This is a genomic window from Acidovorax sp. GW835-FHT14B10 (genome assembly GCF_058793725.1).
On sequence record NZ_JBXAGC010000019.1, the window covers coordinates 1 to 84,181 of the forward strand.

General features: G+C 66.8%; 72 protein-coding genes. 30 read left to right on the forward strand and 42 right to left on the reverse strand.

The window, feature by feature from the left end; genetic code table 11:
- The first annotated feature begins 148 nt into the window (after positions 1 to 148).
- The 3 genes from cysM (at position 149) to AC1Q5S_RS14975 (ending at position 1,953) form a co-directional block, all read left to right on the forward strand.
- Positions 149 to 1,051, forward strand: a complete 903-nt coding sequence (cysM, locus tag AC1Q5S_RS14965; protein WP_303834154.1) for a cysteine synthase CysM — start codon at positions 149 to 151, stop codon at positions 1,049 to 1,051.
- 90 nt (positions 1,052 to 1,141) lie between these two features.
- A complete protein-coding gene (locus AC1Q5S_RS14970) occupies positions 1,142 to 1,720 on the forward strand; it encodes an NUDIX domain-containing protein (RefSeq protein WP_303834157.1) in 579 nt (192 codons plus the stop codon).
- Between the two features lie 5 nt (positions 1,721 to 1,725).
- On the forward strand, positions 1,726 to 1,953 hold the full coding sequence (locus AC1Q5S_RS14975) for a sulfurtransferase TusA family protein (RefSeq protein ID WP_303834158.1): 228 nt from the start codon (positions 1,726 to 1,728) through the stop codon (positions 1,951 to 1,953).
- A 63-nt stretch (positions 1,954 to 2,016) separates the two neighbouring features.
- Here AC1Q5S_RS14975 and galU read toward each other — a convergent pair whose 3' ends face one another.
- The 9 genes from galU to hemC form a co-directional block, all read right to left on the reverse strand.
- Positions 2,017 to 2,910 carry a UTP--glucose-1-phosphate uridylyltransferase GalU gene (galU, locus tag AC1Q5S_RS14980; RefSeq protein ID WP_303834160.1) on the reverse strand — a complete coding sequence of 298 codons (894 nt, stop codon included), beginning with the start codon at positions 2,908 to 2,910 and terminating at the stop codon, positions 2,017 to 2,019.
- A 43-nt stretch (positions 2,911 to 2,953) separates the two neighbouring features.
- Positions 2,954 to 5,830: a valine--tRNA ligase gene (locus AC1Q5S_RS14985; protein ID WP_303834162.1), complete on the reverse strand. Its 2,877-nt coding sequence runs from the start codon at positions 5,828 to 5,830 to the stop codon at positions 2,954 to 2,956.
- Between the two features lie 320 nt (positions 5,831 to 6,150).
- On the reverse strand, positions 6,151 to 6,723 hold the full coding sequence (locus AC1Q5S_RS14990) for a YceI family protein (RefSeq protein WP_287951718.1): 573 nt from the start codon (positions 6,721 to 6,723) through the stop codon (positions 6,151 to 6,153).
- Between the two features lie 56 nt (positions 6,724 to 6,779).
- Positions 6,780 to 7,355 carry a YceI family protein gene (locus tag AC1Q5S_RS14995; RefSeq protein ID WP_287951719.1) on the reverse strand — a complete coding sequence of 192 codons (576 nt, stop codon included), beginning with the start codon at positions 7,353 to 7,355 and terminating at the stop codon, positions 6,780 to 6,782.
- Positions 7,356 to 7,388: 33 nt separating this feature from the next.
- A complete protein-coding gene (locus tag AC1Q5S_RS15000; RefSeq protein WP_287951720.1) occupies positions 7,389 to 7,964 on the reverse strand; it encodes a cytochrome b in 576 nt (191 codons plus the stop codon).
- Between the two features lie 241 nt (positions 7,965 to 8,205).
- Positions 8,206 to 9,483: a heme biosynthesis HemY N-terminal domain-containing protein gene (locus AC1Q5S_RS15005; RefSeq protein ID WP_287951721.1), complete on the reverse strand. Its 1,278-nt coding sequence runs from the start codon at positions 9,481 to 9,483 to the stop codon at positions 8,206 to 8,208.
- Positions 9,484 to 9,627: 144 nt separating this feature from the next.
- Positions 9,628 to 10,758, reverse strand: a complete 1,131-nt coding sequence (locus AC1Q5S_RS15010; protein ID WP_287951722.1) for a uroporphyrinogen-III C-methyltransferase — start codon at positions 10,756 to 10,758, stop codon at positions 9,628 to 9,630.
- Complete coding sequence (locus AC1Q5S_RS15015) at positions 10,755 to 11,570, reverse strand: uroporphyrinogen-III synthase (RefSeq protein ID WP_287951734.1); 816 nt, start codon at positions 11,568 to 11,570, stop codon at positions 10,755 to 10,757. Before AC1Q5S_RS15015 ends, AC1Q5S_RS15010 begins: the two co-directional genes overlap by 4 nt.
- A 1-nt stretch (position 11,571) precedes the next feature.
- A complete protein-coding gene (gene hemC / locus AC1Q5S_RS15020) occupies positions 11,572 to 12,510 on the reverse strand; it encodes a hydroxymethylbilane synthase (RefSeq protein ID WP_287951723.1) in 939 nt (312 codons plus the stop codon).
- 133 nt (positions 12,511 to 12,643) lie between these two features.
- On the opposite strand from hemC, the gene ppc reads away from it, so the two are divergent.
- The gene (ppc, locus tag AC1Q5S_RS15025) at positions 12,644 to 15,433 is read left to right on the forward strand and encodes a phosphoenolpyruvate carboxylase (protein ID WP_287951724.1); all 2,790 of its coding nucleotides are present in this window, start codon (positions 12,644 to 12,646) and stop codon (positions 15,431 to 15,433) included.
- 12 nt (positions 15,434 to 15,445) lie between these two features.
- On the opposite strand, the gene AC1Q5S_RS15030 is transcribed toward ppc, so the two are convergent.
- The 4 genes from AC1Q5S_RS15030 to AC1Q5S_RS15045 all read right to left on the reverse strand — a co-directional run bounded on the left by AC1Q5S_RS15030 (position 15,446) and on the right by AC1Q5S_RS15045 (position 20,191).
- A complete protein-coding gene (locus tag AC1Q5S_RS15030) occupies positions 15,446 to 16,711 on the reverse strand; it encodes an AI-2E family transporter (protein WP_287951725.1) in 1,266 nt (421 codons plus the stop codon).
- A gap of 335 nt (positions 16,712 to 17,046) precedes the next feature.
- Positions 17,047 to 17,946, reverse strand: a complete 900-nt coding sequence (locus AC1Q5S_RS15035; RefSeq protein ID WP_287951726.1) for a sulfurtransferase — start codon at positions 17,944 to 17,946, stop codon at positions 17,047 to 17,049.
- 63 nt (positions 17,947 to 18,009) lie between these two features.
- Positions 18,010 to 18,921 carry a DMT family transporter gene (locus AC1Q5S_RS15040; RefSeq protein ID WP_287951727.1) on the reverse strand — a complete coding sequence of 304 codons (912 nt, stop codon included), beginning with the start codon at positions 18,919 to 18,921 and terminating at the stop codon, positions 18,010 to 18,012.
- A gap of 130 nt (positions 18,922 to 19,051) precedes the next feature.
- Positions 19,052 to 20,191, reverse strand: coding sequence for an aromatic ring-hydroxylating oxygenase subunit alpha (locus AC1Q5S_RS15045; RefSeq protein WP_303834167.1), 1,140 nt, complete (start codon positions 20,189 to 20,191; stop codon positions 19,052 to 19,054).
- Between the two features lie 322 nt (positions 20,192 to 20,513).
- Between AC1Q5S_RS15045 and xseB the strand changes: the two genes are divergently transcribed.
- From xseB to AC1Q5S_RS15070, 5 genes are all read left to right on the forward strand, one after another.
- Positions 20,514 to 20,756, forward strand: a complete 243-nt coding sequence (gene xseB, locus AC1Q5S_RS15050; RefSeq protein WP_287951729.1) for an exodeoxyribonuclease VII small subunit — start codon at positions 20,514 to 20,516, stop codon at positions 20,754 to 20,756.
- Positions 20,741 to 21,760: a polyprenyl synthetase family protein gene (locus AC1Q5S_RS15055; protein WP_422204688.1), complete on the forward strand. Its 1,020-nt coding sequence runs from the start codon at positions 20,741 to 20,743 to the stop codon at positions 21,758 to 21,760. Before xseB ends, AC1Q5S_RS15055 begins: the two co-directional genes overlap by 16 nt.
- A gap of 93 nt (positions 21,761 to 21,853) precedes the next feature.
- Entirely contained in the window at positions 21,854 to 23,740 is a 1,887-nt protein-coding gene (dxs, locus tag AC1Q5S_RS15060; protein ID WP_287951730.1) for a 1-deoxy-D-xylulose-5-phosphate synthase, read from the forward strand.
- 174 nt (positions 23,741 to 23,914) lie between these two features.
- Complete coding sequence (locus AC1Q5S_RS15065; RefSeq protein ID WP_287951736.1) at positions 23,915 to 24,997, forward strand: TRAP transporter substrate-binding protein; 1,083 nt, start codon at positions 23,915 to 23,917, stop codon at positions 24,995 to 24,997.
- Between the two features lie 201 nt (positions 24,998 to 25,198).
- Positions 25,199 to 26,281 (forward strand): TRAP transporter substrate-binding protein, encoded by a 1,083-nt coding sequence (locus tag AC1Q5S_RS15070; RefSeq protein ID WP_303837530.1) that lies wholly within the window; start codon positions 25,199 to 25,201, stop codon positions 26,279 to 26,281.
- A 212-nt stretch (positions 26,282 to 26,493) separates the two neighbouring features.
- On the opposite strand, the gene AC1Q5S_RS15075 is transcribed toward AC1Q5S_RS15070, so the two are convergent.
- The 3 genes from AC1Q5S_RS15075 to AC1Q5S_RS15085 all read right to left on the reverse strand — a co-directional run bounded on the left by AC1Q5S_RS15075 (position 26,494) and on the right by AC1Q5S_RS15085 (position 30,271).
- Entirely contained in the window at positions 26,494 to 28,305 is a 1,812-nt protein-coding gene (locus AC1Q5S_RS15075) for a TRAP transporter large permease (protein ID WP_303837528.1), read from the reverse strand.
- Between the two features lie 20 nt (positions 28,306 to 28,325).
- Positions 28,326 to 28,961, reverse strand: coding sequence for a TRAP transporter small permease subunit (locus AC1Q5S_RS15080; RefSeq protein ID WP_303837526.1), 636 nt, complete (start codon positions 28,959 to 28,961; stop codon positions 28,326 to 28,328).
- A gap of 182 nt (positions 28,962 to 29,143) precedes the next feature.
- Positions 29,144 to 30,271: a substrate-binding domain-containing protein gene (locus AC1Q5S_RS15085; RefSeq protein ID WP_422204685.1), complete on the reverse strand. Its 1,128-nt coding sequence runs from the start codon at positions 30,269 to 30,271 to the stop codon at positions 29,144 to 29,146.
- 50 nt (positions 30,272 to 30,321) lie between these two features.
- Between AC1Q5S_RS15085 and AC1Q5S_RS15090 the strand changes: the two genes are divergently transcribed.
- The 3 genes from AC1Q5S_RS15090 to AC1Q5S_RS15100 are packed head-to-tail and all read left to right on the forward strand — an operon-like array spanning position 30,322 to position 32,677.
- Positions 30,322 to 31,059 carry an ABC transporter permease gene (locus AC1Q5S_RS15090; protein WP_303837523.1) on the forward strand — a complete coding sequence of 246 codons (738 nt, stop codon included), beginning with the start codon at positions 30,322 to 30,324 and terminating at the stop codon, positions 31,057 to 31,059.
- Positions 31,056 to 31,853 carry an ABC transporter ATP-binding protein gene (locus tag AC1Q5S_RS15095; protein ID WP_422204682.1) on the forward strand — a complete coding sequence of 266 codons (798 nt, stop codon included), beginning with the start codon at positions 31,056 to 31,058 and terminating at the stop codon, positions 31,851 to 31,853. Before AC1Q5S_RS15090 ends, AC1Q5S_RS15095 begins: the two co-directional genes overlap by 4 nt.
- Complete coding sequence (locus AC1Q5S_RS15100) at positions 31,850 to 32,677, forward strand: ABC transporter substrate-binding protein (protein WP_422204680.1); 828 nt, start codon at positions 31,850 to 31,852, stop codon at positions 32,675 to 32,677. Before AC1Q5S_RS15095 ends, AC1Q5S_RS15100 begins: the two co-directional genes overlap by 4 nt.
- Before the next feature lie 159 nt (positions 32,678 to 32,836).
- Here AC1Q5S_RS15100 and AC1Q5S_RS15105 read toward each other — a convergent pair whose 3' ends face one another.
- From AC1Q5S_RS15105 to AC1Q5S_RS15115, 3 genes are all read right to left on the reverse strand, one after another.
- A complete protein-coding gene (locus AC1Q5S_RS15105; protein ID WP_303837520.1) occupies positions 32,837 to 34,534 on the reverse strand; it encodes an ABC1 kinase family protein in 1,698 nt (565 codons plus the stop codon).
- Between the two features lie 85 nt (positions 34,535 to 34,619).
- A complete protein-coding gene (locus AC1Q5S_RS15110) occupies positions 34,620 to 36,371 on the reverse strand; it encodes an ABC transporter ATP-binding protein/permease (RefSeq protein WP_422204677.1) in 1,752 nt (583 codons plus the stop codon).
- Between the two features lie 173 nt (positions 36,372 to 36,544).
- A complete protein-coding gene (locus tag AC1Q5S_RS15115) occupies positions 36,545 to 37,687 on the reverse strand; it encodes a helix-turn-helix domain-containing protein (protein WP_422204675.1) in 1,143 nt (380 codons plus the stop codon).
- Positions 37,688 to 37,909: 222 nt separating this feature from the next.
- On the opposite strand from AC1Q5S_RS15115, the gene AC1Q5S_RS15120 reads away from it, so the two are divergent.
- The 7 genes from AC1Q5S_RS15120 to AC1Q5S_RS15150 all read left to right on the forward strand — a co-directional run bounded on the left by AC1Q5S_RS15120 (position 37,910) and on the right by AC1Q5S_RS15150 (position 46,005).
- Positions 37,910 to 38,380, forward strand: coding sequence for a (2Fe-2S)-binding protein (locus AC1Q5S_RS15120; protein ID WP_422204673.1), 471 nt, complete (start codon positions 37,910 to 37,912; stop codon positions 38,378 to 38,380).
- 18 nt (positions 38,381 to 38,398) lie between these two features.
- The gene (locus tag AC1Q5S_RS15125) at positions 38,399 to 40,786 is read left to right on the forward strand and encodes a xanthine dehydrogenase family protein molybdopterin-binding subunit (RefSeq protein WP_422204671.1); all 2,388 of its coding nucleotides are present in this window, start codon (positions 38,399 to 38,401) and stop codon (positions 40,784 to 40,786) included.
- A 155-nt stretch (positions 40,787 to 40,941) separates the two neighbouring features.
- Positions 40,942 to 41,739 carry an FAD binding domain-containing protein gene (locus AC1Q5S_RS15130; protein ID WP_303837982.1) on the forward strand — a complete coding sequence of 266 codons (798 nt, stop codon included), beginning with the start codon at positions 40,942 to 40,944 and terminating at the stop codon, positions 41,737 to 41,739.
- Positions 41,740 to 41,947: 208 nt separating this feature from the next.
- Positions 41,948 to 42,964: an AAA family ATPase gene (locus AC1Q5S_RS15135; RefSeq protein WP_422204669.1), complete on the forward strand. Its 1,017-nt coding sequence runs from the start codon at positions 41,948 to 41,950 to the stop codon at positions 42,962 to 42,964.
- Entirely contained in the window at positions 42,951 to 44,198 is a 1,248-nt protein-coding gene (locus AC1Q5S_RS15140; RefSeq protein WP_422204667.1) for a vWA domain-containing protein, read from the forward strand. The genes AC1Q5S_RS15135 and AC1Q5S_RS15140 overlap by 14 nt, the downstream gene beginning before the upstream one ends.
- 38 nt (positions 44,199 to 44,236) lie before the next feature.
- Entirely contained in the window at positions 44,237 to 44,851 is a 615-nt protein-coding gene (locus AC1Q5S_RS15145; RefSeq protein WP_303838421.1) for an SRPBCC family protein, read from the forward strand.
- A 71-nt stretch (positions 44,852 to 44,922) separates the two neighbouring features.
- Complete coding sequence (locus tag AC1Q5S_RS15150; RefSeq protein WP_422204664.1) at positions 44,923 to 46,005, forward strand: XdhC family protein; 1,083 nt, start codon at positions 44,923 to 44,925, stop codon at positions 46,003 to 46,005.
- 112 nt (positions 46,006 to 46,117) lie between these two features.
- On the opposite strand, the gene AC1Q5S_RS15155 is transcribed toward AC1Q5S_RS15150, so the two are convergent.
- The 3 genes from AC1Q5S_RS15155 to AC1Q5S_RS15165 form a co-directional block, all read right to left on the reverse strand.
- Complete coding sequence (locus tag AC1Q5S_RS15155) at positions 46,118 to 46,288, reverse strand: hypothetical protein (protein ID WP_303838401.1); 171 nt, start codon at positions 46,286 to 46,288, stop codon at positions 46,118 to 46,120.
- A 122-nt stretch (positions 46,289 to 46,410) separates the two neighbouring features.
- Complete coding sequence (locus AC1Q5S_RS15160) at positions 46,411 to 47,379, reverse strand: MBL fold metallo-hydrolase (protein WP_422204662.1); 969 nt, start codon at positions 47,377 to 47,379, stop codon at positions 46,411 to 46,413.
- A gap of 146 nt (positions 47,380 to 47,525) precedes the next feature.
- Complete coding sequence (locus AC1Q5S_RS15165) at positions 47,526 to 47,894, reverse strand: hypothetical protein (RefSeq protein ID WP_422204660.1); 369 nt, start codon at positions 47,892 to 47,894, stop codon at positions 47,526 to 47,528.
- Positions 47,895 to 48,009: 115 nt separating this feature from the next.
- Between AC1Q5S_RS15165 and AC1Q5S_RS15170 the strand changes: the two genes are divergently transcribed.
- The 7 genes from AC1Q5S_RS15170 (at position 48,010) to AC1Q5S_RS15200 (ending at position 60,066) form a co-directional block, all read left to right on the forward strand.
- Positions 48,010 to 48,642 (forward strand): ABC transporter ATP-binding protein, encoded by a 633-nt coding sequence (locus tag AC1Q5S_RS15170; protein WP_422204658.1) that lies wholly within the window; start codon positions 48,010 to 48,012, stop codon positions 48,640 to 48,642.
- Between the two features lie 59 nt (positions 48,643 to 48,701).
- On the forward strand, positions 48,702 to 49,334 hold the full coding sequence (locus AC1Q5S_RS15175) for a LysE family translocator (RefSeq protein ID WP_422204656.1): 633 nt from the start codon (positions 48,702 to 48,704) through the stop codon (positions 49,332 to 49,334).
- Between the two features lie 219 nt (positions 49,335 to 49,553).
- Positions 49,554 to 50,888, forward strand: coding sequence for an efflux RND transporter periplasmic adaptor subunit (locus tag AC1Q5S_RS15180; RefSeq protein WP_492239048.1), 1,335 nt, complete (start codon positions 49,554 to 49,556; stop codon positions 50,886 to 50,888).
- Positions 50,889 to 50,921: 33 nt separating this feature from the next.
- Positions 50,922 to 54,035 carry an MdtB/MuxB family multidrug efflux RND transporter permease subunit gene (locus AC1Q5S_RS15185; RefSeq protein WP_422204652.1) on the forward strand — a complete coding sequence of 1,038 codons (3,114 nt, stop codon included), beginning with the start codon at positions 50,922 to 50,924 and terminating at the stop codon, positions 54,033 to 54,035.
- A gap of 417 nt (positions 54,036 to 54,452) precedes the next feature.
- Positions 54,453 to 57,587 carry an efflux RND transporter permease subunit gene (locus AC1Q5S_RS15190; protein WP_492239049.1) on the forward strand — a complete coding sequence of 1,045 codons (3,135 nt, stop codon included), beginning with the start codon at positions 54,453 to 54,455 and terminating at the stop codon, positions 57,585 to 57,587.
- Between the two features lie 38 nt (positions 57,588 to 57,625).
- Entirely contained in the window at positions 57,626 to 59,065 is a 1,440-nt protein-coding gene (locus AC1Q5S_RS15195; RefSeq protein WP_492239050.1) for an efflux transporter outer membrane subunit, read from the forward strand.
- A gap of 107 nt (positions 59,066 to 59,172) precedes the next feature.
- Complete coding sequence (locus AC1Q5S_RS15200; RefSeq protein WP_422205176.1) at positions 59,173 to 60,066, forward strand: DMT family transporter; 894 nt, start codon at positions 59,173 to 59,175, stop codon at positions 60,064 to 60,066.
- 108 nt (positions 60,067 to 60,174) lie between these two features.
- Here AC1Q5S_RS15200 and garD read toward each other — a convergent pair whose 3' ends face one another.
- The 6 genes from garD to kdgD form a co-directional block, all read right to left on the reverse strand.
- Positions 60,175 to 61,752 carry a galactarate dehydratase gene (gene garD, locus AC1Q5S_RS15205; RefSeq protein ID WP_422205174.1) on the reverse strand — a complete coding sequence of 526 codons (1,578 nt, stop codon included), beginning with the start codon at positions 61,750 to 61,752 and terminating at the stop codon, positions 60,175 to 60,177.
- Between the two features lie 20 nt (positions 61,753 to 61,772).
- Positions 61,773 to 62,717, reverse strand: coding sequence for a 2-hydroxyacid dehydrogenase (locus tag AC1Q5S_RS15210; RefSeq protein ID WP_422205172.1), 945 nt, complete (start codon positions 62,715 to 62,717; stop codon positions 61,773 to 61,775).
- A 75-nt stretch (positions 62,718 to 62,792) separates the two neighbouring features.
- Complete coding sequence (locus tag AC1Q5S_RS15215) at positions 62,793 to 63,764, reverse strand: Bug family tripartite tricarboxylate transporter substrate binding protein (RefSeq protein ID WP_422205170.1); 972 nt, start codon at positions 63,762 to 63,764, stop codon at positions 62,793 to 62,795.
- Between the two features lie 65 nt (positions 63,765 to 63,829).
- Positions 63,830 to 65,260, reverse strand: coding sequence for an aldehyde dehydrogenase (NADP(+)) (locus AC1Q5S_RS15220; RefSeq protein WP_422205168.1), 1,431 nt, complete (start codon positions 65,258 to 65,260; stop codon positions 63,830 to 63,832).
- A 106-nt stretch (positions 65,261 to 65,366) separates the two neighbouring features.
- A complete protein-coding gene (locus AC1Q5S_RS15225) occupies positions 65,367 to 66,323 on the reverse strand; it encodes a Bug family tripartite tricarboxylate transporter substrate binding protein (RefSeq protein WP_422205166.1) in 957 nt (318 codons plus the stop codon).
- Positions 66,324 to 66,353: 30 nt separating this feature from the next.
- Positions 66,354 to 67,265: a 5-dehydro-4-deoxyglucarate dehydratase gene (kdgD, locus tag AC1Q5S_RS15230; RefSeq protein WP_303836581.1), complete on the reverse strand. Its 912-nt coding sequence runs from the start codon at positions 67,263 to 67,265 to the stop codon at positions 66,354 to 66,356.
- A 190-nt stretch (positions 67,266 to 67,455) separates the two neighbouring features.
- Between kdgD and AC1Q5S_RS15235 the strand changes: the two genes are divergently transcribed.
- Positions 67,456 to 68,184, forward strand: coding sequence for a FadR/GntR family transcriptional regulator (locus AC1Q5S_RS15235; RefSeq protein ID WP_422205163.1), 729 nt, complete (start codon positions 67,456 to 67,458; stop codon positions 68,182 to 68,184).
- A 93-nt stretch (positions 68,185 to 68,277) separates the two neighbouring features.
- Positions 68,278 to 69,615, forward strand: a complete 1,338-nt coding sequence (gene gudD / locus AC1Q5S_RS15240) for a glucarate dehydratase (RefSeq protein ID WP_303836577.1) — start codon at positions 68,278 to 68,280, stop codon at positions 69,613 to 69,615.
- 97 nt (positions 69,616 to 69,712) lie between these two features.
- Here the strand turns inward: gudD and AC1Q5S_RS15245 are convergent, their stop codons facing one another.
- Positions 69,713 to 70,975, reverse strand: coding sequence for a putative Na+/H+ antiporter (locus AC1Q5S_RS15245; RefSeq protein ID WP_303836575.1), 1,263 nt, complete (start codon positions 70,973 to 70,975; stop codon positions 69,713 to 69,715).
- Positions 70,976 to 71,317: 342 nt separating this feature from the next.
- On the opposite strand from AC1Q5S_RS15245, the gene AC1Q5S_RS15250 reads away from it, so the two are divergent.
- Together AC1Q5S_RS15250 and AC1Q5S_RS15255 are read left to right on the forward strand one after the other, a co-directional pair.
- Complete coding sequence (locus AC1Q5S_RS15250; RefSeq protein ID WP_303836573.1) at positions 71,318 to 72,142, forward strand: undecaprenyl-diphosphate phosphatase; 825 nt, start codon at positions 71,318 to 71,320, stop codon at positions 72,140 to 72,142.
- 10 nt (positions 72,143 to 72,152) lie between these two features.
- On the forward strand, positions 72,153 to 73,016 hold the full coding sequence (locus AC1Q5S_RS15255; RefSeq protein ID WP_303836571.1) for a MipA/OmpV family protein: 864 nt from the start codon (positions 72,153 to 72,155) through the stop codon (positions 73,014 to 73,016).
- A gap of 215 nt (positions 73,017 to 73,231) precedes the next feature.
- On the opposite strand, the gene AC1Q5S_RS15260 is transcribed toward AC1Q5S_RS15255, so the two are convergent.
- From AC1Q5S_RS15260 to AC1Q5S_RS15320, 13 genes are all read right to left on the reverse strand, one after another.
- Positions 73,232 to 74,053 carry an alpha/beta fold hydrolase gene (locus tag AC1Q5S_RS15260; protein WP_422205160.1) on the reverse strand — a complete coding sequence of 274 codons (822 nt, stop codon included), beginning with the start codon at positions 74,051 to 74,053 and terminating at the stop codon, positions 73,232 to 73,234.
- Between the two features lie 111 nt (positions 74,054 to 74,164).
- Entirely contained in the window at positions 74,165 to 74,992 is an 828-nt protein-coding gene (locus AC1Q5S_RS15265) for a proteasome-type protease (protein WP_303836567.1), read from the reverse strand.
- A gap of 190 nt (positions 74,993 to 75,182) precedes the next feature.
- Complete coding sequence (gene mutS / locus AC1Q5S_RS15270; RefSeq protein ID WP_303836565.1) at positions 75,183 to 77,768, reverse strand: DNA mismatch repair protein MutS; 2,586 nt, start codon at positions 77,766 to 77,768, stop codon at positions 75,183 to 75,185.
- Positions 77,769 to 78,377: 609 nt separating this feature from the next.
- Positions 78,378 to 78,764: a rhodanese-like domain-containing protein gene (locus AC1Q5S_RS15275; RefSeq protein ID WP_492239051.1), complete on the reverse strand. Its 387-nt coding sequence runs from the start codon at positions 78,762 to 78,764 to the stop codon at positions 78,378 to 78,380.
- A gap of 67 nt (positions 78,765 to 78,831) precedes the next feature.
- Complete coding sequence (locus AC1Q5S_RS15280) at positions 78,832 to 79,059, reverse strand: GDCCVxC domain-containing (seleno)protein (RefSeq protein ID WP_303836598.1); 228 nt, start codon at positions 79,057 to 79,059, stop codon at positions 78,832 to 78,834.
- A gap of 8 nt (positions 79,060 to 79,067) precedes the next feature.
- Positions 79,068 to 79,472, reverse strand: a complete 405-nt coding sequence (locus AC1Q5S_RS15285) for a thioredoxin family protein (protein ID WP_422205953.1) — start codon at positions 79,470 to 79,472, stop codon at positions 79,068 to 79,070.
- A 166-nt stretch (positions 79,473 to 79,638) separates the two neighbouring features.
- Positions 79,639 to 80,199 carry a carboxymuconolactone decarboxylase family protein gene (locus AC1Q5S_RS15290; RefSeq protein ID WP_422205951.1) on the reverse strand — a complete coding sequence of 187 codons (561 nt, stop codon included), beginning with the start codon at positions 80,197 to 80,199 and terminating at the stop codon, positions 79,639 to 79,641.
- Between the two features lie 140 nt (positions 80,200 to 80,339).
- A complete protein-coding gene (locus AC1Q5S_RS15295) occupies positions 80,340 to 81,173 on the reverse strand; it encodes a cupin domain-containing protein (protein WP_422205949.1) in 834 nt (277 codons plus the stop codon).
- A 114-nt stretch (positions 81,174 to 81,287) separates the two neighbouring features.
- A complete protein-coding gene (locus AC1Q5S_RS15300) occupies positions 81,288 to 82,016 on the reverse strand; it encodes an HAD-IA family hydrolase (protein ID WP_422205947.1) in 729 nt (242 codons plus the stop codon).
- 21 nt (positions 82,017 to 82,037) lie between these two features.
- Positions 82,038 to 82,766 carry a cytochrome c biogenesis CcdA family protein gene (locus tag AC1Q5S_RS15305; protein WP_422205945.1) on the reverse strand — a complete coding sequence of 243 codons (729 nt, stop codon included), beginning with the start codon at positions 82,764 to 82,766 and terminating at the stop codon, positions 82,038 to 82,040.
- Positions 82,766 to 83,152, reverse strand: a complete 387-nt coding sequence (locus AC1Q5S_RS15310; protein ID WP_422205943.1) for a thioredoxin family protein — start codon at positions 83,150 to 83,152, stop codon at positions 82,766 to 82,768. The genes AC1Q5S_RS15305 and AC1Q5S_RS15310 overlap by 1 nt, the downstream gene beginning before the upstream one ends.
- A 121-nt stretch (positions 83,153 to 83,273) precedes the next feature.
- Positions 83,274 to 83,540 carry a cytochrome c peroxidase gene (locus AC1Q5S_RS15315; protein WP_422205941.1) on the reverse strand — a complete coding sequence of 89 codons (267 nt, stop codon included), beginning with the start codon at positions 83,538 to 83,540 and terminating at the stop codon, positions 83,274 to 83,276.
- A 302-nt stretch (positions 83,541 to 83,842) separates the two neighbouring features.
- Positions 83,843 to 84,181: transposase (locus tag AC1Q5S_RS15320; protein WP_492239052.1), on the reverse strand; the 339-nt coding region annotated here is incomplete at its 5' end.

Consider the following 84,181-nt stretch of genomic DNA (forward strand, 5'->3'; position numbering starts at 1 on the left):
CACTCAATCCCTTGTCCCATGCGGCTTGGCAGGCAGTGACCTCAAGCAAGAACTACGTAGAAGTCCCTATTTTTGAGTCCCCTGCGTCTACCAATTTCACCACCCGGGCAGAATATGGGAAGCCCTGAATTATGGCACAGTAGGGTGTATGAAATATCCGACGATTGAAGACGCGGTGGGTCAGACACCGCTGGTGGCGCTGCAGCGCATTGGGGCCCAGGACAACGCGGCGCGGGGCAATGTGGTGCTGGGCAAGCTGGAGGGCAACAACCCGGCCGGGTCGGTGAAAGACCGGCCTGCGCTGTCCATGATCCGCCGCGCCGAAGAGCGTGGCGACATCCGCCCCGGTGATACGCTGATCGAGGCCACGTCGGGCAATACCGGCATTGCGCTGGCCATGGCGGCGGCCATCAAGGGCTACCGCATGGTGCTGGTGATGCCCGAGGACCTGTCCATCGAGCGCGCGCAGACCATGAAGGCTTTTGGCGCCGAGCTGGTGCTCACGCCCAAGAGTGGCGGCATGGAGCATGCCCGCGACCTGGCCGAGGCCATGCAAAAGCGTGGCGAGGGCAAGGTGCTGGACCAGTTCGCCAACCCCGACAACCCGCGCATCCACTACGAGACCACCGGCCCCGAGCTGTGGGAGCAGACGGGCGGGCGCATCACCCACTTTGTGAGCGCCATGGGCACCACGGGCACCATCACCGGGGTGTCGCGCTTCCTGAAAGAGAAGAACCCGGCCATCCAGATCATCGGGGCGCAGCCACAAGAGGGCTCGCGCATTCCGGGCATCCGCAAGTGGCCTCAGGAATACCTGCCCAAGATCTACGACGCCACGGCGGTCGATGAGATGGTCTATGTGAGCCAGGACGACGCCGAGGAAATGTGCCGCCGCCTGGCGCGCGAGGAGGGTATTTTCGGGGGCATTTCGGCGGCGGGTGCCTGCTGGGTGGCGCAGCAGATCGCCGCGCGCGAGAGCAATGCCACCATCGTCTTCATCGTGTGCGACCGGGGCGACCGCTATCTTTCCACCGGCGTGTTTCCTGCGTGATGCCATCGGCCATGGTGGAAACTGGTTTTAGATGAAATAGGCATCTGGCGCCTGATGAATAAGCGCTGGAAGCTACAAAAATAATAGTATATGCATTACGAAGCACGCCACTGCACGCACTGCGGCACCGCCCTGCAAGCCATCATCCTGGCGGAAGATTGCGGCGACAAGGAGCGGCTGCGCTGCCCCGTCTGCGGCTGGACGCACTGGAACAACCCCACGCCCGTGCTGGCGGCCATTGTGGAGATTGGCGGCAAGGTGCTGCTGGCGCGCAACGCGGCCTGGCCGGGCAAGATGTTTGCGCTGATCACCGGCTTCATGGAGGCGGGCGAGTCGCCGCAGGAAGGCATCGCGCGCGAGGTGAAGGAAGAGACCAACCTCGATGTGCGCTCCACCATGCTGGTGGGAGCCTACGAGTTTCTGCGCATGAACCAGATCATCATTGCCTACCATGTGGTGGCCGAGGGGGAGGTGCGGCTGTCGCCCGAGCTGGTGGACTACCGGCTGTACGATCTGGCAGACCTCAGGTGCTGGCCTGCGGGCACGGGCTACGCGCTGGCCGACTGGTTGCGTACGCGGGGGCACGAGCCGGTGTTTTTTACGGCCGAGGAAAATGCAGAACGGCGGCGCGGGCTGGACGACCCGCAACTGCAACTGCCAAAGGATTGAACACCATGGACATTCACAAAGAAATCGACACCCGGGGCCTGAACTGCCCCTTGCCCATCCTCAAGGCCAAGAAGGCCCTGGCCGACATGGCCAGCGGCCAGCTGCTCAAGGTGCTGGCCACCGACGGCGGTTCACTGCGCGACTTTCAGGCGTTTGCCAAGCAGACCGGCAATGAACTGGTGGAGCAGAAGACGGAGGGGGTGGAGTACATCCACATTCTGCGGCGGCGTTAGTCAAAATGGCTGCCAGCGCTTTTCTGGCAAGCGCTGGCAGCTATCGAGAGTGAAGCGCGAGGGTTACAGCGCCAGGGCCTTGAGGTATTCGCGAAACTGCGCGCCCACCTGCGGGTGCTGCAGGGCCAGCTCCACCGTGGCTTCCAGAAAGCCTTCCTTGCTGCCGCAGTCGTAGCGCTTGCCTTCGTATTGGAACGCGTACACGGCCTCGTTTTGCATCAGGCGGGCGATGCCATCGGTGAGCTGGATTTCGCCGCCCACACCGCGCGGCTGGTTGCGGATCTCGTTGAAGATGCCGGGCGTGAGGATGTAGCGACCGGCCACGCCCATGCGCGAGGGGGCTACGTCGGCCTTGGGCTTTTCGACGATGCGCTCGATGCGGATCAGCGGGCCGCCAGCGGGCTCGCCCGCCACGATGCCGTAGCGATGAACCTGGTCGAGCGGCACCTCCTGCACGGCAATCACAGAGCGCCCCTGCTGGCGAAACGCGGTGGCCATCTGCGCCAGCACGGCTTCGCCACCGGGTGGGCCCACCATCAGGTCGTCGGCCAGCAGCACGGCAAAGGGCTCGTTGCCCACCAGCGCCTCGGCGCACAGCACGGCATGGCCCAGGCCCAGCGAACGCGGCTGACGCACAAAGGCGCAGTCCATGTCGTCGGGCTGGATGGAGCGCACCAGCTCCAGCAGCTCTTTCTTGCCGGCGGCTTCCAGCTCGGCCTCCAGTTCGTAGGCGGTGTCGAAATGGTCTTCAATGGCGCGCTTGCTGCGGCCGGTGACGAAGATCATGTGGCGGATGCCGGCCGCGTAGGCTTCTTCCACGGCGTATTGGATCAACGGCTTGTCCACCACAGGCAGCATTTCCTTGGGCGATGCCTTGGTGGCCGGCAGAAAGCGGGTGCCGAGGCCTGCCACGGGAAACACGGCTTTGCGCACGGGGGTATTGGTGGACTGGATCATGGTGGGTGTGCTGTGGGTGGGTGGTGAAAGGCGGCTCGGCGGATCAGCCCAGGCGGACCAGCTGGTCGCGCAGGCGGGCCAGCGTGGCGCCAAAGTCGGCGATGCGCTTTTTCTCCTGGTCGATCACGGCCGGGGGGGCCTTGGCCACAAAGGCCTCGTTGGAGAGCTTGTTGTGGGCCTTGGTGATCTCGCCTTCGATGCGGGTGGTTTCCTTGGTCAGGCGGGCCTTTTCGGCGGCCACGTCAATTTCCATGTACAGGCACATGCGGGCATCGCCCACCACGGCCACTGGCGCGGCCTGCGCGGCCTTGCTCCATTCGGCCTCGTCGTCAAACACCTTGACCTCGCTGAGCTTGGCCAGGGCTTGCAGCACCGGGGCCACGCCGCGCATGAAGTCGGTGTCGCCCACCACGAACAACGGCAGGCGGGTGGAGGGCGAAACGTTCATCTCGCCGCGCAGGGCGCGGCAGGCGTCCACCAGGCCCTTCACACGACCCATGTGGGCGATGGACGCCTCGTCGATTTTCGCGGACTGGGCCTCGGGGTAGCGGGCTATGCTGACCGACTCGCCCTTCAATCCGGCCACGGGCGCCACCGTCTGCCACAGGGCTTCGGTGATGAACGGGATGATGGGGTGGGCCAGGCGCAGGATGGCTTCGAGGGCGCGGATCAGCGTGCGGCGCGTGGCGCGCTGCTCGGCCTCGGTCCCGTTCTGGATCTGCACCTTGGCGATCTCCAGGTACCAGTCGCAGTACTCGTTCCAGACGAAGTCGTAGATCGTGTTGGCCACGTTGTCCAGGCGGTACTCTGCAAAGCCCTTGGCCACTTCGGCCTCGGTTTTTTGCAGCAGCGAGGTGATCCAGCGGTCGGCCTGGCTGAAGTGCATGTAGCTCTCGGTGCAGCCCTGGCTCGCATCCAGCCCGCAGTCCTGGCCTTCGCAGTTCATCAGCACAAAGCGGCTGGCGTTCCAGAGCTTGTTGCAGAAGTTGCGGTAGCCCTCGCAGCGCTTGCTGTCGAAGTTGATGCTGCGGCCCAGGCTGGCCAGCGCGGCAAAGGTGAAGCGCAGCGCATCGGCGCCATAGGCCGGGATGCCCTCGGGGAATTCCTTTTGCGTGTTCTTGCGCACGGTGGGCGCCGTTTCGGGCTTGCGCAGGCCGGTGGTGCGCTTGTCGAGCAGCGGCTCCAGGGCGATGCCGTCGATCAGGTCCACCGGGTCGAGCACATTGCCTTCGGACTTGGACATCTTCTTGCCCTGCGCGTCGCGCACCAGGCCGTGGATGTAGACATGCTTGAACGGCACGCGGCCCGTGAAGTGCGTGGTCATCATGATCATCCGGGCGACCCAGAAGAAGATGATGTCGTAGCCCGTCACCAGCACGCTGCTGGGCAGGTAGAGGTTGAAATCGTCGGTGGCGCTGTCGCCCTGGTTCGGCCACCCCATGGTGGAAAACGGCACGAGGGCCGACGAATACCAGGTGTCGAGCACGTCTTCGTCGCGGCGCAGCTGCCTGCCCGGGGCCTTGGCCTGGGCCTCGGCCTCGTTGCGGGCCACGATCACGTTGCCGTCTTCGTCGTACCAGGCCGGGATCTGGTGGCCCCACCACAGCTGGCGGCTGATGCACCAGTCCTGGATGTTGTTCATCCACTGGTTGTAGGTGTTGACCCAGTTCTCGGGTACGAACTGCACCTCGCCGCTGGCCACGGCATCGATGGCTTTTTGTGCGATGGATTTGCCGGTAGCGTCGCCCGCGCCCACCTTGCTCATGGCCACGAACCACTGGTCGGTGAGCATGGGCTCGACCACCTGGCCGGTGCGGGTGCAGATCGGCACCATGAGTTTGTGCTTCTTGGTTTCGATCAGCAGGCCCAGGGCTTCCAGGTCGGCCACCACGGCCTTGCGCGCCACGAAGCGGTCCATGCCCTGGTATTTGGCCGGGGCGTTCTCGTTCACCGTGGCCTGCAGCGTGAGCACGCAGATCATCGGCAGCTGGTGGCGCTGGCCCACGGCGTAGTCGTTCTGGTCGTGCGCGGGCGTGACTTTCACCACGCCGGTGCCGAATTCCTTGTCCACATAGTCGTCGGCGATCACCGGGATCTGGCGGTCGCACAGCGGCAGGTTCACCATCTTGCCGATCAGATGCTTGTAGCGCTCATCCTCGGGGTGCACCATCACCGCCACGTCGCCCAGCATGGTTTCGGGGCGCGTGGTGGCCACCACGAGCTGGCCCGAGCCGTCGGCCAGTGGGTAGGCGATGTGCCAGAGCGAACCGTCCTTCTCCTCGTTCTCGACTTCCAGGTCGGACACGGCGGACTGGAGCTTGGGGTCCCAGTTGACGAGGCGCTTGCCCCGGTAGATCAGGCCCTGCTCGTACAGGCGCACGAAGGTCTCGGTCACCACCTTGGAGAGCTTGTCGTCCATGGTGAAGTATTCGCGGCTCCAGTCCACGCTGTCGCCCATGCGGCGCATCTGTGTGGTGATGGTGTTGCCGCTCTTTTCCTTCCACTCCCACACCTTGGCGACGAAATTCTTGCGCGCCTCGGGCGGGGTGGGGCCCATGTCGTGGCGGCTGATGCCCTGTTCCTGCAGCTGGCGCTCCACCACGATCTGCGTGGCGATGCCGGCGTGGTCGGTGCCGGGCACCCAGGCCGTGTTGTGCCCGCGCATGCGGTGGTAGCGGGTGAGGCTGTCCATGATCGTCTGGTTGAACGCATGGCCCATGTGCAGTGTGCCCGTGACGTTGGGGGGCGGCAGCTGGATGGCAAACGACGGTGCGCCGGCCTGGGGCGCGCCGGTGCCACGAACGCCCGCTGCGCCGTAACCGCGGCGCTCCCACTCGGGGCCCCAGTGGGCTTCCAGGGCGGCGGGTTCGAAGGACTTGGAGAGGCTGTCGAGGCCGGGTTGGGCAGTGGTGTCGCTCATGGCGGAATGGCAAATGAAAACGGCATCCCCAAAGGATGCCGTCAGGTTGACTGGGGGCGGGATGCATCGATTTTACCGGCCAGCTCCTGCGGTCCTGAACACATGCTGGGTTTTGGAGCGTTTTTGCCTCCGGTGCATGTTCTATAAGCGTCAATAGCTATTAATAAATGAGCGTTTGTGCCGCACGGGAAAAGCCCCGGCAGCTTGGTCGGCGGCGCGCCCCTTGCGCCTTGCGGGTTGTTCATTCGTTCAGGTGCTAAAAAAGCCGCCTGCTGGATTCCAGCAGGCGGCTTTTTGACGGGCGTGAAACTGCCGGGGGCTTATTGCTTGACGGCTTCGACCTGGACCACCAGGCGCACGTTCTTGGGGAAGCCCCAATCCACGCCGTAGTTGATGCCGAATGCCGTGCGGTCAATGGTGGTCTCGAAGTCGCCACCGCAGACTTCGCGCTTGAGCATCGGGTTGTCGTAACAGGCGAACTGGTTGGCCTTCAGCGTGACGGGCTGGGTTTTGCCGGCGAGCGTCAGCTTGCCATCGACCGCAGTGACCTTGTCGCCGTTGAAGTGGAACTTGTCCGAGACAAACTTGGCCGTGGGGTGCTTGGCCGCGTCAAAAAGCTCGGCACTTTGCAGGTGCTTGTCAAAGGCCGCGGTGCCAGTGTTGATCGAGGCGACGTCGAGCGTGATATCGACCTTGCCGCTCTTGCCCGCCTTGTCGAATTGCACGGTGCCTTCCTTCTTGTCGAAGCGGCCACGGTTGGTGGTGGCGCCGAAGTGGCCGATCTCGAAGGTGGCAAAGGTGTGCGTGGGGTCAATGGCGTAGGTAGCGGGGGCTGCTTGGGCGGCAGTGGCCAGCACGGCGGTGGCGGCAAGGGCGAAAAGGGATTTGCGCATCAAAAAACTCCTGAATGAAAAGGATGGGGAAACAGGGGGAACGGAAAGAAAAACGATCAGAGCTTGGCCACGCCGGAGAGTGCAAGCTTGAATTTCACCTGCACATCGTCGGCCACCATGGAGGTGTCGGCCCACTCGTTCTCGCCGATCTTGAACGCCAGGCGCTTGAGTGGCAGCGCGCCGGTAGCCATGGTGGTGGCGCCGTTTTGCACCAGCGTGACCGGCACCACCACGTCGCGGGCCACGCCCTTGATGCTGAGCTTGCCGGCCACCTCGAATTTGCCTGCGCCCAGGGCCTTGATGGCGCTGGACTGGAACGTGGCCTGCGGGAACTGGGGCACGTTGAACCAGGTGGGCTTGGGCAGCTCGGAATCGGTTTCGCGTGAGCCCATGGTGGCGCTGCCGGTGTCCACCATGAAGGCGATCTTGCTCGTGGCCAGCTTGGCGGGGTCAAAGCTGACCTGTGCGTCGAACTTCTTGAAATGGCCTTGCAGCGGCACACCCATCTGGCGCGCGGTGAACTGCACTTCGCTCTGGGCGGGCACCAGCTTTTGCTGTGCCAGCGCAGGCTGGGCCGCCAGCAGGGCGGCGCTGCCCAGGGCCAGGGCCGAGAAATAGGAAGAAACTTGCATGGGAGGCACTCCTGAAAAATGGGGCGACGGGGATCAGCGGCGGCCCGGCAGCATGCGCTGCAGCAGCCCGTCGCGGTCAATGAACTGGTGCTTGAGCGCGGCAGCCACATGCGCCACCACGAGCGCTGCCATCGCCATGGCGCTGAGCTTGTGCAGTGGTTTCAGTGCATCGGCCAGATCCGGGCTGACCGGGGCGAAGTCGGGCAACTGCCACAGTCCGAGAAACACGATGGGAAAGCCTGCCGCCGAGCTGTAGGCCCAGCCCAGCAGGGGCACAGCGAAAAACAGCAGGTACAGCAGGTGGTGCGCGCCGTGGTGCGCCATCTGCTGCCACCGGGGCATGGCGTTTTGCACGCGGGCCGGCAGGTGCGGAGGCCGGTGCACCAGGCGCCAGCCCAGGCGCAGCAGCGACAGCACCAGGATGCTGACCCCGGCCCACTTGTGCCAGTTGTAGAGCTTCAGGCGCTGGGGGGAAAAGGGCAGGTCGGCCATGTACAGGCCGACGCCAAACAGGGTGACCAGCGCAAGGCCCAGCAGCCAGTGCAGCAGCATGGCGGTGTGGGTATAGCGTGGGGCGGCAAGGGCCTGGCCGGGGTCGGAGGAAGGCATGTTGGTGAAAGCGTTGAGGTTGTCCGTGGCGCGAGGCTGCACGGTATGCAGCACTTGCCAGGCGGATGCCGTGCAGGAATGGCTCCAGTTTAGGGAGTCACGGGACGGGTGGGTTTCAGATGGATTGACGGTTCAATTCAAAAAAACTGAATTGATCGGCCGTCTGCGCTCAAAGTTCCCCAACGCCCGCTGTAAAGAGGGGCTGGCCGCCAGGGCGGCGGCCCACTGCGCCAGCGCCGCTTCAATGCGCGAGTGCGGCCTTTTTCCAGGCGGCTGCGGCGGCTTCGCTGTCGTTGCGGCGCTCGGCCAGCGCGGCAAGATGGCGCCACGCGCTGGCGCGCAGGCCGGCGTCGGGCAAATGCGGGGTGGCCTGGGTCAGCAGCTGCTGTGCCTTGCCCCACAACTCGCGTTTCAGGCAGGCCACGCCCGCCAAGTATTGCAGGTGGGCATCGCGCGGGTTGGCCTGCTGGGCGGATTCGATGCGCGCCAGCCAGGAGGCATCGAGCGTATCCAGGGTCGATTCGAGGGCCCGCACCAGCTTGAGCGCATGCGGGTCGGGCAGGGCATGCGGCTGCTTCACCATGAGGTCCCAGGCCGGCAGCAGCCAGGCCCTCACCTGCGCCGGTTCGCCCCCCAGGGTTGCCAGGCGCTGGGCCGCGTGGATGGCCAGTTCCGGCATGCCGCGTTCGGACTGTTCCAGGTGCAGCCAGGTCTGTTGCAACTGGGCCGTGTCGTGCGCGCCATTGATGAGCTCGGTGGCCAGGCCGCGCACGATGCTTTGTGCGGCGCCGGCCGAGAAGGCGTGGTGCTTGCCCAGCAGGCGCGCCGTGTCCAGCGCGTCCTGCGTCTGCCGCGCCAGACGGGTGGCCTTGAGCCGGATGCGCAGCGCCAGCGTGCGCCGGGCGGCGCCCTGCGGCAGAACGGCAAGTCGTTCGAGGGCGGCACGGGCGTCGCGGTCATCCAGCAGCCAGCGCGCGGCACGCATGTGCACGCCTTCACGCAGTTCCTGCTCGTGCGCGGTGCCGCCTGCGGCCACCTGGCCCAGGGCCTGCTGCAAATGGCTGTCGCGCGTGGCGCGGTCCTGCAGCGCGTGTGAGCTTTCGGCGGCCACCATGTGCGCCAATGCCCTCAGGTGGAGGCCGTGGGGCACTGTTTCTCCGTCGGTGGTGAGCGCTGCTTCCTTGGACAGGGCCGTCAGTGCCGCCTTGCGTGAGCGGATGAAGCGACCGGCGAGCATGTGCGCCAGGGCATCCAGCATGGCGCCGTGCATGGCACGTTCTTTTTGCTGCACACGCCACCGCAGGGCCTGGCGCGGCAAATTCAGCAGGGCGGCCAGCGCGCTCATCGCGGCATACACCGTGACAAAGGTGCTCACCAGCAGCAGCACCACCATGTTCAGGGACAGGTCGATGCGGTAGGGCGGCCAGTACAACGTGATGGTGCCCTGGTTGTTGCCCGCAAACAGGGCCGCGGCCACGGCCACGCCAAACAACGCCAAAAGCCAAAGTGCAGCACGCATATCAGTGACCCATTGCGCTACGCGCACCCGTAGCCTGGAAAAGTGGCGCGCACCCATGCCAGCGCCACCGTGGAACTGGCTTTGCCAGGCCGCGGGTGGCGTCCCCCCTTGGGGGGAAGGCGCGAAGCGACTCAGGGGGGCTCATCATCTTCCCGCAGCGGCCGTGGCCAGTGCCGAGAGGGTTTCGTCCAGACGGGGCTGCTCGGCGGCCTTCATGCTGGCCTGGGCGGTCTGCAGCAAGGCGGCGGCAGCCTGCGTGCGGCGCGATGCCGGGTCGAAATACTTGTTGAGTGCCGCGGTGGCGGCGGTCAGATCGGCGCGGGCCGACTCGAACTGGCGCGCGAGTACCCCCAGGCGGGCGTTGAGCAGCTTGAGCTTGAGGTTCTCGCGCAGGAAGAAAGTCTGCTCGGGGGCCAGCAAAATGGCCTCGGGCTGGTCGATGCGGCTCACGCGCACCAGGTTGCGGGCCTCGTCGCGCACGACCTCCCAGCTGCGCTGCAGCGTGGCCTGCCACCAGGCTTGGTCACCTTGCGGGGCTGCCCCCGCGTTTGCAGGGCCGGGGGTTACGATTGCCAGGCGGCGCGTGGCGGCGGCCTGGGCCACGGCATTCTGCACGGGCAGTTCATCTACCTGGCGCACCAGGTCGTCGAGACGGACCAGCAGGCCGGCGGTGTCGGTGACGGTGGCGCGGGTGAGCCGGTCGAGGTCACGGCCTATGGCGCGCTGCACCGGGGCCAGGCGGGGCTGTGCCGCGCGCTCGATGCGCTGGTTTGCGCTCTTGAGCGTGGCCACCAGGGGTTCGAGGCTGCCCGTGAGCTGGGCCTGCTGTTGCGCCAGGCGGATGGCCGATTCAATATCGACCACGAGGTTTTCGTCGCGTGATCGCGACAGGCTTTGCATGAGTTCTTCGAGCTGGCTGCGCTGCAGTGCCACCTCGCCCACCCGGGCCTCGGTCACCGAGAGGCGGGCGGCCGTGTCGCGCACCAGTTCTTCGGCCTGGCGCGCCATGGTTCGCGCTTCGACGGCCTGGGCCCCTGCATCGGCCGATTGGCGCGCCAGCTGCTCCTGGATGGTGTTGAGCTTTTGCCACAGCAGCCCGCTGCTGACCAGGGCCGCGAGGGCCACCGCGCCCAGCAGATAGGTGCCGACACCGGTGCGTCGCGGCGTTGCGACCGGGGCGACCCCCACCGCCGGGCTCGCGCCGGGTGCGGCAGCGCTCACCGGGGTGCCTGGGGCGACTGGGGTGGACGGATCGATGGAGGGCTCGGGGCTCATGCCACCGATTCTATCGAGGCCATCACGTCGTCCAGTGCGGGTCGGCATTCCTGTACCTGGCCAAAACCGGCGGCGCGTGCCGATTGCGCAATGCGCGGGTGCGTGGCCAGGGCGCGCGCTGCCCGCAGTACCAGGCCTGGCACGGCGCTGGCCAGGTGCGTGAGGGCTTCCGAGCTGCTGAGCAGCCACCACGATCCGTCGCTCGCGGCGGCATGGGCCAGCGCGGTCTGCTCAGGCGTGAGATGCGGGGCGCCACGGGTGTAGGCCACCACGAAATCCACCGTGGCGCCGGCCTGCTCGATCTGGCGTGCCAGCCAGTCGCGGCCCTGGCCCGGACCGGGAGCCGAGCCCTCGGAGCAGCCGCGCACGATGAGAATGCGGTCGCCTGCGCGCACCTGCGGTGCCACCCGCTGCCACAGGGCTTCCGAATCAAACTGCAGGGCGTCGGGCGCCGGGCTGTCGATGCGCTCGCGGGGAACCCCCGCGTGCACCAGCGCCTGCACAGTTCCGGGGCCAGGTGCCCAGGCTCTTGTTGTGATCGCTGATGGCGCAATCGCACCAGGCGCCAGAGGCTCTTTTTGATCAAAAAAATAGTCCGCGGCATTGCCGCTGACAAACATGGCGGCGCGGTAGCGGTCGAGGTGTGCACGGGCCTGGGCCAGCGCGGTCCGGGCAGCGGGGTCGGTGCAGGGGCCAATGGCAATCAGGGGCAGCGCCGTGGCGGCATGGCCGCGCGCGCCCAGTTGCTCCACCCAGTGCGCTGCCTCGCGCGCCGGTCGGGTGACGATGATGCGGGCGCTGGCCACCGTGATCTCAGCCGGCCACGGGGTCAACGCCCCGGGCACCACCGGCGCGCAGGCGGGCGGCAATCTCGACGCCCAGGGCATCGGCGGCTGCCAGCGTGGCCACCGGGGCGCTGGCGCTGGCGCGCACCAGGGGCGTGCGGCCGTCGGGGTCGCCCCAGGCGGCGTCCAGGTGCAGGGTGCCCTGCACCAGCCGGCCATGCGCGGCCAGCGGCATCGAGCAGCTGCCGCCCATGGAGCGGCTGACGGCACGTTCGGCCGTCACGGTGAGCCAGGATTCCTGGTGCGCCAGCGGTGCCAGCGCCGCCATCAGGTCCTGGCGGTCACTGCGGATCTCGATACCCAGGGCGCCCTGGCCCGCGGCGGGCAGCATGTCGGTGGTGGCGAATTCGGTGCGGATGCGATCCTGCAGGCCCAGGCGCTTGAGACCCGCGGCCGCCAGCACGATGGCGTCGTAGTTGCCTTCATCGAGCTTGCGCAGGCGCGTATCGAGGTTGCCGCGCAGGGGCTCGATCCTGAGGTCGGGCCGCAGGGCCTGCAGCAGCACCTGGCGGCGCAGGCTGGAGGTGCCGACCACCGCGCCCTGGGGCAGGGCATCGAGCGATGCGTAGCGGGGTGAGACAAAGGCATCGCGCGGGTCTTCGCGCTCCATCACGCAGGCCAGGGCAAAGCCTGCGGGCAAATCCATGGGGACGTCTTTGAGCGAGTGCACGGCGATGTGGGCACGGCCTTCGTCGAGCGCCACCTCCAATTCCTTGACGAACAGGCCCTTGCCGCCCACCTTGGAGAGGCTGCGGTCCAGGATCTGGTCGCCCTGGGTGGTCATGCCCAGCAGCGATACGGAGTGGCCGCGTGCGCGCAGCAGGGCCTGCACATGTTCGGCTTGCCACAGGGCCAGGCGGCTTTCGCGCGTGGCGATCACCAGGGAGAGGGGTTGTGTCGGGCTCAATTTCGTAACCTATTTGTAATCATTGGGCAAGCAGCAATGCTAGCATCGCGCCGCACCGGTGGCTGGTGTCCGCACAGGCCTGCGCAGCAGGCGGGCAGCGGCCGGCTGCCCCCTCAATCCGGAGACCCACCCCATGAAACGATCCGACAAGGACCAGCCCCTGATAGACGATATCCGCCTGCTGGGGCGCATTCTGGGTGACGTGATCCGAGAGCAGGAGGGGGTGGAGGCCTACGAACTGGTGGAGCAGGTGCGCAAGCTCTCGGTGGCTTTCCGGCGCGATGCCGACCAGGAGGCCGACCGTGCCCTGAAAAAACTGCTCAAGTCGCTGTCGGGCGACCAGACGGTGAGCGTGATCCGCGCCTTCACCTACTTCAGCCACCTGGCCAACCTGGCCGAAGACCGCCACCACATCCGCCGCCGCGCCGTGCACGAGCGCGCGGGCGACACGCAGGAGGGCAGCATCGAGGTGGCCCTGTCGCGCCTGCGCTGGGCCGGCATTGCGCCCAAGACCATTGCGCAGACGCTGGCCAGCAGCTATGTGGCGCCGGTGCTCACGGCCCACCCCACCGAGGTGCAGCGCAAAAGCATCCTGGATGCCGAGCGCGACATCGCCCAGCTGCTGGCCGTGCGCGACGATATCCAGGTGCGCGCCCAGCTGTACAACAGCGCCAAGGACGCGCTCACACCGCGCGAGCTGGCGGCCAACGAAGCCCTGCTGCGCGCCCGCGTGGCCCAGCTGTGGCAAACGCGGCTGCTGCGCTACAGCAAGCTCACGGTGGCCGACGAGATCGAGAACGCGCTGTCGTATTACGAAGCCACTTTCCTGCGCGAGATTCCCAAGATCTACGCGGACCTGGAGCGCGAACTGGGCCAGTACCCGGTGCACAGCTTCTTGCGCATGGGCCAGTGGATCGGCGGCGACCGCGATGGCAATCCCAACGTGACGGCGCAAACCCTGCAATATGCCTTGCGCAGCCAGTCCGACATGGCGCTGCGCCACTACCTCACCGAGGTGCATTTTCTGGGGGGCGAGCTGTCGCTGTCGGCGCGGCTGGTGGCGGTATCGCCCGAAATGCAGGCGCTGGCCCAGCGCTCGCCCGACACCAATGAACACCGCCAGGACGAGCCCTACCGCCGTGCCCTGACCGGCATCTACGCGCGCCTGGCGGCGTCGCTCAAGGACCTGACCGGCGGCGAGGCCGCCCGGCATGCGGTGGCGCCGCAGAATGCCTATGCCAGTGCGCAAGAGTTCCTGGCCGACCTGCGCGTGATCGAAACCTCGCTCAAATCCCACCACGGCGAAGCCATGGCCGCAGAGCGCCTGCACCCGCTGATCCGCGCGGTGGAGGTGTTCGGCTTTCACCTGGCCACGGTGGACCTGCGCCAGAGCTCCGACAAGCACGAAGAGGTGGTGGCCGAATTGCTGGCCACGGCCCGCATCGAGCCGAACTACAGCAGCCTGCAGGAGGCCGCCAAGCGCGCGCTGCTGATCAAGCTGCTCAACGACGCGCGTCCGCTGCGCGTGGTGGGCGCCCAGTATTCAGCCCACACGCAAGGCGAGCTGGCCATCTTTGAAACGGCCCGTACGCTGCGCCAGCGCTATGGGCACGAGGCGATTCGCCACTACATCATCAGCCACACCGAAACGGTGAGCGACCTGCTGGAAGTGCTGCTGCTGCAAAAAGAAGTGGGCCTGATGGACGGCACGCTTGATGCCGAGTCGAAAAATCACCTCATCGTGGTGCCCTTGTTCGAGACCATCGAAGACCTGGCGCAGTCCGCGCCCATCATGCGCGAGTTCTATGCCTTGCCCGGCGTGGCCGCGCTGGTGCAGCGCAGTGGTGGCGAACAGGACATCATGCTGGGCTACAGCGACAGCAACAAGGATGGCGGCATCTTCACCAGCAACTGGGAGTTGTACCGCGCCGAGATCGCGCTGGTGGAGCTGTTCGACGAGCTGGCCACCAGCCATGGCATCCAGCTGCGCATGTTCCATGGCCGCGGCGGCACCGTGGGGCGGGGCGGCGGCCCGAGCTACCAGGCCATCCTGGCGCAACCCCCGGGCACCGTGCGGGGCCAGATCCGCCTGACCGAGCAGGGCGAGGTGATTGCCTCGAAGTACGCCAACCCCGAGATTGGCCGGCGCAACCTCGAAACCCTGGTCGCCGCCACGCTCGAAGCCACGCTGCTGCAACCCACCAAATCGGCCACCAAGGCGTTTCTGGACGCCGCCGCGCAGCTGTCAAAGGCCAGCATGGACGCCTACCGGGCGCTGGTGTACGAAACCCCGGGCTTCACCGACTATTTCTTCAATTCCACGCCCATCCGCGAGATTGCCGAGCTCAACATCGGCTCGCGCCCGGCATCGCGCAAGGCCAGCCAGAAGATCGAAGACCTGCGCGCGATTCCCTGGGGCTTCAGCTGGGGCCAGTGCCGCCTCACGCTGCCCGGCTGGTACGGCTTTGGCGCTGCGGTGGAAGCGTTCGTCAACCTGGAGGGCAAGGACCCCAAGGCCCAGATGGCTTTGCTGCAGCGGATGTACCGCCAGTGGCCGTTCTTTCGCACGCTGCTGTCCAACATGGACATGGTGCTTGCCAAGAGCGACCTGGCGCTGGCCTCGCGCTACAGCGAACTCGTTACCGACGCCCGCCTGCGCAAGAGGGTGTTCAGCGCCATCGAGGCCGAGTGGCACCGCACGGCCGATGCGCTGACCCGCATCACCGGCGACAAGCAGCGCCTCACGCACAACACGGCGCTGGCCCGCTCCATCAAGCACCGTTTTCCCTACATCGATCCGCTGCACCACCTGCAGGTGGAACTGGTGCGCCGCTGGCGCGCAGGCCAGGGCGACGAGCGGGTACAGACGGGTATCCACATCTCGATCAACGGGATTGCGGCCGGGTTGCGCAACACGGGTTGAGGGGGCAGGTTCTCAGTCCCCCAGCAACTCGCCCACCGGCTTCAGGTCCTCCACCCGGTCGCAGACGGCCTTCACGGCCATCATCACCGGGATGCCCAACAGCAGCCCCCACAGGCCCCACAGCCAGCCCCAGGCGAGCACGCTCACGAACACCGCCACGGGGCTCATGCTGCTGGCGCGGCTGGTGAGCCAAGGGGTGAGCAGGTTGCCGACGATGGTGTGGATGACCAGCGAGGCGCCGCCGATCGCCAGGGCCATGTCCAGCGTGCCGAACTGCAAAAAGGCCACCAGCCCCGACGCCCCCGTGACCAGCGCCGAGCCGATGTAGGGCGCCAGGTTGAGCACCGCAGCCACCACGCCCCACACCGCTGCATTCTCCAGGCCCAGCGCCCAGTAGGCCGCGCCGGTTGCCAGCCCCACCAGCACACTCGTGAAGACCTGGACCAGCAGGTAGCGCTGGATCTGGCTGGTGATGTCTGCGAGCACATGGATGGTGATCTTGCGCCGCTCCAGGCTGGTGCCCGCAATGCGCACCAGCTTGTCGCGAAACAGGTTGCCCGAGGCCAGCGCAAAGTAGGTGAGAAAAATCACCACCATGAGCTGCCCCAGCGCCGACATGAGCCCCATGGTTCCGCTCCAGAGGTAGTCTCGGATATTGAAGGGCGGGCGTTCGATGATGACCCGCTGCACGCCGCGGCGCGCCGGGGTGCTGGCGCCATTGTCGCTGGCGGCCTGCTCGATCTGCGTTGCGGCCTTTTGCACGGTGTCCAGGGGGCTGCTGGCGCCCGTGCGGTTCTTGAGGCTGTCGCGCACTTTCTTGGCCGCAACGGGCAGCGAGTCCACCAGCTGCGCTGCACCGTCGCTGAGCGACCAGGCCGTGGCTGCCAGGCCCGAGACAATGGCAATCAGCAGCACGCCCGCCCCCAGCCAGCGCGGCACATGCCAGCGCCACAGGGCTTCCACCGTGGGCCTGAGGGCCGTGGTCAGCAGCAGGCTGAGCATGATGGGAATGAACACCGCGCTGGCCCAGTGCAGCAGTGCCACGCTGGCAAACAGCGCCAGCAGCGCCAGCGACAGATTGCGCACATCCACCGGCATCTGCAGCATCACCGGCGCCCGCTGGCGGGGTGCCGTGGAGGCGGGCTGCGCGGGTGCCGCCAGTGTGGGCGTGGGCTCGCTGGCGGCAGCGGGCTGCGCATCGGCGGAATGGGGCGACGGGGCGGGTGGCACCGGCGAAGCGTGCGGTGGCGGCGGGATGGGCTCTGTGGGCTCGGTCATGCGCGGATTGTGCGGCAGCCGCAACCCCTGTCCTGTAGGCGGCCATCGCTTGTCTGCGGGGGAGCCGCGCACGCCAAAATCCTCATGGCTTGCCGATTTGTCGCGGGACCTTGCCGCTGGGGATCCTCTGGCGGGATCTTTTCAGAACGCTCTTGGCGGGGCTTTGGCGGTGGCTGGCGTGCCGCGTGTTGGTGGCCTCGTTGCCGACCTTCTTGGCCGCGTGCTGGGTCAGCAGGCTCTCAGGCGTTGCCCCTGCGTTCTGCACAAGGTTTTGACAGCGGCTACCAACCCTCTTTTTTGCGCTTTGGCAACCCAGGTTGCCGGATCTCGCCCTCTCAGCCTTTTTCGACGGGGCGGGCGGGGTCGGCGCACCATTCACTCCAGCTGCCGGCAAACAGTGCGGTGGGGCCCAGGCCCGCCACTTCCATGGCCAGCAGGTTGGGCACTGCACTCACGCCACTGCCGCACTGGTGCACCACGGTGGCCGGGTCGCGGCCGCCCAGCAGGGTGTCGAATTCGGCGCGCAGCATGGCCGCAGGCTTGAAGCGGCCATCGGTGCCGATGTTGTCGGTGAACGGGCGGTTGAGGGCCCCCGGAATGTGGCCCGCCACGGGGTCCAGCGGTTCCACCTCCCCGCGGTAGCGGGCGCCTGCGCGGGCGTCGAGCACGGTCTGGCCGGATTGCTGCAGGCGTGCCAGCACGTCGCATGCCGTGGCCAGCTGGCGCAGGGGCGCGCCCAGCTGAAAGTTGGACTGGAAGTGCGCGGGCTCCGCACCGCTGGCGACCGCGCCGCCCGCTGCCTGCCAGGCCTGCAGGCCGCCATCGAGCACCGCCACGGCATCGTGCCCGGCCCACTTGAGCATCCACCACAGGCGGCCACAGTAGTTGGCGCCGTTGCGGTCGTACACCACGGCCTGCATGCCGTTGGCAAAGCCCACGCTGGAGAGCCAGATGGCAAAGCGCTCGCGGCTGGGCAGCGGGTGGCGGCCGCCCGATGCGGGCTGGTCGGCCTCCTGCGCAGTGACGGTGCCGTGCATACCGGGTGCGCCGTGTTTGGCGCTCAGGTCGTTGTCGAGGTGGACGTACACGGCGCCCGGGATGTGGGCCTGTGCGTACTGCTGTGCACCGGCCGTTGGTTGCGTCAGGTCAAAGCTGCAGTCAAACACCATCAGCGGCGCGCCGCTGGCGATCAGGGATTGCAGGTCGGGGGCGGATACCAGGGTGGTGTAGGTCATGGGCTGTCGGGTACGCGCAGGCACCAGGGCGAAGGTGGAGGGCAATGGAGTGCCTCCATTGTGTCAATGTTCCTCGGCCGGTGCCCCGGGCGCGGCGCGGGTGCGCAGCACGGTGGCCACGATGCCGCTGCCCACGATCAGCACCATGCCGATCCAGCCCATGGGCGAAATCTGGTCGCCAAACAGCGCCACGCTGTAGATAGCCGCAAACACGATGCCCGAATACTGCAGGTTGGCCACCACCAGGGTGCCGCGCTGGGTCTTGGCGCTGGCGTAGGCCTTTGTCATGCACAGCTGCCCGCCCGCCGCCAGCACGCCAATGGGCAGCAGCCACAGCGCGGGCCAGCCCGGCCAGGGCGAGGTGCCGGTGACCAGCAGGGCGGTGCCGCCGGCCACGGCCGAACCCACGGCGAAATAGAACACCGTGCGCGATTCGGGCTCGCCCAGACGCGACAGCGCGACCACCTGCATGTAGGCAAAGGCGGCTGTCATGCCCGACATGAGGCCGATCAGTCCGGCAAATGCCTGGTTCTGGTCGAGGCTGGGGCGCAGCATCATCACCACCCCGACAAATCCGGTCAGCACCGTCAGCACCAGCGGGCCCTGGAACGCCGGACGTGGCGACGCGGCCGAAGGGCGCCAGGCCAGCAGCGCGCCGCCCACCAGAAAGGCGGCAATCCACACGCTGCTCATGTAGTTGAGCGTCATGGCCGTGGCCAGCGGCAGGTGGGCAATGGCATAGAACCAGGCGCCCAGCGATGCCACGCCGACCAGGCTGCGCCAGGCGTGCATGCCGGGGTAGCGCGTGGCCAGTGCCACGCGCTGGGAGCGCGCCAGCAGCCACAGGATTGCGATGCCGATCAGGCCGCGATAGCAGACCAGCTCGGCGGCGTTGAAATGGGCCGAGGCGATCTTGACGCACACGCCCATGCTCGCAAACAGGAACGCGGCCAACACCATCCAGAGGGCTTGCATGGAATCAATCGGGAAAAAATGGGGTGAACAATAAAAATAGCTGCCAGCGCTTGAAAAGCAAGCGCTGGCAGCTATTGTAATGAGAGCGTCTGTGCGCTGTCGGGCTTGTTGGGTGGTTGGCTCGCCGTATTCAGGCCTTTGGCGTTGTCTGGCCCATGGCCTCGCGGTACCACTCATGAAAGTGCTGCATGCCGTCTTCCATGGGGCTCTGGTAGGGGCCCACCTCATTGTCTCCGCGCGCCAGCAGGGCCTTGCGGCCGGCGTCCATGCGCTCGCCGATCTCGTCGTCCTCGATGCAGGTCTCCATGTAGGCGGCCTGCTGGGCCCCGACAAATTCGCGCTCGAAGGCGGCGATTTCCTCGGGGTAGTAGAACTCCACCATGTTCAGCGTCTTGGTCGGGCTGATGGGGTGCAGCGTCGAGACGGTGAGCACATGCGGATACCACTCGACCATGATGTGCGGGTAGTAGGTGAGCCAGATGGCACCGCGCTCGGGCATCTTGCCGCCGCGGTAGTTCAGCAGCACCTCATGCCACTTCTTGTACACGTCGGAGCCGGGCTGGCCGAAGGCCGAAGACACCCCCACGGTCTGCACCGAGTATTGCTTCTGGAATTCCCAGCTCAGGTCATCGCAGGTGACGAAGTGGCCCAGGCCCGGGTGGAAGGGGCCGACGTGGTAGTCCTCCAGATAGACCTCGATGAAGGTCTTCCAGTTGTAATTGCACTCGTGCAGCTCGATGCGGTCGAGCGCATAGCCCTCGAACGAGAGCTCGGCACGCGGGCCCATGCCTGCGAGGTCGGCCCCGATGTCGCGGCCGTTGTCCTCGAAGAGCAGGCCGTTCCACTCGCGCAGCTGGTAGTTGTTGAGGTTCAGGCAGGGGTCGTGCGCGAAGTGTGGCGCACCCAGCAATTCGCCGCTGGCCTTGTAGGTCCAGCGGTGCAGGGGGCACACGATGTTGCCGCCCGCGCTGCCTTTTTGCTGGGTGTTCAGCGAACCGCGGCCCTTGAGCATGACCGCCTGGCGGTGGCGGCAGACGTTGGAGATCAGCTCCACGCCGCCCTGGGCGTTGCGCACCAGCGCGCGGCCTTCGCCCTCCTGGGGCAAGGCGTGGTAATCGCCCGGTTGGGGCACGGAAAGCTGGTGCCCCACATAGCGGGGCCCGCGCTGGAAGATGGTTTCCAATTCGCGCTGGAACAACGCCTCGTCAAAGTAGCTTGAAACTGGTAGTTGGCTTGCGGCCTGCCGCAGTCGAAGACTTAAATCAGACATGGGGGACCTGACCTAAAGACTCCCCACAGGGAGGTTGTGGGAGGTGCGCTGGGGCGCATCTGGAAAAAGAAAACCGGCTAGGTGGCTAGCCGGCTCGAAAGGAATGGGATTATAAGCGGTGGGGTTATTCCCGCACCCCCCTTACGTGTATTGCCAATCGCGTTATGGCAGGTGGCGGCTGCATGGCGCGGGGGGTGCGGGCCGTGCTGGCAGCTTCGTCTCCGGCGGTGTGCCAGGACCTGTCGCGGGCGTGTGGCAGCGCCGTCTCATGGGTACGCCTAAAATCGTTTGTTTTATCTGCGCAACTTCTGCCGTCCTGCCCATGCCCAAGGCCTCTGCCTCCACCGCCCCACCCGCCGAACCTGCCAGCTATGAAGCGGCGCTGGAAGAGCTGGAGCAGCTCGTGGGCCGCATCGAGTCGGGCCAGCTGCCGCTCGATCAGATGCTGGCCGGCTACCAGCGCGGTGCGGTATTGCTGGCGTTTTGCCGCCAGCGGCTCGAAGCGGTGCAGGACCAGATCAAGGTGCTCGATGAAGGCACGCTGCAGCCATGGACGCAGGAATGATGGCTGTGCACGGCATCTCCACGGCTTTTGATCTGGCCGGCTGGAGCGGTCGGCACCTCGATCGTGTCGAGCAGGCCCTGGGGCAGTGGGTGGGCCGTGATGCGCCCGCCGGCCTGGGCGAGGCCATGCGCTACGCGGTGCTCGATGGTGGCAAGCGCCTGCGGCCGCTGCTGGTGCTGGCGGCCTATGAGGCCGTGCAAAGCGGGGCTGGTGGCGCAGCGCGCGAAGCGGCCCCATGCGCTGGGATGGATCCAGCGGCTCTGTGTGCCGGAATGGACGAAGCCGCCCTGCGTGCCGGAGCGAACGAAGCCGCCCTGCGTGCGGCGTGCGCCGTCGAGCTGATCCATGCCTATTCGCTGGTGCATGACGACATGCCCTGCATGGACAACGATGTGCTGCGCCGCGGCAAGCCCACGGTGCATGTGCAGTTTGGCGAGGCGCAGGCCTTGCTGGCGGGCGACGCGCTGCAGGCGTTTGCCTTTGAATTGCTGACGCCCGACGACGAACGCATGGCCCCGGCCGTGCAGGCCACGCTGTGCCGCCAGCTGGCGCGGGCTGCCGGATCGGCGGGCATGGCGGGCGGGCAGGCGATCGACCTGGCCAGTGTGGGGCTGGCCCTGACGCAGGACCAGTTGCGCCAGATGCACCGCCTCAAGACCGGTGCGCTGCTCCAGGCCAGCGTGATGATGGGCGCGGCCTGTGGCGCGTCAGGTGCCGCGGCGCACAAGGCGCTGGCGGATTACGGCGCGGCGCTCGGCCTGGCATTTCAGGTGGTGGACGATATCCTGGATGTGGTTGCCGACTCGGCCACATTGGGCAAGACCGCCGGCAAGGATGCCGCCAGCGACAAGCCCACCTATGTCTCCCTGCTGGGGCTTGCCCCTGCGCAGGCCCATGCGCAAGAGCTGCTGGCGCAGGCGCAAGCCGCGCTGGCCGCCTCGGGCCTGGCCGACACGCGTGCGTTGGCGGCGCTGGCCGACATGGTGGTGAGCCGCTCGTATTGACGCCCGGTGCTTGTCCGAACCCCATGCCTTGAATGTCAAATTGGCCTCTGGTGCTTTTGTATAAAGCGCTAGCAGCTATTCAATAAATAGTAAATGTCCATGACATCCTTTCCCCTGCTGCAGACCATCAACGACCCCGCCGACCTGCGCAAGCTGTCCCGCGCCGACCTCAAGCAGCTGGCTACCGAGCTGCGCGCGTTCGTGATCGACAGCGTGTCCCAGACCGGGGGGCACCTCAGCTCCAACCTGGGCACCGTCGAGCTCACCGTGGCGCTGCACCATGTGTTTCACACGCCTGAAGACCGGCTGGTGTGGGACGTGGGCCACCAGACCTATCCGCACAAGATCCTGACCGGGCGGCGCGGCCGCATGCACACGCTGCGCCAGCTGGGCGGTATCTCGGGCTTTCCGCAGCGTGCCGAAAGCGTCTATGACACCTTTGGCACGGCGCATTCGAGCACCAGCATCTCGGCAGCGCTGGGCATGGCGCTGGCTGCGCAGCGCAAAGGCGAAGAGCGGCATGCCGTGGCCATCATCGGCGATGGCGCCATGACGGCCGGCATGGCCTTCGAGGCCTTGAACAACGCCGGCGTGGCCGATGCCAACCTGCTCGTGATCCTGAACGACAACGACATGAGCATCAGCCCGCCCGTGGGAGCGCTCAACCGTTACCTGGCCCAGCTCATGAGCGGCCAGTTCTACGCGGCCGCCAAGAACGTGGGCAAGAGCGTGCTCAAGAACGCGCCACCGCTGCTGGAACTGGCCAAGCGACTGGAGCAGCAGGCCAAGGGCATGGTGGTGCCGGCCACCCTGTTCGAGAAATTCGGCTTCAACTATATCGGGCCCATCGACGGACACGACCTCGATTCGCTGATCCCCACGCTGGAGAACATCAAGGGCCTCAAAGGCCCGCAGTTCCTGCATGTGGTCACCAAGAAAGGCCAGGGCTACAAGCTGGCCGAGGCCGATCCCGTGGCCTACCACGGCCCCGGCAAGTTCGATCCGGCCGTGGGCCTGGTCAAAAGCGCGGCGGTGCCCAAACAGACCTTCACGCAGGTGTTTGGCGAGTGGCTGTGCGACATGGCGGCGCAGGACGACCGGCTGGTGGGGATCACCCCCGCCATGCGCGAGGGCTCGGGCATGGTCGAGTTTGAAAAGCGCTTTCCCGGCCGCTACTACGATGTGGGCATTGCCGAGCAGCATGCCATCACCTTCGCGGCCGGCATGGCCTGCGAGGGTGTCAAGCCGGTGGTGGCGATCTACTCCACCTTCCTGCAGCGCGGCTATGACCAGATGATCCACGACGTGGCGCTGCAGAACCTGCCGGTGGTGTTTGCGCTGGACCGCGCCGGCCTGGTGGGGGCCGACGGCGCCACCCATGCGGGCGCCTACGACATCCCCTTCGTGCGCTGCATTCCCCACATGAGCATGGCCTGCCCGGCCGACGAGCGTGAATGCCGCCAGTTGCTGAGCACTGCGTTCGAGCAGGACCACCCCGTGGCCGTACGCTACCCGCGCGGCAGTGGCGCGGGCGTGCCAACCCTGCGCGGCCTGGAAGGACTGCCGTTCGGCAAGGGCGAGATCCGTCGCGAGCGCAAGGCCGGTGAGGCCGCTGCGGGCGCGCCGCGCATTGCCATTCTGGCCTTTGGCACCTTGCTGTACCCCGCGCTGCAGGCCGCCGAGGCACTGGATGCCACCGTGGTCAACATGCGCTGGGCCAAGCCGCTCGATACCGAGCTGCTGCTGGAGGTGGCGGCACGCCACGATGCCCTCGTGACGCTGGAAGAGGGCGCCATCATGGGTGGCGCGGGCAGTGCCGTGCTGGAGGCGCTGGCCGCCGCCAAGGTGGTGCTGCCCGTGTTGCAGCTGGGGTTGCCCGATGCCTTCATCGAGCATGGTGATCCGGGCAAGCTGCTGTCGCTGCAGGGGCTGGACGCGCCCGGTATCCAGGCGTCGATTGCACGGCGATTTCCCGCTTGAACGCAGCACCTGGATAAGACCCGCGCGGCGGTGCTCGCGGGTTTGAGCCCGCAGCGGGGGGCGCCATTCCTACAATGCTGGCGATGGCAAGACCATGGGCCTGCGTTGGGCCCCTGGTATGTGGCCGATTGAGGCGTCTTGTTCCTTTCCCTCGGAGACAACTTCATGGATCCCATGGATCGCCGCAAACTCATCCAGCATGCGGGCATGGCTGGCGTGCTGGCTGCAGGTGCCGCGCCTGCGATTCACGCACAGCCCGTCCTGCGCTGGAGGCTGGTGTCGAGCTTTCCGCGATCGCTCAACACCATCTACGGTGTGGCGGAGGTCTTTGCACAAGCGGTGCGGGTGATGTCCAACGGGAAGTTTCAGATCTCGGTGCACGCTGACGGCGAACTCGTGCCGGCATTCGGTGTGGTGGATGCGGTGCAGTCCGCCGCGGTCGAGGCTGCGCACACAGCGCCGTATTACTTCTATGGCAAGAGTCCCGCCTTCGCGCTGGGCTCCGCCATACCGTTTGGCTTCAATGCCCGGCAAATGAATGCCTGGATGCTGCATGGCAATGGCCGCAAGCTCATGGATGCGTTCTATGCGGGCTACAACATGCGCAGCTTTGCGGGGGGCAACACAGGCACGCAGATGGGGGGGTGGTTCCTCCACGAGGTCCGCAGCCCGTCGGATTTCAAAGGCCTGAAGATGCGCCTGGGCGGTGGACTGGTGGGCGATGTCCTGGCCCGGCTGGGGGTGATTCCCTCCAATCTGCCGGGGGGCGATATTTACCAGGCATTGCAGAAAAGGGAGCTCGATGCCGCGGAATGGGTCGGTCCCTACGACGACCAGAAGCTGGGGCTGCACAAGGTGGCACCGTACTACTACTACCCTGGTTGGTGGGAGGGTGGCCCGGAAATGGACTTCTACATCAACCTCAAGGCCTTCAACGCACTCTCGGCCGATTACCGGGGCATCGTAGAGGCCGCGGCAGCTCTGGCGCATACCGACATGCTGGCGAAGTACGACGCACTGAACCCCGCAGCGCTCAAGCAACTGGTGTTGGCCAAGACCAAGGTATCGCCGTTCTCGCAAGGCATCATGGATGCTGCATTCAAGGCTTCGATGGAGGTGTTTGCCGACAACGATGCCAGAAGCCCCGAGTGGAAAAAAATCCATGAAGACATGCGCAATTTCCAGCGCGACCAGATCCTCTGGTTCCGCTTTGCGGAGGCGCGGTACGACAGCTTCATGTCGGCCCAGAAAATCTGAAACCGATCCGTTGCTGGCCGCCGCGCCGCCGATGCTTGCAAAAGCCTGAATACACGGCCCAATATCGGTCTTGCGCGGGAAAACCCGCAAGAATAGCGGTGGGGGTGTTTCTACAATGACCGATGGCTGAAAGAGCCTCTGGAGCACGTCCGCACAACGGGCGCAACTGAGTTTTGCAATCAATTTTCGGAGATAACCCTCATGGATCGTCGTTCCATCATCAAGCACGCCGGCATTGCTGGCGTTCTGGCGGCAGGTGCCGCACCTGCGGTACACGCGCAGGCAGCGGTCCGCTGGCGTCTCGCTTCGAGCTTCCCCAAGTCCCTGGACACCATCTTCGGTAGCGCTGAATTGCTCTCCAAGACGGTCAAGGCCATGTCGGGTGGCAAATTTGAAATCTCCGTGCACCCCGCGGGCGAACTGATGCCCGCTTTCGGCGTGGTCGATGCCCTGCAATCCGACACCATCGAAATGGCCCAGTCGGCGGCTTATTACTTCACCGGCAAGGACCCTGTCTTTGCTTTCAGCTGTGCAGTGCCTTTCGGCCTGACAGCGCGCCAGACCACGTCCTGGAAGAAGTACGGCAATGGCAGCAAGCTGCTGGATGCCTTTTTCGAGAAATACAACTTCCGCACCGCCAGCGCGGGCAATACCGGCACCCAGATGGGCGGTTGGTACCGCAAGGAAATCAAGACCGTTGCGGACCTCAAGGGCCTGAAGATGCGCATGGGCGGCGGCGTTTTCGGTGAGGCCATGGCCAAGTTGGGCGTGGTGGCACAGAACATGCCCGCCGGCGACGTGTACCAGGCACTCGAAAAAGGCACGCTGGATGCCGCCGAGTTCGTGGGCCCTTACGATGATGCCAAGCTGGGTTTCAACAAGGTGGCGCCTTTCTACTACTACCCCGGCTGGTGGGAAGGTGGCGCCGACCTGGAATTCTTCGTCAACAACAAGAAATTTGCCGCCCTGTCGGACGAAAACAAGGCCATCCTGAACGCCGCCATGGCGGTGTCCGCCACCGACATGACGGCCAAGTACGATACCTACAATCCGATTGCACTGAAGAAGCTCGTGGCAGAGAAAACCAAGCTCACGGCCTTCCCCAAGGCGGTCATCGACGCAGGTTTCAAGGCCTGCATGGAGGTGTACGCTGAGCACAACGCCAAGTCGCCCGAGTTCAAGAAGATCTACGACGACATGCGCGCATTCCAGCGTGACCAGATCCTGTGGAACCGCTTCTCTGAGTACCCGTACAACCAGTACATGAACGGCGTCAAAATCTAAGAGCCGTTGCTGCGGGTGGCCCGCAAGGGCCTCCACATGTATTCAAGCCGCGCATGTCGCGGCTTTTTTGCGCGTGTGCGCATCGGTGCATCCAGACGTCAAAAGGGCTGCCATGGTGATTCCCTTTGGATCCATCGGGGGATGGCTGCAGCCAAAGAAAAAGGCCCCGAAGGGCCTTTGAGGGAGATGGCGCCATTCCCCGCGCAGCGTGGTCAGTTTGCCGGCTTCTTTAGCGCGTCTTCCATGGCCTTCATGGGGTCCTCCGCGGGGGCGTCCTGCGCCGCGTCGGGTGCGGCCGGGGTCGATGCATCTGGCGCCGGTTCCTCGCTGGCGCCAAACGGCTCTTCGCCGTAGCTTTCGCTGCTGCCTTCCGGTTGGCCCAGTGCGTCACGCATCTGGTCGCCAATGCTTTCCATGTTGTATTTCACCTTCGCATCCAGGGAGCCCGTGACGATCTGCGGGAAGGCGATCAACACGCCCACCATGGTCAGCTGGATCAGCAGGAACGGGATGGCGCCACGGTAGATCTGCATCGTCGTGACGGGTTCCATGGTCTTGCGTGTCACGCGGTCGATGTAGGGCTTGTCGGGTGCCACCGAGCGCAGGAAGAACAGGGCAAAGCCAAACGGCGGGTGCATGAACGAGGTTTGCATGTTCACGGCCAGCAGCACGCCGAACCAGATCAGGTCGATGCCCAGCTTGTCTGCCACGGGTGCCAGCAGGGGCACCACGATGAACGACAGCTCGAAGTAATCGAGGAAGAACGCCAGGAAGAACACCATGATGTTCACGACGATCAGGAAGCCGACCTGGCCGCCGGGCAGGTTGGTGAGCAGATGCTCCACCCACACCGGGCCGTCGGCGGCCTGGAACACCAGGCTGAAGGTGGTGGCGCCGATCAGGATGAACATCACGAAGCTTGACAGCTTGGTGGTGGAGGCGAGGGCCTGATTGAGCAGCTTCATGTCCAGGCGCTTGCGCGACCAGCCCATGATCAACGCGCCCATGGCCCCCATGGCGCCCCCTTCGGTGGGGGTGGCAATGCCCAGGAAGATGGTGCCCAGCACCAGGAAGATCAGCAGCAGCGGTGGAATCAGCACAAAGGTCACGCGTTCCGCCAGGCGCGAGAGCAGGCCCAGCTTGAAGCCCTTGTTGATCAGTGCAATGACCAGTGCCACCGCCGTGCCGCCGCACATGGCCACCACGATCTTTTCGTCGGTGGCCACGGACGTGACCAGTTCGCCCTGCCACCAGGTGTGCACGTCGGCCATGTGGCGTGCCAGGAAGATCGACACGGTGGCCGACAGCGTGGCCAGAACGGTCAGCGAGGTGTAGCCACCACCGCCATCGGGTTCGCGGTAGGTGCGGGCTTCCGGCGGCAGGGCCGGTACCTGGTGGGGCTTGAAAATCGCCAGAAACAGTACGTAGGCCACGTACATGCCCATGAGTATGAAACCGGGGAAGAAGGCGCCCTTGTACATGTCGCCCACGCTCTTGCCCAGCTGGTCGGCCATCAGGATCAGCACCAGCGATGGTGGAATGATCTGGGCCAGCGTGCCGGACGCCGCAATCACACCGCTGGTCAGCCGGCGGTCGTAGCCGTAGCGCAGCATGATGGGCAGCGAGATCAGGCCCATCGAGATCACCGATGCGGCAACCACCCCTGTCGTTGCAGCCAGCAGCGCGCCGACAAAAATCACAGCCAGGGCCAGGCCACCGCGCATGGGGCCAAACACCTGGCCCACGGTATCGAGCAGGTCCTCTGCCATGCCGCTGCGCTCAAGAATCAAACCCATGAGCGTGAAAAATGGGACCGCCAGCAAGGTGTCGTTGGCCATGATGCCAATCAGGCGCTGGGGGAGCCAGGCCAGCACCGAGCTGGGGAAAATGCCCATCTCGATGCCCACAAAGCCGAAGAACAGGCCGCAGGCGCCGAGGCTGAAGGCCACGGGGAAACCCAGCAGCAGGAACATGATCAGCCCCGCAAACATGAAGGGGGCGAAATTGGCAGCGAAGAATTCCATGATGAAGATGCTCCGTGGGCTCAGCGTGCGGGCGTGGCGGGTGGGGGGGTGCCCGCGGCACTGGCGGCGGCAGCGGCTTCTTGTTGCTGGCGCAGGATTTCGACCAGTTCTTCCTCGGAAGACTTGTCAACGAGGCGGCCCATGGGGTCGGGGCCCTGGCCGCGCAGGAAGGCGATGCGCTTGATGAGTTCAGACCAGCCCTGCAGCATCAGCAGCGCGAAGCCAACGGGCAGGGCCACCCATACGGGCCAGCGGATCAGTCCACCGGGGTTGCCCGACATTTCGCCGGTCTGGTACATCTGCACGACCAAGGGCCAGCTCAGGTACAGCACCACGATGCACAAAGGCGTGAGAAAGAGTGCAAAGCCCACGATGTCGATCCACACCTGTACGCGCTTGGGCAGGCGGCTGTTGACCACGTCGATGCGCACATGCTCACGGTGCAATAGCGTGAACCCGGCAGCCACCAGGAAAGACCAGGCGAACAGGTACCACTGCGCTTCCAGGAACGCATTGGAGCTGACCCCGAAAACCTTGCGCACCAGCGCGTTGACGGCGCTGACAGCGGTGGCGGCAAAGATCAGCCAGATGACGTACTTGCCGACAAAGGCATTGAGCCCGTCGATGGCGCGTGAAAATTTGAGAAGAGCCTGCATGGTGTCTCCAATGGAAAGGCTGTGCGTGCGACATCCCTTCCGCCCCGCGGGTAGGCGGGATGGCGGGACACATTTTTACAAAGGCGCGATTTTACGTAGCACTATAGTGGGAGCCTGACGGGAGTGTGACGGTGTAATCCCTTTGCTCCTACCTGGCTCTTGTGCTCTTATATGTATAGCAATCAGGGCTGCTTCCGGGGCTGTGAAGCGCGTTTCTTGCTTGCAAACTGCCACCATGGAAGCACCGTGCTCATGGCCAGCACCTCGCCGCAGTGCAGGGGGGTGTAGCCCGGCAGTGCCTGCATGTGCGCCCGCCACTCGGGTGTTTGCAGCAAGCGGCGCAAGGCCAGCGTGGCGGGTTGGTCCAGGCTGGCTTTCAGGCAGGCCAGGTGGTAGCGCTCCTGCACCAGCGGCACGAAATCCAGTCCCCGGGTCCACGCCACCACCTCGATGCCCATTCCCACATCGGCCGCACCGGCCGCCACCGCCTGGGCAATGGCGGTGTGCGAGGGTTCGTTGCGTGTGTAGCCCGGAATGGCCTGGGCGTCCACACCCGCCTGGGCCAGCAGGTCATCGAGCAGCACGCGCGTGCCGCTGCCCAGTGGCCGGTTGATGAAGCGGGCGCCGGTGCGCACCACATCCGCCAGGCTTTGGAGGCCGAGCGGATTGCCCGGGGCTACGATGAGGCCTTGCGTGCGCTGGGCAAAGCCGATGATCTTGTGCAGCCCGGGCTGCAGCAGGGGCTTGTAGGAGCGCGCTGCCACCGAGTCGGCGGCGGGCTGATCCACCGTGTGAAAGCCGGCCAGCGTGCAGCGCCCCTCGTTCAGTGCGCGGATCGCGTCCACACTGCCGGTGAAGCGGATATCGAGGTGCAGCGCTCCGGCATCGGCCTGCGTGGCCGCATGGGCACGCAGCGCCACCAGGGCATCGTCGTGGCTGGCGTACAGGGTGAGCACATGGGCATCGGCGTCAAAGGCCACGGCAAAGGCGCGCTCCAGGTCGGCATGCAGGGCGGCGATCTGCGGCGCCAGGCGCGCCTGGGCCTGGCGCTCGGCCCACAGCAGCTTGGTGCCGAATTCGCTCAACTGGGCCGACTGGCCCTTGCCCCAGGTGACGAGTTCCCCACCGAGCTGGTCTTCCCAGCGCTTGAGGGCGCCCCACACATGGCGATAGGACAGCCCCAGCGCGCGCGCGGCACCCGAGATGGAACCTTGCTCCGCCACGGCCTGCAGCATCTCGGGCAACGGGTTGCGGATCAGTGAGTCGCCGGCATCGCGGCTGAGCGTGTAGTGGAGTTGGACCCTATGCACAGGTGTTCATATCGCTGGAGATTGATTCGGTGCATACGATAGTCGAATCCATGTCCACTCTCTCTGAAAGCGTCCTCACGGCGCTGCATCTCACGGTTTCGGCCGACCCTGTTTTGTGGACCATCGTGGGCCGCTCCCTTGCTGTCAGCGGCTCGGCCTGCCTGCTGGCCTGCGGCGGCGGTCTGGTGCTGGGCGCGTGGCTGGGTGTGGCGCGTTTTGCAGGCCGGGGGGCCGTGCTGGCCTGGCTCAACACCCTGCTGGCCGTGCCTTCGGTGGTGGTCGGACTCGTGGTCTATCTGCTGCTGTCGCGCAGCGGCCCCTTTGGCGCCATGGGGTGGCTCTTCACATTCAAGGCCATGGTCATTGCCCAGACCCTGCTGGTGCTGCCGGTGGTCACGGCCCTGACCTGCCAGTCGGTGGCCGATGCCGAGCGCAGCCATGGCGAGCAGTTGCAATCGCTTGGAGCGGGCCCCGTGATGCGCAGCCTGTTGCTGGCCTGGGACGAGCGCTATGCCCTCCTGACGGTGCTGATCGCATCGTTCGGGCGCGCCATTTCCGAAGTGGGCGCCGTGATGATCGTGGGCGGCAACATCGACGGTTTCACGCGCGTCATGACCACCGCCATCGCCCTGGAAACCAGCAAGGGCGATCTGCCGCTGGCCCTGGCCCTGGGCCTGGTGCTGCTGGCCGTGGTGCTGGCACTCAATGGGCTGATTGCCGTGCTGCGGCGCTGGCGCGAAGGCGTGGACGGCACCTCGCAGGGCGCCCTGCCGGGGGTGCTGGCATGAGCGCAGTGCCCGCCGTGGGCGCGGCCGCGCCCTGGCCTGAGGGTGTGAAGATGGCGCGGGCGTCGTTGAGCCCGCCCGATCATCCCCCTGTTTTCTCCCTGCACGGCGTGGGTGTGCGCTATGGCCGCGTGCAGGCGCTCCTGGGTGTGAATCTGTCGGTGGCCCCGGGCGAGTGCGTGGCGTTGATCGGTGCCAATGGCTGTGGCAAGAGCACGCTGCTGCGCGTGCTGCACGGCCTGGCCAAACCCAGCAGCGGCCAGTTGCTGCGGGTCGATGGCCGCCGCCAGGCGATGCTGTTCCAGCGCCCGCACATGCTGCGCGCCAGCGCCCAGCACAACGTGGCGCTGGGCATGTGGCTGCAGGGCGTGCGCTGGCGTGACGCGCGTGCGCAGGCGTTGCTGGCATTGCAGCGCGTGGGGCTGGAGGGCATTGCGGCGCAAGGCGCGCACACCCTCTCGGGCGGACAGCAGCAGCGGGTGGCGCTGGCGCGGGCCTGGGCGCTGCGGCCCGATGTGCTGCTGCTCGACGAGCCCACCGCCAGCCTCGACCCGCACGCCAAGCGCGAGGTCGAGCTGCTGATGGCCGACCTGGCCGCCAGCCACGGCCAGGCGGGGCCGGCCCACCCCGTGACCATGGTTTTCAGCAGCCACAACCTGGGCCAGGTCAAGCGGCTGGCCAGCCGGGTGATCTATCTCGAACACGGCGCTGTGCTGGCCGATTTGCCAGTGCACGACTTTTTCAACGGCCCCCTGCCCGACGCCGCCCGAGTGTTTGTCAAAGGAGAAATGGGATGAAGAAAATGGAGTCCTTTGGGCCTCTGGCGCTGACTTGTAAAGCGCTTTCAGCCATTGTTTTGGCCGTTTGTGGAGTCGCCAACGCGCAGTCCATCACCATGGCGTCCACCACCTCCACCGAGCAGTCGGGCCTGTTCGGTTATCTGCTGCCCGAGTTCAAGAAGGCCAGCGGCCTGGATGTGAAGGTGGTGGCCCTGGGTACGGGCCAGGCGCTGGACACGGCGCGCCGCGGTGATGCCGATGTGCTGTTCGTGCACGACCAGGTGGCCGAGGAAAATTTTGTGGCCGATGGCTGGGGTGTGAAGCGCTACCCCGTGATGTACAACGACTTCATCCTGGTCGGCCCCAGGAACGACCCCGCCGGTATCAAGGGCAAGGACATCGTGGAAGCGCTGAAAAAGCTGGCCGCTGGCAATGGCGAATTTGTCTCGCGTGGCGACAAGAGTGGCACCCACGCCGCCGAACTGCGCTACTGGAAGCTGGCGGGCGCCGATGCTGCCAAGGGCAGCGGCTACAAGGAGTGCGGCTGCGGCATGGGCCCGGCGCTCAATATTGCCGCCTCCAGCGGCGCCTATGTGCTGGCCGACCGGGGCACCTGGCTCAACTTCAAGAACCGCGCCGACCTGGCCGTGCTGGTGGAGGGCGACACGCGCCTGTTCAACCAGTACGGCCTGATGGTGGTGAACCCCGCCAAGCACCCGCATGTGAAGGGGCAGGACGCACAGAAATTCGTGAACTGGGTGGTTTCGCCCGTGGGCCAGACGGCAATCGCCAACTACAAGATCGGTGGTAAGCAGTTGTTCTTCCCGAACGCAGCGAAGTGAGCCCCCGGGCCGTGTCGCGCTATCCTGTATAACTCCCTGCGGCCTCTGGCGATGCGCTGCTTTCTTTGCCAATAGCTTGGCTACTGACCGCAAAAAGATGCCTTGCGGCCCCTGCCGATTCGCATTGCCGCCGACGCGCGAGGGGTATGCCGCTCCTCCTTAATCGTCGTCTCTATGGTGGCTGCTGCGCCAGATGGCGCGCACCAGCCACAGCCCGCAGACCACGGCACCAAAGAAGCCCAGGAAGCCAAAGGCCGGCAGCCCGAACAGCGTGGGCCCGCCCTGCACGGTCATCACGATGGATGAGCCGATGATGAGGGCCGCGATGATGAGCGCCATCGACAGCCGGTTGGCAGAGCGGTCGATCTGGTCACCCACCCGCTTGAGATGGGCCAACTCGATGCCCACCTGCAGGCGGCCCCGGCGCGCGTTGCGCAGCAGGCGCGCCAGGTCGTCGGGCAATTGCTCGGCGGTGGCCAGCGCCCGGCGCAAGGCCTGCCAGGCACGACCGGCCAGTGCGCGCGGTTCATGGCGTGTGCGCACCACCTGGCGCAGCAGCGGCAGGGCCTCGGTCGCCATGTGAAAGTCCGGGTCCAGGTTGCGGCCCATGCCTTCCAGCGAAATGAAGGCCTTGATGAGCAGGGCCAGGTCGGGTGGCAGGCCCAGGTGGTGCTCGCGCAGGATGGAGGTCACATCGGCCAGCATCTGGCCCAGCTGCAGTTGGGCCAGGGGCACGCCGTGGTACTGGTCGACAAAGGCTTCCACCTCCATCTCCAGTTGCCCCAGGTCCACGCCGTGGGCGTCGCCCGCCCAGTCCAGTAGCACCTCGGCCACTGCCTGCGGCTGGCGCTCGACCAGGCCCAGCAGCATCTGCAGCAGTTCGTCGCGCCGCCGCTGCGACAGGCGCCCCACCATGCCGAAGTCGATGAAAGCGATGCGGTTGCCTTGCAGATAGAACACATTGCCGGGGTGCGGATCGGCATGGAAGATGCCGTCCTGCACAATCATTTTCAGCACGGCCTGGGCGCCGCGCCGGGCCAGCACGGTGCGGTCAAAGCCGGCTTCGGACGTCAGCGCATCCAGCTGCCCGCCGGGGACACCCTGGATGAATTGCTGCACATTGATGCGTTCACTGGTGTGCTCCCAGTACACGCGCGGCACCACGATGTGGGGCATGCTGGTGAGGTTGCCGGCAATGCGTTCGGCACTGCGGCATTCGCCCGCCAGGTTGAGTTCGCGCCGCAGTGAGCGTGCGAACTCGCGCACCAGCTGCTGCGGCCGGTAGGGCTTGAGGGCGGCCAGTTCGGCTTCGGCCAGCGCGGCCAGCCGCTCCAGCAGGCGCAGGTCGGCCTCGATCACCTCGCCGATGCCGGGGCGGCGTATCTTGACGACCACTTCACTGCCGTCGGGCAGCTGTGCGCGGTGCACCTGCGCAATCGAGGCTGCGGCCAGCGGTTCGGTGTCAAAGCGCGCAAAAACGGCCTCGGGTTCATCCCCCAGGTCCTGGCGCAAATGGGGGCGCAGCGCCTCCAGGGGCACGGCCGGGACATGGCTCTGGAGTTTTTCGAACTCGGCGATCCAGTCGGGTCCGAACAGGTCGGCACGGCCCGCCAGGAGCTGCCCGAACTTGACGAAGGTGGGGCCCAGCTCTTCCAGCGCCAACCGCACCTGCACGGGCGGTTCGACGCGGGCCAGGTTGCCCGCCAGGTTCCAGTGGAGTGCCTGGCCGGCGCGCTCCAGCTTGTCGGCCAGGCCGAGGCGGCGCACGGTGTCGCCAAATCCGTGGCGCACCATCACGCCCAGAATCTCCTTCAGGCGCCCCAGGTCGCGTGCGGTGTCCAGGGTCTCGATCAGCATGGGGCGATGATAGTCCGGTGCTTTCAATGACCCCATGCAGGTCCGTTGCGCCGTCTAGCGGTTGCATGGGCCCGCTGCCGGGTGTTCATGTCCAGTGGTAGTGGCCCGCGGCATGCAGTGCCCAGCGGCCGTCGCCCGCCAGTTCCAGGACCTGGTGGTGGTATTCCAGCACGCTCCGGTGGTGGCTCACACTCACTGGCGTGATCGACAGGCCCGTCAGTTGCCCATACAGCAGCGCTTCATTGGCAGAGTCGAGCGCACTGGTGGCTTCGTCCAGCAGCAGGTAGCGGGGCTTGGCCAGCAGCGCACGGGCAAAGGCCAGGCGCTGCTGCTCGCCGACCGACAGCACCTTGGCCCAATCGAGGTGGGCGCTGAGCCCGCCGAAGCGCTTGGCCAGTGTGGGCAGGTTCACCCGCTCCAGCCATTGCTGCAGCTCCGCGTCCGTGATTTCGCGTTCCGTCTGGGGGTAGAGCAGCTGGCAGCGCAGGTCGCCCAGGGGCAGGTAGGGGTTCTGGGGCAGAAAGAGCATGTCGGGGTCGGCGGGGCGCACCACTTCGCCAGACCCGGTGGCCCACAGACCGGCCACCACGCGCAGCAGCGAGCTTTTGCCCGCGCCGCTGGGCCCCACGATCAGCAGGCCCCGGCCAGGGTGCACGCGGAGCGTGAGGTCGTGCAGCAGCAGGTGTTCGCGGTTGGGGGTGAGCACCGTCAGCTGCGTGACCCCCAGCTCGAAGCCCGGCACGGTGTGGATATGGACCGTGGTTTCGAGACTGGGCTCGCTGGCGCTCTGCGGTGCGGGGAGCGCAGGGGGCAGCGCCTGGCCTTCGAGGGTGGTGGCAAACGCATGCAGCCGGTCCACGCCGGCCGAGAAGCGGCTCAGGCTTTCGAAATGCTCGACGATCACTGTCAGCGCGCTCAGGATGGCCGCAAAGGCGCCTGCGGCCTGAATGGCCCGCCCTACCTCCAGGTCGCCCGAGAGCACCTGGTTGGCAATGATCACGCTGGGCAGCACGATGGTCAGGAAGCTGTGCGTGTACTGGAACAGGTTGAGCTTGAACTGCCAGCGCAGCACCTGCTGGTAGTTGGCATACAGGGCGTCAAAAATGCGTTGCAGGGTGGACATTTCACGCTGCTCGCCACTGTGAAAGGCGATGGGCTCGGCATGCTCGCGCACCCGCACCAGGCTGAAGCGGAAATCGGCCTCGCGCTGCAGCTGGCGGTAGTTCAGCCCGATCAGGCGCTGGCCAAAGACCTTGGCGGTGAACACGGTGCTGAAGATGGCGTAACCGATCAGAAAATAGACCAGTCCCTGCGAGATGGCCCACAGCACACTAGCAAACGCAATCAGCTGGATCACCGCGCCCAGCGCGATCATCGAGAAATACAGCGACTGCTGCGTGAACGCGTTGATGTCTTCCGCGATGCGCTGGTCGGGGTTGTCGATGCCCGCAATGGCGTTCAGCCGGTAATAGGCCTGCTGGTCGAAATAGCGCGCCAGAAAATGCTGCGTGAGCCAGCGCCGCCAGCGCAGACCCAGGGTGTCGCGCACGTAGTAATACAGCGCGTAAATCGGCACGGCCGCCACCAGGATGAGGGTGTAGCGCCGGATGGAAGCCCAGAAGCGGTCTGCATCGTGCGCCGCCAGTGCGGACGTGAATTCGCCGGTTTCGTGGTTGAACCACACGTTGCAGGCGGTCTGCCCCAGTAGCAGCAACACCAGCAGCGCCAGCAGCCCGCGCGAGCGCCAGCGCTCCTCGGATTGCCAGTAGGGCCGTGCAATCTCCACGAAACGGCGCCACAGGCGGGCGTTGAAGCCTGATGGATTTTCGTGGGGCATGGGTTGTTCGGGGTGGTGCACGGCTTGCCCTGAGGATTGTCGCCGCAGCCCAGCCTGCCGTGCGCAGGCCGCAGGTCAAGGGCCTTGCGGACAGCCACAAGAAAAAGAAACAAGGTTGCTATTGAAAATATAGCTTCCAATGCTTTTTAGAGAAGCGCCATGGCTACTTTTTATCAAAATTCGCGCGAACCCTGTCTTTTGACTGTCCCGAGCTTGCGGTACACCGTGGCGCGGCTGATGCCCAGTGCGCGGGCGGCTTCGGCGACGTTGCCGCGCGCATCCTGCACGGCCTGGCGGATGAGGGCGGCTTCGGCCGCGCGCAGCGGCGCCGGGCTGCTGGCGCTGGCCACCGCCAGGCGGGATGGCGTACGGGCCGGACGGGCGCGCAGGGCCAGGCCCTGCAGGCGCAGGCCCGACCACAGGGGCAGGTCCAGCGGCAGGGCCGGTGGGCGCTGTGCCGCATCGAACAGCAGGGGCCAGGGCAGGGCCAGCAGATCGCTGCAATGCACTGGCGCGCCGGGTTCGCGCAGCGGCTGCGGCACCAGCTGGCGTGCCATGCTGTTGGCGCCCACCACCGCGCCGTCGGCGTCCAGCGCCATCAGGCCGTCGCCATCGCCCCCCAGCGTGCTGCCCGGCCAGTTGATGCGCAGCAGCAGCGCGTGCGGCAGTTGCAGCAGCAGGGCGTCTTCGATGGCGCGGGCCGAGCGGGCGACCAGGTGGCGCAGCTCGGGCCGCTCGGGCACATCCACGCCGGTCAGGTCCAGCATGCCCACGCACTGGCCCTGGGGCCCGAACAGGGGCGCGCCGGCGCAGCTGTAGCCGCTGTTGGCGTCAAAGAAATGCTCGCCCCGGTGCAGCCACACTGGCTGCAGCTCGGCCAGTGCAGCGCCGATGGCGGTGGTGCCCACGGCGGCCTCGGACAGGTCAACGCCCACGCGGCCGATGGCGCGGGCGCGGGGGTCGTGGCGGTCCACCGCGCCCTGCACCTCGATCACCAGGCCGCGCGCGTCGGCCAGCAGGGCGAAATAGTGCATGTCTGCAATGGCGCGGGTGAGTTGCGCCAGCACGGGCCGGGCCGCTTGCAGCAGCGTGGCGTGTTGCTCGGCGGTGCGCTGCAAGGTGGGGGCGCTGACCACGTTGAAGGCCAGTGGGTGCCCCGGCCGGTGTCCGCTGGCCAGGCAGCGCTGCCACGAGCGCACGATCCAGGGCTCGATGGCCAGCGCGGCGGGCAAGGGCCCCTGGCTGAGCAGGGCGCTGCGCGCCTGGGCAATCAGGTGCAGGCGCTCGGCGGGCGGTGGCGGGGCAACGGCAAGCATGGAACCTCCGATAGAGGGCAGGGCGCCGGGTGCCCGGCATGTGCGCCCCGCCTTTGCAATGCAGTCCGCATGGTGCGGCGGGTGTGCACTGCAACATGTTTCATTTTGAGAATATCCCGTGCGGACCTCCAGGAACCGAGGGTTCTCCCTAGGGATCGCGAAGTGCGCGCAGCCCAAGATGCGGTTTGCAGTTCCAGCCCACCCCATCCAGGAGACAGCCAGATGCAAGTCCAGTTCACGGTCAACGGGCGTGCCGCCCGTGTTGACGTTCCCCCCAACACCCTGCTTGTCCACGCGCTGCGCGAGCACCTGCTGCTCACCGGCACCCATGTGGGCTGCGACACCAGCCAGTGCGGCGCCTGCACCGTGATCGTCAACGGCCGCGCCGTCAAATCCTGCGCCATGCTGGCCGTGCAGGCGCAGGGCGCCGAGGTGCAGACCATCGAAGGCCTGGCCGCGCCCGACGGCACCATGCACCCCATGCAGGCGGCCTTCAAGGAGTGCCATGGCCTGCAGTGCGGCTTTTGCACCCCCGGCATGGTGATGAGCGCGGTGGACCTGTGCAAGAGCCACCCCCACGCCAGCGAAGGCGAGATCCGCGAACTGCTGGAAGGCAACATCTGCCGCTGCACGGGCTACCAGAACATCGTGCGCGCGGTGCAGGTCGGCCAGAAGGCCATGGCGTCGGCATAAACACAGGGGAGAACAACCATGGGTGCATCCGATTTTTCCAAGCTGCCGCACATCGGTGAGCCGCTCAAGCGCAAGGAAGACTACCGCTTCCTGACCGGTGCGGGCCAGTACACCGACGACGTGGTGCTGGCCGCGCAAAGCCACGCGGTGTTCGTGCGCTCGCCGCACGCGCACGCCAACATCAACAGCATCAACGTCAGCGCCGCCCAGGCCGCGCCGGGCGTGCTGGGCGTTTTCACCGGCGCCGATGTGGCCGCTGACAGAATCAACGGCCTGCCCTGCGGCTGGCTCATCACCAGCACCAATGGCGAGCCCATGAAGGAGCCGCCACACCCCATCCTGGCGCAAGGCAAGGTGCGCTACGTGGGCGACCATGTGGCCATGGTGGTGGCGCAGACCCAGCAGCAGGCGCGCGACGCCGCCGAGCTGGTGGAGGTGGACTACGACGTGCTGCCCGCCGTGGTCAACGTGGCCGATGCCGCAGCCGGCAAGGTGGCCGGTGCGGTGGTGCACGACATCGCACCCGACAACCATTGCTTCAAATGGGCGATTGGCGACAAGGGCGCGGTGGACGCCGTGTTCGCCAGCGCCGCGCATGTGACGAAGCTCGACCTGGTCAACAACCGCCTGATCCCCAACGCCATGGAGCCGCGCGCCGCCATTGGCAGCTACAGCCGCGCGAACGACGAATACACGCTCTATGTGAGCAACCAGAACCCGCATGTCGAGCGCCTCTTGATGACGGCCTTTGTGATGGGCCTGCCCGAGCACAAGGTGCGCGTGATCGCCCCCGATGTGGGCGGCGGCTTTGGCTCCAAGATCTTTTTGTATGCCGAAGACGTGTGCCTGACCTGGGCCGCCAAAAAGCTCAACCGCAACATCAAGTGGGTGGCCGACCGCAGCGAGTCCTTCCTCTCGGATGCGCATGGCCGCGACCATGTGAGCCACGCCGAAATGGCCATGGACGCCAACGGCAAGTTCCTGGCCCTGCGCGTGCACACCGATGCGAACGTGGGCGCTTATCTTTCCACCTTTGCCAGCGCGGTGCCCACCATCCTGTATGCCACGCTGCTGGCCGGGCAATACAGCACACCGCAGGTCCATGTGGAAGTGGATGCCTGGTTCACCAACACGGCCCCGGTGGATGCCTACCGCGGCGCGGGCCGGCCCGAGGCCACCTACCTGCTCGAGCGCCTGGTCTCGCGCTGCGCCTGGGACATGGGGCTGGCGCAAGACGAGATCCGCAAGCGCAACTTCATCACCAGCTTCCCCTACCAGACGCCGGTGGCGCTGCAATACGACATTGGCGACTACCACGCCTGCATGGCGCAGGCCGAGCAGCTGGCCGATGTGGCGGGCTTTGCCGCACGCCGGGCGGCCAACGCGGCCAAGGGCCTCCAGCGTGGCATCGGCTACAGCAGCTACATCGAGGCCTGCGGCATTGCACCGTCCAACATCGCGGGCGCCCTGGGCGCGCGCGCCGGGCTGTTCGAATGCGGCGAGGTGCGCGTGCATCCCACGGGCAGCGTGACGGTGTTCACCGGCTCGCACAGCCACGGCCAGGGGCATGAAACCACGTTTGCGCAGGTGGTGGCCGCGCGCCTGGGCATTCCGGTGGAGAACGTGGACATCGTGCACGGCGACACGGGCCGCGTGCCGTTTGGCATGGGCACCTACGGCTCGCGTTCCATCAGCGTGGGTGGCGCGGCCATCATGAAGGCGCTGGACAAGATCGAGGCCAAGGCCAAGAAGATCGCCGCGCACCTGATGGAAGCCAGCGACGCCGACATCGACTTCAGCGGCGGCGAGTTCACCGTGCGCGGCACCGACAAGAAGATCCCCTTTGGCCAGGTGGCACTCACGGCCTATGTGCCGCACAACTACCCGCTCGACAAGCTCGAACCGGGTTTGAACGAAACCGCGTTCTACGACCCGACCAACTTCACCTTTCCTGCGGGCACCTACATCTGCGAGGTGGAGGTGGACCCGGCCACGGGCTTCACCCGCGTGGACAGGTTCACTGCGGTGGACGACTTCGGCACCATCATCAACCCCATGATCGTGGAGGGCCAGGTGCACGGCGGCCTGGTGCAGGGCATTGGCCAGGCGCTGCTGGAAAACTGCGTGTACGACCGCGAAACCGGCCAGCTGCTCACCGGCAGCTTCATGGACTACGCCATGCCGCGCGCCGACGACTTCCCCACCTTCCAGCTGGGCCATGTGTGCACGCCCTGCACACACAACCCGCTGGGCACCAAGGGTTGCGGCGAGGCCGGGGCCATCGGCTCGCCGCCTGCCGTGATCAACGCCGTGCTCGACGCCCTGCGCCCGCTGGGTGTGCGCGACTTTGACATGCCCGCATCGCCGCACCGTGTGTGGGAAGCCATCCAAAGCGCCAAAACATGAAACACCCCCTGAGTCGCTTCGCGCCTTCCCTCTCCAGGGGGACGCCGCCAGCGCGGCGGGGCGGCCCTTGCGCGGCGGCCGCTGGCCTTTGCCGCGCGTTTTTCACCGGTTGCGAGCCTTTGCTGTCGCAGCATGAAAACTGACAGGAGTTCCCTATGTACGCATTCACCTTTGAAGCGCCCACCTCCACCGCTGCTGCTGCGCAACACATCGCCCAGGGCGGCAAGCTGCTGGCCGGCGGGCAAAGCCTGCTGCCCTCCATGCGCCTGCGCCTGGCCAACCCCGGGCAGGTGGTCGACCTCAACGGCATTCCCGAGCTGGCGGGCATCCGCCGCGAAGGCAGCGCGCTGGTCATCGGTGCCATGGCGCGCCACGCCGACGTGGCCAGCAATGCCGATGTAAAAGCCGCCATTCCCGCGCTGGCCGACCTGGCTGCCCACATCGGTGACCGCCAGGTGCGGGCGCGCGGAACGCTCGGCGGATCGGTGGCCAACAACGATCCCGCCGCTTGCTACCCCAGCGCCGTGCTGGGCCTGGGCGCCACCGTGATCACCCACCGGCGCGAGATCGCGGCCGACGATTTCTTTGTGGGCATGTTCACCACGGCGCTGGAAGAGGGCGAGCTCATCACGGCCATCCGCTTCCCCATCCCCAAGCGCGCGGCCTACCTGAAGTTCAAGCAGGCGGCTTCGCGCTTCTCGCTGGTGGGCGTGTTCGTGGCGCAGACCGACAGCGGTGTGCGCGTGGCCGTCACGGGCGCGGCCAGCTGCGTGTTTCGCCATGCGGGGCTGGAGGCGGCGCTCAACCAGAGTTTCACGCCGGCATCGGCCGCTGCCGTGAAGATCGACGCGAGCGAGCTCAACGCTGACATCCACGCCAGTGCTGCCTACCGCGCCAACCTGATCAGCGTGCAGACCCAGCGGGCCGTGGAAAAATTGATGGCAACCCCCTGAGTCGCTTCGCGCCTTCCCCCTTCTCTCGAATTGCAGCGCAATTCGGGAAGGGGGACACCGCCAGCGCGGCGGGGCGGCCCTTGCGCGGGGGGCGCTGGCGCAGGCTGTGCCAGTATCGGCAGCCTGTGCTTTTTCGTAGCGGTAATTTTGATCAAATTGGCCTCTAGTGCTTATGAAATAAGCGCTAAAAGCTATTAATTAAGTAGCAATGAATTCGTCTGTCGCCGCACCAGTCCCGGTTTCCATCGATGCCCTGGTGCAATTCCTGCAGGAGGTGGGCTATTTTGCCGACCGGCGGCTGGCCACGGCGGTGTTCCTGGCGCTCAGGCTGCAGCGGCCTTTGTTGCTGGAGGGTGAGCCCGGCGTGGGCAAGACGGCGCTGGCCCAGGCGCTCTCCAAGGTGCTGGCGCGCAGCCTGATCCGCCTGCAGTGCTACGACGGCCTGGAGCAGCGCGAGGCGCTGTACGAATGGAACTACGCGGCGCAACTGCTGCACATGCGTGCGGCTGAACTGTCGACCCCCACGCTCGGCACTGGCGTGTCCTCGCTGCCCCCCGAGGGGGCGCTCGCCGCCTTGGGGCGGCCCGGCGGCGGCTCGGCAGTCACCACAGCTGGCGCCTTGCGCGATATCGAGGCAGAGGTCTACCAGGACCGCTACCTCATCCGCCGCCCCCTGCTGCAGGCGCTGCAGGCTCCCGCGCCGGGCGCCGTGCTGTTGATCGACGAGGTGGACCGCGCCGACGAGCCTTTCGAGGCCTTTTTGCTTGAATACCTGGGCGAGTACCAGGTGAGCATCCCCGAGATCGGCACCGTGCGCGCCACGGCCACGCCGGTCACCATTCTCACCAGCAACCGCACGCGCGATCTGCACGACGCCGTCAAGCGCCGCTGCCTGTACCACTGGCTCGACTACCCCGAGCGCGAGCGCGAGCTGGCCATCGTGCGCGCACAGGTGCCGGGCGCCAGTGCGGCGTTGGCGCAGCAGGTGGCCGATTTTGTGGGCCGCCTGCGCAGCCAGCCGTTTGCCAACGCTTTTCAGCGCGCCCCCGGTATTGCCGAGAGCGTGGAATGGGCCAAGGCGCTGGTGGCGCTGGACACCATCGTGGTGGACCCGGAGGTGGTTTCGGACACCGCCGGCATTCTGTTCAAGCAGCGCGAGGACGTGGCGGCGCTCACGCGCGACATGGCGGTGCAGTTGCTGCAGCCCGTCGATGCCGGTGCCTGAGGGCGCAGCCATGGCGCAGGGCGCAACGATCTCCCCGATCTCGCAGCTGGGCGATGCCCGCACCGGCAAGCTGGCCGACAACCTGAGCGGCTTTGGCCGCACCCTGCGCCGCGCCGGTGTGCGCGTGGACGCCGCGCGCATGGCACTGGCCCAGCAGGCCGTGATGCTGGTGGGTCTGCGGCGCGAGGATTTCAGTGCCGCGCTGGAGGCCGTGCTGGTCAGCCGCGAGCAGGACCGCATGGTGTTCCGCGAGCTGTTCGACGCGTACTTTCGCAACCCCAATGTGGCGCAAAAGCTGCTCGCGCAAATGCTGCCCAGCGCTGAGTCCAGGGCCGAGCCCGCCAAGCGCAGCCCCCGCGTCAGCGAAGCCCTGGCACCCGTGCGCGCCGCCCGCAACGCGCCACCGCCGCGCGAGGACGACAAGGTGGATTTCGATGCCGCCATGACGGCCAGCGACCTGCAGCGCCTGCGCCAGGCCGACTTCAACCAGCTCTCGGCCAGCGAGTACCTGCTGGTCGAGCGCCTGGCGCGCGACATCCCTTTGCCTTTGCCGCACTATGCCGCCCGCCGCACCCGGCCGGGCCTGCGCGGCAGCCGCCCGCACTGGCCCGGCGCCATGCACCTGGCCGCCCGCAGCGGTGGCGAGGTGCTGCGTGTGCCCTTGCTGCAGCGGCGCCAGCAACCCCTGCCGCTGCTGGTGCTGGTGGATGTGTCCGGCTCCATGGAGCGCTATGCGCGCCTGCTGCTGGCCTTCTTGCACGCCGCCACCGCGCCGCGCCACACGGGTGCCGTCGTGCGCCGCGATGTGTTTGCCTTTGGCACAGGCCTGACCGACCTCACGCCCGCCTTTCGCCTGGCCGACACCGATGCCATGCTGCAGGCGGCCAGCCATGCCATCCACGACTTTGCCGGCGGCACCCGCATGGGTGAGTGCCTGGCCCAGCTGCGCGCGCAGCATGCCCGGCGGCTGGTGGGGCGGCGCACGCTGGTGCTGCTCATCAGCGACGGGCTGGACACCGGCCCGCCCGAGGTGCTGGCGCAGGAGCTGGGCTGGCTGCGCCGCCACGCAGGCCGGCTGCTGTGGCTCAACCCGCTGCTGCGCTTTGAGGGCTACGCACCGACGGCGCGCGGGGCGGCCGAGCTGCACCGCCAGGCCCATGGCATGGTGGCCGTGCACAACCTCAGCCGCTTGCAGGACCTGGCGGCCAGCCTGGCCGCCTTGCTCCGGCAATGACCGATTTCAGGGAAACCAAAACACGAGAGGAATCCGCCATGGAAATGCAAGCGACCCGCACCCTTGCCGTCAGCCAGCAACAGGCCTGGGATGCGCTCAACGACCCCGAGGTGCTCAAGCTGTGCATCCCCGGCTGTGACAAGGTCGAGCCCACGGGCGAGCACCAGTACGCCGTGGCCATGGCCGTCAAGATCGGCCCCGTGTCGGCCAAATTCACGGGCAAGATCACGCTGGCCGACATCGTGCCGCCCGAGCGCTACACCCTCGCCTTTGACGGTTCGGGCGGCGTGGCCGGCTTTGGCAAGGGCCATGCGCGGGTCTTGCTGGTGCCATTGCCCGCCGATGGCGCAGGGCAGGAGAGTTGCGAGCTGAACTACACCGTGCAAGCCAGCGTGGGCGGCAAGATTGCCCAGCTGGGCCAGCGCCTGATCGATGGCGTCGCCAAGGGCATGGCCGAAGACTTCTTCAAGCGCTTTGACAACGAGATGCAGCGGCGCTACCCGCGTGACGATGCGGCGGACACGGTACCGTCGGAATACGACCAATTGCGCGATGCAACGGCGGATGGTGGCCATCCCCCCGCTGGCATTCCGGTAGGGGTATGGGTGGCTGGCGCGGTGGCGCTGGCGCTGTTGGCGTGGTGGTGGAATTGACTCCCCGCTGGCCTGGGGCGTGCCGGTGTCGCGGACGCAGGAGCCAAGCAATCTTGATGGGTGGGTGAACCATGGAAAACCTGGATGTGATGGTGTTGCGCACGCTGCAGGGCTGGCGGGCGGCGGGGCGGCGGGCGCTCTTGGCCACGGTGGTGCGCACCTGGGGCTCGTCGCCCCGGCCGGTGGGCTCCATCATGGCGCTGTGCGAGGACGGCGCGGTGGTGGGCTCGGTGTCGGGCGGCTGCATCGAGGACGATCTGATGGACCGGCACACCCGGGCCTATGCGCAGGGTGCGCCGTCAGCCGATACGACCGCCGGTGCGGACCACCGCATTCCCAGCGGCCCGCCATCCTTCGTCAAATATGGTGTGTCTGCCGATGAGGCGCACCGCTTTGGCCTGCCCTGCGGCGGCACGCTGGAGTTGCTGCTGGAGTACGACCCCGATCCGGCCAGCCTGGCCGAGCTGGTCGCGGCGCTCGAAGCGGGCCGGCTGATGCGGCGCAGCGTGCGCCTGGCCGATGGCGGCGTCACCCTGTCGTTGGCCGATACCCCTGGCGACCTGGTGGTGGATGCGGTGCAGCTCACCAACACCTTCGGGCCCGAATACCGGATGCTGCTGATCGGTGCGGGCCAGCTGGCCGAGTACCTGGCGACCATGGCCCTGTTCAACGGCTTCGCGGTGACGGTGTGTGATCCGCGCGAGGAATACCGGGGTAGCTGGGGTGTGCCCGGCGCCACCGTGCTGAGCGACATGCCGGACGATGTGGTACTGGCCTTCAAGCCCGATCGCCGCAGCTGCGTGGTGGCACTCACGCATGACCCCAAGCTCGACGATCTGGCGCTGCTGGAGGCATTGAACACCGATGCGTTCTATGTGGGCGGTATCGGCTCGCGCCGCAACAACGAGGTGCGCCGGGCCCGCATGATCGAACACTTTGACCAGACGCCGCAGAGCCTTGCGCGCTTGCGTGGCCCCATCGGCATCTACATCGGCAGCAAAACCCCCCCTGAAATCGCCGTGAGCGTGATGGCGGAAATCCTGGCGGTCAAGAACGGCGTGACCTTGCCGCGCGACATGGCGGTGGCCCAGGCCAAGCAGGCCCGCGAGGTGCAGCCCAACGACCCTGGGGCGTTGATCTGCGGTGTGCGCTAGGCGTTGCGGGTGTGTCAGCGGCCGTGCGCAGCGCTGCACTGCGCGGCGCCCAGAAAAAAGCCCTCCGAAGAGGGCTTGTTTTCGCAGTGGCCCTGTGGGGCCGCCGGACCGGTCAGCCGCCCTTCTTGGAGCGCTTGCCGGGGTTCTTCTTGCTGCGCGTAGCCACGCCACGCTCCAGGCTGACGCGCTGACCACGGCCAGACGTAGGCAGGCTCACGCCGGGCATGGGCTTGGGTTGGGGGGTGTACTTGCGGTCTGCTTCGGTGACGATCTTGTTGCCCATGGTAGGTCTCTGAGGGAGTGGAAAAAGGGGGATATTAGGCCACAGCCGAAATCGAGGCTCTTCAGCGGACCTGCGTTGAACCACCACAGGAGCAGGGCGATGCCGGAGCGGGTGGCTGCGCGTCAGGCCGCAGGCTGGAAGGCATAGCCATTGCCCGAGGCCGCCATGCGGCCCAACGCCGGGAACGGGAAATGGAAGCCGCCCAGCATGGCATTGCGGGCCGTGATGCGCTGGAACATCTCGCGGCGCACCTTGCGTGCGGCTTCGGCGTCCATGTCAAAGGCCACGGCCCAGTCGGGGTTGCGGGCGAACAGGGCCGGCACATTGGTCAGGTCCGCCACATAAAAGAAACTCTGGCCGGCCGAGTTCAGTTCGAACAAGGTGTGTCCGGGCGTGTGGCCATAGGCCGCCACCGATTGGATGCCGGGTGCCACCTCGGCCCCCGCAGCAAACTGCACCAGCGTATCGGCGGGCATGGTGGCAAAGGTGCGGCGCACGTTCTCGAACGCGCCCTTCATGCCTGCGGGGGCTGCGGCCATGCGGGCGTCGTCCATCCAGAAGGCGTGCTCGGCGGCGGGCACCAGCACCTTGGCCTTGGGAAAGGTCCATTCCCCCGCCTTGTTGCGCAGGCCGTTGATGTGGTCGCCATGGAAATGGCTGATCAGCACCGTGTCAATGTCGGTCGCCTGCAGGCCTGCTGCCCGCAGGTTTTCCAGCAGCTTGCCCGTGGTGGGGCCGCCAAACTCGCCCAGGCCGGTGTCGATAAGAATCTTGCGCGCACCCGCCACCACGAGGAAGGGCGTGTAGGGCACGTCGATGTAGTCCGTAGGCAGGCCCTGGGACGCCAGCAGGGAGCGCACTCCGGCCAGGGGCGCGTTCTTCACAAACTCTTCCCCCAGCGGGCGGCGCGTGACGCCGTCGTTCAGCGCAATCACCTCCGCATCGCCTACCTTCATGCGGCGAAAGCCGGGGTCGGGCAGGGTGGGCGTGCCGAAGTGGGGTGCGTTCTGGGCCCAGGCAGGGACAAAAGAGCCCGCTGCGTAGACGGTGGTGGCCAGGCTTGCGCCCAGGAAATGGCGGCGTGACAGCATGAAACTCTCCAGTATCGGGTTGAACCAGTGCGTCGAAAATATAGCGCCGCCGGGACGATCGAAGGTGTTCCGTGCGCGAACCGGTTGGCAACCTGGGGTCTTTGGTGGGCAACAGGGATCCACCGTGTTGGTTCTTCGTCCGCTGGCTAATCGATTTCGAAGGCTTCGCGCAAGGCCGCACAGAAGTCGGCACGCCCGCTGATCGTCAGGGTGATCGTGGTCCGCGGTGGCGCGGGATTGCCCGCCGCCGTGCGCAGCTGGCTGGAGTCGGCGTCAAACTCCAGCACCAGCGGCGTGCGGACCTCCTGTGCACCTTGCAGGTCGTATTGCCATGCTCCCCCGTCTTCCGCGGGGCCGCAGGCATCCGGCCAGTGCCGGTGCGCCCATGCCAGCACGGCGCTGATCTCGGCCTGCAAAGCGGGCACCTGTGCGGGTAAAACGCTGGCCATGGCATCGAAGCTGCCAGTGCCTTCGGCGTCTTCACTGAAATCGAAATCGAGGTAGCGCAGGGGCATGGCGATGAAAGGGCAGGGAACGTTGCCGGATTGTCGTGCACCGCGGCAAGATGCCCGGCATGGCAACTTTCCGATGGCGCGCTGGTACCCTGCCGGGATGTTCCCGCCCCTTTCCATGACCCACTCACCGCTTGTCTTGCAGGTCCAGGGCCTGTCTTTTGGCTACCCACACAGCGCCTTGCTGGACAATTTTCACGCCACCCTGTCCCCAGGGCTTACGCTGGTGCGCGGGGACGAAAGCTGCGGCAAGACCACGCTGCTGCGGCTGCTGGCCGGCGAGCTTGCGCCGCAGGCGGGCCGGCTGGTGCTGGCGGGGCTGGACCGGCAGACCGCCCCTGACGCCTATCGGGCGCAGGTGTTCTGGGCCGATCCGCGCTCGGATGCGCTCAATGAACTGACGGCGCGCGGGTGGTACGCCCGTTTGCTGCAGCAGCATGCGGCCTGGGATGCTGCCGCGCTGGAGGCACATATCGCCGGTTTTTCGCTGCAACCCCACCTGGACAAACCGCTGTATGCGCTCTCCGCCGGCAGCCGGCGCAAGGTGCTCATGGCGGGGGCTTTTGCATCGGGTGCGCCGCTCACGCTCATCGATGAGCCCGTCGCCGGTCTGGACAAGCCCTCGGTGGCTTACCTCACGCAGGTGCTGGCCAGGTCGGCTCCACAGACAACCCGCATCGTCGTGGTGGCCCACCACGAAGCGCTGGCGGGCGTGCCGTGGGGGCTGGTGGTGGATCTGCCCGCAGCGTGATGTTCTGGCGCGACAGGGATAGACTGGCGCTTCTTCGTCTTCATTTCCCAGGATCCACCATGGACGCTCTCCTTTTTGTGCCGGTGGCCGTGGCCATTTCACTGACGCCCGGGCCCAACAATTTCTGCGGGTTGAACAACGGCATTCGTGCGGGCGTGGGCGCGGCACTGGTCGCCACCCTGGGGCGGGTCGCGGCTTTCGCCATTTTTCTTGCGGTGTCTGCGGTGGGACTGGGCGCCATGCTGCTGGCCTCCGAGGCGGCTTTCACAGCGGTCAAATGGGTGGGGGCCTGCTATCTTTTCTGGCTGGGCTGGCGGGCCTGGCGCAGCCGCGAGTTCAGCGGGCTGGCCGTGGTCGAGGGAGAGGGGGCCGTAGCATCTGGCGCACCCGTGAAGGTGCGCGCCCTGATCGCGCAGGAGTTCCTGCTGGGCATCACCAACCCCAAGGCCATCATCCTGTTTGCGGCCATCTTTCCGCAGTTCATCGATCCGGCGCAGCCGGCGGTGCGGCAGTTTTTCGTGTTGGGTTCGATCTACCTGGCCAGCGAGTTTGTCTCGACCGCCGTGTATGCCACGGGCGGGCGGCAGATTCGCCGGTTCATTCGCAGCTCGCGCGGGGTGGTGCGCCTGAACAAGGCCACGGGCGGGTTCTTCATGGGGGCAGGCGGCCTGTTGCTGGCCACCAACCGCTAACCTGGCGCGCCAGCGCCGTGGGGCCTGGCCAGCGACGGCCGGTAATACCAAGGTAAAGCCACCGTAAATTTCCGGGCAGAGACGGCGGGGCGTGGCGGGGCGTGGCTACCATAGCCCGACTTCACTCTGCACCGTCCCATGCTGCCCCACCGTTCCCACTGCCTTCCCCTGCGGTCTCCCCTGCACCAGAGAGGCCGCGCACTGTGGTGGGGACTGCTGTTGATCGTGACCACCCTGGCCGCGGGCGGGGGCTGGTGGTGGCAGCAGCGCAACACGGCCGCCGATGGGGCCTCGGTTGCGGCGGGAGCCCCTGCTGCGCGTGCGCCGGGGCGCTTCAGCGCCGGCGGGCAGGTGCAGCCGGTGTCGGTGGGCGTGGTGCGGCGCCAGGATGTGCGCGTGATGGTCCAGGCCATCGGCACCATGAGCGCGCGTGCCACGGCGGTGGTGCGGGCCAAGGTCGGCGGCGAACTGATGGCGTTGCACTTCAAGGAAGGCCAGCAGGTCAAGGCGGGCCAGTTGCTGGCCGAGATTGACCCGCGCAGCTACCAGGCTGCGCTGGGCCAGGTGCAAGGCAGCCTGCAGCGCGACCAGGCCCTGCTGCGCAACGCGCAGCTCGATCTGCAGCGCTACAAGGACCTGCTGGCCCAGGATTCGATTGCCACCCAGCAGGTGGACACGCAGGCGGCCCTGGTGCGCCAGCTCGAAGGCACCGTGGCCGCCGGCCAGGCGCAGGTGGATGCCGCGCGCCTGCAGCTGGGCCACACGCGCATCACCGCGCCCATTGCCGGGCGCCTGGGCCTGCGCCAGGCCGACCGGGGCAACGTGGTCGGCCCGTCGGATGCCAATGGCATCGTCACCATCAACCTCGTGCAGCCCATCGATGCGGCCTTTGCGGTGCCCGAGGCGCACCTGGCGTCCATCACCCGGCGCCTGGCCGAAGGTGCCGATCTGCCCGTGGAGCTGTGGGACCGCGAGCAAAAGCGGCGCCTGGCACGCGGGCGCCTGGGCGCGCTCGACAACGCCATCGACCCCACCACCGGCACCATCAAGGTGAAGGCGTCGTTCGCCAACGAGGACGGTGGGTTGTTTCCCAACCAGTTCGTCAATGTGCGTCTGCAGCTTGATGTGCTGCCGAACGCGCTGACCGTGCCCGGCACGGCGGTGCAGAACAACTACGTCTATCTGGTGCAGCCGGACGGCACGGTGACGCAGCGGCGCATCCGCGTGGGCGTGGCCGATGGCGACCGGGTCAGCGTCGAGGGCGAGCTGAAAGAGGGCGACCAGGTCGTGACCGATGGCATCGATCGCCTGCGCGAAGGCGCCAAGGTGGCCGTGATCGATGCCGGTGTGGCCGTCCGTGCCGACGAGGCCGTGCAGGACGCTGGCGCGCGCCGCGCGGCGCTGTTGCGCAGCCTCACGCAGGCCGAGCGCGACAAGCTGGCCACCATGTCGCCCGACGAGCGCCGTGCCTTCCTGCGTGCCCGCCGCCAGCAGGCTGGCGGGGCTGCGCCGCCGGCAGCCGCTGCTTCGGCTGCATCAGCCACCGTGCGTTGAGACCATGCACCGCGCCTTGCGGGCACTGCTGCCATGAATCTCTCGCGCATCTTCATCCTGCGTCCCATCGCCACATCGCTGCTGATGGTGGCCTTGCTGATTGCGGGCTTGCTGGCCTACCGGCAGTTGCCTGTCTCGGCCCTGCCCGAGGTGGACTACCCCACCATCCAGGTCACCACGCTGTACCCCGGCGCCAGCCCCGATGTGATGACCTCCAACGTTACCGCGCCGCTGGAGCGCCAGCTGGGCCAGATGCCGGGTCTGGCCCAGATGTCGTCCACCAGCTCGGGCGGGGCCTCGGTCATCACGCTGCGCTTTGCGCTCGACATGTCCATGGATGTGGCCGAGCAGCAGGTGCAGGCCGCCATCAACGCAGGCAGCAACCTGTTGCCGAATGACCTGCCCATGCCGCCGCTTTACAGCAAGGTCAACCCGGCCGATGCGCCCGTGCTCACGCTGGCCATCACCTCGCCCTCGCTGCCAGTCATCCGTCTGAATGACCTGGTGGAAAACCGCCTGGCGCCCAAGCTCTCGCAGGTCAAGGGCGTGGGGCTGGTGGCGATCGCGGGCGGGCGCCGGCCGGCCGTGCGCATCCAGGCCAACCCCACGGCGCTGGCCAGCCTGGGCCTCACACTGGAGGACGTGCGCACCGTGATCGCGGCGGCCAACGTCAAGCAGGCCAAGGGGGGCTTTGATGGCCCGGCGCGGGCCTCGACCATCGATGCCAACGACCAGTTGCAGTCGGCGCAGGAATACCGTGATCTGATCCTGGCCTTCAAGAACGGCAACCCCATCCGCCTGCGCGATGTGGCGCAGACGGTGGACGATGCCGAAAACACCCGCCTGGCCGCCTGGGCGGGGACACCCGCCACCGGATCGCGCGCGGGGGTGATCCTCAACATTCGCCGCCAGCCCGGCGCCAACGTCATCGAGACGGTGGACCGCCTCAAGGCGCTGCTGCCGCAACTGCAGGGCACGCTGCCCGCATCGCTGGATGTGCAGGTGCTGACCGACCGCACCACCACCATCCGCGCCTCGGTGAAGGATATGCAGGCCGAACTGGCCCTGGCCATCGGCCTGGTGGTGGCGGTGATCTTTGTCTTCTTGCGCAGCGCCTCGGCCACGCTCATCCCCAGCTTGGCGGTGCCGCTGTCGCTGGTGGGCACGTTTGGCGTGATGTACCTGGCGGGATTTTCCATCAATAACCTCACGCTGATGGCGCTGACGATTTCCACCGGCTTCGTGGTGGACGACGCCATCGTGATGATCGAGAACATCGCCCGCTATGTGGAACAGGGCGAGCCACCGCTACAGGCCGCACTCCAGGGCGCCAGGCAGATCGGCTTTACCATCATCTCGCTGACCATCTCGCTGATTGCGGTGCTGATTCCGCTCTTGTTCATGGGCGATGTGGTGGGGCGGCTGTTCCATGAATTCGCCATCACCATGGCCGTGGCCATCCTGCTGTCGGCCGTGGTGTCGCTCACGCTCACGCCCATGCTGTGCGCGCGCCTGCTGCGCCACACGCCCGAAGAAAGCCATGGCCGCCTCTACCAGGCCACGGGCCGGTTCTTTGAGCGCACCATTGCCCGGTACGGCCGCATGCTGGGCTGGGTGCTGAACCACCGCGGGCTGACCTGGCTGGTGTTTGCGGCCACGCTCGCTCTCACCGTGGCGCTGTATGTGCTGGTGCCCAAGGGTTTCTTTCCAGTGCAGGACACCGGCACGCTGCAGGCCACCACCGAGGCCGACCAGTCCATCTCGTTTGCCGCCATGGCCGAGCGCCAGCAGCAGCTGGCCGGGCGCATCCTCCAAGACCCGGCCGTGAAAAGCGTGTCGTCCTTCATCGGCGTGGATGGGATCAACGCCACGCTGAACACGGGCCGCCTGCTCATCGATCTGAAACCCCACGCCGAGCGCGACCGCGCCCCCGTGGTGCTGCGCCGCCTGGCCGACGCCACGCGCGACCTGCCCGGCATCCGCCTGTATGCCCAGCCGGTGCAGGACCTCACCATCGAAGACCGTGTGGCGCGCACGCAGTACCAGTTGCTGGTCTCGTCGCCCGACAGGGCGCAACTGCAGACCAGCACCGCCGACCTGGTGCAGCGCCTGCGCGCCCTGCCGCAACTGGCCGATGTGGCCAGCGACCTGCAAGGCCAGGGCCTGCAGGCCTTTGTGCAGATCGACCGCGCCCAGGCCAGCCGCCTGGGGGTGACGGTGGCCGGCATCGACACGGCGCTTTACAACGCCTTTGGCCAGCGGCTCATTTCCACCATCTTCACGCAGTCCAACCAGTACCGCGTGGTGCTGGAGGTGGCGCCGCAGTTCAAGCTGGGGCCCGAGGCGCTGGACAGCATCTATGTCACATCGAGCGCGGGCAAACCGGTGGCGCTGTCGTCGGTGGCGCGCGTCGAACAGCGCTCCATGCCGCTGGCCGTGAACCATGTGGGGCAGCTGCCCGCGGCCACCCTCTCGTTCAACACCGCGCCCGGCGTTGCGCTGGGCGATGCCGTCGAGGCCATCCAGGCCGCGCAGGCGGCGGCGCGCGACGCAGGGGCATTGCCCCTGTCGGTGGACACGGCCTTCCAGGGCGCGGCGCTGGCGTTCCAGGCCTCGCTGTCGAACACGCTGCTGCTGATCCTGGCGGCGGTGGTGACGATGTACATCGTGCTGGGCGTGCTGTACGAGAGCACCATCCACCCGGTCACCATTTTGTCCACCCTGCCGTCGGCCGGGGTGGGGGCGCTGCTGGCGCTGGGGTTGGCGGGGCTCGACATCGATATCGTGGCCATCATCGGCATCGTGCTCTTGATCGGCATCGTCAAGAAGAACGCCATCATGATGATCGACTTTGCACTGGAGGCGCAGCGCGAGCAGGGGTTGCCTGCGCGCGACGCCATCTACCAGGCCTGCCTGCTGCGTTTCCGGCCGATTTTGATGACGACGCTGGCGGCGTTGCTGGGGGCGTTGCCGTTGATGCTGGGTGGCGGGGTGGGCAGTGAGCTGCGGCATCCGCTGGGGGTGACGATGGTGGGGGGGTTGATCGTGAGCCAGTTGCTCACGCTGTTCACCACGCCGGTGATTTATTTGACGTTCGAGGGGTGGGCGGAGCGGTGGCGTAATCGGGTGGGGGTGAAAAGTGCCTGAAGCGTTTGTTTCATCTGCGCTGGCAGTTATTACTTTGGAAGCGGGTGGTGTGCTGGTGCATGGGGCGGGGGCCGGGTTGTGCGCCCGGCGGCGCAGTAACTTTCTTTTGCTTCGCCAAAAGAAAGTCACCAAAGAAAAGGCGACCCTGCTGTCTGCGACCCCTTCGCTGCGCTACGGGGCGACCTGGCGCACCCCGCAACCGCCCCGACGCAGGTCTGCCCCGAAGGGGTCGCAGACTGTGGGTCGCCTTTCTTTTGCTTACTTTTCTTTGGCGAAGCAAAGAAAAGTGAGGCGCCCGCCGGGGCGAGACCCGGCCCCCGCCCTCAACCAACGCACACAGCAAACTGCACAAACAATAGCGACCAGCGCAATCACAAAAAGCACCAGAGCCAAAAAACACTTCAAGAGAGGCACAAAATGAGCCTCTCCACCCCCTTCATCCACCGCCCCATCGCCACCACGCTCCTCACCCTGGGCCTGGCCCTGGTGGGCGCGGTGTCTTATTTCCTGCTGCCCGTCGCTCCGCTGCCGCAGGTGGACTACCCCACCATCTCGGTCAGCGCCAGCCTGCCCGGCGCCAGTCCCGACACCATGGCCGCCACCGTGGCCACGCCGCTGGAGCGGTCGCTGGGCGCCATCGCCGGGGTCAACGAGATCACCTCGCGCTCCATCCTGGGCAGCACCAGCATCACGCTGCAGTTCGACCTGAGCCGCGATGTGGACAGCGCCGCGCGCGACGTGCAGGCCGCCATCAACGCCGCGCGCACGCTGCTGCCCACGGGCATGCCCAGCAACCCCAGCTACCGCAAGGTGAACCCGGCTGATGCGCCCATCATGATCCTGGCGCTCACGTCCGGCGCGCTCACGCGCGGGCAGATGTACGACGCGGCCTCCACCGTGCTGGCGCAAAAGCTCTCGCAGGTCGAAGGGGTGGGGCAGGCCACGGTGAGCGGGGGGGCGCTGCCGGCCGTGCGCGTGTCGCTCGATCCGGTGCGGCTGGCGGCCAATGGCGTGTCGCTGGAGCAGGTGCGCGGTGCCATCAGCAGCACCAACGCCAACCGCCCGCTGGGTGCGGTCGAGCGCGAAGACCATTACTGGCAGATCGCCGCCAACGACCAGGCCCGCGTGGCCGCCGACTATGCGCCGCTGGTGCTGCGCTGGCAGAACGGCAATGCGATCCGCCTGGCCGATGTGGCCGAGGTGATCGACTCGGTGCAGGACGTGCGCAACTTTGGCGTGGCCAACGGCAAGCCGGCGGTGCTGCTGCAGGTGTACAAGCAGCCGGGCGCCAACATCCTGGAGGCGGTGGACCGCGTGCGCGCGCTGCTGCCGCAGCTCCAGGCGTCGATCCCGGCAGCGATTGATGTGCAGATCGTTTCCGACCGCACGCCCACGCTGCGCGCCTCGGTCAAGGAGGTGGAGCGCGCCCTGCTGATTGCCGTGGCGCTGGTGGTCCTGGTGGTGTTCCTGTTCCTGCGCAACGGGCGCGCCACGCTCATCCCCGCCGTGGCCGTGCCGGTGTCGCTGGCGGGCACGTTCGGCGTGATGTACCTGGCGGGCTACACGCTCGACAACCTCTCGCTCATGGCGCTGACCATCGCCACCGGCTTCGTGGTGGACGACGCCATCGTGGTGCTGGAAAACATCATGCGCCACATGGAGCGGGGCAAGACGGCGCTGCAGGCCGCACTCGACGGCGCGCGCGAGATCGGTTTCACCGTGGTGTCCATGAGCCTGTCACTGATCGCCGTGTTCGTGCCCATCGTTTTCATGGGCGGCATCGTGGGGCGGTTTTTCCGTGAGTTTTCCATCGTCATGGCGGCGGCCATCCTGGTGTCGCTGCTGGTGTCGCTCACCACCACGCCCATGATGTGCGCGGCGCTGCTCCGACCGCACCGCACGCCCGGTGCAGCGCCCCGCCCGTCGCCATGGGCGCGGTTCTCGCGCTGGCTGGACGGCCTGCAGGCCCGGGGGCTGCGCGGCTACCGGCACAGCCTGGCCTGGTGCCTGCGCCACCAGCCGCTGGTGCTGCTGGTGCTGGCGGCGGTGGTGGGGCTCAACGTGACTCTCTACACCGCCATCGACAAGGGCTTCATGCCCGAGCAGGACACGGGCCGCATCTCGGGCTTCATCCGGGCCGACCAGGCCACCTCGTACCAGGCCATGGAGCAGCGGTTGCAGCGCTTTCTGGCCATCGTGCAGGCCGACCCGGCGGTGGAGCATGTCACCGGTTTTACCGGTGGCTGGCAGCGCAATGCCGCGCAGATGTTCATGACGCTCCGGCGCGGGCAGGGGCAGGAGACCTCCGAGGCTGTCATCACCCGCCTGCGCGCCCAGCTCAAGGACGAGCCCGGCGCCCGCCTGTTCATGGTGCCGCAGCGCGACATCCGCATCGGCGGGCGGCAAAGCAGCGCCTCGTACGACTACACCCTGCAGGCCGACGACATTGCCGAGCTGCGCACCTGGGAGCCACGCATCCGCCAGGCCCTGTCGCAGCTGCCCGAGCTGGAAGACGTGAACAGCGATGTCTCGGACTATGGCCTGCAGACCACGCTGGTGATCGACCGCGATGCCGCCACGCGCGCGGGGCTGACCATGGCGCAAATCGATGCCACCTTGAACGATGCCTTTGGCCAGCGCCAGGTGGGCGTGATCTACAACCCGCTCAACCAGTACCGCGTGGTGATGGAGGCGGCCCCGCGCTACCTGCAAAGCCCCGAGACGCTGCGCGGCTTCTTCTTGGTGAACAGTGCGGGCCAGCAGGTGCCTTTGAGCGCGTTTGCGCGCACCACCACCACCCACACGCCGCTGTCGGTCAGCCACGAGCGCGGCACGCCGGCCAGCACCGTGAGCTTCAGCCTGGCGCCGGGCGTGTCGCTGTCGCAGGCCACCGACGCGGTGCACAACGCGGTGGCCGAGCTGGGCGTGCCGGTGGGAATACGCGGCACCTTTGGCGGCACGGCGGGGGCGTTCCAGGACGCGCTGGCGGGCCAGCCGCTGCTGATCCTGGCGGCCATCATCACCATCTACCTGGTGCTGGGCATGCTGTATGAAGACCTGGTGCACCCGCTCACCATCCTCTCCACGCTGCCCTCGGCCGGGGTTGGGGCGCTGCTGGCGCTGATGCTGTTCAAGACCGAGTTCTCGCTGATCGCGCTGATCGGCGTGATCCTGCTGATCGGTATCGTCAAGAAGAACGCCATCATGATGATCGACTTTGCCCTGGTGCGGCAGCGCACCGGGCACCGCACGGCCGCCCAGTCCATCTACCGCGCCTGCAGCCTGCGCCTGCGCCCCATCCTCATGACCACGCTGGCCGCCATCTTTGGCGCGTTGCCGCTGGCGCTCAACCGTGCCGATGGCGCCGAGCTGCGCCAGCCCCTGGGCATTGCCGTGGTGGGCGGGCTGCTGCTGAGCCAGCTGCTCACGCTGTACACCACGCCCGTGGTCTATGTGGCGCTGGACCGGCTGCGCGGCCGCGTGCAGCGCGGGGCGCGCTGGCGCCGCCACCCGGCTGCCGGCCCGGCGCCCGCGCTGCAAGGAGATTCCTGATGCCCCCTGATAACTACTGTTTTGATAGCTGCTTGCGCATGTCCAGAAAACGCTGGAAGGCAGCGTTGCTTGTAAGCGCTGCACTGCTCACGGCCTGCAGCACCCAGCCGCCCTACGAACGCCCCGCGCTGCCGGTGCCCGCCGCCTACAAGCAGGCCGCCAGCGCCAGTGATGGCGGTGTCTGGCAGCCCGCGCAGCCCGGTGGCGCGGTGCCCGATACGTGGTGGACGCTGTATGGCGACAGCACCCTCAATGCCTTGCAGCAACAGGCCGCCACCGGCAACCAGAACATTGCCTTGTCCGTGGCCCGCCTGCGCGCCGCCCAGGCCGCACTGGCCGGCAGCAGCGCCGGCCAGTGGCCCACGCTGGGCGCCACTGCCAGCAGCGGGCGCGCCCGCATCGGCGGCACTGCGGCCGGCGGCAGCAGCAGCGCCCGCGTCAGCACCAGCCATGCCCTGGGCCTGAACGCCAGCTGGGAGCTGGACCTGTGGGGCCGCGTGGCCGGCGCCGTGGATGCGGCGCGCGCCAGCGCCCAGGCCAGTGCCGACGACCTGGCCGCCCTGCGCCTGTCGGTGCAGGCCACCGTGGCGCAGACCTACTTCGCGCTGCGCGCCGCCGAGCTGCAGACGCAACTGCTGGGCGACACCCTGGCCGTCTACGAGCGCAGCTGGGCGCTGACGCGCAACCGCCAGAAGGCCGGCGTGGCCTCGGCCGCCGATGTGGCCCAGGCCGAGGCGCAATACAAATCCACCCAGGTGCAACGGCTCGAAGCCGCAACCAGCCGCGCCCAGCTGGAGCACGCCCTGGCCGCGCTGGTGGGGCAGGCGCCGGCGGCGTTCAGCCTGCCCGTCACGGCCACGTTGCCCGCGCCGCCGGTGGTGCCCGCGCAGTTGCCGTCACAGCTGTTGGAACGCCGCCCCGACATTGCCGCGGCCGAGCGCCGCGTGGCCGCAGCCAATGCGCAGATCGGCGTGGCGCGCGCGGCGTTCTTTCCGGCGCTCACGCTGTCGGGCACGGCGGGCTACCGCGGCGCGGAGCTGTCCAGCCTGCTCAGCGCCCCCAGCCTGTTCTGGTCGCTCGGCCCGGCCCTGGCCGTTTCACTGTTCGACGGCGGCGCCCGCAGCGCGGCGGTCGAGTCGGCCCGTGCCGCCAACGAGCAGGCCGCCGCCAGCTACCGCCAGACCGTGCTCACGGCCCTGCAGGAGGTGGAAGACAACCTCGCGGCCGCCGCCGCGCTGGCGCAGGAGCAGCAGTGGCAGACAGAGGCCGTGGCGGCGGCCCAGCGCGCGCTGGACGTGGCGGGCAACCAGTACCGCGCGGGCACCGTGGGGTATCTGAACGTGCTGAGCGCCCAGACCACCGTGCTGGCGGCCCAGCGCAGCCTGATCGACGTGCGCAACCGGCGGCTCGCCGCAGTGAACGCGCTGCTCAAGAATGTGGCGGGGGACTGGGGGCTGGCAGGAACGGGTGCGGGCTGAATGGGGCGATGTGTGAAAAAACCTAGAAATGGCAGTGACCCGCCGCGTCCTCACGCCTTGTCTGTCACACCGATCACCGCACTGGCAAGCGCGTTCAACGGCCGTTGATGACCACTACGTCCTCTGCGACCACCACCCGTTGGTTCACCCCGCTGTATCCCCTGTTTTTTGTGGCGCTGTGGAGCACGGGCTTTATCGGTGCCAAATTTGGCTTGCCCGATGCCGAGCCGCTCACCTTTCTCTCCCTGCGCTATGGGGCGGTGCTGGTGCTCATGGGCGCGGTGGCCCTGCTGACCCGTGCCCCCTGGCCCCGCTCTCCCCGTCAGTGGCTGCACATTGGCATCTCGGGCCTGCTGGTCCACGCGGTGTATCTGGGGGGCGTTTTTATCGCCATCGGCCACGGCTTGCCTGCGGGCGTAGCGGCGCTGGTGGTGGGTTTGCAGCCAGTGCTGACCGCCTTGGGCGCCGGGGCATTTTTGGGCGAGCGGGTGCGCACGACCCAGTGGGTTGGCCTGGCAACCGGGTTTGCGGGCGTGGGGCTCGTGGTGGCGCACAAGGCCATGTCGGTAACCTCCGGCGGTGCGCTGTGGGCCATGCTGGTGCCCGCCGTACTGGCGCTGCTGGGCATCACGGCGGGCACGCTGTACCAGAAGCGGTTCTGTCCAACGTTTGACTTGCGCACCGGCTCGGTCATTCAGTTCGTGCCAAGCCTGGCGGCCACCTGGCTGCTGGCCAGCCAGACCGAAACCATGCAGGTGCACTGGACGGGCGCCTTTGTCTTTGCGCTGGCCTGGCTGGTGCTGGTGCTGTCGCTGGGGGCCGTCAGCTTGCTGAATGTGCTGATTCGGCAGGGCAGCGCGGTGAACGTGGCCAGCCTGTTCTACCTCACGCCCCCCACCACGGCGCTGATTGCCTGGGCGTTGTTTGGCGAGACGCTCACGGGTCTGGCGCTGGTGGGCATGGGACTGGCGGTGTTTGGGGTGTGGCTGGCGCGCAAGTAGGGTAGCGGCAGGCCTCTCCAACGGCTTTGTCGGGATTGCCGGGGATCTGTTCGTGGCGAACGTGCTGCCTTATGGGTGGGAATGCGCCGGAATGCGCAAATTCGGTGGTCAGGTGACCGGCGCCGGGTTGAACAGCACCAGCGCGTTCTGCAGCTTCCAGTGCTCGGCCCAGGTGCGGCGGCCGCTGGCCACTGCGAGCAGCAGGTGCAGCAGCTCCCAGCCGGCTTCCTCGATGGTGATTTCGCCGTCGGCGATGCGCCCGGCGTTCAGGTCCATCAGGTCGTGCCAGCGGCGTGCCAGGTCGGTGCGCGTGGCCACCTTCACCACCGGGCAGGCCGCCAGGCCATACGGCGTGCCGCGCCCCGTGGTGAACACATGCAGGTTCATGCCCGCCGCCAGCTGCAGCGTGCCGCAGATGAAGTCGCTGGCGGGTGTGGCCGCGAAGACCAGGCCCTTCTGGTCCGGCTGCAGCTTGTCGCCGGGCGCCAGCACGCTGGCAATGGCCGCCGTGCCGCTCTTGATGATCGAGCCCATGGCCTTCTCGGCGATGTTGGACAAGCCGCCGGCCTTGTTGCCCGGCGTGGTGTTGGCGATGCGGTCCACGCGGCCGCGGTCGAGGTAGGCGTCGTACCAGGCCAGCTCGCGCACGATGTCCTCGGCCACTTGGGGCGAGGCCGCCCGGGCGGTGAGTTGCTCGACGGCATCGCGCACCTCGGTGTTCTCGGAGAACATCACCGTCGCGCCCGCGCGCACCAGCAGGTCTGCCATGTGGCCCACCGCCGGGTTGGCCGTGACACCCGAGAAGGCATCGCTGCCGCCGCACTGCACGCCCACCACCAGCGCGCTGGCGGGCACGGTCTGGCGCTTGCGGGCATTCAGGCGTTCCAGATGGGGGCGGGCACGGGCCACGATGTCGTCGATCATCGACATGAAGCCCACATGCGCTTCGTGCTGCAGGCAGACGACATCGGGGCCGGCCTCGCGCCCGTCGCGCACGGGAATGCTGCCAGGCGGCAGCAGGCGCTCGGGTTGCAGCTTCTCGCAGCCCAGGCTGACCACCAGCACCTCGCCCCCGAAATTGGGGTTCAGGCTGATGTGGCGCAGCGTGCGGATCGGGATCTCGGCACCGGGCGCGTCGATGGCCACGCCGCAGCCATAGGTGTGCTCCAGCGCCACCACGCCGTCGACGTGGGGGTACAGGGGCAGCAGTTCGTCCCGGATGCGCTGGGTGGCCACGCCCACCACGCCGGCCACGCACTGCACCGTGGTGGTGATGGCCAGCAGGTTGCGCGTGCCCACCGAGCCATCGGCATTCACATAGCCCTCGAAGGTGAGGCCCGTGAGCGGCTCCCACGCCGGGGCCGGCCGGGTGGCCATGGGCAGGCCCTGCAGCGCGCGCGCCTCGGGAATGTCGAGCAGCCGCTCATGCACCCAGCTGCCGGCGGGGATGGCCTGCCGGGCATAGCCGACCGGCACGTTGTAGCGCACGACCGCCGCGCCCGCTGCCAGGTCGCGCAGCGCCACCTTGTGGCCCTGGGGAACCTTGTCGCGCAGGACCAGGCCTTCTGGCAAGGCGGTGCCGGCGGGCAGGCCGCCGTCGGTGGCGACGATGGCCACGTTGTCCGCCGCGTGCATGCGGATCAGCACCGGGTGGGGTGCCGGGGGATGGGAGTCTGGAGTGTTCATGGGGTGGTGGGGACAGGCTCTCAGGCCGCTGCCGAGATCAGCTGCCCCGTGGCATAAAAATGGGCCAGGTTGTCCAGCACGCGCCGGGCCATCGCCTGGCGGGTCTCTTCGGTGGCGCTGGCGATGTGCGGCAGCAGCACCACGTTGTCCAGCGCCAGCAGCGTGGCCGGCACCTGCGGTTCGTGCTCGAACACGTCCAGGCCCGCGCCGGCGATGCGCCGCTCGGCCAGGGCGCGCACCAGCGCCGCTTCGTCGATCACGGAGCCGCGCGCCACGTTGATGAGGTAGCCGCGCGGCCCCAGGGCTTCGAGCACGGCCGCGTCGATCAGGTGCCGGGTTGCGGGGCCGCCGGCGGTGATGACGACCAGGAAGTCGGCCCAGCGCGCCAGTTCCGCCAGCGCCGGCTCGTGTGCCCAGGGCACGCCGGCCACCGCGCGGCGGCTGTGGTAGCGCACCGCCATGTCGAAACCGCTGGCGCGGCGCGCGATGGTCTGGCCGATGCGGCCCAGACCGACGATGCCCAGGCGTGCCCCGCTGACCTTGCGCCCCAGGCCGAAGGTGGCGCCGGCGGCCCAGCGTCCGGCGCGCACGAAGCGGTCCGCCTCGGCGGTGCGGCGCGCCACGTCGAGCATCAGCGCGAAAGCGGTGTCGGCCACGCAGTCGTTGAGCACGTCGGGTGTGTAGCCGACGGCGATGGCGCGTGCGCGCGCCGCCGCCAGGTCGATCTTGTCCAGGCCGACGCCGAAGCTGGAAATCACGCGCAGCTGTGGCAGCGCGGCGATCAGCGCGGTCGGGGCGCCGGCGCCACCGGCCGAGGTCACCAGACCGGTGAATTCGGCGCCGTGGCGCGCGAGGAAGGCGTCGGGATCGGCCTCGTCGGCAAGGCGGTGCAGATCATGGTCGGCGGCCAGTTGCGCTTCGAGCGCTGGCAGCAGGCGTCCGGCCTGGAGGATGCGGTGTTTCATGGCGGAGGGGCTGTCCGTGGGGGGCTGCGTTTTCGGAGGCGGCGGGCGGCGGGCCGGTTTTTTCATCCGAACGCGTCACTCCAGCGTCACCTTGCCGTCCTTGACCACCTTGGCCATGGACTTGACCTCGGACCCCAACCAGGCCTTGAACTTGGAAGGCGACATGTCGTAGGGATCGGCGCCCAGCACCTGCAGGCGGCCCCTGATCTCGGGAATGGCCAGGATGCGCTGGACTTCCTCATGGAGCCTGTCCACCACGGGCTGCGGCGTTCCGGCGGGCGCCAGAAGGCCCTGCCAGCTGCCCGTCAGGAAGCCCGGCAGCGTTTCACCGACGGTGGGCACCTCGCCCAGCACCGTGTTGCGCTTGGCGCTCGACACGGCGATCAGCTTGATCTTGCCGGACTTCACATGCGGATAGGTGGCCACCATGCCGTTGAAGGTCACGTCCACCTGCCCGCCGATCAGGTCGGTCATCGCCTGGGCGCCGCCCTTGTAGGGCACATAGCCCCAGTCCAGGCCGGCACGCTGCGCAAACACAACGCCGGCCAGGTGCGTGGCCGAGCCCATGCCCGCAGCGGCGGCAAAGTTCACCTTGCCCTTCTGGGACTTGGCCCATGCGATGAGCTCCTTGGTGGTGTTGGCGGGCACCTGGTTGCTGGTGACCAGCAGGTGGGGGGAGTAGGCGACCATGGTCACCGGCGCGAAGTCGGTTTCGAGATGGAACGGCAGCTTGTACAGCGATGGGGCGATGGAGAGGTTGCCCACGTCCGTCAGCAGCAGGGTGTAGCCATCGGGTGCCGCCTTGGCCACCGCGTCGGCGCCCAGGTTGCCGCTCGATCCGGGTTTGTTGTCCACCACCACGGGCTGCCCCAGGGATTCCGACAGCTTCAGCCCGATCAGGCGGGCCAGCACGTCCGAGGTGCCGCCGGCGGGAAACGGCACCACGATCTTGAGGGGCTTGGCGGGCCAGGTCTGGGCCTGGGTGAATGTGGCCGTGGCGGCCAGCGCGAGGACGCACAGGGTGCGCAGAGGGTGCTTCTTGAACATCGTTGTCTCCTGAGGGGGTACTGAAAAAAGGACGGCGCATTCCCAGACCACGCCGTGGCGCCAGGTCAGCAGGGCTGGCCCTGCCGCGCGGCCAGCCAGCCCGGCGCATCCTGCAGCGCCACCGGGCGCAGGAAACGGTCCATCGCCGCCCAGCCCACCGATGTGCTGCCCGGCTGGGTGGAGGAGGGGAAGGGCCCGCCATGCTGCTGGCCGGCCGAGACGGCCACGCCCGTGGGATACCCCGAGAACAGGACCCGCCCGGCCACCTGCGAGGCGGCGCGCACCAGTGCAAGCACTTCGTCGGAGGGCTCGTCGGCACCCCAGACCGTCACCGTGAGCGAGCCGCCAACGGCCTGCAGCACTTCGATTGCCTGCGCCGTGCCGGCCACGCGCACGACCAGGGCAGCGGGGCCGAACACTTCCTCGTGCAAGGCCGGGTTGGCGAGGAAACCGGTGGCGTCGATCTGCGCCAGGAAGGGGCGCGGGGGCTGCCCTTCGGCGGCCATCTCGCCCAGCACGACGGCCAGACCGGGCTGCGCGGCCCAGGCGGTGCGGCCGGCGTCGAAACCCGCGCGCATCTGCGCCGTGAGCATGTGGTGCGGGGTGCTGGTTTTCAGTGCAGCGGCCAGCTGCGCGACGAAGGCGTCACCTTGCGCGCCCTGCGGCACGACGATGACGCCGGGGCTGGTGCAAAACTGGCCGCAGCCCAGGGTGATGGAACCGGCCAGGCCCTGGGCCAGTTCAGCCCCCTTGGCGGCCAGGGCCGACGGCAGGGCAATGAGCGGGTTGACCGAGCCCAGCTCGCCGAAGAACGGAATGGGGCGCGGACGCGACTGCGCCACCTTCTCCAGCGCCAGGCCACCGCGCACCGAGCCGGTGAAGGCGGCGGCCGCGATCAGCGGATGCTGCACGAGCGCCACGCCGATTTCCGCGCCGCGGCCGTCCACCATGTCCAGCACGCCGGATGGCAGACCCTGCGCCGCGACCACGCCGCGCGCCAGGTCGGCCACGGCATGCGACAGGGCGCGATGCCCGCGGTGTGCCTTGACCACGACCGGGCACCCGGCCGCCAGTGCCGCAGCGGTATCACCGCCCAGCACCGAAAAGGCAAAGGGAAAGTTGCTGGCGCTGAACATGGCCACCGGACCCAGCGGCACGCGCACGCGCACCAGGTGCGGGTGGCCTACCGGCGGCGCACCCGCCACGGCTGGATCATCGGTAAAGGCAAATGCCGCGCCCTGTTCGACCTGGGTGGCGAAGCCGCGCAGCTGGAATGCCGTGCGATCGAGCTCGCCATTGAGCCGGGCCGTGCCGAGGTGGGTCTCCTGGTCGGCCAGCGCCACCAGCGTCGCGCGCTCGGATTCCAGTGCGTCGGCCAGGCCGCGCAGCAAGGTGGCGCGGGTGGCCGCCGGCGAGGCGCCGAACGTGGCGAACGCATGGCTGGCAGCGCTGACGATGGCGTCCAGCTGACTGGCGGAGGTGTCCTGAAAGGTCATGGGGTGGGATGGGTAAGGGGGAGTCTTGTGCAGGCAAGCCGCAGGAAACCCGCCGAACCGCTGGGCGCCCTGGCGATGGGCGCCGCGATCCGGGCGGTCGAGGTCGTCAGTCCGCGGTGATCTTGCGGGCCACGATGAGCTTTGCCCAGCGAGCGTATTCCGCCGCCTGGAAGCTGGCGAACTGCTCGGGCGTGTTCAGCACCATCTCGAAGCCCAGTTCCAGCAGCCTGGCCTTGGTTTGCGGCTCGTTCAGGATCGAGGCGATGGCGGTGTTGAGCTTCGTCTTGACGTCGGCTGGCAGGCCTTTGGGGCCGGCGATGGCCTGCCATGAATACACATTCGCATCCTTGATGCCGCTTTCTTCCAGCGTGGGCACGTTGGGCAGCAAGGTGGACCGCTGGGCGCTGGTGATGGCCAGTGCCTTGAGCTTGCCCGCCTGGATCTGCGGCATGGCGGTGTTGATGTTCATGAACGAAGCATCCACCTGGTTGCCCAGCAGATCGGTCATGACCGGGCCGCCGCCGCGGTAGGGCACATGGATGCCGCTGGTGCCGGTCTGCTGCCAGAACAGTTCGGCCGTCAGGTGGTCGCTGCTGCCATTGCCCGAGGATGCAAAGGTCATCTTGCCCGGATTGGCCTTGACGAAAGCAATCACATCGCTCAGCGTGTTGTGCCTGGATGCTGCCGGTACCACCAGCACATTCGGGGCCTGCACCGCCACGGTGATGGGGTCCAGGTCCTTCAGGGCGTCATAGGGCACCTTGATCAGGTGCGGTGCAATCACGAACGGGCCCAGCGACGCCACCAGCAAGGTGTGGCCGTCGGCCGGGCTGCGTGCCACCTGCGCTGCGCCGATGGTGCCGGTGGCACCGGGCTTGTTCTCGACGATCACCGTGCCGCCCAGTTTGTCGGGCAGCTTGCTCGACAGGGTGCGGGCGATCATGTCGGTGGAGCCTCCTGGCGGGAAGGGCACCAGCAGCGTGATGGGCTTGGTGGGCCATGCGAGGGCGCTCGTGGATGCGAGCGCGCCCAATGCGAATGTGCAAAGAATCTTCTTGATCATCTGATGTCTCCTCTGGATGGAAAAGGTGCTTTACTGGGGGCCCAGCTTGGCGATGAGTGCCGCGAGTTCTTCGCACTCGGAGGGCGTCAGTTCCGACAGCGGCGCGCGCACCGGTCCGGCATCGTGGCCGACGATGCGGGCGCCTGCCTTGATCATCGAGACGGCGTAGCCCTGCTTGCGGTTGCGGATATTGAGCAGCGGATGGAAGAATTCGCGCAGCAGGTGGTGCTGGGTGGCCATGTCGTCGGTGCGCACTGCTTCATAGAACTGCATGGCGGTGCGGGGGATGAAGTTGAAGACCGCCGACGAGTACACCGGCGTGCCCAGCGCCTTGTAGGCAGCGGCATACACCTCCGCCGTCGGCAATCCACCCAGGTACGAGAAGCGGTGGCCCATCTTCGTGAAGATGGCGCTCATCAGTTCGATGTTGCCCACGCCATCCTTGAAACCCACCAGGTTGGGGCAGCGGTCGGCCAGAATGGCCAGGGACTCGGGGGTCAGCTTGCTGACGCTGCGGTTGTAGACGATCACACCGAACTTCACGCTCTTGCAGACCTGCTCGACATGGTTGATCAGGCCTTCCTGGCTGGCTTCGGTCAGGTAGTGGGGCAGCAGCAGAACGCCATGCGCGCCCTGGCGCTCGGCTTCTTGCGCGCACTGGATCGCAAAGCGCGTGGGGCCGCCCGCGCCTGCAATGATGGGCACCTTGCCACGGCAGGTCTGTACCGCGGTCTTGATGACCTGCGCATATTCGCTGCCCGTCAGGGAAAAGAATTCGCCCGTGCCGCCCGCGGCAAAGAGAGCGGATGCGCCGTAGGGCGCCAGCCATTCAAGCCGTGCGGCATAGCCCTTGGGGTTGAAGTCGCCGTTGGCGTCGAAGTCCGTCAGCGGGAAGGACAGCAGGCCGCTGGACATGATTTGCTTGAGGTCTTGGGGATTCATCGGGGCGGTTCCTGTGGAAGGGGCTCAATAACGGGTGAAAGCGACTTGAGGGCGATCTGTTGCAGGAGCGCCATTTCGATGGGTCTGCGTGTTACAGTCAAACCTGACATTGATATACGTTATCAGATGTCGTACAAGTTGGATCGGATTATTACGTGATCACGGCATTCATGAAGCTAGGGAATACCCTATGAATCTTCCCCTCCTGCCTCGCCGCAAGCCGCGCAGTCTCGCCATCGAAGTGGTGGAAAAGCTCACCCAGGACATTCGGGGCGGGGTGCTGCCCGCCGGCAGCAAACTCCCTACCGAGGCTTCCTTCATGGAAGCCTTCGGCGTGAGCCGCACCGTGGTGCGCGAGGCCATCTCGCGCCTGCAGGCGGCCGGGCTGGTCGAAACCCGCCACGGCATCGGCACTTTCGTGCTGGCCCAGGACAGCGGGCCGTCATTTCGTGTCAGCCCCGATCAGCTGGGAACCTTGCGCGACGTCATTGCCCTGCTGGAATTTCGCATCAGCGTCGAGACCGAAGCCGCAGCCCTGGCGGCCATACGGCGCAGCGAGGACAACCTGCGCGAGATGCGCGGTGCGCTGTCGGCTTTCACGGCGGCCATGGAAGAGGGCCGCGATGCGGCCAGCGCCGACCTGCAGTTCCACCAGGAAATCGCCCGCGCCACCCAGAATCACCATTTTCTGGACCTCATGAAGTCCCTCGGGCTGGGTGTCATACCGCGCACCCGGCTGGAAGCGCCCGCCATGGCGCAGCCTGAGCGTGTGGCTTATCTGCGCGGCGTCAACCAGGAGCACGAGAGCATTTACAACGCGATTGCAGCGCAGGATTTTGAGGCAGCACGCGCGGCGATGCGCACCCATCTGTCCAACAGCCGGGACCGGCACCGGCGCAGCGAGGCCGGGAGCCGCTGAGCAGGCCAGGATGGGATTTCAAGGGTTTTCCCTTGGAAGTTTGGGTGTCGTTTAGTTGTACGATGTCTGTTGACTTTTCGCTTTGTTGTATCCATGCCCACACCCCATCCAACCCCCATCGTGACCCGCATGCAGGTGGTCCCCGTCGCGGGCCGCGACAGCATGCTGCTCAACCTCAGCGGCGCCCACGGCCCTTTCTTCACGCGCAACCTGGTGATCCTGACGGACTCCAGCGGCCACACCGGCGTGGGGGAGGTGCCCGGGGGCGAAAAGATCCGGCAAACCCTGGAAGATGCCCGCACCCTGATCGAAGGGCAGCCCGTCGGCGACTACAACCGGCTGCTCAACGCCATGCGCAAGCGCTTTGCCGACCGCGACAGCGGCGGGCGTGGCCTGCAGACCTTTGATCTGCGGATCACCATCCACGCGGTCACGGCCGTCGAGAGTGCCTTGCTGGACCTGCTGGGCCAGCACCTGGATGTGCCAGTGGCGGCGCTCCTGGGCGAAGGGCAGCAGCGCGATCGCGTGCAGATGCTGGGCTACCTCTTCTACATCGCCGATCGCCGCAAGACCGGCCTGGACTATCGCAGCGAGCCCGGCGCCGCTGACGACTGGCTGCGTCTGCGCCACGAAGAGGCCATGACCCCCGAAGCCGTGGTGCGGCTGGCCGAGGCGGCCCAGGCGCGCTACGGGTTCCAGGATTTCAAGCTCAAGGGCGGCGTGCTGCGCGGCGAAGACGAGATCGAGGCCGTCACGGCCCTGCACGAGCGGTTTCCGCAGGCTCGCATCACCCTCGACCCCAATGGCGGCTGGCTGCTCAAGGATGCGGTGCGCCTGATGCGCAACATGCACAACGTGATCGCCTATGCCGAAGACCCCTGCGGCGGCGAGGGTGTGTTTTCGGGCCGCGAGGTGATGGCCGAGTTCCGCCGTGCCACCGGCCTGCCCACCGCCACCAACATGGTCGCTACCGACTGGCGCGAGATGGCCCACAGCATCCAGCTGCAGTCGGTCGACATTCCTCTGGCCGACCCGCATTTCTGGACGCTGCAGGGATCGGTGCGCGTGGCGCAGCTGTGCCAGATGTATGACCTGACCTGGGGCTCGCACTCGAACAACCACTTCGACGTCTCGCTGGCCATGTTCACGCACTGTGCCGCCGCCGCCCCGGGCAAGGTCACCGCCATCGACACCCACTGGATCTGGCAGGACGGCCAGTTCCTCACCAAGGAGCCACTGCAGATCCGGGACGGCTATGTCGAGGTGCCGGCAAAGCCCGGCCTCGGTGTCGCGCTGGACATGGACGCCGTGCAGAAGGCCCACCAGCTGTACCTGCAGCACGGCCTGGGTGCCCGGGACGACGCCGCAGCCATGCAGCACCTGATCCCCGGCTGGAAGTTCAACCACAAGATGCCCTGCATGGTGCGTTGAACCGCGAGGGGGCGGCATCGGCCCCCCTGCGCCGACCCCCTGGGGAATTCAACGCGCCCCGCCAGCCACTTCGTACGGGTGCTTGCAGCAGGGTGTTTCAGAGCACCAAAAAAGCCATTGCCACCACGGCCGTAGGCCCCAGCGCTCCCAGCAGCAGTCCGCCAGCGCCAATGGTTTCATCGGCAAAGCCGCGCTTGAGCAGGGCGATACCGGCCGGGTTGGGCGCGTTGGCAATCACCGTGAGGCCGCCTCCGGCCACGGCCCCCGCCACCAGCATGTATTTGGCGGGGTCGGAAATGCCTTCGATCAGCGAGCCCAGGTAGGTCAGCGCTGCGTTGTCGGTGATGGCCGTCAGGCCGAGGGCGCCCGCGAACAGGGCCAGCGGCTGCAGGCTGGAGACGATGGGTTGCAGCCACCACTGCTGCATGCCGCCCAGCACCACCAGACCCGCCAGGAAGAAGCCCACCAGCAGTGCTTCTTTCAGGATGAGCGGGCTCTGGTGGCGTTCATAGGCCTGCGTGAAGGCCAGAAACAGCAGAAAAAGCGCCAGAAAAACCACCGGGTGGTGCGCGAACAGCACCACACCGGCCAGCAATGCCAGGTGCACGGCCGCCACCGTGGCGGAAAAGGGTGCGCAGGCCTGCTGGTCGGTTGCCAGAGCGTGGGTGTCGGGCAGGTGCTTGCGCAGCAAGAAGGTGCAGACCGTGGCGTTGACCAGCACCGCCAGCGCTGCCTTCCAGCCGAAGGTGGCCAGCATGAAGGTGCTGTCCCATTGCCAGGTGGCGGCCACCATCAGCACCGGTGGTGCGGCATACGAGGTGAGCGTGCCGCCGATGGACACATTCACGAACAGCACCCCCAGCGCCAGGTACTTGTGGCCTTCGGGCACCGAGTTGCGAAAAATCTGCGGCGCCAGCATGAGGGCGGCAATGGTCATGGCGGCCGGTTCGGTGATGAGTGAACCCAGCAGCGGTACGGCGGAGAGCCCCAGCCAGGCGGTGGCCATGGGGGTGGGCAAGGGCATGAGGCGGGCCGTGGCGTCCACCAGGGCCACCACGGTGCGCAGCACCGGGCTCGAGGCGGCAATCACCATCACCACGAAGACGAACAGGGGTTCGGTGTAGTTGCGCGACTCGGCATATTGCAGCGCCTGCCCGCCGCCATCCACCAGCGCCATGACGATGATCAGTACCATGGCCCAGAAGCCAAACACCACCTCCACCTCGCCCAGCAGATGGAACAGGCCTGCGTGGCGCGGAAAGCGGTGCGAGAGCCGCTCGAAATGCTTGACGGTAAAGGTATGGAGCAGGGCAATGCCGAACAGGGCGGCGGCAATCCATTGGAGGGTGGTGGGTGTCATGTGTGTGCGGTCACAAAAAAAACGCGTGGCGGCCCGACCAGCGCATGAACCTGTCGCACCTGCTGGCGCGTACACCCGCGACCGATCTTACCAGTGGCGCCTGGGGCCAGCGGGTGGTAAAGCGGGATGCCATGGTGGCTTCCAAAAATAGCTGTCGGCGCATATTGGTAAATCGCTGCAGTCCATTTTGGCAAGGTAATTCTGGAAATCCGCAGGCAGCGCTGTGGGACGAAGAAACTCCTCCGCGGGACCCGGAATGCCGTTGCACCCGTGCCGGCGGCAGCGCGCCGGCAGAGGATAATTCGCCCTTTTGCCAGCCCCAAGGGCTTGAAGGACGCACGCGTGGACATTGTTTTGCTGGTCAAGGCCGCCATCATGGGCGTGGTCGAAGGACTGACCGAGTTTCTTCCCATCTCCTCCACCGGCCACCTGATTCTTGCGGGGTCGCTGCTGGGCTTTGACGACGCCAAGGCCAAGGTGTTCGACATTGCCATCCAGACGGGCGCCATCTTTGCCGTCATCCTGGTGTACTGGCAAAAGATCCGCGCCACGCTGGCGGCCCTGCCCACCGAGCGGCAGGCACAGCGTTTTGCGCTCAATGTGCTGATTGCCTTTGTGCCGGCGGTGGTGCTGGGGCTGCTGTTTGGCAAGGCCATCAAGGCCCATCTGTTCACCCCCGTGGTGGTGGCCAGCACCTTCATCATTGGCGGCTTCATCATCCTGTGGGCCGAACGCCGCCCCGCCGCGGCCACCCGCATCCACGAGGTGGAGGACATGACGGCGTGGGACGCCGTGAAGGTGGGCCTGGTGCAGTGCCTGGCCATGGTGCCGGGCACCAGCCGCAGCGGCGCCACCATCATCGGCGGCATGCTGCTGGGACTGTCGCGCAAGGCCGCCACGGATTTCTCGTTTTTTCTGGCCATTCCCACGCTGATCGGCGCGGGGGCGTACAGCCTGTACAAGGAACGCGCCCTGCTGTCGGTGGCCGACATTCCGATGTTCGCCGTGGGCCTGGTGTTTTCCTTCATCAGCGCCTGGCTGTGCGTGCGCTGGCTGCTGCGCTACATCAGCACCCACAGCTTCGTGCCGTTTGCGTATTACCGCATCGCGTTTGGCGTGGTGGTGCTGATTTCGGCATGGACTGGCTTAGTGCAGTGGGCCGGCTGATAATGGCGCCATGACTTACCTGCCGCGCATTCTTCGGGGCCTTTGGGGCTGCACTGCCGTGCTGTCGAGCCTGGGTGCTGGCCTGCCCGCCATGGCCCAGGAAACACCACCCGCCGCCGAGGCGGGCGCTCCCCCCAAGCTCAACTACGTGCTGGGTGCCATCGTGAGCAACAGCCCGGACTATGCCGGCGGCAGTGAGCGGTCCACCCATCTGCGCCCGGCCTGGGCGCTGGAATACGGGCGGTTTCGCCTGAGCACCTCGCGCGGCAGCACGCTCATGGGCCATGGGCTGGAGCAGCGCGAATCGGGTGCCACCGCCATCCTGGCCGAAAGCGACCGGTTCAACCTGAGTGCATCGCTGCGCCTGGACAGTGGCCGCAAAGGCAGTGATTCGCCGCTGCTGGCCGGCTTGCCCGAGGTGCGCTCCACCGTGCGCGCCCGTCTCAGCGCGGGCTATGCCGTCACGCCCCGGTGGTCGGTGGGTGCCGGGTTGTCGCAAGACATCCTGGGGCGCTCCGGCGGGGCGCAACTGAACACCAGCGTTTCCTACACCCTGCCCGTCACGCAGCAGACCCGGGTGGTTTTTGGGGCTGGCGCCAGTTTTGGCGACCGCACCTACCTGCGCTCCCGGTTTGGCGTGCCTGCCGTCGCGGGTGGCGCCGGGGCTGCCCGGCTGCCCGCGTACGAGCCCGGTGGCGGCCTCTACAGCGTGGATCTGGGCGTGGATGTGATGACGGCGCTCAATCGCCATTGGGTGGTGTGGGGTGGCGTGGGTGTCTCGCAAGTGCAGTCCGACGCCCGCCGCAGCCCCCTCACCGTGCGGCCCACCGGCTACAGCGCTTCGCTGGGGCTGGCCTACCGCTGCTGCCGTTGAGCGAAGCCTGGCGGCGCGGAAGGCACGCGGGTTCGTGCCTCGGGCGAAAACAAGGCTGGGCGCGATAGCCATTGTTCTGTATCGCCGTGTAGCCGGCTCGCCCCGGCGCAGCTGGCAAAAAAGCTGCCCGCGCCTGCCCCGGCGGAGCGCAGATGTTTGACCGCGTCACGCCCGGTGCGCCTGTCTGGCCCGCCGTCAGCCGGGCGCAAGGCTGTTCAGCGCCCTGCCGCCGGCAGCGCCGCCAGGTTCAGCAAGGCCGCCTCGATGGCGGCGGCGGTGGCCAGCGGTTGCTCCATCGGAAACAGGTGGCTGCCGTCGAGCATCATGATGCGTCCCTGCGTCACGCGCTGCGTCAGCGCCATGCCCACCTGGCGCATCTCCACCGAGGCGCGCCCGCCGATGAAGGCGGCCGGGCAGTGCAGCGGGTGGCGGCGCAGCAGGCGGTCCAGGTTGTGCGGCAAGGTGTTGTAAATGGCGGTTTCCACCGCGCGGTCAAAGCCCAGCACCCGGTGTCCGTCCTCGTCGTGCAGGCCGTGGGTGACATAGTCCTGCAGCACCTGCGGGTCCCAGTGCGCAAATACCTTTTTCTTGCGAAAGTGCTCCAGCGCCTCTTCGGTGCTGGCCCAGCTCATGCGGCGCTGCCGGCTCACGCGGCCGGGCGACACGGCGCCCACGACCTGGGTGCGCTTGGCCACGCCCACGGTGGTGGCACGCCAGCCGCTGATCAGCGGGGAGTCAAGCATCAACACGCCGCGCGCCAATGCGGGGTGCTGCGCCGCCGCCATCACGCTCAGGATGCCGCCCAGCGAATGCCCCACCAGATACACCGGCTCGCCCGCTGCTTCCATCTGCTGCGCCGCAAAGTCGGCCAGCTGCTGCACCAGGTGCGGCCAGTTGCTGGTAACCGGGTATTGCGCATCGTGGCCAAAGCGGTCGATGGCGGCCACCTCGAAACCGCGCTGGCGCAGGTGCTCGAAAAGCACCCCGTAGGTGCCGGCCGGAAAGCTGTTGCCGTGCGAAAAAACGATCTTGGTCATCGATCAATCCAGGTGCTGAATGGGGGGTGCCTGTTGCCTGGGGGGCTCATTCCGTTTCCAGAGCATTCGCGTGCGCGAAGCAACAACGGCTCGGATGGTTCAGAAATGGAATCAGATCAGCTTTTCGCGGAAGTTGGTGATCTTCTTGAGCGGCCTGCTGCGCGCCGGGTTCACCAGAATGGGGGTAGCGGTCGAGCGGCCATCCCAGGCCGGGTCCTCGATGCTGTCGAACACCGCGCGCAGCTTCTGCCCCCAGCTGTCATGCAGCATGCGAAAGTAGGGGTTGTGCTCGTCAATGCACACGATCTTGTCGGTGGTGAGCCGGTCGGCCTCGTACACCACCAGGTCCATGGGCAGGCCCACCGAGAGGTTGGACTTGAGCGTGCTGTCCATCGACACCAGTGCGCACTTGGCAGCCTCGTCCAGCGGCGTTTCGGGCGTCAGCACGCGGTCGAGCACCGGCTTGCCATATTTCGACTCGCCCACCTGGAAATACGGCGTCTCGGCGGTCGATTCAATGAAGTTGCCCGCCGAATACACCTGGAACAGGCGCATGCCCTCGCCCTGGATCTGACCGCCAAACACCATCGATACGTTGAAGTCCACCCCCGAACGCTTGAGCGCCGCGCCATCGCGCTCGTGCACATGGCGCACGGCGGCGCCCAGCACGCGGGCGGCGTCGAACATGCTCTTGGCGTTCCAGATGGTGACGGACTCGCCGTCTGCGTCATCCTTGATCTGCGTGGTCTGCAAGATCTCGCGCACCGACTGCGAAATGCTCAGGTTGCCCGCCGACAGCAGCACCATGAAGCGATCGCCTGCCTTTTCATAGACCATCATCTTGCGAAAAGAGCTGATCTGGTCCAGTCCGGCGTTGGTGCGTGAATCGGACAGGAACACCAGCCCGGCATTGAGTTTGATGGCGACGCAATACGTCATGGGAGTGCGAGAAAGAGGAAAGGCACCGAGTGTAGTGCCGCGCAGCAACGCGCCTGAACCACCGCTGCCGCCGACGAAAAGATGGTGAACGAATGCTATTTAATATATAGCTAATGGCGTATATATCGTAATCGTTGCACGGCGATTTGAATCCGTCTTTGCAGGCGACTCCTAGCGCTTGTGCCGTGCATCACTGCCCCGCCAGCTTTTTAAGCTGGTACAGCGCATCCAGCGCCTCGCGCGGGCTGAGCTGGTCGGGGTGGATGCCGGCCAGGGCCGCTTCGACCGGGCTGGCGCCAGCGCTTTCGGGGGCAGCGGGGGTGGCGAACAGGTCCACCTGCAATTCGTCTTCGCCCGCCCGCTCCTCCAGCGCGGCCAACGCATGGCGCGCATGGTGCAGCACCGGGGCGGGCACGCCGGCCAGTTTGGCCACCTGGATGCCGTAGCTGCGGCTGGCCGGGCCGGGCTGCAGTTCGTGCAGCAACACGATGTCGGTGCCGGCCTCGGCGGCGGCCACATGCATGTTGATGGCATGGCGGGCCTTGGCGGGCAACTCGGTCAGCTCGAAGTAGTGCGTGGCGAACAGCGTGAAGGCGCGGGTCTTGTCGTGCAGGTGGGTGGCAATGCCGCTGGCCAGGGCCAGGCCGTCAAACGTGCTGGTGCCGCGGCCGATCTCGTCCATCAGCACCAGGCTGTGGGGCGTGGCGGCGTGCAGTATCTGCGCGGCCTCGGTCATCTCCAGCATGAAGGTGGACTGCGCGTTGGCCAGGTCGTCGGCCGCGCCAATGCGCGTGTGGATGGCGTCAATCGGCCCCAGGCGGCAGCTCGCGGCGGGCACATGGCTGCCCATGCTGGCCAGCAGAGCTATCAGCGCCACCTGCCGCATGTAGGTCGATTTGCCGCCCATGTTGGGGCCGGTGATGACCTGCATGCGGGTGTTGGCGTTCAGGCGCGTGTGGTTGGCGATGAAGGCGCCGCTCGATGTCTCGGCCAGGCGCGCCTCGACCACGGGGTGGCGGCCGGCCTCGATCTCGATGCAGGGCTCGGGCACGAACTGCGGGGCGCACCAGTTCAGCGTGAGCGAGCGCTCGGCCAGCGCGCACAGCACATCGAGCGTGGCCAGCGCATGCGCCAGGCGGGTGAGCTGCGGGATGTGGGGCTGGAGCTGGTCCAGCACCTGCTCGTACAGCCATTTTTCGCGCGCCAGCGCGCGCTCGTTGGCCGACAGGGCCTTGTCTTCAAACGCCTTGAGCTCGGGCGTGATGAAGCGCTCGGCGTTCTTCAGCGTCTGGCGGCGGCGGTAGTCGTCGGGCACCTTGTCGAGGTGGCTGCCAGTGACCTCGATATAAAAGCCGTGCACCTTGTTGAACTGCACGCGCAAATTGGGAATACCGGTGCGGGCCTTCTCGCGCGTTTCCAGGTCGAGCAGGAAGGTGTCGCAGTTGCTCTGGATGGCGCGCAGTTCGTCCAGCTCGGCATCGAAGCCGCTGGCGATCACGCCGCCGTCGCGCACCAGCGCGGCGGGTTCCTCGTCGATGGCGCGGCGCAGCAGCTCCGTGCAGCCCGCGGGCGGTTGCAGGTGGCTGAAAATTTGGGCCAGATAAGGCTCTGGTGCTCGCCCATTCTGCGCCAGAAGCGCTGCTTTCTGTAGCGTTTTGCCCAAACCCACCAGTTCGCGCGGGCGCACCTGGCGCAGGGCGGTGCGGGCGGTGATGCGTTCCACGTCGCTCACGCCCTTGAGCTGTTCGCGCAGGGCCTGCCAGGGCGCATGGGTGGCGCTGCCGTCGCCGCGCAGCGCGGTGGTGGCGGCCAGGCGCTGGCGGGCTTCGGCGCGGTCGCGCTGCGGCTCCAGCAGCCAGGTCTTGAGCAGGCGGCTGCCCATGCCGGTCATGCAGGTGTCGATCAGCGAGAACAGCGTGGGCGCGTCCTCGCCGCGCAGGGTCTTGACGAGTTCGAGGTTGCGGCGCGTGCTGGCGGGCAGGTCGATCAGGTCGTCGCCGCGCTGCACCTGCACGCTGTGCACATGCGTGAGCGTGCGGCCCTGGGTGTGTTCGGCGTATTGCAGCAGCGCAGCAGCGGCGGCATGGGCCTGGGCCAGGTCCTGCGCGCTCCAGGCCTGCAGGCTGGCGGCGCCCAGGTGTTCGAGCAGCTTGCGTTCACCCAAAGCGCTGTCAAACTGCCAGTCCGGCCGGGGGCTCATGGGGCAGGTGAAGGCACCCCCCTGGCGCAGCACCTGCAGTTGCTGTTCAAACCGCTCGGTCACGCCGGCGCTGTAGATCAGTTCGCTGGGCGCAATGCGGGCCAGCCAGGCGCCCAGTTCGTCGTGCGCGCATTCGGCCAGGAAGACGCGGCCCTGCGTCACGCTCAGCCACGCCAGCCCGCAGCGCGCGCGCGGCGCCTGGTGCACGGCCAGCAGCAGCGATTCGGATTTGTCAGACAGCAGCTCGGTGTCGGTCAGCGTGCCGGGGGTGACCACGCGCACCACCTTGCGCTCCACCGGCCCCTTGGCCGCGCCCACCTCGCCCACCTGCTCGGCAATGGCCACCGACTCGCCCATCCTGATCAGCCGGGCCAGGTAGTTTTCCAGCGCATGGAAGGGCACGCCCGCCATGGTCACCGGCTGGCCGCCCGATTGGCCGCGCTGCGTGAGCGTGATGTCGAGCAGGCGTGCGGCCTTCTCGGCGTCTTGCCAGAAGACCTCGTAGAAATCGCCCATGCGGTAAAACAGCAGCGTGTCGGGGTACCCGGCCTTGAGGGACAGGTACTGGGCCATCATGGGGGTGTGACCGCTCAGATCGCTCGCAAGCCTGGGCCTTCCCCTCTGGGAAACTGCCTTTTCTTCCATGTTTTCAGAGGGTAAGTCCATCTTTTCCTATCAAGCCATGTTGTCCTGCGTTGCGCCTCTAACAAGCCACGTGGATCTGTCAAGTTTGCCGCCAAGTTCTCATTGCACCCCCGCATCGGGGCAACCCTGGCGGGAGCAGCCGAGCTCAACCGCCAAGCTCCCTGAAAGGGATGCCATGAAGCTTGAACTGACCGAAGACCTTGTCAGAAGGCGTCTCTGATGAAGAGGCCCAAGGCTGGGTTGAAATTCGAACAGTGGCAGCCGACCGATGGTCCTGATTATCTCGTCTATGACACCAGCCGAAAGGCTCCGCCCGGATTCACTGTCCGGGTGGGGCCAGGGCATCGGTAGAGGTGGTCGAGAAGATGGTCCGAGGCCAGCAACTCAAGATCGATATGGAGCTAGCCTGGGGTCAACGGGGACCCGGAATACCCATGCCGCTTGTCAAGGCGAGGGACAATGCTGGCGAGAAGGCCGCATTGGCCGTCAAGCATGGGACCAACCCCAACCGCATCGCCGACGAGATCGAGGTCTTTGAACTCACGCTCGGCATGGCCGGGGACCTCTGCTCAGGGGGCTGCGCGGGGACGAGTGCCGAAGCCTCCAATGGCGCGAGGACAGCTCTGCGATTCGGGCCGCGACTTCTTCAAGCGGCATGGACCTGGCGAACGGCAAGTGGGCCGCCTCGAACTCCGAGCGCGGGCGCACATCGATCAGGACGACCTCCCCGCGCTCGGCTTGTCCAATCAGCTCCTCGCGGCTGCGGCCTTCGAGCGTGTTTGGAGCCGCCGAGAAGCCTTCCACGGCTGCGCGCAGCTCCACTAGATGCTCTTCGGCGGCTTCGCGCATCGCGACCCACAGGGAGGCTATGTCTGGCCCGACCAAGTGGTAGTGGACGCACTTCCCCTCCTTTCGGGCGGTCACCATGCGGGCCAGACGCCGCAGCCTAGTGGCCTGCCCGTCGGAGTCGAGCGGCGCTTCGCGCCGCGGGAGCTCAACCGCAGCCGCCGCCAGCCCCCGCGGGCCCGCCTGTCTCTGGGGGTTGCATCGGAGGGCACTTGACCGACCCGTAGCTGCAAAAGACGCAGCAATCGCCAGGAAGAGGCCGAAGGACAGAGTGGCACGCGCCGCATTCATGGAAGAACTGGCAAGCGTCGACGGGCATTTCCAGCTCGGCTTGGTGGCCGCACAAAGGGCACGTGAGGACGGAGCGAGTTTGCATGTGGTCGCTCATGCTACGCCGTCTTCGCCGCTGAGCAGCCGCGAAAGTTTTCGTTCGGTCTGGCCCCCGAGCAGAACCTCCTGGACGGTGTCTCCCTCAACCCCAACAAAGCTGGGCGTTCCGGTGACTGCGAATTTCCTGGCCAGATCGATGCGCTGCGCAATGTCGACGGGGATCCGGTTGCGATGGGTCTCGCGCAGCTTTTCGACCGCCGGCTTCATCGCCCGGCAAGGCCTGCAGCTCTCCGAGAAGAAGTAATACAGCCGCCGCGAATCCCCCGAGGCTGGGCCGTCGATTGCGCAGGTGTCGTGCGCGGGCCGGCCAACGCTTCGCTTTGCGCGAAACCACATCAGCGCCTGCCCGGAAGCGAGTAGGGCAACGGCGGCGAGGATTGCGATGGCAGGCCAACTCATGCCTTGCCCCCGGCCTTGATCTTCGGTTGCGCGGCGGGTTCGCCGCCTCCCCCCAGAAGATACTCCCGCACCAATTCCCGCGCGCGATGCAGCCGGCTCTTGATCGCGGGGGCGTTCTCGTCGAGGGCCCCGCCTTTTTCGGACGGGGCAGGGGCCGGCCGGGCGCTCAGGCGAGCTGGTAAGCGGCGAAGCGCTCGTCGACCTGCGTGCCGAAGGCGTGGTTGGAATAGTTGCTCAGGACCTTCACGGCCACGGCCAGGACGATGTAGAGGATCTGGTTCTCGGAAAAGCCCGCTTGCAGGAACGCGTCGAGCCTGGCGCGCGACGGCGTGCCATTCGTGCGAACCATCTCCTGGGTCAGCTCGAACAGGGCGGTGAGCCTGGCGTCGGGGATCGGCTGGCCTTGGCGGATCGCTTCCAGGACCGGGCCGGGGACGCCGGAGACCTTGTCGGCAATCATGCTGTGCGCGGCAGCACAGTAGGCGCAGCCGTTGACCAGGCTCACGGCGAGGAACACGACCTCCTGCTCGGCCGGCGTGAAGCCCGACTCGCCCCTGAACTTGCCGTAGCCGCTCAGGTAGGTGTCCAGGACGGCCGGGGCATTCGCCATGTTGGCATACATGTTGGGGATGAAGCCGACCTGCTTGAGGGCGGTGTCGAGGATCTCCTTTTGGGGTCCTTGCGCTTGGGCATGGACGACGGAAGTCAGCGTCTTGAGATAGGCCATCGGTTTTCTCCTGGGGATGGTGGGCCATCGCAGAGGGGTTCGCGATGGACTCGACTTATCCTAGAAGGAGATGGGTCAACTACGTTGACCGAGCGTCTCGATCGGATGCCCGGCCGTTCCGCCGAACCACCTCAGCCGCGTCAGTCCGCCATCACACGCTGTTTGAGCCACTCCGAAGGCGATTGGCCGAACTTGCGCAAAAAGGCGCGATGCAGGGCGCTGGAACTCCCGTAGCCGACATCCAAGGCTGCGGCCTTGGCGGGAACGCCTTTGGACAACAAGCGCTGCGCGAGCATCAGCCGCCAGGACGAGAGGTAATCGGCGGGCGTGGCGCCGGTGACGATCCGGAAGTGCTCGGCGAACCGCGCCCGCGACATGCCGGCTTGGGTTGCCAGGGACAACAAGTCCCAAGCCTGCGAGGGGCTCTGATGAATGGCGTCCAGGGCCTTGGCAAGCCTGGGGTCGGCCAATCCCGCGAGAGCGCCGCCCGATATTTTCCCCCGTTCAATGCAATGCCTCAGCATGCGAATCGTCAGCACTTCGCAGAGCCGGTCGAGCACGGCTTGGCGACCGCTGCCCGCGCCGAACGCTTCGGAGAACATCAGGTCCAGGATCGGCTCGATCCCGGGGAAGTTGCCGAGCTCAATGAGCACAAGGTCGGGAAGAGCGTCGGAGATCGGGTTGCGCCCTCCCGCGCCGGTCAGCACCGTGGCGCAGACGACGTCGGCGCCTTCGCGCTCGTTGGCCACCAGGCGGTGCCGCTCGGGGCGCGGCAGGTAAATCAGCGAGGGCCGCTCGATGAATACGTCGGCCTTTCCCGCGTTCGCCAGCTTGACCGGGCCGCGCCTGACCACATGCAGGTGGCCCCGCTGCTCGTCGCGCTCGAAATCGTGCAGGCCGCAGATGTTGCCCGTGTAGAACACCCCCGCGCGCAGAGCGAACTGCGAGAGGAGCCGGTCCAAGGGGTCGCTCACGAGAGCGGTTCCCTCAGGCGGCTCGCGTCGCATGCTTGGCTGCGCTCTCAATGACCGTCATTGGATTTCCTTTGGATGGGTTGGAGGTCAGCAAACTTGTCTTCAGGCAATTTGTCAAGACGGACCGGGCTTTGCTTTCGGGGGCGCGATGGCGCGCACAGCCTCGGCAAGCTCGTCAAATGTGTCGAAGACGTAGTCGCAATCGGGATGCGGAGTCGGGTCCGGCGGGGGCTCGCAACCCCACTCTTCGGGCCTGCGGACGAAGGCGGTCTTGAAGCCGCACGCGCGCGCCGCGTTGAGGTCGAAGTTGTGGCAAGCCACCATCAGGATGTCGCAAGGCTCCATCGCGAGCCACCTGGCCGCTTGCCGATAGGCCCTGGGGTCGGGCTTGTAGTAGCCGATGGCTTCGCAGGAGATGACGGCGTCCCAGTCGATGCCGTTGCGCCGCGACACATCCACCACCAGCGACAGCGGAAGCATGGTGAAGGAGACCGCGGGGATGCTCTTGCGAATCTCGCGCAAGGGTGCGGCGAAATCTCGCCAGGTCGAAAGCCTGTGCCAGGCGGTCGCGATCCGGACCCGGTCAGCCGGCGAGAACATGGCCAGGCCCTGGGCCTCGAGGAGCTCGTCCAGCGCGCGAACGTGGACATCGTCCATGTTGAACGCGGGTTGCGCTTGGCCGACGATGCCCTTCATCGCCAGGCGTCGATACTGGTTGGCCAGCGCGCCCCAGTCGCGATCCATGCCATGCGCGCGCCCCGCCTCGGCCAGTGCGTCGCGAATGCCCGAATGCCAGTCCAGGACGGTGCCGCCCGTGTCGAAGGTTGCTGCTTTGATGGCCATAATGATCCTAGAGAATCAGGGTTAGAAACGAGTGGTCAATTGCGTGAGCCAGGCCGGTGAATGATCCACCAGCCAGGTTTCCATCGGCTTGTCCGCCCCGGACAGGATCATCGCGGCCAAGGCAATCATGATGACGCCCATGAGCGTCTTGCCGACCTTGCCCGCCTGCACGAGGCTGCCGCGCATCCGCGCCATCATTCCGCGGCCCACGTAGGCCAGCGCCACGACGGGAAGCGCGGCGCCGATGCCAAAGACGCCCATCATCAGGGCCACCTGGGGGAGCTGGGAGCCCTGGCTCGCAAGCACGACGGCGGCGCCCAGCGTCGGCCCGACGCAGGGGCTCCACGCCACCCCGAGCGCGAGCCCGATCGCGAACTGGCCCTTGAGCCCGTCGAGGCTCATGCGGGAAATGAGGTGGTGCCCCGCGTTGCCGATGCCGGAGGTGGCCGAGGCGAAGCGCTGCTGGAGTTGGCCTGAGACCAGCACGAGGCCCAGAAGGCCCAGGATCGCCGCTCCGATGCCGCGGAAGATACCCGGGTCGATGTTCAGGGCGGATCCCACCCACGCCAGGCCCGAGCCGATCACGGCGTAGGAGAGGGCAAGCCCGCCGGCCAGGGCCAGCGGCGCGCGCGGGTGGGTGTTGGCCGCGGTCCCCAGCAGGACGGGGATGATGGGCAGCACGCAGGGCGAGAGCGTCGAGAGCACTCCCGCCAGGAACCCGAAGCCGTAGGAGCCGAGCCCGAATTCCATCACTGGACCGTCTTCCTGATCAAGCCCTCGATGCCTTCGGGCGTCGTGTCGCCGGTCGAGCGGCCCACTTCCTTCGTGCCCTTGAACGCGACCAGGGTGCTCTGCATGGACACCTTGAACTTGCGCAGCGTGGGCTTCTCGGAGTCGAAGTCCACGGCCAGCACGGTGACGTCCTTGTAGGCGGGCTGCTTCATGAGGCTCTCGACGATGGGCTTCTGGGCCTTGCAGGTCGGGCACCAGGTGGCGCTGACGTTGACCACGACAGGCTTGCCGTCGTGGGTGAGCTTGTCGAACTCGGCTTGGGTGTAGTGCTTGATCTCGCCGGCCGCGGCGATCGATGCGACGGCGGTCAGGGCGAGGATGGCGGTGGCCTGGGCGAACTTCATGGGAATCTCCTTGGAGGTTACTTGGATGGTTTGAAGGTTTTTTGCAGCGACGCGGGGTAGGCCGTCAAGGCGGCCAGCTCCTTGGAGTCCCAAGGCAGCGGCTTGGCGGCCATCGGCATGATCATGCAGTCCTGGACGACTTCGTCGAGATGGACGGTCTTGCGGTCGAACTGGTCCCGGGCCATGGCGACCGTGTGGGGTAGGGCTTGATGAAACTCGTCTGGAACGCGCCGTGGTTGGCGTCGCAGCTCGCGCAGCTCATGCCGTTGGTGGAGAGCTTGGTGTCGTGGAAGAGCTTTTCTCCCAGAGCCACGTCGCCCGCGATGGCGGTCGAAGCGGCGAGGGCGCCCAGCAGCGAGCAGAGCAGGGCGGAAGCGGGCTTTTTCATGGCGGTTCCTTGGTGTGTTCGTCTCTAAGAGCCTTATATGGACGCCCCGAATAAGCCAAGCCCTCACTCACTGAAGTCAAGACGGTAAAGATTGCACCCGTATATCCGGACTTTCTGTGGCGCGAGCCACGGTCCCTGATGGAATTCGCTGGTGAATGTCCTATCGGTTTAGCGCACTCGAAGTGCCACGCTCTTATCGGATTGCATCCACCACGGTCTGACCTGTCTTGCCATCACTTCATGATTGCTTGAGCAATCGGTGGTTTTCTCCTGCCCTTCTTTCTTGCCTCGGTTTTTGTGGCTCAGGCCTGCTCTCGCACGTAGCCTGGCTCATAGCTGCGCTCGTGCGCCAGCAAGGCCCACACGATGCGGGCATTCTTGTTTGCCAGTGCCACCGCCGCCACGTTCTTGTTGCGCCGCTGCACCACACCATTGATCCAGCAGCACTGCGGATTGTCCGCAGCTTTGTTCTGGGCGTGGTAGATCACCGAGCGCGCTCCGTGGATCAGCAGGGTGCGCAGATAGGTGTCGCCCCGTTTGCTGATGCCCAGCAGGTTTTGTTTGCCCCCGCTGGAATGCTGGCGCGGTACCAGCCCCAGCCAGGCGGCCACCTGCCTGCCATCCTTGAAGCTCTTGGCATC

Coding starts and splice junctions, on each gene's coding strand:
- cysM (WP_303834154.1), top strand. CDS start 149: ATGAAATATCCGACGATTGAAGACGCGGTGGGTCAGACACCGCTGGTG.
- AC1Q5S_RS14970 (WP_303834157.1), top strand. CDS start 1,142: ATGCATTACGAAGCACGCCACTGCACGCACTGCGGCACCGCCCTGCAA.
- AC1Q5S_RS14975 (WP_303834158.1), top strand. CDS start 1,726: ATGGACATTCACAAAGAAATCGACACCCGGGGCCTGAACTGCCCCTTG.
- galU (WP_303834160.1), bottom strand. CDS start 2,910: ATGATCCAGTCCACCAATACCCCCGTGCGCAAAGCCGTGTTTCCCGTG.
- AC1Q5S_RS14985 (WP_303834162.1), bottom strand. CDS start 5,830: ATGAGCGACACCACTGCCCAACCCGGCCTCGACAGCCTCTCCAAGTCC.
- AC1Q5S_RS14990 (WP_287951718.1), bottom strand. CDS start 6,723: ATGCGCAAATCCCTTTTCGCCCTTGCCGCCACCGCCGTGCTGGCCACT.
- AC1Q5S_RS14995 (WP_287951719.1), bottom strand. CDS start 7,355: ATGCAAGTTTCTTCCTATTTCTCGGCCCTGGCCCTGGGCAGCGCCGCC.
- AC1Q5S_RS15000 (WP_287951720.1), bottom strand. CDS start 7,964: ATGCCTTCCTCCGACCCCGGCCAGGCCCTTGCCGCCCCACGCTATACC.
- AC1Q5S_RS15005 (WP_287951721.1), bottom strand. CDS start 9,483: ATGCGTGCTGCACTTTGGCTTTTGGCGTTGTTTGGCGTGGCCGTGGCC.
- AC1Q5S_RS15010 (WP_287951722.1), bottom strand. CDS start 10,758: ATGAGCCCCGAGCCCTCCATCGATCCGTCCACCCCAGTCGCCCCAGGC.
- ppc (WP_287951724.1), top strand. CDS start 12,644: ATGAAACGATCCGACAAGGACCAGCCCCTGATAGACGATATCCGCCTG.
- AC1Q5S_RS15030 (WP_287951725.1), bottom strand. CDS start 16,711: ATGACCGAGCCCACAGAGCCCATCCCGCCGCCACCGCACGCTTCGCCG.
- AC1Q5S_RS15035 (WP_287951726.1), bottom strand. CDS start 17,946: ATGACCTACACCACCCTGGTATCCGCCCCCGACCTGCAATCCCTGATC.
- AC1Q5S_RS15040 (WP_287951727.1), bottom strand. CDS start 18,921: ATGCAAGCCCTCTGGATGGTGTTGGCCGCGTTCCTGTTTGCGAGCATG.
- AC1Q5S_RS15045 (WP_303834167.1), bottom strand. CDS start 20,191: ATGTCTGATTTAAGTCTTCGACTGCGGCAGGCCGCAAGCCAACTACCA.
- xseB (WP_287951729.1), top strand. CDS start 20,514: ATGCCCAAGGCCTCTGCCTCCACCGCCCCACCCGCCGAACCTGCCAGC.
- AC1Q5S_RS15055 (WP_422204688.1), top strand. CDS start 20,741: ATGGACGCAGGAATGATGGCTGTGCACGGCATCTCCACGGCTTTTGAT.
- dxs (WP_287951730.1), top strand. CDS start 21,854: ATGTCCATGACATCCTTTCCCCTGCTGCAGACCATCAACGACCCCGCC.
- AC1Q5S_RS15065 (WP_287951736.1), top strand. CDS start 23,915: ATGGATCGCCGCAAACTCATCCAGCATGCGGGCATGGCTGGCGTGCTG.
- AC1Q5S_RS15070 (WP_303837530.1), top strand. CDS start 25,199: ATGGATCGTCGTTCCATCATCAAGCACGCCGGCATTGCTGGCGTTCTG.
- AC1Q5S_RS15075 (WP_303837528.1), bottom strand. CDS start 28,305: ATGGAATTCTTCGCTGCCAATTTCGCCCCCTTCATGTTTGCGGGGCTG.
- AC1Q5S_RS15080 (WP_303837526.1), bottom strand. CDS start 28,961: ATGCAGGCTCTTCTCAAATTTTCACGCGCCATCGACGGGCTCAATGCC.
- AC1Q5S_RS15090 (WP_303837523.1), top strand. CDS start 30,322: ATGTCCACTCTCTCTGAAAGCGTCCTCACGGCGCTGCATCTCACGGTT.
- AC1Q5S_RS15095 (WP_422204682.1), top strand. CDS start 31,056: ATGAGCGCAGTGCCCGCCGTGGGCGCGGCCGCGCCCTGGCCTGAGGGT.
- AC1Q5S_RS15100 (WP_422204680.1), top strand. CDS start 31,850: ATGAAGAAAATGGAGTCCTTTGGGCCTCTGGCGCTGACTTGTAAAGCG.
- AC1Q5S_RS15105 (WP_303837520.1), bottom strand. CDS start 34,534: ATGCTGATCGAGACCCTGGACACCGCACGCGACCTGGGGCGCCTGAAG.
- AC1Q5S_RS15110 (WP_422204677.1), bottom strand. CDS start 36,371: ATGCCCCACGAAAATCCATCAGGCTTCAACGCCCGCCTGTGGCGCCGT.
- AC1Q5S_RS15115 (WP_422204675.1), bottom strand. CDS start 37,687: ATGCTTGCCGTTGCCCCGCCACCGCCCGCCGAGCGCCTGCACCTGATT.
- AC1Q5S_RS15120 (WP_422204673.1), top strand. CDS start 37,910: ATGCAAGTCCAGTTCACGGTCAACGGGCGTGCCGCCCGTGTTGACGTT.
- AC1Q5S_RS15125 (WP_422204671.1), top strand. CDS start 38,399: ATGGGTGCATCCGATTTTTCCAAGCTGCCGCACATCGGTGAGCCGCTC.
- AC1Q5S_RS15130 (WP_303837982.1), top strand. CDS start 40,942: ATGTACGCATTCACCTTTGAAGCGCCCACCTCCACCGCTGCTGCTGCG.
- AC1Q5S_RS15135 (WP_422204669.1), top strand. CDS start 41,948: ATGAATTCGTCTGTCGCCGCACCAGTCCCGGTTTCCATCGATGCCCTG.
- AC1Q5S_RS15140 (WP_422204667.1), top strand. CDS start 42,951: ATGCCGGTGCCTGAGGGCGCAGCCATGGCGCAGGGCGCAACGATCTCC.
- AC1Q5S_RS15145 (WP_303838421.1), top strand. CDS start 44,237: ATGGAAATGCAAGCGACCCGCACCCTTGCCGTCAGCCAGCAACAGGCC.
- AC1Q5S_RS15150 (WP_422204664.1), top strand. CDS start 44,923: ATGGAAAACCTGGATGTGATGGTGTTGCGCACGCTGCAGGGCTGGCGG.
- AC1Q5S_RS15155 (WP_303838401.1), bottom strand. CDS start 46,288: ATGGGCAACAAGATCGTCACCGAAGCAGACCGCAAGTACACCCCCCAA.
- AC1Q5S_RS15160 (WP_422204662.1), bottom strand. CDS start 47,379: ATGCTGTCACGCCGCCATTTCCTGGGCGCAAGCCTGGCCACCACCGTC.
- AC1Q5S_RS15165 (WP_422204660.1), bottom strand. CDS start 47,894: ATGCCCCTGCGCTACCTCGATTTCGATTTCAGTGAAGACGCCGAAGGC.
- AC1Q5S_RS15170 (WP_422204658.1), top strand. CDS start 48,010: ATGACCCACTCACCGCTTGTCTTGCAGGTCCAGGGCCTGTCTTTTGGC.
- AC1Q5S_RS15175 (WP_422204656.1), top strand. CDS start 48,702: ATGGACGCTCTCCTTTTTGTGCCGGTGGCCGTGGCCATTTCACTGACG.
- AC1Q5S_RS15185 (WP_422204652.1), top strand. CDS start 50,922: ATGAATCTCTCGCGCATCTTCATCCTGCGTCCCATCGCCACATCGCTG.
- AC1Q5S_RS15190 (WP_492239049.1), top strand. CDS start 54,453: ATGAGCCTCTCCACCCCCTTCATCCACCGCCCCATCGCCACCACGCTC.
- AC1Q5S_RS15195 (WP_492239050.1), top strand. CDS start 57,626: ATGTCCAGAAAACGCTGGAAGGCAGCGTTGCTTGTAAGCGCTGCACTG.
- AC1Q5S_RS15200 (WP_422205176.1), top strand. CDS start 59,173: ATGACCACTACGTCCTCTGCGACCACCACCCGTTGGTTCACCCCGCTG.
- garD (WP_422205174.1), bottom strand. CDS start 61,752: ATGAACACTCCAGACTCCCATCCCCCGGCACCCCACCCGGTGCTGATC.
- AC1Q5S_RS15210 (WP_422205172.1), bottom strand. CDS start 62,717: ATGAAACACCGCATCCTCCAGGCCGGACGCCTGCTGCCAGCGCTCGAA.
- AC1Q5S_RS15215 (WP_422205170.1), bottom strand. CDS start 63,764: ATGTTCAAGAAGCACCCTCTGCGCACCCTGTGCGTCCTCGCGCTGGCC.
- AC1Q5S_RS15220 (WP_422205168.1), bottom strand. CDS start 65,260: ATGACCTTTCAGGACACCTCCGCCAGTCAGCTGGACGCCATCGTCAGC.
- AC1Q5S_RS15225 (WP_422205166.1), bottom strand. CDS start 66,323: ATGATCAAGAAGATTCTTTGCACATTCGCATTGGGCGCGCTCGCATCC.
- kdgD (WP_303836581.1), bottom strand. CDS start 67,265: ATGAATCCCCAAGACCTCAAGCAAATCATGTCCAGCGGCCTGCTGTCC.
- AC1Q5S_RS15235 (WP_422205163.1), top strand. CDS start 67,456: ATGAATCTTCCCCTCCTGCCTCGCCGCAAGCCGCGCAGTCTCGCCATC.
- gudD (WP_303836577.1), top strand. CDS start 68,278: ATGCCCACACCCCATCCAACCCCCATCGTGACCCGCATGCAGGTGGTC.
- AC1Q5S_RS15245 (WP_303836575.1), bottom strand. CDS start 70,975: ATGACACCCACCACCCTCCAATGGATTGCCGCCGCCCTGTTCGGCATT.
- AC1Q5S_RS15255 (WP_303836571.1), top strand. CDS start 72,153: ATGACTTACCTGCCGCGCATTCTTCGGGGCCTTTGGGGCTGCACTGCC.
- AC1Q5S_RS15260 (WP_422205160.1), bottom strand. CDS start 74,053: ATGACCAAGATCGTTTTTTCGCACGGCAACAGCTTTCCGGCCGGCACC.
- AC1Q5S_RS15265 (WP_303836567.1), bottom strand. CDS start 74,992: ATGACGTATTGCGTCGCCATCAAACTCAATGCCGGGCTGGTGTTCCTG.
- mutS (WP_303836565.1), bottom strand. CDS start 77,768: ATGATGGCCCAGTACCTGTCCCTCAAGGCCGGGTACCCCGACACGCTG.
- AC1Q5S_RS15275 (WP_492239051.1), bottom strand. CDS start 78,764: ATGGTGACCGCCCGAAAGGAGGGGAAGTGCGTCCACTACCACTTGGTC.
- AC1Q5S_RS15280 (WP_303836598.1), bottom strand. CDS start 79,059: ATGCAAACTCGCTCCGTCCTCACGTGCCCTTTGTGCGGCCACCAAGCC.
- AC1Q5S_RS15285 (WP_422205953.1), bottom strand. CDS start 79,472: ATGAGTTGGCCTGCCATCGCAATCCTCGCCGCCGTTGCCCTACTCGCT.
- AC1Q5S_RS15290 (WP_422205951.1), bottom strand. CDS start 80,199: ATGGCCTATCTCAAGACGCTGACTTCCGTCGTCCATGCCCAAGCGCAA.
- AC1Q5S_RS15300 (WP_422205947.1), bottom strand. CDS start 82,016: ATGGCCATCAAAGCAGCAACCTTCGACACGGGCGGCACCGTCCTGGAC.
- AC1Q5S_RS15305 (WP_422205945.1), bottom strand. CDS start 82,766: ATGGAATTCGGGCTCGGCTCCTACGGCTTCGGGTTCCTGGCGGGAGTG.
- AC1Q5S_RS15310 (WP_422205943.1), bottom strand. CDS start 83,152: ATGAAGTTCGCCCAGGCCACCGCCATCCTCGCCCTGACCGCCGTCGCA.
- AC1Q5S_RS15315 (WP_422205941.1), bottom strand. CDS start 83,540: ATGAAAAAGCCCGCTTCCGCCCTGCTCTGCTCGCTGCTGGGCGCCCTC.